The sequence below is a fragment of the Burkholderia sp. 9775_39 genome (assembly GCF_015712225.1).
Classification (GTDB): domain Bacteria; phylum Pseudomonadota; class Gammaproteobacteria; order Burkholderiales; family Burkholderiaceae; genus Burkholderia; species Burkholderia cenocepacia.
The window spans coordinates 113,630-207,773 of record NZ_JACCQC010000013.1; the positions used below are offsets into that span (position 1 = coordinate 113,630).

A 94,144-nucleotide genomic window follows, 5' to 3' on the forward strand; every position below is an offset into this window, starting at 1 on the left:
ATCTCGCCGTTGTCCACCACGATCCGACCGTTCACGATGTTGTACTTCACCGGCGCGGGCTCGCCGGCCGCCACCGGCGCGATCGCATGGTCGTGGAAACCGTTGAAGCGCGGTCCGCTCACGTCGTACAGCACGAGATCGGCGGCTTGTCCGACCCCGAGCGTGCCGACCGCATCCAGCCCGAGCACGCGGGCGCCGCCTTGCGTGCCCCAATGCAGCACGTCCTCGATCGTGGTGGCCGACGCGCCGTGCGCCGCGCGATGCACGAGCCACGCGAAATTCGCCTCGTGCGTCATGCTGCCCGATTCGTTCGACGCGACGCCGTCGACGCCCAGCGATACCGGCACGCCGGCCGCCGCCATGCGCGGCGCGGGCGCGATGCCGCTGCCGAGCCGTGCATTGCTGACGGGGCAGTGCGAGCAGCCGGTGCCGGTGTCCGCGAGCATCGCGATCTCGCTCGCCTCGAGATGAACGAGGTGCGCGAACCACACGTCCGGGCCGAGCCATTCGTGCTCGGCGACGAATTCGACGGGCAGCTTGCCGTAGCGCTCGCGGCAGAAATCGACGTAGCGGGTCGTCTCGGACAGGTGCGAATGCAGCCGCAGACCCATGCCGCGCGCCGCCCGCGCGACTTCCGGCAGCAGGTCCGGCGGCAGCGAGAAGGTCGGCGTCGTCGGCGCGACGACCACGCGGCGCATCGATGCCGCGCCCGCGTCGTGATAGCGCGCCTTCAGCCGTTCGATATCCGCGAGCATCTGGTCGAGCGTCTCGGGCTGCAGCGCGGTGCCGGCGAACCCCGGATGATCGCCGGCCGCCTGCAATGCGCCGCCGCGGCACAGCACGAAGCGCATGCCGAAGGCGGCGGCTTCGTCGAACAGCAGGTCGCCGGTCTCGGTCGTGCCGCCCGCGTGGTACAGGTAATGATGATCGGCGCAGGTCGTCACGCCGGACAGCAGCAGTTCCGCGAAGCCGAGCCGCGCGGCGATGCGCGCGAGTTCCGGCGTGAAGCGGGCGACGCGCGGATACGGGACGGCGGCAAGCCATGCCTGCAGGTCGGCGTTGATGCCGGCCGGCACGCCTTTCAGCAGGTTCTGGAACAGATGATGGTGCGTGTTGATCCAGCCCGGATAGACGACGCAATGGCTCGCATCGATCACGCGCTCGCCGGGTAGCGGCGCGAGATCGGGTGCGATCGTCTCGATCCGGCCGTCGCGGATGCGCAGGTCGGGCCGGCCGAGCCGCGCGGCGTCGCCGGGGTGGCCGCTCATGACCGCGAGCGGGTGGCGGATCAGCAGCGAAGAACAAGGAACGCTCATGGTCGGGTCTCCTCGGATTCGGATAGTCGGTCACGGGTTGTCGTGCGCCGCGCGCCGCCGTGAGGCCGCGCGCGGCATGAAGCCGGTCAGTCGCACTCGCGCGCCATCGGGCTGCGGGGCGCGGCATCGGCACGGGCATGCGTTTCAACGGGGGCGGCCGCCGGCACGCCGTTGAGCAACGCATTGAGCAGCACCGACACGAGGCAGGCGATCACGACGCCGCTGTGCAGGAACGGCTGCGTCCAGTCGGGCATGTGCGCGAACACCTTCGGCGCCATCACCGGAATCAGCGCGGTCGCGATCGTGAAGCCGACGATCAGCACGTTGTAGCGGTTGTTCTCGAAATCGACCTTCGCGAGCGTCTGCACGCCGGCCGCGACGACCACGCCGAACATCGCGATACCCGCGCCGCCGAGCGCGGCCGACGGCGTCGACGCGACGATCGCGCCGATCTTCGGCACCAGCGCGACGACGCACATCAGCACGCCGCTGACCGCGACGATCCAGCGGCTGCGCACGCCGGTCAGGATCACGAGCCCGACGTTCTCCATGAACGCGATGAACGGGAACGCGGCGAACGTGCCGGCGATCGCGCTCGCGATGCCGTTCGCACGCAGCCCGCGCACGACGTCCTCCTCGCTCACCTGTTTCTCGACGATGTCGCCGATCGCGACGAACAGGCCCATCGATTCGACCATCTGCACGATCATCACGACGACCATCGTCAGCACCGGCACGATCGCGAACACGGGCGTGCCGAAATGGAACGGGTAGGGCACGGTGAACCACGGCGCGGCCGCGACGTTCGTGAAGTTGCCCATCCCGAGCGCGATCGCGAGCAGGCTGCCGGCCACCAGCCCGATCAGCACCGACAGGTTGCGCAGGAACGCGTTCGCGAAGCGGTTGACCGCGAGGATCACGACCGCGACGACGAGCGCGACCGCGAGGAACGACAGCTCGCCGAACTGCAGCTTCGCCGCGTCGCCGCCGCCGGCCCACTGGTATGCGACCGGAAACAGCTGCAGCCCGATCACGGTGACGATGCAGCCCGTCACGACCGGCGGGAACAGGCGGCGCAGCCGGCCGACCAGCGGCGCCGCGAAGGTCGTGATGATGCCCGCGCCGATCACCGCGCCGCACACGCCGGCGAACCCGACGCCCGGCGTCAGGCCGATCGCGATCACCGGGCCGACGCTGCTGAACGCGACGCCCTGCAGGATCGGCAGGCGCACGCCGAGCTTCCACACGCCGACCGTTTGCAGGATCGTCGAGATGCCGGAACAGAACAGCGCGGTGCTGATCAGCACGGTCGTATCGGCGGGCGACATCTTCAAGGCCGATGCAACGATCAGCGGCACCGCGATCGCGCCGATATACGCGACGAGCATGTGCTGCAGGCCGAGCGTCAGCATCTGGCGGCGCGGCAGGACCCGATCGACGGGATGTGAAGCAGAGTTCATGGGCGTGTCTCCTGAGGTTCGTTATCGGGCGGGCGCATGGCGCACCCGCCTGGCGTGCCCGTCAGGCCGCGACCGGCGCGGCGAGACAGGCATGGAAACGGTCGGTCAGCGCGGCGCGATCGAGATCGCGGCCGATGAAAACGATGCGCGACGAGCGCGGCTCGCAGCCCCACGCCTGCGCGGCGCGCAGTTCGATCACGCCGTGCACGCCCTGCAGCACGTAGCGCTGCGCGCGACCCTGCACGGCGAGGATGCCCTTCATCCGGAACAGGTTCGCGGTGTCGGCGCGGCGCAGCTCGCCGAGCCAGGCTTCGAGCGCGTCGAGATCGACGTCCGCGTCGACTTCGATGCCGACCGACGATACGCTTGCGTCGTGTTCGTGGCGATCGTCGTGGCCGTCGTGGTCGTCGTGCGGATGATCGCCGTGTGCGTCGTGGCCGTGCGCATGCGTGTGTTCGTGTTCGTCCGCATGCGGCGCCTCGACCGCCAGCCCGTCGCTCTCGACGAGAATCTGCGCGAATTCGTTCGCGCCGATCCCGAGGATGCGATCGAGATCGACCTGCGCGTAGCTTGACGTCACGATCTCGGCGGTGCTGTTCAACTCGCGCAGCCGCGCGGTCAGCGCGCCGACGTCCGTCGCGTCGACGAGATCGACCTTGTTGATGACGATGCGGTCTGCGCAGACGATCTGGTCGACCGCCTGGTTGTCGCGGCCGTCGAGCACGAGATCGTCGAGGTGCGCGCGAATATGCTTCGCGTCGACCATCGTGACGACCGCATCGAGCGCGACTTCCTTCGCGATCGGATCGTCGAGAAAGAAGGTTTGCGCGACCGGATACGGATCGGCGAGCCCGCTCGTCTCGACGATGATGTGATCGAGCCGGTCGGGCCGGGCGACCAGCATCCGCACGATCCGCACGAGATCCTCGCGCACCGCGCCCACGCAGCACACGCAGCCGTTCGTCATCTCGTAGATTTCCTCGGTCGATTCGAGCACGAGGCCGCCGTCGATGCCGATTTCGCCGAACTCGTTCTCGATCACCGCGATCTTGCGGCCGTGTTTCTCGCGCAGGATATGGTTCAGCAGCGTGGTCTTGCCCGCGCCGAGGAAGCCGGTCAGCACGGTGACCGGAATCTTCTGGACGTCGCTGTGGGTGGTGTGGATGTGGGTCATGACGCGTCTCCGTTGAGTCGGTTGGGCTGCGGATGGGGCCGTGATTCGCTGTCTTTCCAGCGATGGACGGTGCGGGAATCGAGGTCGAACAGGTCGAGCACGCGGCCGAGCGTGTGGTCGATCATCTGCTCGAGCGACGCGGGGCGCGCATAGAACGCCGGCACGGGCGGCGCGACGATCGCCCCCATCTCGGTCGCGGCGGCCATGTTGCGCAGGTGCGTGAGCGTGTACGGCGTTTCGCGTGCGAGCAGCACGAGCCGGCGGCGCTCCTTGAGCGCGACGTCGGCGGCGCGCGCGATCAGGCCCGCCGACAGCCCGCTCGCGATCTCGGCGAGCGTCTTCATCGAGCACGGCGCGACGATCATCCCGAGCGTGCGGAACGAGCCGCTCGCGATCGGCGCGGCGATGTCGTCGCTGCGGTACAGCACGCTCGCGCGCGCGGCGACGTCGGACAGCTTGAAATCGGTCTCGTGCGCCATCGTCAGCGCGGCGGCGCGGGACACGACCACGTGCGTCTCGATGTCGAGTTCGCGCAGCAGCGCGAGCAGCCGTATCCCGTACACGAAGCCGGACGCGCCGCTGATGCCGACCACGAGCCGCCGCGCGCTCATCGCGGCGCTCCGGCGAGTTGCGTGACGAGATGCGCGGCACGCTGCATTGCAGCGTCGCCGACCCGGGCGCGCACGCCGTCGAAGCGCGCGCCGCGGGTCGCGTCGACGCCCATTCGCGACGTCGTGCCGTCGGCCGACGACGATGGGTCGAGCGGGCTGCCGGGCAGCCCGTCGACGACGAACAGGTCGCGATGCGGCTGGAAGTGCGTCGCGATCGCCCACAGCACCTGCGCGTCGTCGGTGATGTCGATGTCGCTGTCGACCGCGACGACGTTCTTCAGGTACGGGTCCCAGCCGAGCAGCGCGAGCATGATCTGGCGCGCCTCGCCGTCGCGCGACTGCTTCAGCGCGACGTAGCAGTGAAAATGCGTGCCGGAATTCGGATAGTGGATTGCGGTGACGGCCGGAAAGCGCGCCTTGAGCTTCTCGCTCATCTCGGCTTCGCGCGGCAGCCGCGCGAGTGTCAGGTGTTCCGCGTACGGGCCGCCGACGACGTCGACGAGCCATGCGTCGTCGCGCCGCATCATCGTGTCGACGCGCAGCACGTTGTTGGTCGAGCGATCCGACGAGTAGCCGGTGAATTCGCCGAACGGGCCTTCTTCGGCGTGCGCATCGGGATCGATCGTGCCCTCGAGCACGAACTCGGCGGCGGCGGGTACCCCGATGCCGTGGCGCGGTGTGCGCACGAGCTGCAACGGCGCGCCGAACAGCCCGCCCGCGATCGCGCGTTCGTCCGCGCCGAACGGCACGCGCGCGGCGGCCGCGAGCATGACGAGCGGATGTGCGCCGATCACCATCGCGACTTTCAGCGTGTCGCCGCGGGCTTTCGCGGTTTGCAGCATCCGCCACAGATGGCCGCGCGAATGCAGGCTCGTCGCCAGCGCGTTGCGCGCGTGCGGCATCGAGCGGTGATAGCTCAGGTTCGCGATGCCCGTCACCGGATCTTCGGCGACGATCACCGCGTTGGTCACGTATGGTCCGCGATCCGTTTCGAAGTGGCGGATCATCGGCAGGTGCGCGAGATCGACCGCGTCGCCTTTGACCACATGATCGAGCACGGGGCCGTGCGGCACGACGACCGGCGCGACGGGCGCGTTCGCGCGCTGCTGCCACGCGTCGAACAGCCCGTTCGCGTCGACGCCGAACAGCCGGCCGATACGCGTGCGGGACGCGAAGACGTTGGTGACGAGCGGCGTCGACAGGCCGTCGATGCGCTCGCAGACGAGCATCTCGTGCCGGCCGCGCGCGGCGAGCGACGCGACGACGGCGGTGACGTCCTGGTCGGCGGACAGCGGCTGCGCGATCGTCAGCACGTCGTCCGGAAAGCGTTCGCGATAGGCGGTCGCGAAGTGATGAAAATCCTGCTGCTCGGCGAAAAGGCTCGACGCCATGATGCACTCCGTCGGATGCGGAAGGGAAAAGGCCGGACCGCGTGCACGGCGGCACGCGGTCCGGGCGCCGGCGCGTTACACGTAGGTCGCCGTCAGGCGCTTCTGTGCTTCGTCGAGATCCTTCGGCGGCTTGGTCGGCTCGATGCCGACGAGGCGGGCGATGTTGTTGCCCATGTAGTCCTCGAGGCCGTCCTCGTCGAGATCCATCCCCTGCGGCGCGGGCCCGCACAGCATTTCCAGCTCGCGCAGCCACATGCCGGGCTCGTTCGGCGGCGAATCGGTGCCGAACACGATCTTGTTGCGCGGCAGCTCGCGCGCGAATTCGACGATCCGCGACTGGTAGCACCAGCCCGATTCGCAATACACGTTCGGCGTGTCCATCGCCATCCAGAACGCTTCGAACGAGTAGTTGCCGCCCGTCTGGATGCCGAAGTGACCGATGATGAAGTTCACCATCGGAAACTCGCGGATGATCGGGTAGAACTGCGTCGGAATCGTGTATGGCCCGTCGCCCGTATGGATCAGCACGACGGTGTTGTACTTCGCGCACACCTTCATCGCGGGGCGCAGCCAGTCGAGCGCGCGGTCCGGCCGGTAGCCGTGCATGTTCGCGTGCAGCTTCACCATCTTGAAGCCGTACTCCCTGATGTGGAATTCCAGCTCCGCCGCGCCGTTTTCCGGGCCCCAGCGCGGGTTGTACGTGAAGTTGCCGATGAAGCGGTCGGGGTACTTCTGCGTGAGTTCGGCGATGTACGCCATGTAGTCGCGAATGCCGTCGCGGCCGCGGCGATTGCCGTCGCGATAGCCGGTGTTGCCGGGCGGCGGCTGGATGAACCCCATGTCGATGCGGCGCGGCTTGCCGTTGATGATGTACGGGCCGTCCATCATCTTCAGCAGGCGTTCGCCGGTGAACGGTTCGCCGGTATGGCGCCACGCCTCGTCGACGAGGTTGGTCGGGTGCAGGTGCGTATCGATGATCATGCAATGCTCCGGAATCGGGAGAGAGGGGCGCGCGTCAGGCGGCGAGCAACGCTTTCGCTTCGTCGACGGTGCGCGGCGCGGGCGTCGGTTCGAGGCCGATCATGCGCGCCGTGTTGTTGCCGAGGTAATCCTCGAGCGTGTCCTCGTCGAGATTCATCCCTTGCGGCGGGTCGAAGCACAGCACTTCGAGCAGGCGCAGCCACATGCCCGGTTCGTTCGGCGGCGTGTCGGAGCCGAACAGGATCTTGTGCTTCGGCAGCACCTTCGCGAATTCGACGATGCGCGACTGCAGGCACCAGCCCGATTCGCAATACACGTTCGGCAGATCCATCGCGAGCTGGAACGGCTCGAAGCAGTAGACGCCGCCCGTCTGCACACCGAAGTGCGCCATGATGAAATTGACCGTCGGGAATTCCTTGATCATCGGCACCCACTCGGTCGGGATGCTGTACGGGCCGTCGCCGGTATGCAGCTTCACGAGCACGCCGAGTTCCGCGCATTTCTTCAGCGCGGGGCGCAGCCAGTCGAGCGCGCGGTCGGGCCGGTACGCATGCATGTTGGCCTGGAATTGCACCATCTTGAAGCCGAGCTTGCGCACGTAGTGATCGATCGCGTTCACGCCGTTCTCCACGCCGCAGCGCGGGTTGTAGACGAAGCAGCCGATGAAGCGGTCGGGATGCCGGTGCACCATCTCGACCGTGTACGCCATGTACGCGTCGATCGATTCGGTGCCCGATTTTTCGCCGTCGGTATACGTATAGATGGTGTTGCCTTGCGGCGGCTGGATGAACGCCTTGTCCACGCGGCGCGGCTTGCCGTTGATGAGGAACGGGCCGTTCATCGTCTCGATCAGGCGTTCGCCGGTGAACGGCGGGCCGTCGTGGCGCCACGCGAGGTCGACGAGATTCGTCGGGTAACAGCTGGTGTCGATGATCATCTACTCGATCTCCTTGAGAGGAACCGGAAAAGCCGGTTGCCGGGTCGCGGGCAGGCACGTCGATGAAGCGACCTGTCGGTCGGATTCATGCGGCCCTTTGCAAGGCGCTTTTTTTTCGCGCCTTCCCCTCGCCGGCATCGAGTGACACACTGCGGCGTGCACTGCTGCTTGAGACCGAGTGTCACAAGCCGAATGTGCTCTGTACAATATTTTTTACTGACGCTCTTGATACGTTTGCGATATGGACATGCGTGTGTTGCGTTACTTCGCGGTGCTGGCCGACGAACTGCATTTCGGGCGCGCCGCCGCGCGGCTCCATATCTCCCAGCCGCCGCTGAGCCAGCAGATTCGGCTGCTGGAAGAGCAGCTCGGCACTGCGCTGTTCGTGCGCTCGCAGCATCGCGTCGCACTCACGGAGGCAGGGAAAACACTGAAGGAACAGGTGCCGCTGATCGTCGCGCAGTTCGATCGCGCGATCGATCTGACGCGGTGCGCGGGGCGTGGCGAAGTCGGGCGCCTCGCGGTCGGCATCATCAGCTCGGCGATGGTCGCGCCGATCCCGCACGCGTTGCGCGTGTTCGCCGAACGCCATCCGCACGTGCACTGGTCGCTGCACGAGATGACGCCGGCCGCGCAGATCGATGCGCTGAAGGAGAAGCGGCTCGACGTGTGCTTCTTCCGGCTGTTCCAGGACGATCCGTCGATCCGCAGCGAGATCGTCGTGCGCGAGACGGCCGTGGCCGTGCTGCCGCCAGGCCATCCGCTCGCATCACGCGCTGCGATCGCGCTCGGCGAGCTGGCCGGCGAGCAGTTCGTGTCGTTCGGCCTGCGGCATTCGCAACTGGCGCGCTTCCTGCAGCAGAGTTGCGTCGATGCGCGCTTCACGCCGCGGATCGCGCACGAGGTCGTCGAGGTGCACACGCTGCTGTCGCTGGTGCGCGAAGGGCTGGGCGTCGCGCTGCTGCCGGCGTCGTCGCGGCAGATCTCGACGGGCGGCGTCGCGTTCGTGCCGCTGTTGCCGCCGGCGCTCGAGGTATCGCTGCAGGCGCGTTACCGCGCGGACGATACGTCGGCGGTGCTCGGCGCATTTCTCGATACCGTGCGCGAGGTCGCGGCGGAATTCACCGCCTGAAGCGCGCGGGTCAGCGCGCGAGCGATTGCGTGACCAGCGCGCCGATCGCGTCGATCAGCGGTTTCACGCGTGCGTGCCGCTCGCGCGGCCAGATCGCATGGAGGTTGTAGTGGGTCGGAATCGCGATCGTGCAGAGCTCGACGAGCCGGCCGTCGCGCAATGCATCGGCGCCGAGCAGCCCGCGCACCAGTCCCGCGCCGCACCCTGACGCCAGCGTCGCGACGAGCCCGGCCGCGTTGTCGAACACGGCGATCGTCTCCGGTTCGACGGGCGCCAGCCCGGCCGCTTCGAGCCACGGAATCCACGAACGCTTCGTATAGCCGAGCAGCGGCAGCTCCAGCACCTGCTCGGGCGCGAGCGGCGCGGCGAGCCCGTAGCGGGCGAGCAGTGCCGGTGCGGCCATCGCGGTCAGCCGGTCGGGGCAGACCAGTGCGCTGTCCACGCCTTCCCATTCCCCGTAGCCATAGCGCAGCGCAATATCGACACGATCGAACGCATCGCGGTCGTGGCGCGGCGCGGACAGCACCGTCAGCGTCGTGCCGCCGAGCGTGCGCATCAGTTCCGGCAGCCGTGCGGGCAGCCAACCCTGCATCAGTTCGGGATCGACGTCGAGCCGGAGCGACGGCGCGGTCGTGCGCCCCTTGACCGACGACAGCGCGCGATCGATCTGTTCGAGCCCGTCCGACAACTGGTTCGCGAACAGCGTCCCCGCGTCGGTCAGGATCACGCGGCCGCCGGCCCGCGCGAACAGCGGCTGGCCGATGAATTCCTCGAGCGAGCGGATCTGCTGGCTGATCGCGCTGTGCGTGAGCGCCAGCTGACGCGCCGCGCTCGAAAAACTGCCGACCCGCGCGGCCTGCAGGAACGCCTGCATCGACTGGATCGAAGGGTATCGCTTGAGCATCTGTTAGTCCGACTGACAGGGATTCGACGAAATGATCGCTGGCGTGGCCGCCCATCGCGTTTCGATAATGCTGCGAAACCGCGCACCGCCCCATGAATGCGAATCAGGAGACTGCACATGATCGACATCGTCGTGAACGATACACGCCATTCGCTTGAGAATGTACCGGACGACATGCCGTTGCTGTGGGTGCTGCGCGACCGGCTCAGGCTCACCGGCACGAAGTTCGGCTGCGGCAAGGGCCTGTGCGGCGCGTGCACCGTGCATCTCGAAGGGCAGGCCGTGCGGTCGTGCCTGATCCCCGCTGTCGCCGCGAACGGGCGGCACGTGACGACGATCGAAGGGCTGTCGCCGGACGGGCGCCATCCGCTGCAGCTTGCATGGGTGGCGGAGGACGTGCCGCAATGCGGCTATTGCCAGCCAGGGCAGCTGATGCAGGCCGCCGCGCTGCTGAACGGCGGGCAGCCGGTGGATGACGCGGCGATCGTGTCGGCGATGTCGGGCAACATCTGCCGCTGCGGCACCTATGCACGGATTCACCGTGCGATCAGGCGTGCGGCCGCCGGCGATCCGGCGTTGAAGGCTGCCGCCGAACCCGTGAAGGAGGCGTGACATGCGCGACGATCACGCAACGGATGCACCGAGCACCGACGACACGCCGCGTCGTCGCTTTCTCAAACAGACTTCCGCGCTGCTCGCCGCCGGCATCGCGATCGGTTTCCGGATGCCCGATGCGGCGGCCGCGGGCAAGCGTGCGAGCGGCGATCCGCATCCGTCCGCGGGCGAATTCGAACCGAACGCATGGGTGCGCGTGCTGCCCGACGACACGATCAAGCTGGTCGTGCACAAGCACGATTCGGGCACCGGCACGCGTACCGCGCTCGCGGCGGTGGTGGCGGAGGAACTCGACGTCGATCCGTTTCGCGTCGACGTGATCACGCCGGAAGATCCGTTCTTCGCCGACTACATCCATCCGCTGTGGAAGGTGTTCTCGACCGGCGGCAGCACGAGCGTCGCGATGGAATACGAGCGGTTGCGTCGCGCGGGTGCGACTGCGCGGGCGATGCTGGTGGCCGCGGCGGCGCGGCAATGGAGCGTGCCCGCCTCGACGTGCACGACGGCCGATGGCGCCGTGCTGCATGCGGCGAGCGGGCGCCGTGCGACATACGGGTCGCTTGCGCAGGCCGCCGCGCAACTGCCCGCACCGACGCAGGTCGCGCTGAAGGACCCCGCGCAGTTCCGCTACATCGGCAAGCTGCGCAGCAAGCGCGGCGCCGCGCAGAAGGCCGATGGTTCGTTTCCGTACAGCATCGACGTGTCGCTGCCCGGGATGCGGGTGGCCGTCGTCACGCGCGCGCCGGTGATCGACGGCCGCGTGCGCCGCGTCGACGCGAAGGCCGCGCTGGCGATTCCCGGCGTGCGCGAGGTATTGCAGATTCCGCCGCGCCCCGACGTGCTCGGCGGCAACCAGGCCGGCGTCGCGGTGCTCGCGGACGATTACTGGTCGGCCCACAAGGGACAGGCCGCGTTGACGATCGAATGGGAGGACAGCCTGTTCGAGACGTTCGACAGCGGCACGCTCGCCGCGCGTCAGGCGGCGTGGATCGACGATCCGACCGCGCGCGTCGTACCGACGATCGCCGACGGCGATCCCGCGCATGCGAAAGCGCCCGACGCACGCATGATCGAAGCGTCGTATTCGATGCCGCACAAGGCCGCGAATCCGCTGGAACCGATCAACCTCACCGTGTGGGCGCGCGACGGCGGCATCGAATACTGGGGCGGGCTGCAGGTGCCGTCCACCGCGATGGAAGCGGCCGACGTGATCGGCGGCATTCCCGCACATCGCGTGACGTTGCACGAGCTCGTGTCGGGCGGCAGTTTCGGCGCGCGCGAAGCGAAGTACTGGCTGTTCGAGGCGACGTGGCTCGCGGTGAAGACGGGCAAGCCCGTGAAGCTGATGAACAGCCGCGAGGACGAGATGCGCGCGTTGTTCTATCACGCGGCGAGCCACCACCGTGCGCGTGCGGTGCTCGATGCGCAGGGCAATCTCGCGTCGCTGTGGCTGCGTGGCGTGATGCCCGCGTCGCCGCAGCAGTGGGAGCCCGGTTATCTCGAGCGCACCGACCGGATGGATTTCAGCACGACCGAAGCGCTCACCAAATGGGAGTTCGCGTACCGTGCGCCGCATCGCGATATCGGCTGGATCCGCATGGAGACGGGCGTGCCGACCGGCTGGTTTCGCGCGGTGAGCTACATCCCCAACGTATTCGCCGTCGAATCGGTGATGGACGAAGCCGCGCATGCGGCGAAGCGCGACCCGGTCGAATTCCGGCTCGCGCACATGCATGACCGGCCACGTCATGCGGCCGTGCTGCGGGAGGCCGCGCGGCGTGCCGGCTGGGGGCAGCCGCTGCCGGACGGCGTCGCGCTCGGCGTGGCGACGAACCAGGCGTACGACAGCTATGTCGCGGTGGTCGCGCGGGTCGTGCGCCAGGACGGCGCGGTGAAGGTGGAGAAGCTCACATGCGTGGCCGATTGCGGGATCGCGGTGTCGCCGTCGGGCGTCGACGAGCAACTGTACGGCGGGCTGATGTGGGGGCTCGGCCATGCAACCGCCGATCGCATCGATTTCAAGCACGGCCGCGTGCAGCAGTCGAATTTCGATACGTATCGCGTGATGCGGATGCGCGACATGCCCGACACCGACATCCATGTCGTGCAGGGCGATCCGGCGAAACCGGGCGGGGTGGGGGAACTGTCGAGCCCCGCGGTGACGCCTGCGATCGCGAATGCGGTGTTCAGGCTGACGGGCACGCGGTTGCGGGAGACGCCGTTCGATTTGTCGGCGTTGACATAACACGCGAAAGACAGTCGCGGCGACGCGCGGCATGCGCGGCGGGGATCGTTTCGCACGACCAGGCGCTTCGCACGGGGCATGCCGTACCGGGGCCCGGCTAACGAATCACCGCGCGCCATGCGGCCGAGAATTGCCGCGCGGCGACGAAGCACGCGGCGTCGTCGCTGGGCGCGCCGATCAACTGCACGCCGACCGGCAGTTCACCCGACGCGAAGCACGGTGCGCTGACGACCGGCAGCCCCGCGAATGAAATCGGTTGCGTGAGCAGGCCGAGCGCCTTCGCGGGGGCGAGCGCGACGCCGTTGATATCGACGGTTGCGTCGGCGAAGTGCGGCGCCGCGCACGGCGTCGCAGCGGCCAGCAGGACGTCGTAGCACGCGAACAGCGCTTCGAGGCGCGTGCGCCACGCGGCACGGCAGGCGAGCGCCTCGCGATACACGGCGCCGGGGACGGCGAGGCCGATTCCGATGCGCGAGCGCAGGTGTTCGGATACGAGTGCCGCCGGCGCGTCGAGCAACCCGCTATGGGCGCGTGCCAGCTCCACATTCGAGATCACGAGCGCCGCTTCGCGCACGTTCGCAACTTCGTCGCTGCCGACAGACACCGATTCGCGCGCCCGCAGGCAGGCGGCCACGCGCCGGACGGCGCGTTGCGCATCCGCATCGGCATGTGTTTCGAAATCGCCAGTCAGCACGGCGACGCGTAGCGGCACGCCCGGATCGCGCACCGGCTTCGAGCGCGGCGCATGGGCTTCGCACAGCGTGTCGTACAGCACCGCGAGATCGTCGATATCGTTCGCGAACCCGCCGACGGTATCGAGCGATGCGGCATACGGCAGGCAGCCGGCCCGCGACAGCCGCCCGTCGCCGGGGCGGAATCCCCATACGCCGCACAGCGCCGCCGGCGCGCGAATCGATCCGTTCGTATCGCTGCCTAGCGCGAGCGGCACGTATCCGGCGGCAACCGCGGCGGCGGAGCCGCTCGACGAGCCGCCCGTCATGCGCGTCGGGTCGGCCGGCAGGTGCACCGCGCCATAGTGCGGATTCACGCCGGTGGCGCCGCATGCGAGTTCGTCCATGTGGGTTGCGCCGATCGGGACCGCGCCGGCCGCACGCAATCGTGCGACCGTTGCCGCGTCGGCGCTGGCGGGTGGCAACGCGGCGCGCGCGGGCGATCCCGCGACCGTCGGGTAGCCCGCCACGTCGACATTCCACTTCACGAGGAACGGCACGCCTGCCAAGGGGCCCGGATCGTCCCCGTCCCGCACGAGGCGGTCGACGCGCAGCGCGTCGCGCCGTGCCCGTTCGTCGAAAGTGCGTGCGCAGGCATTGATCGCGTCATCGCGCGCGGCGATGTCGGCGAGCACGGTTTGCACGAGCGACTCCGCGCTCACCCGCCCGCTGCGCACGCCCGCCGCCAATGCCAGCGCACTGCGCATCGAAGGCGCCGCGCTCATGAGCGCACCATGAGCCGACGCGGAATCGCCAGGATCAGCGCGGCGGCGGCGAACAGCGTGAAGGCGAGCAGCGCGACACCGAGTTCGGTGCTGCCGGTCAATCCCGTTGCATAGCCCATCAGCGTCGGCCCGACGAATCCCGCGACGGCCGCGCCGATATTGACGAGCCCGGCGCCGCCCGCGGCCGCTTCGCCCGCGAGAATCCGCGACGGCAGGCTCCAGAACATCGCGAGCGTGCTCATGATGCCGGCCACACCCGCGGTCAGGCACGCGACCGCAAGCACGGGATGCGCGCGCATTCCGAGGCTCGCGAGCAGCGCGACGCCGCCGAGCGCGACCGGCAGCGCCGTATGCCAGCGGCGCTCGCCGGTTCGCACCGAATGCTGCGCGTTCGCGACCATGGCGACCGACGCGACCAGATACGGGAAGGCGCTGACCAGCCCGATTTCGAGGTTGTTCAGCGATCCGAGCGCCTTGACCATCGTCGGCATCCAGAACACGAGCCCGTAGTTGCCGACGTTGTAGAGGAACGACGTCGCGAACAGCAGCCACAGGGTCGGCTCGCGCAGCGCAGCGCCGAGTCGGGTACGCTTGCCGGCCGCTTCCTGAGCCATTTCCGCGTGGATCATCCGTTTTTCCGTATCGGTCAGCCAGGCTGCATCGTCGATCCGTTCCGTCACGCGGGCGAGCAGATAGCCGCCAAGCACGATGGCGGGCAGGCCTTCGATCAGGAACATCCACTGCCAGCCGCGCAACCCGAAGCCGCCGTGCGTGGCGTCCATGATCCAGCCGGACAGCGGGCCGCCGACGATCACGCCGAGCGGCATCGCGAGAAACAGGAACGCCATGACCTTCGCGAGCCGGTGCGACGGAAACCACACGCTGAAGTACGCGATCACGGCTGGAAAGAAGCTTGCTTCGGTCACGCCGAGCAGGAAGCGCAACGCATAGAAGCTCGCGGTGTCGCGGGTCGCGAGCGTGGCGACCGACACGACGCCCCACGTCAGCATCGATCCGGCGAGACAGCGCTTCACGCCGATCCGCCGCACGAGCCAGCCGGCCGGCACCTGCAGCAGCAGGTAGCCGACGAAGAACAGGCCCGCGCCGACGCCGTAGGCCGCGTCGGTGAGATGCAGGTCGGTCACCATCTGCAGCTTCGCGAAGCCGACGTTGACACGGTCGAGATAGCCGAAGAAATAGCAGACCAGGATCAGCGGAATGATGCGTCGGCTCAGGCGCGCATAAAGTGCGTCGAGCCCGGGCGTGGCGGATTCGGCGTGCGGCCTCGAACCGCGGTGCATGCCGCGCGGCGTGGCGGCGCCGTTGGGATTCGTCATGGTGACTCCGTTCAGGTTGACTCGGGGCCCGCTGTCGCGATCGCGCGAGTGCGCGTCGCCGCCAGGCGATCCTGGACGTCGCGGCGCAGCGCCCGGCCGGGACGCGCGCCGGTATGGCGGCCATGTTCGAGCACGGCCCGTCCGTTGACGAAGACGTGTTCGATGCCTTCGGGGCGTAGCGTCGGGCTCGCGAACGTCGCGCGATCGATCACGCGTGCCGGATCGAACACGACGAGATCGGCGTAGTGACCGACCGCGAGCCGTCCACGCCGTGCGATGCCGAACTGCTGGGCTGTGAGGCCCGTCATCTTGCGCACGGCGGTTTCCAGCGGGAACAGGCCGCGCTCGCGGGAGAATTCGCCGAGCACTCGCGGGAACGTGCCCCACAACCGCGGATGGGGGCGCTTGTCGTTGGGCAGTCCATCCGAGCCGACCATCGTCAGCTCGTGCCGAATGATGCGCTCGACATCCGCCTCGTCCATGACGAAGTAAATCGCGCCGGCCGGGCGTAGCGCGTCGATTGTGGCGTCCACCGAATTGCCGAACAGCGGCAGCAGTTCGTGGAAATCGCGGCCCGCGAGTTCGGGATGCGGCTTCGACCAGCCGAGAATCACGCGGGACGACTGACGGACGCGATCCGCGCGCAGCATCGTCGACGTGGCCGGATACGGATGACAGTCGAGACACAGCGGTTGCAGCTTGCGCCGCGCGTCGATATGCGCGAGCGTTTCGACCGAGCGGCCGTGGTTGGCCTTGCCGGCCACCTTGTGATGCGACAGCACGACGCGCACGTCGAGCGCGCGGCCGATCGAGAACGCTTCGTCGAGCGATGCGATGATCGCATCGGTTTCGTCGCGCAGGTGCGTCGCGAATACGCCGCCCGTTTCGCGCAGCGGCGCGCACACGTCGATCAGTTCTTCCGTCGGCGCGGCTGCCGCGGGCGGATAGAAGGTGCCCGACGAGACGCCGAACGCACCGGCCGCCATCGCTTCGCGTACGTCGGCCGCCATCGCCGCGATTTCGGCTGCGCTGGCCGCGCGGTCGAGATCGGCCATGTGCCGCACGCGCAGCGTCGAGTGGCCGATCAGGGCCGCCGTATTGACGGCGGCGGGCGTCGCGTCGAGCGCGTCGAGATAGGCGCGAAAGGACGGGAAGCGGAACGTCTGCCACGCGCCCAGCAGGTCGAGCGGCTGCGGCACCTCGCGGTTGGCGAGCAGCGGGGCGAGACTGATTCCGCAATTGCCGGCGATCACCGTGGTGACACCCTGCGCAACCTTCGGCTCGACGTCGGGATCGGTCAGCACGAATGCGTCATCGTGCGTGTGACTGTCGATGAAACCCGGCGCGACGACGAGGCCGCCCGCATCGAGCGTGTGCGAGGCCGTCGCGCCGCCCAGATCGCCGATCGCGGCGATGCGCTCGCCCGTTACGCCGAGATCGGCCTCGAAGCGTGCGGCCCCGGTGCCGTCGATCAGCTCGCCGCGACGCAGGATCACGTCGAAATGCATGGTGGTTCCTCCAGAATCCGCGCGGAGCCGGGCCGCGCCGGTTTCCGTCGTTCATGTTCGCCACCATCGTCTCCAGCCATTTTTCGCGAGTCCAATGCCGTTCGGCTCGCGATTCATGCGAAACCGGCATCAATGCGGGCGCTGTCGCGCCGCCGTGTGGCCCGCGGCGTTATGCGAACGACGCCTGCACCAGCGCAAGCAGGTCGCTCGCGAAGCTGGACATCGAGATGGCGCGATGCCGCACGATGCCGACCCGGCGCTCGATCGTCGGGCTCGCGATCGGCACCGTGCGTACCGCGGGCGAACCGTAAGCACGCAGCGCACTCTCCGGCAGGATCGCGCAACCGACCCCGGCCGCTACCAGTGCGGCAACGCACGAGATGTGCTCGACCTCATAGAACCAGCGGGTTCGTACCGCTTCCTGGCCCATCAGCATTTCGAGCAGCAGGCGATTGCCGCTGTCGCGACCGCCGATGATCAGCTTGGCGTGCCGCAGTTCACCGAGCGTGACGGCGTCGGCGTGCGCCAGCGGATCGGCGTCGTGGGCCGCGAGCACGTAGCGGTCGGTGAAGAGCGGCTCGAACACGAGATCGTCGTCGTCGCCGGGATGCAGGCTCACGCCGAATTCGGCGATGCCCGCGCGCACTTGCGACAGCACGAAGTCGTGATTGCCGTCGAGGATCTGCACGGCGACGTGCGGATACTTGGCGGCGTAGCGACGCAGCACGTCGGGCAGCGCCTGAGCGACGACCGTCGGGATCGACGCGAGCCGTACCTTGCCGTATCGCTTTTGCGCGATGTCCTGGATCGACGACAGCATCATCCCGAGCTGCGCGATCTGCTCGCGCGCCATCGGCAGGAACTGGCGGCCGACACCCGTCAGCGTCACGCTGCGGGTGGTGCGCTGGAACAACTCGACACCGAGCGTCTGTTCGAGTTTCTGGATGCGGCGCGACAGTCCCGGCTGGGTCAGGTTCAGCTTTTCCGCCGCGCGATGGAACGTGCCGAGTTCCGCAACGGCGACGAAGGCTTCGAGTTCCGAGTTTTCGACTTTCATGGCGTTCCAGTAGTTGACCGACTCCGGCATGCCGACGTATCGCGGCAGGCCTCGCGGATATTCTCGTCGGTCTCGCTTGATGATCGTCGCAAGCGTACATGCATTGCCGGCCGGGTCGGCGACGGGTGGCCCGCGTACTGACGCACGAGCCGTCGCAGCGTTGACGAACGTCTGACGTTTGCCGCGCACCGGCATCCAATCCGCTGATCAATCCGTCGACGTCGATGATGAATCGACGTCGGCCCGCGCGTTCGGCCGCCTCCCCGGGCGGTGGCATCGAATCCGCATACTTTCCGACGTTTTCTCGGGTGTTTCCCACTGCTTGGTCATCCGAATTTTTACCTAAGATGAAGAAATCGTGCGCGTCATTCGGTGCTTGCATGCGCATGGAGGGAGGCAGGAGGCAGCGCCGGAGCGATGCCAGCGGATGTTGCCATCATGGAAGCGAAAGTGTGCGCGGCGGCTGCCTGTCTTGCGACGGCGGCGACGCCAACGGGCGCGGCGGAGATCGCCGCACGGACCACGAGCCGGCCCGGCCGGATCACTTCGCTGCGCCACGCGTTGCTCGCAATCGTTTGCGTTCTGGGGGCCGCGCCGGCCGTACTCGCCGGGGCGCCGACCGATGCCGATGGCCCGCCCGACAACGCGCACATCGTTCCCGCCGCGAACCCCGTCGATTCGGGCATGTCGTCACACGACACGGCCGTGCGTCAGGTCGTGCTCGGCATCATCAGCTTCACGCGCTGGCCGACGACGCCCGTTCGTCTGCATCTGTGCGTCACCGGGCGGCCCGACTACGCGCGTGGCCTGACCGACACGCTGCAGGCCGGCTCGACGTTGCTCGACGTGCAACGCGTCCGCTTCGACGATCCGTCGCTCGGCATCGCGTGCGACGTCGTCTATCTCGGCACGTTGAGCAACGACGAGCGCGCGCGGGTGAGAGCCGCATTGGCCGGCCATCCGGTGCTGACGATCGCGGAACACGATCCGTCCTGCACCGCGGGCGGCATGTTCTGTCTCAACGTCGACGGCGACCGCGTGTCGTTCGACATCAATCTCGATGCCGTCGCGCGCAGCGGCGTGCGCGTGCATCCGAATGTTCTCAATCTCGCACGACGGCCGGTGACGCCATGACACGCTCCGCGCTCCCCGTTCCCGCTTCGCGCCTGCCGCGCCCGACGCTGCAAAGCGTGTTGCGTCGTGCGCACCTGCGCCTCGCGTTCGTCGCCGTGACGATGGCCGCCGTGTCGTTGATCGTCGTCGCCGTGATCGCGCTGCGCGCGTATGCCGGCAACAACCTGAACCTGCTGGCGCGCTCGCTCGGTTACACGGTCGAGGCGGCCCTCGTGTTCGGCGACCGCGTCGCGGCGAACGAGGCGATCGGCATGATCGCCGGCGACGAGGACGTCGCGCAGGTGGTCGTCACCGACAGCAACGGGCAACTGTTCGCCACGTGGCAGTTACCGGCCCGAAACGGGGTCGCGCGGCTCGAGCGCGCCGTCGCCGATGTGGCGCTGCCGGGGCCGGTGACCGTCCCGGTGATGCATGACGGCATCATCGTCGGCCACGTCGTCGTGCGTGGCCGCGGGCATCAGTTCTTCGGATTCCTGCTCGGGGGCGTCGGCGGCATTCTCGGCTGCCTGGCCGTCAGCGTATTCGGTGCGTATGTCAGCTCGAAGCGTCTGCTGCGCAACATCGTGTCGCCGCTGCGCGCGCTGGCGGGCGTCGCGCATGCGGTGCGACGCGAGCGTGCGTTCGCGCGGCGTGTCGAGCCGGCGGCGATCGCCGAACTGAACCAGCTCGGCGACGACTTCAACGCGCTGCTCGACGAATTCGAAGACTGGCAGAACACGCTGCGCGACGAGAACGCATCGCTCGAACACAAGGCCACGCATGATGCGCTCACGGGGTTGCCCAACCGCGTGCAGTTCGAATCGCGCCTCGCGCTTGCGCTTTGCGACGCCACGTTGACCGGGCAGCGGGTCGCCGTGCTGTATCTCGACTGCGACCGCTTCAAGGAGATCAACGATTGTCTCGGCCACGACGCCGGGGATGCGGTGCTGATCGGCATCGCGTCGCGGTTGCGCACGCGGGTGCGCGAGACCGATGTCGTCGCGCGCCTGGGCGGCGACGAATTTGCGGTGATGCTGGCGGCGGTGCCTGAAGCGGGCAGCGTGTGCCGGATCGCCGACGAGATTTTGTCCGGCATGGCGCCGTCGATCGAGTTGTCCGACGGCCGCGTGGTGGCCACCATGATGAGTGCCGGCGTTGCGCTGTATCCCGATCACGCGTCGGACGCGAGCGGCTTGCTGCGCGCGGCGGATATCGCGATGTACCGCGCCAAGCGCGCGCGGCCGGGATCGTGGCAACTGGCGGAGAGCGTTGCAGGGCCGGTGTGAGGTCGATCGACTCGCGCTGCGGGCGAGGCCGCGGCGGCGGTTAAAAGAAGCGCTTGCCGGGCGGGCGCAATGGAAGGGGATGCGAAATGAACCACTCGTTTCCTGTGAGCATGGGGCGGATGTGCGTCGGGAGCGCACTGCTGCTGTGCATGCTGCTGGGGGGCTGCAAGACGCCGCCGCTTCATCGCGGGCTGACGCAGACGCAGGTCACGGCGCTGAAGTCGGCCGGATTCCAGGAGACCGGACAGGGATTCGAGTTCGGATCGACCGGGCCGATTCTGTTCGATTTCGACCGGTACAACCTCAAGCCGGACGTGCGGCGGATCGTCGAAAGGATCGGGCGGACGTTGCGGTCGGCGGGGATCAACGGGGTGCGGGTGTATGGGTACTCGGATGACGAGGGGACGGCGGCTTACGATCTCGAGTTGTCGAGACGGCGGGCTGAAGTCGTTGCCGTCGAACTGGTCGACGTCGGGCTGGATGCGAAGCGGATCGCGGTCGTGGGGCGAGGGAAGAGCGATCCGGTGGGGGACAACAAGACGCCGGTGGGGAGGGCGCAGAATCGGCGGGCCGCGATCGTGGTTTCGCCGCGGTGAGGAAAGTGCGCCGTGATGGCGATTGCGCGCCTGCCGACCAGCAGGTTGCCTAGTATGTTTGTTCAAACACCGACCCGGGAATGCCTTGGTGCGGTCGGTCTGGACGGTTTCTTACCATTGTCACGCAGACACCCGAGCATCCTTGATCGTCACGGTGTTCCGGACGGTCCAGGTTATCGACACGCGCGCTGATACGGTTTTCATTGCAGACCGTCGTACTGCGCAGCCGTCGGCGCTAGCCTTCAGTCAGCTTCACTGCTGGCTCAGTTCTTTCGGTTTTAGGGTCGGAAAGCAAACGTTTGCGCGAGACTTTCGCGCAGTCGGGTTTTACCCTACATTATCGGGGCTTCGGGCCGGCGAGCCGGCTCATGGAACCTGAGATCACACGCAAGGAACAAGAATGAGTTTCGCTCCGAACGGGGGTATTCCCAGTGGATTGGGCGGTGGTGCGCTCGGCTCGTTGAGCGCACTCGGGGGCCTCGCCGGCCCGGTGGCGTCGAGCGTGGCCGGCAGCCTCGGGCCGCTCGCCGGGCTGGCCGGGCACGTCGACACCGTCCAGCGCGCGATGCAGCTCGCGCAGACCGGTTTTTCGCTGATGCAGAAGACGCCCGGCGCGATCGCCGAAGCGATCAACGGCGCCGCCAACCCCGCGCGCCTGACCCAGCTCAACCGTTACGTGACGCTCGATACGCCGCTCGGCTCCGATGTGCTGCTGGTCAGCGCGGCCGTCGTCGACGAGCACGTGAACCGGTTGCCGGAAATCCACCTCGACCTGCTGTCGCATCGCCACGACCTGCGCCCGGAGGACCTGATCGGCCAGCAGGTCAAGATCCGCTTCGATCAGCAGGCGCGCCTGTCGACGCTCGAACGCGTCGTCGCGTCGGGGGCAGTCGAGGGCGACCGCTACTTCGACGGCTACGTCGCGTCGTTCGACCGGGCCGGCAATCCCGGGAACGTCACGCAATACCACCTGACGGCCGTGCCGTGGTTCTGGTTCCTCACGCGCTCGACCGACTGCCGGATCTTCCAGAACAAGACCGCGCAGGACATCCTCACCGAGATCTTCCAGGAACACGGTTTTTCCGATTTCACGTTCGACATCCGGACCAGCCAGAAGCCGCTCGAGTACGTCGTGATGTACCAGGAGAGCTACTACAACTTCTGCGCGCGGTTGATGGAGCAGGAAGGGCTCGTGTGGACGCACCGCTACGAGAAGGACAAGCACTTTCTCGTGATCGGCGACACGAACCTGCTGTTCCGCCCGATCGACGGGCTCGCCACCGTGCCGTTCGCCGCGACCGAGGCCAGCGAGGACAGCGGCATCGACCAGTTGCACGAAGGTCGGCGCTTCGGCGTCGGCAAGGTCACGTTCCGCGACTTCAATCACCAGAATCCGTCGTCGCCGCTGATGCTGGTGGAGGCCGGGCCGCAGAACCTCAAGCACGCGCGGCTCGATGCGACCGAGCGGTTCGAGCACCAGTCGCTGTACGACCACGGCGACGACGGCAACCGCTACGCCCGTTTCGCGATGGAGGCCGAGGAGGCGCAAGCCCATCGCTATACCGGCGGCGGCTACGCGTGGCGCATGACGACGGCCGGCGCCGTGACCGTCGCGAATCACCCCGTCCTCGAGAACAACCAGGAGTACGTGATCCTGCACGTGCGTCACGAGGCGGTGAACGACTATACGCAGCACAGTGCGAAGCTGCCGTATCGCAACAGCTTCGCGCTGCTGCCGAAGAAGATTCCGTACCGTGCGCCGCGCGCGACGCCGAAGCCGGTGATTCACGGCACGCAATCGGCGATCGTCGTCGGGCCGAAGGGCGAGGAAATCTATACGAACGGCAGTGCGGTGAAGGTGCATTTCCCGTGGGACCGGCGCGGCAAGAAGGACGGCTCCGATTCGATGTGGGTGCGCGTGTCGCAGCCGTGGGCGGGCGACGGCTGGGGCGCGGCCGCGATTCCGCGGATCAAGCAGGAAGTGCTGGTGGCGTTCAATCAGGGCGATCCGGATAACCCCGTGATCGTCGGCCGCGTGTTCAACGGCGAGCAGGGCAACCCGTATCACGGCGCGGCCGGCCAGACGATGGGAATCAAGAGCCAGACGCACAAGGGGCAGGGGTCGAACGAGTTGCTGATGAGCGACGTCAATGGCGCACAGATGCTCTACATGCATGCGCAGAAGGACATGCATACCGTTGTCGAGGACGCGCAGTGGACTCAAGTTCTCAAAGGCGACCGGACCGTCGAGGTTGGCAAGGGCAACCATACGACGGCCGTCGCAGTTGGCAACCTGTCGGACGTTGTCGTGCAGGGCAATACGCTGCACCAGACTCCGCAGGGTGTGCACACACTGGAAGCCAAGGAACTCTGGATCAAGATCGGCGGGGATGGCGGCACGCGGATCCATATGACAGCCGACTCGATCGACATCTATAAGGGCGATTCGGTGATCCACCTGGATGACAGCAACATCAATATTCAGGCGGCTCGGACCGACATCAACCCGAAGAACGGCTAACACCGATAAGGATAACAAAGCATGTACCAGATTCAGGAAGGCACGTTGGCGCTGCCCGTGGAGTGGCAGGACAAAACGATGAACGTATTTGTGTCGGCAGCGACTGGCACGGAGGGTGTGAGTTTCGTGATCACGCGCGAGCGGCTGCCGTGGGGCATGAAGTTCGCCGAATATGTGTCAAGCGAAATCAGGAAGGTGGCGAAGCAGGTTCCGGATTATGCCGAGGTGGCAAATGAAGACGCCACGGTTTCCGGGCGCGCCGCGCATGTGCACGAGTTTACCTGGACGAACAACCAGGCACCCATTCACCAGCGGCTGACGATGGTGGAATACGGGCAGGTTGTCCTGATGCTCACCTTCACCGCGCCCGGTACGCTGAGCGATACACAGCGCGAACAAATCCGGACCGTGATTCAGAGCCTTCAGTTGCGCGATCCGGTCTGAGGCCGCAATGTCGGACACGCCGAACTACAACGAGCCGAGCGGGAGCGCCCAGGAGCGTCTCGATCAGATCGCCGGGCTGGAGGACGGTGAAGCCGCGAAAGCGGCCGAACAGCCGTTTTACGAGCACCTCAACTACGGGATGCTCGGCGCCGATGCGGGCCTGACCGCCGTCGAGGGGACGGCCGCCGGGCTGAGTGCGGCCGGTACAGCGCTGGCGGGTGGCGCGACCGGCGGGGCGGCACTGGGTGCGGGCGCGGTTGCGGCGGGCACCGTCATGCTTCCGCTGGCGATTGCGGTCGGCGGTGCGTGGGCGCTCGACAAGGTTGGCGTGACCGGCTGGCTATCGAAGGAATTCACGCAGGTTGGCGACGCGCTCGGCCTCACGATCGGCCGCGGCGATCCGCATCCCGCCTGCATTGGCGATCGGATCGCGCACTCGTCAGGTTTTATGGGGATTCTCGCCGGCATTGCCGTGGGGGTCGCGATTGGCGTGGCAGTGGCGGCGACCGTGGCAACCGGTGGACTCGCCGGTGCGCTGATCGTCGGCGCGTGCATGGCGGGCGGCCTGACGCTGGGGAGTGCGCTCGCGTCGGCGAGCCAGAGCATGGGCAGCAACTGTGGCGAGATCGTCACCGGTTCGAGCAACGTGTACTTCGAAGGCAAGAAGGTGGCGCGTGTCACGGACCTGGTGAAATGCGATCACCATTCCGGCGTGCCGCAGGCACTCGTCGACGGCAGCAAGACCGTGTTCGTCAACGGCCTGCCGCTGGTGCGGATCGGCCACGAAACGCACTGTAGCGGCAAGGTCAATTCGGGGCGCAACAGCATCTGGATCGACAAGACGACTGGACACTACGGTCCGAAGAACCCGGAGTTGTCCGCGACTCAGGAATTCCTGGCGGGTTTGCTCGGCGGGATGGTAGGAGGCGGAGTCGGAAAATTTGCCGGCAAGGGGCTGCGGGGGTTGCGCGAAAAATTCAAGCCCGAGCCCACCCGATCCGCGGAACAGAAGGGCATCAAGGACGAGAACCGGCCGACGTGCAAGGACCCGGTTGATCCGGTCTCCGGAGAAATGCTCGAGATCCGTACGGATCTCGTCATTCCCGGCATCCTGCCTCTCGAGTTCAAGCGACGCTATCGGACTCGATCGGACGACCACGGATTGCTCGGTCACCGCTGGTCGGACAACTGGTCGCAGCAACTGACGTTCGATGGCGGCCGCTTCGTGAGATTCCACGACGGCGCCGGCCTGGTGATCGGCTTTGACGCGCCGGATATGGCGCTCAACGGCATCAACTTGCGCGAGCCGCGCTATCGGCTGGTCGGAAGCCGGCTCGAACCGCGCATCTTCGATCGCGATACGCGGCAACTGCGTATTTTCGCGCCGCTCGTCGATGGGCGTTCGTCTCGCCTCGAACGGATCGAGGACCTCGACGGTAACGCAATCGTTCTCTCGTACGATATTGCGGGACGTTTGAGCGGCATCGTCCATAGCGATGGCTATCGGCTCGAGATTGCCTATCCTGGCCGCGACCGTCAGCTGCAACGGATCGTTCTCCATGATGCGGACGGTGGTTCCAGAACGCTTGTGGGATACGACTACCAGAACGGCATGCTTACCCATGTGGCGAGCTTCCAGTTTGGGCAGTTCTATTACGCGTACGACGAACACGGCTGGATGACCCAATGGCGGGATACAGACCAGACCGATGTTCGATATCGGTACGACGACGCTGGTCGTGTAGTCGAAACAGGTACACGGCAGGGCTATCACACGGGCCGATTCATCTACGAAGCCGGCTGCACACGCGTGATTGACGTCGATGGCGAATGGACCTACGCCTATAACGACGAAGGCCTTGTAACGGCCGAAACTGATCCGCTCGGTCATTGCACTTACTCCGAATGGGAGCTTGGTCGTTTGATGGCCCGGATTGATCCGCTTGGCCGACGGACGGACTATCGATACGACGAGCGAGGCCAACTGACTTCGGTCGTCGAAAGCTCGGGGAGGACGGTTGACTTCGACTATGACGACGAGCAGCGCCTAACCGGGGCACGCTTGCCGAACGGCGGCACGATCAAGCTCGAGTACGACCATCTGTCTCGGTTGATCGCACGGACCGAGCCGGACGGCAACAAAACGACCTATCGCTATGGGCCCCGTGGCGAACTGCTGCGAGTAGTTCAAGGTGATCGCGAGACACGCCTGGACTACGATGACCGGCTGCGGCTGACCGACATCGAGTTGCCAACGGGTGCGCGCTTCAGGCGCAAGATAGACGCGCTGGGCCGGCTGCTGGAGGAAGCGTCGCCCGACGGGCATGTGACGCGTTACGACTATGCTGACGGCCCGGCAAATCCGCGCGGTCTGCTGAGTGCGGTTACGCGCCCCGATGGCTCGGTATCGAGGGCACGCTATAACAGCGAGAGCCTGCCCGTCGAGTGGATCGATCCGCTAGGACGTACGATCCAGCGAACCTACGGTCCATTCGACCTGCTTACTGCGTCGATCGACGCGGCCGGACATGCAACGCGTTTTGAGTACGACCATGCGACCCGGCTGACGAAGGTTATCAATGCGCTGGGAGAGACTTACACATACCGCTACGACGCGGCCGGGCGTCTCGCGGCCGAAATTGATTGGGGAGGCCGCGCGACCGAATACGAGCGCGATGCCGTCGGTCGCCTGCTGACGAAGACACTGCCCGACGGTGGCCAGTGGCGCTATACATACGATGCATCCGACCGACTCATCGAGATCGATGCCGGCGACGTGAAGCTTGCCTACCGCTACGATGCGAGCGGCCGATTGGCGTCGGCGGAGGTCCAGGGTGAGCACGGTCATGTGACGCGCTTTGCCTACGACAGGAATGGCCGCTTGATAGGCGAAGATCAGCATGGCGAACTGTTGCGGCACGTCTACGACGCCGATGGACAACGCCGTCTGCGGATGACACCTAGGCGCGAGACCACCTATGCGTACGATGTATCCGGGGCTTTGACGCAAGTCGGGCAACTGACGATCCGGCGTGATGGGTTAGGGCGCGAGATTGGCCGCGAGGCGGGAGATTTTGTCGCGCAGCAACAGTACGACGCGCTCGGCCGTATACGCCGGCAGATTGCGGGGCCTGCCGTAGCCTTCGATGCCTTGCAAGCCGATCCGGCCCGTGCGCTGGAGCAATTGACGCGGCAGGTCTATCACTACGACGCAGCCGGGCAACTGGAGCGAGTCGACACCGACATAGATACGCTTACGTATCGGCGCGATGCACGTGGCCAGATCGTGACCGCAGAAAGTCTGTTGCAGCCGACTGAGCACTTCCGCTACGACGCGGCAATGAACATTGCCGCGCACGGGCGTCAGGCTCCCGTGGACGCTCACCATTACCATCGAGGCGGCCTGCCGGAACGGATCGGCCATGCGCGCTATCGGTATGACGCACGTGGCCGCACGATCGAGAAGATGGTCGAACAGCCCGGGTTCAGGCCAAAGACGTGGCAATACGCGTGGGATGGGCTCAATCGGCTCGTGAAGGTTACGACGCCCGAACGCGGCGTGTGGCTGTACCGCTACGATGCTTTCAACCGCCGAGTCGAGAAGCAGCAACTCGGCAGCCGCGAAGCCGTGAAGTTCCTGTGGGACGGTCCGACGCTGGCCGAGCGCTGGATCGAGCAGCGAGACGGTACGACTGGTCAGGTCGTGACCTGGCATATTGAGCCGAGCAGTTTTTCGCCGCTCGCGCAAGAGACCGATGACGGGCTGTATCCGGTTCTAACAGACCAGGTAGGTTTGCCGAAGGCGGTGTTCGACAAAACGGGAAAACCCGTGTGGAAGGCCGCGCACTCGTTGTGGGGAAAATTGCTGCCGACTAAGCGAGCGGCCAACGATGCACACAGCAGTTCGATCGATACGACGCTGCGATTTCCGGGCCAGTGGTCAGACGAAGAGACAGGACTTAGCTATAACCTGAATCGTTACTACGATCCAGATTCGGGGCAGTACTTGAGTCCAGATCCGCTTGGGCTGAAGGGCGGCTCCCGTACACAATCGTATGTGCACGATCCATTAGCGTGGTGTGACCCAGATGGACTGCAGGAATGCGAAAAGAAGAGGATGGGCGTTAACGAATCAGGGCACCATGTACCAGCTGTCCGGAAGTCAGTCGGGCGCCCGTTTGAAGTTGCACGCTCGGACAAAACACGGCCGACGCTCTTCCCGAGAGGGGCCGATCCGGAGCATGATCATTGGCGCCTACATGATGCCGAACGGGAAACTATCGGGCCCCGGCAAGGGAGTTTCCCGGGAACAGACGACCAGCTCTTTGACGCGTATCGAAAGGCCTATTCCGGCTTGGATGATATCAAGGTTGACGTAAAATCACCCAACGGGACGTACACTCTTGCCGAAGGTGTGACACCTCGCCAAGCAGTCGACGTGATCCAGAATTGGTTTAAGGAACAGGGGTTGTGGAATGGTAAATAAGATTTTGACTGATATCGATTCGGAGATATCTAAGCCAGGATTTTTCGATTTTTTTACTGGTCTAGACTCCGATGATGTGCTTGATAAAAGGGACGCCGCATCGTTCGATGATCTTTGGATGCAGTCGTTTAACGATGTCGACGGGCTCGCTCTTTCAGCCGACGATAAGAATTTTCTGGATTCTATTAGAGAGAAGGTGTTCAAGCTCTCATTTCGGGCATCAGGAAATTCCGATATCGCGGGAAGAGTTTCTGACGATATCGAATTAATCTCAAAAAGTATGTTGGCTGGCAAATCGGATAGTTGGCCGATTAAGGTTCTATGGGACGTCTATAAAAAGGGGGGCTTTCCCTGCTGAACGAGGGTGATGGATAGCTCTCGCTTCACGTGTTTTTAAAACTCGGAGCACTGGGCGAGTCGAGGTGTTTAAGTGCGGCAGCCCTCTTCGCAGTCGTGGCAATACTTCGCTGACTGTGCAATAGTGCAGTTCGGTAGTCTATCGACGCGATTTGTACAAGTGCTTGAAAATGGCGTGGTCGGGTAGCGCCGCTTTGGGTCAGAATTGCCGAAGCAGTTCGCGTCGCGCATGGAGTACCAGCAATATTCACAACGCTGTGATGCTGCTATTGCGAGCGGGATTCTCGTATAAATCGTTCCGTCGCTTCTTGATTTCGAGGGAACATGCCCGGCAGGCATCTGCAATGCACTATCGTTGCTCTCAGTGGCCTCGATTTTGGCATTCATGGAACCTGAGAGGGCGTAAAATGGCTTATGGAATAGAATCATTTAAATTGAATTCGATATAGTCCCGTATGAAAGAAGGGCGTGGTGACCAAAGACAGTTATGCCTCCGTGGTGTTGGATGTGCAAGACTGTAGTGAGCGTCATTGCCGCTGCGACTGCTTGCTGCAACGAATTCTGTTGCGTTGTCTGACATGAAGTACATGGTTGTCCAACCGAGAAGATATGAGCACGGGAATCGCAATTTATGGGATAGACCCGACTCGGGTCGCGGCCATTCTGGAAATAGCTGAAAGCCTCTTCCGTCGACTTGGGGAGGAGGTGTCTGAGGTGATCTTTATTGAATTCGGTGCTCGAGATGGCGCAAAGATCATTGAGGATCATAAAATTTCCATCAGTGATTTAAGGAAAGGTGTTTCCGATGGTGGGATCGTTGCATTTCAGATATGCAGTAATGGGAAAGATGGTGGGGTTCCCGTAATTTCATTGGGGTGCAATAATCAGAAGTTCGGCGGGATATCATTTGTGGATGTCCAGATCGAAGAGTCGATTTATAAAATAAGGGCCGAGATAGAGCGTTTTTTTGAAAATTTTGTGGCGAGTTTGGGTTGTAAATATGCAATTGCTTACGATGCGAAAGATTCTTCAACGGCCTACAAATATTCGACTGGCGTCAATCTGATCAGAATTTTTCCATTCGAGAACACATCGCTCTTTACAAGGGAACTCCCGGGCCGAGCGCCAGGAGCGGCGAGCTATGAAAGAGTGATGCTCAGGATGATTTATCCCCTGAATGTACTCAACGAGGAACACCTGGAAATTCGTGTCGGCGATCTTTCGTTGAGGGAGTGGATTACGGCGGATTCATGTCGGGGATATCTAAAGAGCATTTCAAACGGGATGTGGCTCTGGTCCGTCAAGGAGACGGACTTGGCCGAAATAAACAATGCTTGTGGAGAGGCGGGAATATTGATTGCCTGGAAAAAGGCGTCTACGGATAGGGCGGTGCGTAAATTACCGTGAGCTTATTTCCCGAACGGTGCGGATTTTAAGTAGGTCGACTGCTTTCACCTTCGCTCGCGAAAGAGGGTATATTTTCTTTTTCCGAGAATGCTGAAGGGATTAAAATATATATGATGCCGATCAAAGGGGTCGTCGAAATCATAAGGGCTGATAGCGGATGTCAAGTACTTGCCGGTGAGCGGGAGATGACGCTTACGCATGACGTCAGATCGAAGCTCCGATACTCGGTGAAGTGCTCGTCGGAGTTGAGGGAAGCATATCTCGAACGTAACGCAGCGCGGTGAGAGCTTCGCGCTGTCCCCCTTGACCCTAAGCGTCGAGAGAATGTGGCCATTTGAGAGGCCTGCAGGAAAACCACAGGTCCAATATCGACAGATGATCGACCGAACGGTATGACGTTGCTGGATTCGCACGCTCATCACAAGTGGCATCCACTGCGTGCGCGCTCAAAAGACCTTGCATTGGCTACACGAGTATCGAGACCGGCGCACATCGTTGAGTCAAAACTCGTAGAACTGTTTCAAATCGTCACGTTCGGACGCTATCGTGTTCCGAATAGATGGCGCAGGCGTCGATGTGCTCGCCATTACCGTCAACGCGCACAATAACCAGAAAACTGACCAAGCCGTGTACCTATACCCAATGGCTAACGTACGCTCAAATGCGCACCAACGATGGTTTAATAGGCAATGTTCAATTGACGGCGATCCTGTTGCCGGCAATGCACGTGAACTGACGTGCCAAACGCGCTGATCCTCTACCGACGCATCGCTCCCATCGATTCATCAACAAAGGAGGAATCCAAACCATAAATCCCAGGCCTGAGACGTTTTATCCGGACATGAAGATTGATGGAATGTGGCTGATCAACGATGCGTGTTTTGTCCCGGGCGCGCAAGGCGCGGATTGATATTGAGCCGGGCAGGCGTAATCATCACGCACATGAAAAGGCAACGCCGCGAAATGCGACCGCGCAGCGCAACGTCGCGCAGCGTGCCGGGCAGGGTAGACCAGCCGTAAGCGGCCGCTACCCCGAAACCCCACTTCACCAAGCAATATCGCAAGACGACCGCGACGTCCTCGCACCACCGGTAGCCGTGCACTTCGTCCCCGATCCATTGTCATAAAACGTCCGCGTCTCTGGCTGCGGCACCGACGGATCGAACGGATTCGGTGCCCCGTGAGGGCCACGTGGCGCATCGTACGGCCGCTGCGGCGCATACGAGCCGCCACGACCAGCAGGCCGAGAACCGTTCGCGCGCAGGTATTCATTCCAGTTTTGCTCGCGCTGCTCATACCCGGGCACTGCGCGACCTAGACTATCGTTCCCGCCCGCGCCGAGCGCGACGCGGTTCGGCGGCAAGACGAAATCGGGTTCACGCCCGGAAGACGCGGGCAGCGGCGCCACCAGCGCATCACTCGTTACCCGCAATGGCCGCGTATCCGGCGTATCGAACGGGCTACGTTCGGCAGGCGCGGCGAACTGTACGCGTGGGCGGCTCATCCTCACCGCGCGCCCGTCATCCCGAGCAGCCGCACGCCGCTCCGAGCGAAACACATTGGCACCGGCCGACCGATCGGTCAGCGTATCGCGTCCCGAAGCATGGGCAGCAGAAACAGAAAGCGCGCACGCGATCGCGGCGGCGGAAGAGAGGCGGACTGGGCAATTCATGGGCGATCCGAAGCAGGTGATGTGCATTGAACAAAAACGGCAGATCACTGGCTGGCGGCTGAGCGACGAGGGGGCGTCGAAGCGGCCCTGAAGCGACTGCGAGGCGCGGCGAACGCGACTTGCAGGGAGGCTGGCTGGATTGCAGAAGCGAGCTCGCATTATTTCATGAAAATATCAAAAAGCTTTCAGATTGTTTAGTTCCGCAGATAAACAGTAATATTTGCCGCCTCACTGAGCGCTCCGTCCTGGTGCGTGCCAACACAATCATCAGTCGATTGATCTCCAGCGACCAGGGCTCTTGGCAACCCAAAAAATGCATCACCGGGAAATCCCCGTCGCCGAACGCCAAGCCCAGCAAGGAACCCGCCCCCACCTCCTTGCCAAAATAGCAACCCGATTGCACTCGAAGCAAACGTTGTCGCCGCGCCGAGGTTGCGCCCGCATCGCCACCCACCCATCTCAAAAACGTACGTGTTTTCCCTCAATCGACAGGCATTTTTGACAGACGATTGAAAAACGCCCATATAATTTCGACTGCCTTGCCAATGGCTGTCGGACCATCCCTCCGAACGAGCGATTTGGCAAGCGGGGCAGGCGAAACGCTTGCGCAATGCAAGACGCATCACGATGTCTTTCCGAACCAGACGTCCCCTTCGGGGACTGCAAGAGCCGGGCCCCGCTACGCAACATTCCGCCGGAGTTCCGTCTTCTATGTGTCTCGGGCGTGTCCCATGTCCTCGCCCCGGGTGCTGTTCGATTGCGCAAGTCATGCCGCCTTTGCCCGTATGACTAAACAACATCGAGGAGCTCCCAGATGACGCTGTCCCGTCTTACGTCCATTTCCGTCGCCGCCGTCCTGTTCGCCGCCGGCGTCGCCGCCGCGCAAGCGGAAACCGTGAAGATCGCCATCGCTGGTCCGATGAGCGGCTCGGTCGCCCAATACGGCGACATGGTGAAGGCCGGCGCGCTGACCGCGATCGAACAGATCAACGCGGCAGGCGGCGCGGGCGGCAACAAGTTCGAAGTGGTGATGATGGACGACGCGTGCGAACCGAAGCAGGCCGTCGCCGTCGCCAACAAGATCGTCAGCCAGAAGATCAAGTACGTGATCGGTCACGTGTGCTCGGGTTCGACGATTCCCGCGTCGGACATCTACGAGAACGAAGGCATCGTGATGGTCACGCCGTCGGCCACCGCGCCGCAACTGACGGAAGGCAAGAAGCGCCACTTCATTTTCCGCACGATCGGCCGTGACGACCAGCAAGGCCCGGCCGCCGCGCACTACATCATCAACAACGTGAAGCCGAAGAAGGTCGCGGTCCTGCACGACAAGCAGTCGTACGGCCAGGGCATCGCGTCGTCGGTGAAGAAGGACCTCGAAGCCGCGAAGATCCCGGTCGTGCTGTTCGAAGGCATCAACGCCGGCGATTCGGACTACTCGGCGATCATCACGAAGCTGAAGTCGCAAGGCGTCGATTTCGTCTACTTCGGCGGCTACCACCCGGAAATGGGCCTGCTGATGCGCCAGGCGCGCGAGCAGGGCGTGAAGGCGACGTTCATGGGGCCTGAAGGCGTGGGCAACAAGGACGTGACGGCGATCGCCGGCCCGGCTTCGGAAGGCATGCTCGTGACGCTGCCGGCCGACTTCTCGGCCGATCCGGCCAACGCGGCGCTCGTGAAGGCGTTCGCGGACAAGAAGCGCGACCCGAACGGTCCGTTCCAGATGCCGTCGTACGCCGCGGTGAAGATCATCGCCGACTCGATCGCGGGCGCGAAGACGACCGACCCGACGAAGGTGGCCGCGTACATGCACAAGACGACGTTCGACACGCCGATCGGCAAGGTCGCGTATGACGCACAGGGCGACCTGAAGGCGTTCAAGTTCGTCGTGTACACGTGGCACAAGGACGCGACGAAGACCGCCGCCAAGTAACAACGGAGTACCCGCCCGCGCACCCGCCCTGTCCGAAACCCGGACGGGGCGGGTGCGTATTGGCCGCGCATCTGCCCCATGCGCGCCAGCGGGCGGCCCGAGACGACACCGTGCGTTGCGCGCGGCCGAGCGCCGTGATCCGGCGACGGCATGTGACCCAGCGCCAACGGGAGCTTCCCGCACATGACTGACTTCTTTCCTCAATTCGCCCAGCAGCTGGTCAACGGCCTGACGCTGGGTGCGATCTATGCGTTGATCGCCATCGGCTATTCGATGGTCTACGGCATCATCGGCATGATCAACTTCGCCCACGGCGAGATCTACATGATCGGCGCGTACGTGGGCCTCGTGACCCTGACGGCCATCGGCATCTCCGCCGGCTATCCGCTGCCGCTCGTGCTCGGCGCCGCGCTGATCGTGTCGGTGATCGTCACCGGCCTGTACGGCTTCGCGGTCGAACGCGTCGCGTATCGCCCGCTGCGCGGCGGCCCGCGCCTCGTGCCGCTGATCTCCGCGATCGGCATGTCGATCTTCCTGCAGAACTACGTGCAGATCGGCCAGGGCGCGCGCGACGTGTCGGTGCCCGTGCTGATCTCCGGCGCATTCGACATCCATCTCGGCGGCGACTACGACGTGACGATTCCGTATGCGCGTCTGCTGATCGTCTGCGTGACGATCGTGCTGATGATCGCGCTCACGCTGTTCATCTCGCATTCGCGGATGGGGCGTGCGTGCCGTGCGTGCGCGGAAGACATGAAGATGGCGAACCTGCTCGGCATCGACACGAACCGCGTGATCTCGTTCACGTTCGTGCTCGGCGCGATGCTGGCGGCCGTCGGCGGCGTGCTGATCGGGCTGACGATCGGCAAGCTGAATCCGTATATCGGCTTCGTCGCGGGCATCAAGGCGTTCACTGCCGCGGTGCTCGGCGGGATCGGCAGCATTCCGGGCGCGATGCTCGGCGGCGTGCTGCTGGGCCTCGCCGAAACCTTCGCCGCGGGCTACATGCCGGCCGAGTACAAGGACGTGGTCGCGTTCGGCCTGCTCGTGCTGATCCTGCTCTTCCGCCCGACCGGCCTGCTCGGCAAGTCGGACATCGAAAAGGTTTGAGGGAGACGCAGATGAGTCAAGTCATTTCCGTTCGCCGCCCGGCCGCCGACGCGTCGTTCGGCCAGGCGCTGAAGAACGCCGTGGCCGCCGCGATCCTGACGGCGATCCTCACGATTCCAGTGCTCGGGCTGCAACTGAAGCTCGACGGCTATCAGGTGGTGCTGACGCCGCACTGGCGCCCGGTGTGGATCGCTGTCGCGGCCGTGTTCCTGTTCCAGTTGTTCAAGCCGTGGCTGATGCGCGCGAAAGCGGCCGTGAAGCTGCCGGCGGCGCCGACGATGGGCGCGCGGCAGCAGCGCGTGATCATCTGGGTGCTGCTCGCGGTCGGCCTCGTGTGGCCGTTCTTCGGCTCGCGAGGCGCGGTGGACGTCGCCACGCTCGCGCTGATCTACGTGATCCTCGGCCTCGGGCTGAACATCGTGGTCGGTTTCGCGGGGCTGCTGGATCTCGGCTACGTCGGGTTCTACGCGGTCGGCGGCTATACGTACGCGATGCTGAACCAGTATTTCGGGCTGTCGTTCTGGGAATGCCTGCCGATCGCGGCGATCTCCGCGGCGACGTTCGGCTTCCTGCTCGGCTTCCCGGTGCTGCGGTTGCGCGGCGACTATCTGGCGATCGTCACGCTCGGCTTCGGCGAAATCATCCGCCTGCTCGCGAACAACCTGACGAGCCTCACCGGCGGCCCGGACGGCATCTCGAGCATTCCGAAGCCGACGGTGTTCGGCTTCGAGATGGCGCGCTCGGCGAGCGTCGAAGGCGCGAAGACCTTCCATGAACTGATCGGGCTGGAATACAGCGGCGAGCACATGGTGATCTTCCTGTACCTGATCGCGCTGCTGCTGGTGGGCTTCACGCTGTTCGTGACGAGCCGCCTGATCCGCATGCCGATGGGCCGTGCGTGGGAAGCGCTGCGCGACGACGAGATCGCATGCCGTTCGCTGGGTCTCAACCCGACGCGCATCAAGCTGTCGGCGTTCACGCTCGGCGCGGCGTTCGCGGGGATCGGCGGCGCGTTCTTCGCGGCGCGTCAGGGCCTCGTGAATCCCGAATCGTTCACCTTCATCGAATCGGCGCTGATCCTCGCGATCGTCGTGCTCGGCGGGATGGGCTCGCAGCTCGGCGTGATTCTCGCGGCGATCCTGCTGACCGTGCTGCCGGAAGTCGCGCGCGGCTTCGCCGAATACCGGATGCTGATCTTCGGTCTCGTGATGGTGTTGATGATGATGTGGCGTCCGCAGGGCCTGTTGCCCGCGAGCCGTCCCCACGTGGAGCTGCCGCAATGAGCGCGAATGCAGAACTGTTGAAGGTCGCCGGGCTGCAGATGCGCTTCGGCGGGTTGCTCGCGGTGGACGGCATCGATTTCGACGTGCGCCGCGACGAGGTGTTCGCGATCATCGGGCCGAACGGCGCGGGCAAGACCACGGTGTTCAACTGCGTCGGCGGCTTCTACAAGCCGACCGGCGGCGACGTGGTGCTCGACGGCCACGCGATTGGCGGGCTGCCGAGCCACAAGATCGCGTTGAAGGGTCTGGTGCGGACGTTCCAGAACATCCGGCTGTTCAAGTCGCTGACCGTCGTCGAGAACCTGCTCGTCGCGCAGCATCGCAAGGTGAAGGCCGGGCTGCTGCACGGCCTGTTCGCGACGCCCGCGTATCGTCATGCCGAGCAGGCAGCGCTCGAACGCGCGGCCGTGTGGCTCGACCGGATGGGGCTGACGTCGGTCGCCAACCGGCCGGCCGGCACGCTGTCGTACGGGCACCAGCGGCGTCTGGAGATCGCGCGCTGCATGATCACCGAGCCGCGCCTGCTGATGCTCGACGAGCCGGCGGCGGGCCTCAACCCGCAGGAAAAGATCGAGCTGCAGCACCTGATCGACAAGCTGCGCCGTGAATTCGGCGTGTCGGTGCTGCTGATCGAACACGACATGAGCCTCGTGATGGGCGTGTCCGACCGCATCCTCGTGATGGAGCACGGCCGGCCGATCGTGATCGGCACGCCGGAAGCGGTCCGCAACGACCCGCGCGTGATCAAGGCGTATCTGGGGGAAGAGTGATGCTGAAGCTGGAACAGGTCCATACGCACTACGGCGCGGTCGAAGCGCTCGCGGGCGTGTCGATCGAAGTGAACAAGGGCGAGATCGTCACGCTGATCGGCAGCAACGGCGCCGGCAAGACGACGCTGATGATGACCGTGTGCGGCACGCCGCGCGCGTCGTCGGGCCGCGTGCTGTTCGAGGGCAACGACATCACCGCGATGTCGACGCACCAGATCATGCGGCAGGGAATGGCGATTTCGCCGGAAGGGCGGCGCGTGTTCCCGAGCCTGACGGTGCTCGAGAACCTGAAGATGGGCGGCTTCTTCGCGAGCCGTCACGAGATCGACGACGGCATCGAGCACGTGTTCAAGCTGTTTCCGCGCCTGAAGGAACGCGCGGCGCAGCGGGCCGGCACGATGTCGGGCGGCGAGCAGCAGATGCTCGCGATCGGCCGCGCGCTGATGAGCAAGCCGCGTTTGCTGCTGCTCGACGAGCCGACGCTCGGCCTCGCGCCGCTCGTGATCGCGCAGATCTTCGACATCATCCGCACGATCCGCGACGAAGGCGTCACGGTGTTCCTCGTCGAGCAGAATGCGAACAAGGCGCTCGGTGTGGCCGACCGCGGCTACGTGCTCGAAACGGGGCGCGTGGTGCTGGCCGACACGGGCGCGAACCTGCTCGCGAACGACCGCATCAAGCAGGCGTATCTAGGCGGTTGACGAGAGAAAGCCGCCGGCCTGCAACGGGCCGGCGGCAGTTTTTCCGGCGGTTCACTTCTGCTTGCAAGGCCGGGTTCCCGGCCTTGTCTTCGTTATCCGATCCTGAACGTGCTTTTCAGTACGTCGCGCAGATGCAGCGCGGCGCGATTGCTGTCGTCCGTCAGCACCGTGATCAGGTGCGGCGGCAGATCGGGCAGCACGATCCCGGCGACGTGGCTCGTCAGGTTGCCCGACACGCGGTCGTGCTCGATCAGGCCGACCGCCAGCCCGTTCGCGATACACGCTTCGACCGCCGGCGAACTGGCGCTTTCGAGCAGCATCCGGTGCGCGATCTTCGCCTTCTTCAGCGCATTCAGCGCGGTGTCGCGGTACGGGCAGCCCTGCAGTTGCACCGCGATCGGTAGCGGCGCATCGGGATTGAACTTGAAGGTGCGCGCGGCGACCCACACCGGATGCGTCTTGCTGAGCAGTTCGGCGTGCGGCAGCGCTTTCGGCACCACGGCGATCGTGATGTCGAGCTGGCCACGCGAGAACAGCAGTTGCAACTCTTCGCTGGAGCGCGCTTCGACCGTCAGTTCCAGCAGCGGCCGGTCGGCGGCGAAGCGCGGCAGGAATTCGGCCATGAAGTGCGCGGCGTAGGAATCGGGGATGCCGAGCCGCAGCTTGCCGGTCAGCATCTGCGGCGACAGCGATTCGACGAGCCGGTCGTGGCTCAGCAGGAACTCGGTGGTGTCGCTCAGCAGCTTGTGGCCGAACTGCGTGAGTTCGACCGCCTGGTTGTTTCGCGTGAACAGCCGCTGCGCGACCATCTCTTCCAGCTTCTGAATCTGCGCGGTGACCGACGACGGGCTGCGGTTTACATGAACGGCCGCATCCTTGAAGCGGCCGAGCTTCGCGACGGCGTGGAAGGTACGCAGCAGGTCGACGTCCAGGGTACGCGGCATGATTTGGTTTTTCCGAATCAGTGATTCAGGTAATGTCGATTGACGGAATTATTGGGCATCCCATATTCTCGGGTCAACAGGCAGACAACGGCAGGCAGCCGGTCGGGCGTTGCACGCATCCGGGGAACGATTCATGTCGATCAATGATTTTGTCGTAGATGCATTGGTGCGGGACAGGAAGCTGAAGGCGGAGTCGGTATGGACGGTCGAGAATCACGAAAAATATTCGACGTTGCATCGCACGGACGATGACGCGCGGCGGCGGGAAGCGGGGCGCGAAGTCTTTGCGCTGATGCGCAACCTGAACGAGCTGGGCGTGCGAAGCCCGGCGTTGTGCGCGGATCGCGACGGTAACGGGTCGTTACGCGAAGCGATCGGCGCATTGAGCGAGCGGCTCGCGACGTTGTCGCGCGGCCGCCATGTGCATTACATCGAGCTCGGGCCCGAGCCGGTCAAGACGACCGAGCTGATGAAGGCGGTCAGCGGCGGCGGCCCGAACCATCTGCGTTACACGGCCGTCGACATCAACGAGTCGTCGGAAGACGCGATGCGGCACGCGATCATGCCGTTCCTGAAAACGCCGGGCTGTTTCAACTACATCGCCGACGATTACCGGAACGTGCAGTGGAACCATATCGACCTGGGCCAGGACGTGACGTTCATCACGATGCTCGGATTCCAGGAAGGCAACGAGCTGCCGGTGACGATCGGCCGGCTGATTCGCAATCTCGGCGGCAAGTCGACTTACGTCGTGTCGGAGATGCAGTTGATCGTGGAAGGGCGCGAAGAGCCCATCTACAACTTCTACCAGAACGAGAACATGGTGCGGTTCTCCGAAATCGTCAGCCGGCAGCAGGGTTTCGAGCCGCTCGGCAAGCATCACGTGTCGATCGTGCGGCTCAATCTGCTGGGCGACCAGTTCCATGTGGCGGTCACGCTGCAGCCGGTGTCGAAAGCGGGGGCCGACGGGCATCTGATCACCAACGTCTGCCTGAAATACACGCCGGAGCAATTCCGCCACGTTCGCCTGAGCCACGGCAATTGCCGCGTAATCGACGAGCTGCGCAGCGGGGATGGCAGCGTCGTGTACCAGATTGCGCAGTTCAAGGGCTGAATGGCGAAACGTCGACAGCGAGGCACGCGATGAACAAGGGAAATGCATTGCCGGTGTTTGCGCGCGGGTTCGGCCGGGTGAGGCTGGCGCTGCGGACGTCGCTGTCCGTCGGCGCGAACGTCGGCGGCAGGCTCGACGCATCGACGGAACCGATGCGCTGGTCCAGCGCGTGCCTGCGCGACGGCTACGAGGTGCGCTACCGCCGCAACCTCGACGATCTCGGCTATCGCGACGTGCCGATGCGCGGTACGCGCTCGGATGCGCTGAACGCGGTGTGTCACCTGCGCGGCTTGTTTTCCGACGAAGCGGTCGACGCGTTGCGCGAGATCGGCCGCGCGCTGGAGCGCAGTGCGTCGAGCAGCAACTGGATCATCTCGAAGCGCGTGCGTGCGGTGACGAACCGCTCGCGGTTCATCGACGACATGATGCACGATCGCGCGTTCCTGCTGCGGGTGTCGCGCCTCGCCGGCGTGCCGTTGATTCCGTACCCGATGGCCAATGCGCGCTCGCAGTTCAATTACTACTATCCGACGGACCAGCGCGACGGCAAGGAACAACTGGGCATGTGGCATACCGACGGCACCAGTTTCGTGCTGAACATCGTGTTGTCGGATCGCGCCGAGTACGAAGGCGGCAACTTTCTGTTCTACGAATCGATGGCGGAGACGTTCGATCGCTACGATCGCGAACGCCGGCACGTCAAGACCGCGAATCTGGACAACGCGGGTGATGCGCTGCTGATCTACGGCAGCAAGCTGTTTCATGGCGTCGAACCGGTTCAGGGCGGGCGTCGCATGTCGCTGGTGCTGTCGTTTCATTGCCCGACCACGCGCGAGGACGACAACGGGTTCTGGCATCTCGCGTCGGACGACGGTATTCCGCGCACCGTCGTCAACTGGCTGGCGCTGCAGCGTGCCCTTCGGGACGACGCCGAATTGCAGTACCTGCGCCTGGGGCTCGAACCGATCCGGCCGGAAGACCTGGGCGACCAGCGTCTGGCTCCGGCCACTTTCTGAGAACCGTCGCGCCATGCAGCTTTTCCTGCTCCAACTCGTTTTCGTCCTGTCGTGGAGTTCCGGGTTCATTGGCGCCAAGCTCGGCGCGGAGACGGCCGGCGCGTTCAATCTGCTGTTCTGGCGGTTCCTGCTCGTCACGCTGTGCCTTGCGATCGTCCTCAATCGCCAGCTCGCGCGTCTGACGCTCGAAAAAATCCGCTATCACGCGGTGATTGGCTTCCTGTCGCAGTTCCTCTATCTGGCCTGTGTGTACGTCGCGATCCAGCATGGCCTGCCGCCGGGCATCGCCGCGATCGTCGCGGCGTTGCAGCCGCTCATCACGGCGGCGATGACGTCGTTCGGCGGCAGCGAGCGCAGCGGGGCGCGCCAGTGGGCCGGGCTCGTCGTCGGGTTCGTCGGCGTAGGCATCGTGATCGGCGGGCAATATGCGCTGCCGGCCGGGTCGGTCGGGATCGTGATGTACCTGCTGCCGCTGGTGTCCGCGTTCGGACTGTCGATCGCGACGATCTATCAGCGCCGCCGCGCGCTGACGGCCGCGCGCAGCAACGAGGACGGGCTGTTCCTGCCGCTGTTCGTGCAGGGTTGCGTGAGCCTCGTGCTGTTCGCGGCGTGCGGGCTCGTCACCGGCGACCTGCATGTGCCGACGCAGCCGAACGTGTGGGTGTCGGTCGTGTGGCTGACGGTGTTCTCGACTTTCATCGCTTACCTGTCGCTGTGGGCGCTCCTCAAACGCATGCCCGCGACGCGCGTGGCGACGCTCGTCTATCTCGAACCGCCGGTGACGCTGCTGTGGGCCGCATGGATGTTCGGCGACCGGATCGAGGTGACGACCTACGTCGGCATCGTCGTCGTCGCGATCGGCGTCTGGCTGGCCGGCAAGCACGGCGCGCGGCCCGCGCGGCCGCGCTGCGCGGACATGGAGACGGCCGGCCGCTGACGCACTGGTTGCGCGCGCGATTCCGGTGTAGCTTCGCGAGACTGCCCGACTCGTGAAGGAACCCGATGAAAGTCAAACGGATCGTCGCCAACGTCGATACACGCTCGATCGACGACGCCAGGCGCTTCTACCAACGGATCTTCGGTCTCGACCTGCTGATGGACCACGGCTGGATCGCGACCTACGGCAACGCCGAGCAGATGGACGTGCAGATCAGCTTCGCGTCGCACGGCGGATCGGGCACGCCGACGCCCGATCTGTCGATCGAGGTCGACGATGTCGATGAAGCGCTCGCGCGGGTTCGGGCGGCCGGCATGTCCGTCGAATACGGGCCGGCCGACGAACCGTGGGGCGTACGGCGGTTTTACGTGCGCGACCCGTTCGGCAAGCTCGTCAACGTGCTCGCGCATCGCTGAGCCGGCGACGGGAGTCGGGTACGCCGGCGTTCACGCATGCAGCGCCAGCCCCTTCACCGCCTTGTCGACGGCCTTCTTCGGCCCGTGCAGCGCCAGGCCGACCAGATCGGGATTGTCCGCATCCTCGGCGCGGAACGCCGCGCGGTTGGCCGCGTCGTGCCCGGTCGAAAACATCGCGCGCACGTAGGGCACGATCGTCAGTTCGCGCGACAGCGCCTGCCGGTGCGCGGCCTGCAAGCCGTTCAGGTCGGCCGCGAACACCAGCATCGGCTGGCCGAACATCCGGCTGTAACGGCGCCCGGCCGCATCCTCGTAAGGCTCGCCGAGGGCGTCCGGCGCACCGGCCGCGACACCCGTCGCGAGAAACGCGACCACGTTGAGTTTCTGCCACGCCGCTAGATCGTCGCGCACGATCAGCGCTACTTTGGTATCGAACATGCTTGCTCCTGGTTGGAGCGCTCATGATCGGACGGCGCGCGCGATCAGTCTGGAACGTTTGTGCAAAGTTGCCGGTACGCGGCCGGCGTGATCCGGTACGCGCGGCGGAACCAGCGGCCGAGGTGGCTCTGGTCGGCGAAGCCGACGTCGGCGGCCGCCTGCGCGGGCGTGCGGCCGGCGGCGAGCAGCTTGCGCGCGGCACGCAGCCGCAGGCGCACGAGATACGCGTGCGGCGACGTGCCGAACGCACGCTGGAACATCCGCGTCAGCCGGAACCGGTCGATGCCGGCGACGCTCGCGAGTTCGTCGAGGCCGAGGTTGCCGTCCATGTGTGCGTGCAGCAGGTCGCGCACGCGCGCGATCGCGGGCGGCACGACGGCGCTTTCCAGCGCGAGCGGGCCGCCCAGCTGGCTGCCGAGCCGCATCAGCAAGCGGTCGAGCGTCTGGTCGCGTGCGAGCCGGCCTTCGTTGTCGTGGATCGCGAAGAACGCGTTCCGGATCGCGTCGACGAGGCCGCGATCGTCGACGAGCGTATGGCCGAACGTCGCTTCGACGCTGCCGAGGCCCGGCAGGTCGAGCCGGCGCGCGGCGCGCTCGACCCATGCCTGCGGCAGGTACAGCATCCCGTACGTGAAGCCGCCGGCTTCGGGCGCGTGGCCATCGTGCATCGCGCCCGGCTCGATCAGGATCGCGCGGCCCGGCACGCTGGTATGCAGCGAGCGGTGGCACTGGAAGCGCTGCACGCCCTGTTCGGTGAAGCCCACCAGCATGTCGTCGTGGTCGTGCGCATCGTACGCATGGCCGGTGAAATGCGCGTGCAGGCTTTCGATGCCGGTGTCCGCATCGCGGCGCGCGACGAGCCAGTGGTCGGTCGTGCCGGTTCGGTTCGTCGCGGTCGTCATCGGGTTCCTCGCACGTCGTCATCGCGTGACGGGATGGATCCGCAGCCGGCGAGGCGACGGGGGCGGGCGGTGCGGTTCATGGTTCGATCGCTATCTGTTCGTCGCGCGCGTATTGCGCGGGCGGGCGGCCGACATGCCGCGTGAACGCGACGCTGAAGGTGCTCGCGGAGCGGTAGCCGACGCGCGCCGCGATTTCCGCGATGCGGCCTTCGTTGCGGCGGAGCAGATCCTTCGCGAGCGCCATGCGCCACGTCAGCAGGTACTCCATCGGCGCGACGCCGACCGCGCGGCTGAAGCGCTCGAAGAACGTCGAGCGCGACAACGCGGCCTCCTTCGCGAGCTCGACGATCGTCCACGGGTGCGCGGGGCGTTCGTGCATCCGGCGGAGCGCGGCCGCGAGGCGGCTGTCGGCGAGCCCGCGCACGAGGCCGGGAGATGCGTGGGTGCCGGTCGTGAACCGCAGCGCCTCGATCAGCAGCACTTCCAGCAGGCGCGCGAGCACGATCTCGCGGGCCGGCCGCTGTGCGTGCGACTCGTCGCGCACCAGTTGCACGAGCGTGGTCAGCCGCGGCTCGCCGCGTACGTGCACGAAGCGGGGCAGCAACGACACCAGCAGCGATGCATCGGGCGAACCGAAACTGCAGTTGCCGACCATCATCCGCGTATCGATCGGGTTGGTCGGGTCGCCGATCCGGTACTCGCCAGGGGCGAGCGGGACGGGCGGCGCGGTTTCGACGCCCGGCGCCGGCGCGTCGAGGCTCGACAGCGCCACGCCGTAGGCCGCCGGAATCAGCACGAAATCGCCGGGCAGCAGCTCGATCGGCGCGTGCCCGTCGATCGCGATCCGGCACCCGCCGTCGAGGACCGCACAGTAGAACGGCTCGCCGGCGACCACGCGATTGATCGCCCACGGGCTCGCGCCGCGCACGTACTTGGCGTGCCGCGCGCCGGGTTGCAGCAGCGTCACGACTTCGGTCAGCGGGTCGCTCATTGCCGGACTCTCGCAAAAGAAAAGCGGATTTTCGATTGTAGCGAATACGGTTCCGGCCATCTATCGTACGGACACATGCTCAACACACCCCAGGAGTTCGCATGAAGACCGTACTGATTACCGGCTGTTCTTCCGGCTTCGGCCTCGAAATCGCGCGCCATTTCCTCGCCCGCGACTGGCGGGTCGTCGCGACGATGCGCAAGCCGGGCGACGACGTGCTGCCGCCGTCGGAGCGCTTGCGCGTGCTGCCGCTCGACGTGACGAACGCGGACAGCATTCGCACCGCGATCGAGGCCGCTGGCCCGATCGACGTGCTCGTCAACAACGCGGGCTTCGGCGCGGCCGCCCCGGCCGAGCTCACGCCGCTCGACACGGTGCGCGCGCTGTTCGACACCAACACGATCGGCACGATCGCGGTGACGCAGGCGGTGCTGCCGCAGTTTCGCGCGCTCGGCGCCGGCGTGGTCGTGAACGTCACGTCGAGCGTCACGCTGAAGGCATTGCCGCTCGTCAGCGCGTACCGCGCGAGCAAGGCGGCGGTGAATGCGTTCACCGAATCGATGGCGGTCGAACTCGAGCCGTTCGGCGTGCGCGCGCATCTGGTGCTGCCGGGCCGCGCGCCCGACACGCGTTTCGCGGACAACGCGCGGGCCAACATGCACGGCTTCGACCACGAAGCGTATGCGGAATTCGTCGGCCAGGCCGTCGCGCGGATGCTCGATGCATCGGGGCCGATCACCCATGCGCAGGATGTTGCCGAAGCCGTGTGGCGCGCGGCGACCGATCCGTCGAGCCCGCTGCGGCTGCCGGCCGGCGCCGACGCTGAAGCATGGGCGGCGCAAGCGGCGTGATCGATCGGGAGTCCGTCGCACCGGTCGGTTGAGCCGGTGCGACGGCGCGTGTGAGGCTGGGGGGCGGCGGGCGTTACAGCGCGCGCGTGATCGCCTGCTCCAGCAGCGACAGCCCGAGGTCGATCTCTTCGTCGCTGACGGTCAGCGGCGGCGCGATCCGGAACACGCCGCCCATGCCGGGCAACTGCACGATGTTCATGCTGAGCCCGAGGTTCATGCACTCGCGCGTGATCTTCGCGCCGAGCCCGTCCGCCGGCTCCCTGGTGCGGCGATCCTTGACGATCTCGACGCCGAGCAGCAGCCCGCGCCCGCGTACGTCGCCGATGCAGTCGAAGCGCTCCATCAGGTCGAGCAGGCCGCGCCGCAGCCGCTCGCCCATCGTGTTGGCGCGCGCGACGAGACCGTCGCGCTGCACGACGTCGAGCACGCGCAGGCCGACCGCCGCCGGCAGCGGGTCGGACACGTGCGTCGTGTAGAACAGGTAACCGAGCGCGTGCGCGCGCTCCTCGATGGCCGCGGACGTGACCATCGCCGCGAGCGGCAGCCCCGCGCCGAGCGTCTTCGACAGCGTCAGGATGTCGGGCGTCACGCCGTCGCGCTGGCACGCGAACATCGTGCCGGTGCGGCCGACGCCCGTCTGCGCCTCGTCGAGGATCAGCAGCATCCCGCGTTCCTCGCACTTGCGCTTGAGCGCGGCCATATAGCCTTCCGGCAATTCGATGATTCCGCCCGAACTGAGGATCGGCTCCGCGATGAACGCGGCGAGGTTGCCGCTCGACTGGCGGTCGATCAGGTCGAACGCGTAGTCGAGTTCGGCGAGCGGATCGTACGCACCGTTGCGCTCGAAGCGCGGCCGGTACGCGAACGGCGCCGGAATCGCGAACGAGCCGACCGACGCGGGGCCGACGCCCTTGCGGCCGGCGCTGTACGTGGCCGACGCGGCGGCGCCCGTCATCCCGTGCCACGACTGCGCGAAGCCGACGATCTCGTACTTGCCGGTGACGAGCTTCGCCATCCGGATCGCCGCCTCGTTCGATTCCGCGCCGGTGCTGAGCAGCAGCGCGCGGTCGAGGCCGGCGGGCGTGAGGTCGGCGAGGCGCGTCGCGAGATCGACGACCGGCCGCGACAGCATCCCGCTGAACAGGTGGTCGAGCTTGCCCGCGTATTCGCCGATCACGGAGACGATCTCCGGATGGCTGTGGCCGAGCACCGCGCTCATCTGGCCCGACGTGAAATCGAGGATCGCGCGGCCATCGGCGTCGTAGACGAAGCTGCCTTTCGCGCGCTCGATGATCACCGGTTCGAACGTGCCGCCGTAGCGGACCAGGTGCTGCCTGGCGTTGCGCCAGAAGGTTGCATCGTCGTTCAGGGACATCGGGCGGCTCCGGCAAAAGGGCAGGGATCGCTTGCAGTCTAGGCGCGGGTCTGGTTTGATGGAAACGAATAGTCCTAATGCAAGGTAGAAAAGGAGCTAATACCTTGGCGCTTTCGCTCGACATCGACCTGCTGCGCTCGTTCGTCGTGATCGCCGAGGTGCGCGCGCTGAGCCGCGCGGCCGCGCGCGTCGGCCGCACGCAATCCGCGCTCAGCCAGCAGATGAAGCGGCTCGAGGAAGCGGTCGACCAGCCGTTGTTCCAGCGCACCGGCCGTGGCGTCGTGCTGACGCATCCGGGCGAGCGGCTGCTCGTGCACGCGCAGCGCATCCTGCGGCTGCACGACGAGGCGATGGCCGACCTGTGCGGCACGGGGCTGTCGGGGACGATCCGGTTCGGGTGCCCCGACGATTACGCCGAAGTGTGGCTGCCGTCGCTGCTGCGGCAGTTTTCGAGCCAGCATCCGCAGGCGATCGTCGAAGTCGTCTGCGGGCCGACGCCGCGGCTCGTCGAACACCTGGAGAAGCGCGCGGTCGATCTGGCGATGATTTCCGTGCCGGACGACGGCGCGACCGACGACGTCATTCGCCGCGAGCCGCTGGTCTGGATCGGTTATCCGGGGCTCGAACCCGCGCATTTCGATCCGTTGCCGCTCGCGCTGTCCGATCGCGACACGCTCGATCACCTCGCGGCCTGCGACGCGTTGAATCGCGCCGGCCGCGACTACCGCGTCGCGTATGCGAGCAGCAGTCTCGCCGGGCTGATCGCGCTGGTGCGCTCGGGGCAGGCGTTCGCGGTGATGACGCAGACGGCCGTGCCGGCCGACCTCGCGATCGTCCACGGCGATCCGCGCTTGCCGCCGTTGCCGGCGGTGGGCATTACGCTGAGGTGCGACCGGAAGCGGCCGTCGCATCTGACGGCAGCATTCGCCGAGCATATCCGGCAAACGCTGCCGTTGCTTTGATCGTCGACGCGATCAGTCGACCATCGACGAAGCCGACGCCTGCGTGCGGCCCGGACGCTCCGCCGCCGCCTCGCGCACGCGGATCGCCGCCCGCATGCCGGACAGCTTCAGTTCGGTTTCCTGATATTCGTTGACCGGCTCGGAATCGGCGACGATGCCGCAGCCCGCGAACAGCCGGCACGCGCCGCCCGCGATCAACGCCGAACGCAGCGCGACGATGAAATCGCCGTTGCCGTGCGCGTCGATCCAGCCGATCGGCGCCGCATACCAGCCGCGATCGAAGCCTTCGTGCGCACGGATATGGTCGAGCGCCGGCGCGCGCGGATGGCCGGCGACCGCCGGCGTCGGGTGCAGCGCCGCGACGACCTGCAACAGCGTCGCCTCCGCATTCAGCGTCGCGCGAATCGGCGTGCTCAGGTGCTGAAGCTTCGGCAAGCGGTGCAGCGACGGTTGATCGGGCACGTCGAGCTCACGCGACAGCGGCGCGAGCGCGGCACGGATGGCGTCGACGACGAGCGCATGCTCGAGCCGTTCCTTCGCGGACGCCATCAGCGCGGCGCCGAGTGCGCGATCGTCGTCGGGCGTGGCGCCGCGCCGGATCGTACCGGCCAGCGCATGCGTGCGCACGTCGCCGGCCGCGACACGCGCGAGCCGTTCCGGCGTCGCGCCGACGAAGCACGCCCCGTCGCGACGGACCGCGAACAGGTGCGCATGCGCGTCGCGCCGTCGCAACCGGCGCAGCAGCGGCGCGATCGCGACGGGCCGTGCGTACTGTTCGAGCACGTCGCGGGCGAGCACGACCTTGCCGAACGCGCCGTCGTGGATCGCGTCCACCGCACGGCGGACTTCGTGCTGCCATTCGCTGGCCTGCAGCGCCTGCGTGTGCAGCAGTTGCGGCGCGTCGTCTTCCGCGGCCGGCGCAAGCGTGCCGAGCGACTCGATCCGCGCGAGGCACGCATGCGCGAGCGCGGCCGGATCGTCGTGAGCGGCGACGACCTGCTGGCAGACGGCCCAGTGCGCATCGCCTTCGCGCACGATCAGCAGCTTCGCCAGCATCATGCTTGCATCGGGAAACGATGCCCAGTGCGCGCTGCGCGGGCCTTGCGCATCGAACCGGAAGCCGCCGACCAGCCGCGGCGGCTGCGGGCCCGCCGTGACCGCGTCGCGCACGAGGGCGCGCCAGCGCGCATCGATCTGCGCGAAGCGCGTGTCCCCGGTGGCGCTCAGTTCGGCCGCGCAGTCCCAGCCGTAGAGCGTGACGGACGCATCGCCGGCTTCGTGGAAGCACCACGGCGTCGCGCCGTCGTCCCACGCGGCGATCAGGTCGCAGAAGTCGAGCGGGCGCAGCGGCACCGAGACCGACGCGAGCGTCGGCGTGCCGGTGGCGGCGGCGCGGCGGGCCGCACGCGCGAACGTGTCGTGCAGCAGCGGAAGGCCGGCGTTCATGCGAGCCCCCGCTGTTGTCGCCAGTATTGCGTTTGCTGCGCGATGTACCACGCGATGAGCTGGGCGAACAGCGTCTCGACGTAGTCGGCGTCGAGGCCGGCCTGCTCGGCCCAGCGGCGCCGGTCGGGCAGCATCGCGGCCACCCGTTCCGGCGCGGCGATGCTCGCTTCGTCCGGCTTGAAGCGCGACGCGGCTTTCACGTACTGCATGCGCCGGCCGAGCGCGTCGATGATGTCGGCGTCCAGACGATCGATGGCTTCGCGAATGTCGGGCAGCCCCGTGCAGGCGTCCGGTGTTTTCATGTGTACTCCTTTCCGTAACGAAGGGATTGGTCGATCCGTTCGACCAGATGTGCGATCACCGCCGGGTATTGGTGTCGCAGGTAGAAGTGGTCGCCGTTGAACGTCTCGACGCGGATCGGGCGCGCCGCGACGTCCTGCCACGCATGCGCCTCGTCGCTGTCGAGCTCGGTATCGGCGAGCGGCAGCATCACGCCGAGCGGCGCATCGATGCGCGGCGGCCGCTCGCGCCGATACGTTTCGATCGCGCGGTAGTCGTGGCGGATCATCGGCAGGTAGATTGAGCGCATTTCCGGATCGGCGAGCAGCGCGGCGTGCTCGCCGGACAGCCGGGCGACGTCGCCGACGAGCGCGGCGTCGGATTGCAGGTGCAGATCCGATGCGCGCTGGCGATGCGGCGGCGGCAGTGCGGACACCGCCACGTAAAGCGGCGCGGCGCCGCGCGCCTCGAGCCGTACCGCGACCTCGTACGCGAGCGCCGCGCCGAGGCTGTGCCCGAACAGCACCAGCGGCGCGTGCGCATAGCGTTGCAGCGCGTCGGCGGCGGGGCCGGCGAGCGCTTCGATCGAGGGCAGGCACGGCTCGCCGAAGCGTTCCTCGCGGCCCGGATACTGCAGCGCGAGCAGATCGACGTCCCACGGCAGCGCACGGCTCCAGCCGCGAAAGAAATTCGCGGTGCCGCCCGCGTGCGGGAAGCAGACGAGCTGCGCACGCGGGCACGGCGACAGCCGCAACTCGCGAATCCAGTTCGAATCGGTCGGGTGCGCGCTCATGCGGCCGCCTGCAACTGGCGGCGCAACAGGTCGCGCAGCGATTTCTTGCTGGTCTTGCCGATGCCGGTTTCGGGAAAGCGCGGCATGAATTCGATGCGGTCGGGGATCTTGAACGCCGCGAGCCCGCAGTCGCGCAGGTAGCGTTTCAGCACGAGTCGGGACGGGGCAGGCGCGCGCGCGACGACGAACGCGCAGGTCCGTTCGCCGAGCATCGGATCGGGCATCGCGACGACCGCCGCGTCGTGCACCTGCGGATGCGCGAGCAGCAGGTTTTCCACTTCCTCGGCCGAGACTTTCTCGCCGCCGCGGTTGATCTGGTCCTTGTCGCGACCTTCGACGACCAGGTCGCCGTCCGCGGTGCGCCGCACGCGGTCGCCGCTGCGATAGAAGCCATCGGCCGTGAATGCCGTCGCATCGTGCGCCGCGAGCCGGTAGTAGCCGCGGATCGTGTACGGGCCGCGTACCTGCAGTTCGCCGATCTCGCCGGGCGCGACCGGTGCGCCGGTTGCGTCGACGATGCGCACTTCGTCGCCGTCCGAGACCGGGCGGCCCTGCGTGTGCGCGATCCGTTCCGGTGCGTCGTCGAGCCGCGTGCAGCAGATCAGCCCTTCGGCCATGCCGAACACCTGCTGCAACCGGCAGCCGAGCACGGGCGTCACGCGTTCGGCCGCGTGGTCCATCAGCCGCGCGCCGCCGACCTGCAGCACGCGCAGGCTCGACAGGTCGGCCTGCCGTTGCGGCTGCTCGTCGAGCCACAGCAGCGCGAGCGGCGGCACGAGCGCGGTATGCGTGACACGTTCCTGCGCAATCAGCGCGAAGCTCTGGTCGGGCTCGGGCCGCGCGGTCGTCACCACCCGGCCGCCCGCGAGCAATGCGCCGATCGTGCCGGGGCAGCACAGCGTGAAGTTGTGCGCCATCGGCAGCGCGGCCAGATAGACGGTGTCGGCATCGAACCCGCTCGCGGCGCTGCATGCGCGCACGTTGTACAGGTATTCGCGATGGCGGCGCGGAATCAGCTTCGGCGTGCCGGTCGTGCCGCCTGACAACTGGAAGCACGCGATATCGTCGGCGCGCGCCGCGCAGTCGAGCACGGGCGCCGCGTCGTACAGCGCGGCGAACGACGTGAATGCGTGGTCGTCGCCGGCCATCACGATGTGCTCGAGCGTCGGGCACTCGGCCTGCAAGGCGGCCGCGAGCGGCCGGCAGTCGAAATCGCCGAGCTGCGACGCGCCGAGATAAGCGCGCGCGCCGGCGAAGCGGCAGAACGCGCCGATCTCGTAGTGACGGTGCGCGGGCAGCGCGAGCACCGGCCGCACGCCGAGCTGGAACAGCGCGAAGCACGTCTCGATGAAGCGCGCGCCGTTCGGCAACTGGACGACGACCGCGTCGCCGCGTACCAGGCCGAGGCGCGCGAGGCCGCCCGCGAGGCGGCGAATGCGCGCGAGCAGATCGCGATAGCACAGCCGCAGCGCGCCGTCGACGACGGCGAGCGCGTCGGGATGGCGCTGCGCGCAGGCATCGAGCGCGTCGAAGAACGTCGTGTCCTGCCAGTAGCCGGCGTCGCGGTAGCGGCGCGCGAAGTCGTCGGGCCAGTCGGGCGCGTCGGCCGGCACGGCCGCCGCCAGGGAGGAAGGGGAGGATTGCATGCGCTGACCTTGGGTTCCGGCAAGTTGTCAGAAAATGTAAATGAGAGGTATTATCATTTGTAACAGGTGCTGCGATAGCGCCGTTTCTTTCGATATCGCGGCAATTTCGTTCGATCGGGCGCCGGTCGCGCGGCACCCGCCCGGTCCGGCCGGACAATCGGCCGGTTGCCGCCGGCGCGCGCCGGTCCGCGCGTGCCGCCTAACCAACGGACCTCCGATGAGATCGACCTCCTTCGCTTCGTCACGACGTCACCCGCCGGTGCTCGTGCCCGGCAATCATCCGGGTGTGGTGCACATCGACACGGGCATGAAACTCATGAGCGGCACGCTGTGCTCGGATAGCCGCGACTGGTACGAGGAGCCGCTCGAAAAAGGGCTGAAGCTCGTCCTCGTGCAGAGCGGGCAGTTGCGCTGCCGCGTGCCGGGCCAGCCCGAGCAATGCATCAAGGGGCCGGGCCTGTGCGTGATCGCCAACGACGGCGAATTCACGACCCACCAGATCTACGACCGCGACGTGCCGCTGCGCTACACGATCGTGCAGCTCGGCCTCGACGCGCTCGACCGCAACCTGAGCCTGCTGCCGGAGAAGATGCTCGCGCCGACGGGCGGCGATCCGCGCATCGTCAGTTGCCCGGCGTCGAAGGCGCTGCAGGCGCTCGCCGTGCAGATCGCCACCTGCCCGTTCGAGGGTGCGGTGCGCGAGTACTACCTGAAGGCGAAGGCGTTCGAGCTGACCGCGCTGAGCGCGCAGTTGCTGGCCACGCAGCGGCAGTCCGCGCCGGCCGACGTGCGGGTCACGTCGTCGGATGTCGAGCGCGTGTATGCGGCGAGCGACATCCTGACGCGCGAGCTCCAGCACCCGCCGACGCTCGACGCGCTCGCGGGCCGCGTCGGGATGAATTCGCGCAAGCTGACGGCCGGCTTCCGCAAGGTGTTCGGCACGAGCGTGTACGCGTATCTGCAGGAATACCGGCTGCGGACCGCGCACGCGATGCTGTGCGCGGAGGATGCGAACGTGTCGACCGTCGCGTACCGCGTCGGCTACAGCCCCGCGCATTTTTCGATTGCGTTCCGCAAGCGCTACGGCATTTCGCCGAGCGATATTCGCGTGTCGCCCAACGCAATGGATCACGAGGAATTGACGGGCGCGGCGATCTAAAACAACTGACCGGCCGCCTAAAGGAATCGACCGGGCTCATGGGTGTTAATGAGATAGATTCTCATTCACAGGTGGCCGCCGCCGCGCGGACCCGCCGTCGAACGACCCATACAAGGCGTGCCCATGAGCCAGACCGTTGTCGATTCCACTACCGACCATTCCGATCCTTCCTGTTGTTCTCCCACTGACTGTCGCGCGCGGCTCGTTGCGCTGATCGCCGAGCTGCTCGACGAAGCCGTCGACGAGATCGCGTCGCTCGACGATGACGAGGACCTGCTGAGCTGCGGCCTCGATTCGATCCGGTTGATGTATCTGCAGACGCGCTTGAACCGGCTCGGTCATGCGCTGACGTTCGACGCGCTCGCGCGTACGCCGACGCTCGGCGCGTGGACCGCGTTGCTCGCGACTGCGCCGCGTATCGCGCGCGCGGAAGCCGTCGTCGCGGCCGAAGCCGTCGACGTGCACGCGCCATTCGAGTTGTCCGCGGTGCAGCAGGCGTACTGGCTCGGCCGCGGCGACGGCGAGGTGCTCGGCAACGTGAGTTGCCACGCGTTTCTCGAATTCCGCAGCCGCGCGATCGATCCGGTTCGGCTGGACACCGCGTGCCGGCGCGTGCGCGAGCGTCATCCGATGCTGCGCGCGCGCTTCGACGGCGGCCGCCAGCAGATCGTCGCGGCGCCGGACGCGCCGGTGTTCGCGCACGCGGACTGGCGCGACCGGACGGCGGCCGAAGCGGAAGCCGAATGGGCGTCGCTGCGCGCATTCCGCTCGCACGAATGTCTCGACGTCGAGCACGCGCAAGTGTTCATGATGGGGCTGGTGCAGATGCCCGGCGGCGAGGATCGCGTGTGGCTGAGCGTCGATCTGCTCGCGGCCGACGTGGACAGCGTGCGGCTGCTGATGCAGGAGATCGGCGTCGCCTATGCCGAGCCGTCGGCGCTGCCGGCTGCGCCGTCGACGTGGTTCCCGGCCTGGCTCGCGCGTCGCGCGGCCGATACGCGCGATGCGCGGGCCGCGGCGCGCGACGCATGGCAGGCGCGGCTCGCGACGCTGCCGGAAGGGCCGGCGCTGCCGCTCGCCCGTGCGCCGGAAACGATCCGTGCGCCGCGTTTCAGCCGCGTCGCGCATACGCTGAGCACGGACGAGTTGACGCGCCTGCAGGCGCGGGCCGCGCAGCATGGCGTCACGTTGTCGTCGGTGTTCGGTGCGGCATTCGCGGCGGTGCTCGCGCGCTGGAGCGGCCGGCAGGCGTTCCTGCTCAACGTGCCGCTGTTCGACCGGCACGGCGATGCGCCCGATCTGGGCCGCGTGATCGCCGATTTCACGACGCTGTTGCTCGTCGAATGCGACGTGCACGCCGATGCGAGCGCGGCCGACACGGTGCGCGCGTTCCAGCAGCGGCTGCACGGTGCGATCGCGCAGGCCGCGTATCCGGCGCTCGACGTGCTGCGCGATGCGCGTCGGCAGGGCACGCCGCGCGCGGCGCCGGTCGTGTTCTCGTGCAATCTCGGCGACGAGCCGTTCGTGCCCGCTGCGTTCGCGCAGGTGTTCGGCGATCTGCACGACATGATTTCGCAGACGCCGCAGGTATGGCTCGATCATCAGCTCTATCGCGTGCCGGGCGGCGCGCTGCTTGCGTGGGACAGCGTCGACGGCCTGTTCCCGGACGGGATGATCGACGTGATGTTCGGCGCGTATGTCGCGTTCGTGCAGTCGCTGTGTGATCGCGACTGGCGGCTGCCGATCGCGGTCGAGTTGCCGTCCGCGCAGCGGCGCGTGCGCGATGCGCTCAACGCGTTGCCGGCCCCCGGCCGTGCGCGCACGCTGCATCACGATTTCTTCGCGCTGGCCGCACGCGAGCCGGCCGCCGTCGCCGTGCGATGCGGCGATCGCGCGGTGACGCGCGGCGAACTGGCCGCGCAGGCGCTCGCGATCGCGGGCGGGTTGCGCGCGGCCGGGATCGGGCACGGCGATGCCGTCGAGATCAGCCTGCCGCGCGGGCCCGAGCAGGTCGCGGCCGTATTCGGCGTGCTGGCGGCCGGCGCGTGCTACGTGCCGCTCGACATCGCGCAGCCGGTCGCGCGCAAGGCGCTGATCGAGCGCGCGGCGGGCGTGAAGGCCGCGATCGTCGACACCGCCTGCGCGGACGGGCCGCTGCCGCATGTCGGCATCGCCGCGCTGCTGCGGCATGTGCCGCTGGCCGCGCCGCTCGAGGTCGCGCCGCGGGCGACGGCTTACGTGATCTACACGTCCGGTTCGACGGGCGTGCCGAAGGGCGTCGAGATGACGCACGCGGCGGCCGTCAACACGATCGATGCGATCGATGCGCTGCTCGGCGTGCGCGCGCACGACCGGCTGCTGGCGGTGTCGGCGCTCGATTTCGATCTGTCGGTGTACGACCTGTTCGGCGCGCTGGGCGCCGGTGCGCAGCTCGTGCTGCCGACGCAGGACGAAGCGCGCGATGCGGCACGCTGGATCGAACTGATCGCGCAGCACCGCGTGACGCTGTGGAACTCGGCGCCCGCGCTGCTGGAAATGGCGCTGGCCGTGCCGGCGGCGCGCGACGCGTGCCGCAGCGTGCGCGCGGCGCTGCTGTCCGGCGACTGGATCGCGCTCGACCTGCCGGCGCGCCTGCGCGAGCGCTGCGGCGACGCCTGTGCGTTCCACGCGCTCGGCGGCGCCACCGAGGCCGGCATCTGGTCGAACGTGCAGACGGTGCGCGACGTGCCGCCGCACTGGCGTTCGATTCCGTACGGCCGGCCGTTGCCGGGGCAGGCGTATCGCGTCGTCGATGGCGACGGACGCGATGTGCCCGATTACGTGCCGGGCGAATTGCTGATCGGTGGCGACAGTCTCGCGCGCGGCTACCGGAACGATCCCGAGCTGACCGCGCAGCGTTTCGTGCAGCACGCGTCGGGCCGCTGGTATCGCACCGGCGACCGCGGTCGCTACTGGCCGGACGGGACGCTCGAATTCCTCGGCCGCGAGGATCGACAGGTGAAGGTGCGCGGGCACCGGATCGAACTCGGCGAGATCGAGGCGGCGCTCGCCGCGCATCCGTTGATCGACGGCGCATGTGCGAGCGTCGTCCACGGCGAGGCCGCGCGCATCGTCGCGGCATTCGTGCCGGCCGACTGCGCGGCGGCGGACACCGCGCCATCGTTGCTCGCGGCAGTCGACATGGTCGACACGATGCCGGCGGAAACGGCCGTCGCGCACGCCGTCGCCGCCCGGCTGCTCGACGGCGACGCGGGCCTGCCGCCGCCGCTGCTCGCGCACTGGCGCGCAAAGGGCGCCCCATCGATCCCGATCGACGACGCGCTCGACCGGCTCGCCTGGCAGGCAACCGATCTCGACGCTCTGACGGCCGCGCTGCGCGCGCTCGCCGCCGATCCGGAGACCGCCGCGCAACGCGTGCCGCTGGACCCGTGCGTGGCGCCGCTCGCGTTCGCGACGCGCGTGCCGGACGGCGTTCGTGCGCTGCGCGAGTTCGCCGTCGCGCTGGACGCGCAGGCCGCGGCACACACAGGTGTGCTGCGCGTCGCGGTGCTCGATGCCCGCGCGGGCCAGGCGCTCGATGCGGGGCTCGGCGTGCTAGACGATCCGCGCTTCGACGTGACGCTGTTCGACGTGTCGCCGGGCCTGCTGCACAACGCGCAGGCACGCTTCACGCGAACGCTGCCCGCGTTGCAGACGATGCAGGACGGCTTGCTGCCCGCACGTCATCTCGGCGCATTCGATTGCGTGATCAGTTTCGCGGCGGCCCACCTGCGCGACGATCCGCGCGACACCTTCCGGATCGCGGCCGCGCTGCTTGCGCGGGACGGCCGCCTGCTGCTCGCCGACGTGCTGCGCGACTCGCCGCTGCGCGAACTCGTCGCGAGCGTCGCGGGCGATGCATCGCTGCCGCGGCCGTTCGCGCACGATGCGCTGGCGGCGGCCGCCCATGCGTGCGGCTTTGCGCTCGATGCGCGCAGCTGGCGCTCGGCGGCATTCGCCTGCATCGATGCGCGCCGGGTCGGCGAGCCGATCGAACAGACGGCGCTCGCGGACTGGTTGCGCGACCGGTTGCCCGACGCGATGCGTCCCGATGCGCTGTGGTGCGTGCCGCGCTGGCCGCTCAACGCGAACGGCAAGATCGATCGTCGGGCGCTCGGGGATGCACTCGCGCGCGCACTCGGCGACGCACCGGCCGCGCACGACGCGTTCGTGCCGGCCGGCGAACGGCACGCGATATTGCTGGCCTGTTGGGAGCAGGCGCTCGGCCGCGCGGCGAACGCGCGTGACGCGACGTTCTTCGCGCTCGGCGGCGACAGCCTGCTCGCGACGCGCCTGCTCGCGCAACTGCGCGAGCGGCTCGGCGTGCGGATCGGGATGGCCGCGTTCTACCGGCAGCCGACGCTCGCCGGTCTCGCGGCGCAGCTCGACGAACTGACGCCGGCGGCGCCGGCCGACGGCGACGCAGCGGTCGCGACGATCGAGGAGGGCGTGCTGTGAGTTTCGACGACGTGCTCGACCTCTGCCGCGAACGGCGGATCGAACTGTGGTGCGACGACGGCGGCCAGTTGCGCTATCGCGCGCCGGCCGGCGCGCTCGATGCGGATCTCGCCGCGCGCATCAAGGCCGAACGCGATGCGTTCGTCCGCTTCCTTCAGAACGGCGCATGGCGCGACGATCCGGCGCACCGGCACGAACGGTTCGCGCTGACGCCGGTGCAGGCCGCGTATGTGCTCGGTCGCCACGAATCGTTCGAGTTCGGCGGCAGCGCATGCCACCTGTACGTCGAATACGACGAACCGCAGGATCTCGACTGCGTGCGCTTCGAAGCCGCGTGGAATGCGTGCGTCGCGCGCCATCCGATGCTGCGCGCGATCGTCGAGGACAACGCATGGCAACGCGTGCTGCCCGACGTGCCGTGGCAGCCGCTCACCGTGCACGACCTGCGCGAGGCCGACGCGAACGCCTTCGACGTGCACCTGACCCGCGTGCGCGAGCGCCTCGACCATGCGGTGCATGCGCTCGACCGCTGGCCGGTGCTGCAGCCGGAAGTGAGCCTCGGCCAGGAGGCGGCGGTGCTGCACCTGTCCGTGGATTTCACGCTGATCGACTACGCGAGCCTGCAATTGCTGCTCGCCGAATGGCGGCGCCGTTACGACGATCCGCAATGGCAGCCCGCGCCGCTCGACGCGACGTTTCGCGACTATGTGCTGCATGAAGCGCAGTCCACGACGCGTGCCGATCATGCGCGCGACAAGGCATGGTGGCTCGCTCGACTCGACGAGTTGCCCGCGCGTCCCGATCTGCCGGTCGTGCCCGCGAGGCGCACCGACGGGCGGCCGCGCTTCACGCATCGGCATGCGCGGCTCGATCGCGCGCAATGGGCCGCGCTGAGCGGCCAGGCGAGCCGTTTCGGGCTGAGCGCGGCGAGCGTCGCGCTGGCCGCGTTCGCCGAGGTCGTCGGCCGCTGGAGCCAGACGCCGGCGTTCTGCCTGAACCTGACGGTGCTGAACCGTCCGCCCGTGCATCCGCGCATCGATGCGGTGCTCGGCGATTTCACCGCGCTGAGCCTGCTCGCCGTCGACGCGACGCACGGGCGCGATTTCGTCGAGCGTGCCCGCACGATCGGCGCGCGGATGTTCGACGATCTCGACCATCGCGCGTTCACCGGCGTCGACGTGATGCGCGAACTCGCACGGCGGCGCGGCAAGGATGCGGCGCTGATGCCGGTGGTGTTCACGAGCGGGATCGGCAGTGTCGAGCGCCTGCTCGGCGAGCACGCGGGGCACGCGGCGCGCGCCGCGCCGCCGCGCACCATGATCAGCCAGACGCCGCAGGTGTGGCTCGACTGCCAGGTGACCGACCAGTTCGGCGGGCTGGAAATCGGCTGGGACGTGCGCGACGACCTGTTTCCGGACGGCATGCCGGCCGCGATGTTCGACGCGTATGTCGCGCTGCTGGGTCGTCTGGCCGACGATGCCGCATGGTGGTCGCGTGAGGGTGACATCGTGCTGCCGTCCGCGGCGCCCGTCGCCGACGTGCATCCGGATGCCGATACGCATATCGCGGCCGGTTTCGCCGCGCAGGCGCTGCGCACGCCCGATGCGCCGGTCGTGATCGATGCACGGGGGCCGCGCACGTACCGCGAGGTCGCGCAACAGGCGGCGGCGCTGCGTACCGCGCTCGAACAGGCGGGCGTCGGCGTGGGCGATACCGTCGCCGTACTGATGCCGAAGTGCGCGCACCAGCTCGCGGCCGTGCTCGCGATCGTCCAGGCGGGCGCCGCGTACGTGCCGGTCGACAGCCGCCAGCCGGCGCTGCGGCAGCAGGCCATTCTGCGCAATGCACGGGTACGCGCGGTCGTCAGCGTGCAGGCGCTCGCATTCGACCATGACGGTTGCGCGCGCATCGATATCGATGCGTTGCCGATCGATCCGCAATGGCCGCCGCGCGCCGCATGCGACATCGCTCCAGATGCATTGGCTTACGTGATCTATACGTCGGGCTCCACCGGCGAGCCGAAGGGCGTGATGCTGAGCCACGCGGCGGTGTGCAACACGCTCGCCGACATCAGCGCGCGGCATGCGGTCGGCGCGGGCGACGTGGTGCTGGGCCTGGCCGAACTGAGCTTCGACCTGTCCGTCTACGATTTTTTCGGGGCGACCGCGCGCGGCGCGTGCATCGTGCTGCCCGATCCGGCGCGCGGCAACGATCCGTCGCACTGGGCCGAACTGATGGCGCGCCATCGCGTGACGCTGTGGAATTCGGTGCCCGCACAGGGGCAGATGCTGATCGACTACCTCGAAGGCGAACCGGCGCTCGACGTGCCGGGCCCGCGCCGCGTGCTGTGGTCGGGCGACTGGATTCCGGTGACGCTGCCGGCCCGCTGGTGGCGTCGCTGGCCCGACAGCGCGCTGTTCAGCCTCGGCGGCGCGACCGAAGCGTCGATCTGGTCGATCGAACATCCGATCCGTCCGGAAGATACGCAGCTCGCGAGCATTCCGTACGGCCGCGCGCTGACCGGGCAGACGATGGAAGTGCTCGACGCACTCGGCCGGCCGTGCCCGCCGGGCGTGCGCGGCGAGATCCATATCGGCGGCGTCGGGCTTGCGACGGGCTACGCGAACGATCCCGTGCGGACGGACGAGCGTTTCATTCGTCATCCGGACGGGCGCAGGCTTTATCGCACCGGCGATCTCGGGCGCGTGCGCGCCGACGGCTCGCTCGAATTCCTCGGGCGGCAGGACGATCAGGTGAAGATTCGCGGCTACCGGATCGAGCTGGCCGAGATCGATGCGGCGCTGACCGCGCATCCGCTCGTCGGCGCGGCGGCCACGATCGTGCTCGGCGAGGGCGCGGAGCGCCGGCTTGCGAGCTTCGTGTCGCTGCAGGGCGCGGAAGCGCCCCCGCCGGCGCAGGACGACGCGCTGCACGAGATTGCAACGCACGTGCGCACGGCGTTCGACGCCGCGCGCTGGCCCGCGCAGGCGGACGTGTCGCGTTCGGTTGCGCAGCTCGACGCAGCGTGCGTGGCGTCGCTCGCCGCGTGGATCGTGCCGGCCGGCGGCTTGACGACCGACGCTTCGACCGGTTTCGCGACATTGTGCGAGCGGTTGCGTGTGCCGGCGGCACGACGCCATTTGCTGCGCCACTGGCTCGCGATGCTGGTCACACATGGCGTGCTGGACGCGGACGCGGACGACGGCTGGCGCAGGCGGCCCGATGCCAGCGTCGTCGACGCGCGTGCATGCTGGGACGCATTCGCGCAGCACGCATCGCCCGCGCTGTGGCCGGCCGTCCTCGTCGATTACTTCCGCGCCAGTGCCGGATGCCTCGACGCGCAGATCGACGGCCGCGTATCGCCGGCCGGCCTGATGTTCCCGGAAGGGGCTTCGCATATCGCCGAAGCGATGTACAGCGACGGCGAACACGCCCGCGCGCTGCATCGCGGGATGGCGCAGGCCGTGCACGCCGTCGTCGCACGCGAACCGCGGCGCGCGTGGCGCATCCTCGAAATTGGCGCGGGCACGGCCGCCGCGACGCGGGCGATCGTCGAGGCGCTCGCGCCGCTGGTGGAAGCCGGGACGCGCATCGATTACCTGTTCAGCGACGTGTCGAGCTATTTCCTCGCGGCCGCGCGCGAGCGTTTCGCTGCGTATCCGTGGATGCGCTTCGTGCGTTTCGACATGAATGCGGCGTGCGACGCGCAGGGCATTGCACCGCATTCGGTCGACATGACGATCAGCTCCGGCGCGCTGAACAATGCGCGCGACACGGTCGCGCTGATTGCCGGTTTGCGCGCACTGTCGGCGCCCGACGCGTGGTGGGTGATCCAGGAACTGACGGCCGAGCATCCGGAAATCAGCATCAGCCAGGGGCTGATGATGGAGACGCCGGACGATGCGCGGGCCGCATCGGCGCGGTTGTTCGTGCCGCATGCGCAGTGGCTCGACTGGCTGCAGGCGGACGCGGGCGATCGCGCGCTCGGGTGCGTCGCGCCCGACACGCCGCTCGCCGCGCTGGGCTACGACATCCTGCTCGCCCACGTGAAGCGCGGCGCGGCGCGCATCGCGCCGGATACGCTGCTGGCGTTCGTGGCCGAGCGTGTGCCGGGCTACATGGTGCCGTCGCAACTGCGCGTGCTCGAACGTTTGCCGGTGACCGCGAACGGCAAGATCGACCGCCGTACGCTGGCCGGCATCGCCGATATCCGCGAGCCGGCGCCGGTCGTGGTGCGAGCGGTGTCCGCACCGGCAGCCGACCCGTTGCTGGCGCGGCTGATCGGCTTGTGGGAGACCGTGCTCGATACGCGCAACGTCTCGCCGGATCAGGACTTCTTCGCCGCGGGCGGCGATTCGCTGCTGATCGCGCAACTCGTGTCGCGGCTGCGCGGCGAGGAACCGCTCGCGCACGCGCATCCGTTCGACCGGTTGTTGCGCTGGGTGCTCGCGCAGCCGACGCCCGCCGCGTTCGCGCAATGCCTGCGCGACGCGGGCGAACAGCCGGCGAGCGCGACGCCGGCGGCCGCGCCCGCCGCGTCGCGCACGGCGCATGCGTCGGCGGTCGTCCATGCGCCGGCGCCGCGCGTGCGCACCGGCGTGCGGCCGATTCCGCTCGCGCCCGGCGGCGGCGTGCCGCGCGTGATCGTGCACGAAGGGCTCGGCACCGTGCATGCGTATCGTCCGGTGCTTCCGGCGCTCGCGCGGCTCGGCCCGGTGCTCGGCTTCGCGGTGCGCGACGCGCAGGATTATCTCGACCTGCCGGCGCGTCACCTGAACGCGACGCTGGGCCGGCGTTACGCGGATGCGCTGTGGCGCAGCGGCGTGCGCGAGGTCGACGTGCTCGGCTATTGCTCGGGCGGGCTGGTCGCGCTCGAAATGGCGAAGTCGCTGGTGCAGCTCGGCGTCGCGGTGCGCACGCTCGACATCGTGTCGAGCTACCGGATTCCGTACCTGATCGAGGATGAACGGCTCGTGCTGTTCAACTTCGCGGCGACGCTCGGGCTGCCGCTCGACGCACTCGGGTTTCCGGAAACGTATGTGCTGGCCGACGCGCTCGCCGACGCATTGAAGGCCGACCCCACGCGGCTCGCGCCGGGCAGCCTGCAGGCGCAGCTCGAGATCTTCGGCGATCGCTGCGAGCCGCTCGACGTGCTGCGCGGCCGCGTGTTGCGCGCGGCGGCCGGCCTGTCGATGCAGGACGCGGTCGCGCATCCGCTGCTCGACGAGCGCGAGCGGCTCTACCGGCTCTTCATGCATTCGGTGCAGGCGTGCCACTGGGCCGGCGATGCGCCGTATGCGGGCACGCTGCGGCTGTTCGTGCCGGAGCGCTGCAATCCGCTGATTCCGCAGCAGCGCGCGGCGCTCACGGACTACTGGACGGCGCAGGCGCTCGGCGGCATCACGGCCGTCGATATCCCCGGCGGTCATTTCGACTGCCTGAACGCCGCGTTCGTCGATACCCGCCTGAAGGAGGCACGATGAAGGTCCATCCGCTGCCGGTCGTCGTGGCCGGCTCCCGTTTCGGTCAGTTCTATGCGGCGGGCCTCGCGGCGTCCGGTTCGTATCACGTCGCCGGCATCCTCGGCCAGGGCAGCGCGCGCACGGCAGCATTGGCCGCGCGCGTCGGGGCGCCGGTGTTCGACCGCGTCGACGCGTTGCCGGACGACGTGCGCATCGCGTGCGTCGCCGTCGGCGGCGCGGCCCGCGGCGCGGAGGGCGCCGCGCTGGCCTGCCGGCTGCTCGAACGCGGGATCGACGTCGTGATCGAGCATCCGCTGCTGCCCGACGAATGGGCCGGCGTGCTGCGTACCGCGTCGCGCCAGGGCCGCCGTTGCCTGCTCAACAGCTTCTATCCGAACCTGCCGGTCGTCGCGCGTTTCATCGCGGTCGCGCGGCGACTGCGCGAGACGAGCGCGCCGGTGCATGCGGACGTGGTGTGCTCGGTGCAGGCGAGCTACGCGGCGCTCGACGTGCTCGCGGCCGCGTTGCAGGGCGTCGGGCCGTGGTCGGTCGAACCGATCGGGCCGGCGTTGTCGTCGATGCGCGAATGCGCGATGGTGCTCGCTGAAACGCCGGTGTCGCTGCGCGTGCACAACGAGATGGCGGCGGCCGACGACGGCCGGATGAGCATGCTGTTCGGCATCACGCTGACGACCGACGCTGGCACGTGGACGCTCGCGTCGCCGCACGGCCCGCTGTGGTGGGCGCCCGCGCTGCGCGAGCCGGCGCAGGACGAGGACGGCCTGTTCCCGATCTTCGGCGAGCCGGCCGGCGACGACCTGCCGAGCATCCAGATCTGCGACGACGCGCAGGACACGTGGGGCGAGATTCATGCGCGCAGCTGGCCGCAGGCGGCCGTGCGCGCCGTCGATCGCCTCGTGTCCGGCGAAGGGCTGCACGCGTGCAACCAGCGCAGCATCGACGTGGCGCGCGTGTGGCAGCAGTTGACCGCGCAACTCGGTTTTCCGGCGCAGCCGCCGGGCGATGCGCGCGCCGCGACGCTCGGCATGCTGCTGGAGCGTGCTGCATGAAGGGGCCGTTGCTTTCGATGTTGCGACCGTTCGCGGTGCCGCTCGTCGCGGCGGTGGCGTTGCAGGCGCTGGCCGGCATCGCGTCGCTCGTGCCGTGGCTCGCGCTCGCGCATCTCGCCGACGCATGGCGCGCGAGCGCGCAGCTCGACACGGCGGCGCGCGGCTGGCTCGTCGCGGCCGTGGCGGCCGGTGCGTTCTGGCTGGCCGGCCAGACGGTCGCGCTGCACCTGACGCACCGCGTCGACGCCGATCTCGGCGATCGCCTGCGCAAGCGCCTCGCCGATCATCTGCAGCGTTTGCCGCTCGGCTGGTTCGCGCGCGCGGGCAGCGACCGCGTCGCGCGCCACGTCGACCAGGACGTGCGCGCGCTGCACCAGCTCGTCGCGCATGCGCCGGCCGATCTCACGCAGCTCGTGGTCGTGCCGTGCGCGGCGCTCGCGTGCCTGCTTTACCTGAATCCCGCGCTGCTCGCGTTCGCGCTCGTGCCGCTCGTCGCCGGCGCGGCGCTGTTCCGCTGGATGCGCTCGGCACGCTTCGCGCCGGCCTTCGCCGCACGCAACGCGGCGCTCGAACGGTTGATGGGCGACTACGCGCAGCTCGCGCAGAACCCGGCGCTGGTGCGGCAGTATCCGGGCGCCGGCATCGAGGCGGCCGCGCTCGCGTCGAGCGGGCAGTTCTCGCGGGCGTTCTCGGCGTGGGTCGGCCGCATCGGCGGCCTCGGCGCGTGCACGCAGGTGCTGCTCGGCACGCCGTTGCTGCTCGCGTGGGTCGTGTTCGGCGCGACGTGGCTGACGGCCGGACAGTTGCCGGTCGGCACGCTGTGCGCGTTCGCGCTGCTGATCTGGGCGGTCGCGGCGCCGGTGCGTGCGCTCGGTCATGGCGCCGATGCGCTGCGCGACGCGCGCGCGGCCGCCGCGCGGCTCGATGCGTTGCTTGCGCAGCCCGGCCTGCAGGAACCCGCCGACGGCGCGGCACAGGCGCCGCGCGATGCGTCGATCGAACTGCGCGGCGTGCAGGTCGACATCGACGGCGAGCCGATCCTGCGCGACATCGACGCGACGCTCGCGGCCGCCACGACCACCGCGATCGTCGGGCCGTCCGGCGCGGGCAAGAGCACGCTGCTGATGCTGCTCGCGCGCTTCATGGACCCGGATCGCGGCACGGTGCGGCTCGGCGGCGCCGATCTGCGATTGGTCAGTTCGCAGACGCGCCGCGAACAGATTGCGATGGTGTTCCAGCAGGCGAGCGCGCTCGACGTGTCGATTGCCGCGAACATCGCGCTTTATCGACCCGACGCCGATCGCGACGCGATTCGCGCCGCCGCGCGCGCGGCGTGTCTCGACGCACGCATCGACGCATTGCCGGGCGGTTACGACTGCGTATGCGGGCGCGACGTGCGCCTGTCCGGCGGCGAACTGCAGCGGCTGTCGATCGCGCGTGCGCTGCTGTCGCGTGCGCCGTTGCTGCTGCTCGACGAACCGGCGTCGGCGCTCGATCCGCAAACCGGGCGCGCGTTGCGCAACGCGCTGCGCGCCGACACGCGTACCCGTGTGATCGTCAGCCACGATCTCGACGCGATCCGGCACGCGGACCAGATTCTCGTGATGGAACGCGGCCGCATCGTCGAACGCGGCACGCATGCGGCGCTGCTGGCCGCGGGTGGGCTGTATGCGCGGCTCTGGCGCGAACGCGGCGCCGCAGGCGGGGAGTCCGCATGATGACGAAATCGCTCAAACGTTTGCAGTGCCTGCCGCGCGACACGCGCCGCGCGCTGTGGCGCGGGCTGGGCTGGGCGGTGGCCGCCGCGTTGCTCGACGGCGCGTGCGGGCTGCTGCTCGTGCCGTTGATCCGCGCGTGGTTCGCCGGCGCGCATACGGCCGCGCTGCACTGGACGATCGTGCTCGGCGCGCTGACGCTGGGCCATGCGCTCGTGCTGTACGTCGCGCAACGCGGCGGCTATCGCGCGGGCGGCGCGCTGGCCGTAGGCCTCGTCGAACGCCTCGTGCAACACCTGCCGCGCATCGCGTCGTGGCAGACCGTGCGCGACAGTCATCCGGCCGGGTTGCTGCGCGGGCCGGTGATGCAGGCGATGGGGATTCCCGCGCACCTGCTCGGGCCGTTGATCGGCGCGGCCGTCACGCCGCTCGCGGTGGTCGCGGGCCTTGCATGGATCGACTGGCGCATCGCGCTGTGCCTCGCGGCGGCGGCCGTGCTGCTGTTCGCGCTGCTGCAGCGCGGCGGCGCCCGCACGCTCGGGTTGGAACAGGCGCGCGCCGCGGGCGATCGCGAGATGGCCGTGCAGCTTCAGACCTTCGCCGCGCATCAGGGGCTGCTGCGCTTCGCGGGCCAGGACGGCGAAGCACGCGCGGCGTTGCAGCGCGCGTTCGATGAACAGCATCGCCGCACGCGGGCGCTGATGCGGCGCTCGCTGCCGCTCGAGCTCGGATTCGCGGCCGCGGTGCAGGGCGTGTTCGTCGCGATGCTGATCGGCGGCGCGTGGGCCGTCGCGGCTGGCCGACTCGACGCGGCGACGGCCGTCGCGGTGCTCGTGCTGCTCGTGCGCTTCATCGAGCCGCTCGCGCAACTCACGCAGCTCGATCAGGCGCTGCGCGGCGGCTGGCGCGCGCTCGACACGGTGCTCGCGGTGCTGCTCGCACCGCGCTTCGACAGCCCCGAGCGCGGCACGCCGGTACACGACGCGAGCGTCGACGCGCTGCGCGTCGGCTATCGGTCGGCCGGCGGCGCGACGCTGCTCGACGGAATCGATCTGCATTGCCCGGCGGGCGGCTTCGTCGCGATCGTCGGCCCCACGGGCGCGGGCAAGAGCACGCTGCTCGGCCTGCTCGCGCGGCTCGACGATCCGTGCGCCGGGCGCGTGCTGCTCGGCCGCGCCGACGTGCGGCACCTGAGCGAGGCGACGCTCGCCGCGACGCGCAACCTCGTGTTCCAGGACAACGGGCTGTTTCGCGGCAGCCTCGCGTGGAACGTGCGGATGGGGCGACCGGACGCGACCGATGCCGAGCTGCGCGCCGCGCTGGACGCGGTCGGCCTGCTGCGCGACGCCGAGCGCCTGCCGGACGGTCTCGACACCGACGTGGGGCCGGGCGGGCAGGTGCTGTCGGGCGGGCAGCGCCAGCGGGCGTGCCTGGCCCGTGCGCTGCTCGCGCGGGCGCCGGTGCTGATGTTCGACGAGCCGACCGCGAGCCTCGACGAACTGAGCGCGCGGCGCGTGCGCGACAGTCTCGTCGCGCTGCGCGGGCAGCGCACGCGCATCGTCGTCACGCACCAGCCGGCGCTGGCGGCGGCCGCCGACACGATCGTCGTGCTCGACGCGGGCCGCGTGCGGGCGACCGGCACGCACGCGCAACTGATCGAGACCGATGCGTGGTACGCGACGTTCGCCCGCGCCGGACGGCCACCCGACGGGGCGCCGCCCGCCGGCGCGGACGCGGAAATCCGCCCGGCCGAATCCGAACAGTGACGTGAACAATACGGGCCGCCGTGCCCGGAATCGATAGGAAAAGCCCCTCGATCGAAAAATCGCCTGCCGGTTCTAATTGATAATGAGAATGATTATCAAATACGGGGGCGTGAATGCGGTACGAGGTACGGGAACCTGAGAGATCGATGATGCAGGGCGCGCGCGTCGCCCGTTTCGGGCGCTGGCGTCCGTCGCTGTACCTCGGCCTGCTGATCGCCGCGCATCCGGCGGCGGCGTTCGCCGATGCGGCGCCGGCGGGCGGCGCGGAAGTCCGCAAGGAAGAGGCGGCCGCCGCGCAGCCTGCCGGGGGCGAGTTGAAGGCGATTGCGGTGAATGCGTCGCGCAGCGTGGCCGACGATCCGTCGGTGGCGACGGTCGGCAAGATGCCCCTCGCGTTGCGCGAGATTCCGCAGTCGGTCAGCGTGACGACGCGCGAGCGGATCGACCAGCAGAACCTGTTCTCGCTCGACGAGGTGATGCAGCAGTCGGCCGGCGTGACGGTCCAGCCTTACGTGCTGCTCACCACCGCGTACTTCGTGCGCGGCTTCAAGGTCGATTCGTTCGAATTCGACGGCGTGCCGGTCGTGATCGGCGACATGGCGAGCGCGCCGCAGGACATCTCGGTGTACGAGCGCGTGGAAATCCTGCGCGGCGCGAACGGGCTGCTGCACGGCTCCGGCAATCCGGCCGCGACCGTCAACCTCGTGCGCAAGCGCCCGCAATACCAGTTTTCCGCGCATGCGACCGCAAGCGTCGGCAGCTGGGACCGCTATCGCGCGGAAGCCGACATCGGCGGCCCGCTCAATGCGGCCGGCACCGTGCGCAGCCGGCTCGTCGCCGCGTACGAGGATCGCCACTTCTTCTACGACCATGCGAAGCAGGACACGCGTTCGATCTACAGCGTCACGGAAGTCGACGTGACGCGCGACACGCTGCTCACGTTCGGCGCGCAGTACCAGACCACGTCGTCGGTGCCCGACATGTCCGGCGTGCCGATGGCGCGCGACGGGTCGAGCCTCGGCCTGTCGCGCTCGACGTTCCTCGACACCGCGTGGGGCCGCTTCAACTGGGACACGACGCGTGCGTTCGCGTCGGTCGAGCAGAAGCTCGGCGCCGGCTGGAAAGCAAAGGTCAGCGGCGAATACCAGAGCGTGCGCTCGGACCTGAAGTACGCGGGTTCGTTCGGCGCGATCGATCCGGCGACGGGCGCCGGCGGCCGGCTGACCGGCGCCGCGTACCAGTTCAGCAGCTACAGCCGCAGCCTCGATGCGAACGTGCAGGGCCCCGTGCATGCGTTCGGGCTCACGCACGACCTGCTGTTCGGCGTCACCTACGCGAACAGCAGCAGCGGGCAGATGACGGCGCCGCTGCTCGGCGACGTGGCCGGCACGCCGGTGAACGTGTATCGCTGGAACCCGAGCAGCGTGCCCGAGCCCGGCATCGGGCCGTACCAGCAATCGCAGCAGAACGACATTTCGCAGAAGGGCGTCTACGGGCTCGGCCGCATCAAGCTCGCGGAACCGCTGACGCTCGTGCTCGGCGGCCGGATGAGCTGGTGGAACCAGGACAGCCTCGCCGCGCACTACAACACCGGCCACCAGTTCACGCCATACGGCGGGCTGATCTGGGATTTCGCGCGCGACTGGTCGTGGTACGCGAGCTATGCGGAGGTGTTCCAGCCGCAGACCAAGTCGATGTGGGGCGGCGGCATCCTGACGCCGGTGAAGGGGCGCACCTACGAAACGGGCGTGAAGGGCGAACTGGCGGGCGGCAAGCTCAACGTGTCGCTCGCGGCGTTCCGCATCGATCTCGACAACAACCCGCAGGTCGACCTCGCGCATCCGTGCGCGGGGCCGAGCTGCTACTACGTGAACGGCGGCAGCGTGCGCAGCCAGGGTTTCGAGTTCGAGGCGAACGGCCGCATCACGCCGTGGTGGAGCGTGTGGGCGAGCTACACGTACGACACGATGCGCTATGCGGACAACCTCGCGAACGCGGGTTCGTTCGCGCCGCTGCTGAATCCGCGCCACCTGTTCCGGCTGTGGACCAACTACGACCTGCCGTGGCAGGAGCGGCGCTGGAGCATCGGCGGCGGCGTGCAGGTGCAGAGCAGCTACTCGGCGCAGGCGAACGGCGTCACGATGAGCCAGGGCGGCTACGCGCTCGCGAGCGTGCGGCTCGGCTACCGCTACGACAAGCACTGGAGCGCCGCGCTCAACGTCAACAACCTGTTCGACCGCCACTACTACCTGAGCCTGAGCCAGCCGGGCTGGAACAACCGTTACGGGGAACCGCGCAACGTGATGCTGACCGTGCGCGGGCAATTCTGATGGCGTCCGGCTGGGGGGCGCGGGCGGCGATCGCGATCGGCGGCGTGCTGCCGGGTGCGGTCGCGCTCGCGCTCACGCTGGCCCGTCATTACCCCGACGACGGCCTGAACCGGCTCTATGCGGCCGTGTTGCTGACGCTCGCCGCGAGCGTCGCCGCGCTGCTGTGGGTGCTCGTCGCGCCCGGCTGGCGGCAGGCCGCGTGGCGCGCGGGTGTGTGGCTCGCGGTGCTCGTGCCGTGCGCGATGTTCTGGGGAGGGCGCTGACATGGATGCTTCGTCGCGTTCGCGCTGGCGCGCGCTGCATCGCGGCGCCGGTGCGCTGTTCGGCGTGGTGCTGTTCGTCGTGCTGTTCAGCGGCGCCTGGAGTCTCGCATTCGATTCGATGCAGGGCTGGTGGCGGCCGCCGGCGGTGGCCGTCGCGCGGCCGACCTTGTCGCTCGATGCGCTCGTCACGCGCGCGGCGTCGCTCGGGGTGGCGTTGCGCGACGCGCGCATCGTGCTGCCGCGGCCGGACGATCCGGCCATCCGTTTCTGCGACGCGCGCCAGACATGCACGCTCGCGCTCGATCCGGCAACCGGCGCGCCGCTGCCCGACGCAGGGCGGGCGACCTTGATCGTCACGCTGCACAAGACGCTGTTCGCCGGCTTCCCCGGGCGCATCTTCGTCAGCCTGTGGGGCATCGTGCTGCTCGTGCTCATCGTCGCGGGCATCGTCGTGCATCGCAAGCGCTGGCCCGATGCGGCGCGCATCCGGCGCGGCCACGGCTTGCGCGTCGCGCTGTTCGACCTGCACGCATGGATCGGCCTGTGGGGCACGCCGTGGCTCGTGCTGTTTGCGTTCACCGGCGCGTTGTCGGGGCTCGGCGCGCTCGGCACGGTGTCGCTCGCGGGCGTCGCGTATCCGGGGCAGCCGCAGCGTGCGTTCGCCGAACTGCTGGGCGGGCCGCCGCCCGTGGAAGCCGGCGGCCCGTGGCGACATGCGCCCGATCTCGATGCGCTGCTGCGGCGCGACGCGGTGCGCAGGCCGGATTTCCGGCCCGAAGCCGTCGTGCTGCATCGCTGGGGCGATGTGAATGCGCGCGTCGAGATTGCCGGCACGACCGCGGGCCTGCCGAGCACCGCCGTGTTCGAACGCCACCTGTACCGTGCGACGGACGGGCAATGGCTCGCCGATGCGACGTCGCGCGGCCGCGGCTTCTGGCTGCGCGCGTTCATCGCGGTGCAGCCGCTGCATTTCGCGCAATACGGCTGGGTGGGGGCGGCCGGTGATGGGCTGCGCGTGCTGCATTTCCTGATGGGACTCGCCGCGTGCGCGTTGTGCGCGACGGGGTTGCACCTGTGGATCGAGCGGCGGCGTGCGCAGCGCGAGCGTTCGGCGGACGTGCTGGCCGCCGCCGCGGTCGGCGTGTGCGGCGGGCTCGTGCTCGCGGGCGGCGCCCTGCTGTTCGCCGGCCGTGCGCTGCCGGACGGCGTGCACGTCGACCATGCGCTCGCGATGCTGTTCTGGGCCGTGTGGGGCGGCGCGATTGCGCTCGCGGCCTGTGTCGCCGATCGCGCGGCATGGCTGCGCGTGCTGATGCGTGCGGCCGGCGTCGCGTACGGGCTGGCCGGCGCGACCCATTGCGCGCTCGCGCTGCGGGGCGCGGGCCAGCCCGTGTACTGGCCGATCGACGCAGCGCTCGTCGCCTTCGGCGCATTGTTGCTGCGTGCGGCACGCCGTCCGCGGCGCGACGCGATGCAGCCTGCGCGCGTGCCGGCCGGCGCCGAACCTTTTTAACCTCATGCAACTGGAGACTTCGATGCGCGACCTGCTCGAACATCGCCGCCTGGTCATCACGATCACGCTGCTTTACCTGTCACAGGGAATCCCGATCGGCATCGCGATGGACGCGATGCCGACGCTGCTGCGCCACGACGGCGCGCCGCTTCACGCGCTCGCGTTCCTGCCGCTCGTCGGACTGCCGTGGGTCGTGAAATTCCTGTGGGCGCCCGTCGTCGACAACCGCTGGTTGCCCCGCATCGGCCGGCGGCGCAGCTGGATGCTGCCGATGCAGACGATCGTCGTGCTGTGCCTGGTCAGCCTCGCGCAGATCGGGATGACCGTCGCGACGGCCGGCTGGGCGGTCGGGCTGCTGGCCGTCGCGTCGCTCGCGAGCGCGACGCAGGACATCGCGAACGACGGGATGGCCGCCGAGCATTTCAGCGGCGACACGCTCGCGAAGATCAACGCGATCCAGATCGCGGGTGTGATGATCGGCTTCTTCGGCGGCGGCGCCGGCACGTTGACGCTGATCGGCCTGTTCGGCCAGCCTACCGCGTTTCTCGCGCTGGCCGCCGTCCCGCTCGCGAGCCTCGTTTGCGTGCTGTGGGTGCTGCCGCGCGACGCGGATCGCGCGCGCGTCCGGCCCGAACACGATGCGAGCCTCGTGCGCTTCGCGAAGCGGCCGCGTTCGTGGTCGCTGCTGTCGCTCGCATTGCTGTCGGCGATGACCGCCGTATCGGGCTTCGGCCTGTCGAAGCTGTTCCTCAACGACGCGGGCTGGTCGCTCGACGCGATCGGCAAACTCGGGATGGCGGGCGGCGTCGTGACGGTCGTGCTCGGTTGCGGCGGCGGCGCGTGGCTCGTGAGGGCGCTCGGGCTGTGGCGCGCGTTTACGGCCGGCGTGAGTTGCGCGGGCGCGGCCGCGCTGCTGTGGTTCGCGCAGGCGAACGGGTGGCTGCCGGTGTCGCCGTCGTGGGCGTGGCTGTGCACGGTGCTCGGCTCGCTGGCGACCGGCATCACGTCCGTGTCGATCATGACGGCCGGCATGCGTTTCGCCGGCGGCAGCGATCAGGCCGGCACCGACGTGACGGCCGTGCAGAGCACGCGCGATCTCGGCGAGCTGATCGCGTCGTCGACGATCCTGTCGCTGACCGCGAAGGTCGGTTACACGGGCGGGTTTCTCACCGGCGTCGCGCTCGCGGTGCTGGCGGCGCTGATCGCGATGAAGCTGCGGCGGCGCGAGGCGGCGTATGCGGTGAAGGGGGACGATGCGCTGGTGTCGTGACGGCTGCGCGGCCGGCGTGCGATGCAGGGTGCGCATCGCGCCGCGCTGCGTCTGGCCACGCGTGGCTGAGCGCGGCTCAAGCGCGGCTCAACCGCCGCGCCGCCAGCAATGCGATGACGAGCAGCACCGCGACGTACGCGGCGACGCTCGTCCACGCGCCGCGTTGCCAGAACGCGCCGCCGACCGAGCCGAGCACGCTCGACCCGACGTAGTAGGCGAGCAGATACAGCGAAGCCGCATGCCCCTTCGCGGCGCCCGCGAGCGCGCCGACCCAGCCGCTCGCGACCGAGTGGGCGACGAAGAAGCCGATCGTCACGAGCACGATGCCGACGACGATCGCGGCGAGCGAGTGCGACAGCGTCAGCGCGAGGCCCGCCGCGAACACGACGATGCCGCTGACGAGGACCGGCGCCCGCCCGAGACGATCGGCGAGCGCGCCGGCGCTCGACGACGACACCATCCCGAACAGGTACGCGCCGAAGATCAGCCCGCACGCGGTCGGGCTCAGGTTGAACGGCGCCGCCATGAGCCGGAACCCGGCGTAGTTGTAGATCGTCACGAACGCGCCCATCACGAGGAAGCCGATCGCGAACACGAACGGTAGGCGCGCATGACGCAGTTGCGCGTGCCACAGCCGCAGGTGGTGACGCAGCGTCAGGTCGGTGCGCTTCACGAAGCGTCGCGACGGCGGCAGCAGCATCACGAACGCGATCGCCGCGAGCAGGTCGACGACGCCGATCGACAGCATCGCGGTTCGCCACGAGAAGTGCTCTTCGAGCGCGCTCATCCCGATCCGTCCGATCATGCCGCCGAACGCGGTCCCGCCGACATAGAGCCCCATCGAGAAGCCGAGGCCGTCCGCCGCGATTTCTTCCGCGAGATACGCCATCGCCACCGCCGGCACGCCGCCCAGCGCGAAGCCTTCGAGCGCACGCCAGACCAGCAGCAGGTGCCAGTTCGGCGACCACGCGGCGAGCAGGTTGAACAGCGCGGCCAGCGTCATCGACGCGAACATCAGCCCGCGCCGCCCGACGCGTTCGGACAGCGCGCCGGCGCACAGGATCGACACCGCGAGCATCCCGGTCGACAGCGACAGCGAGAGCGAACTCGACGCCGCGCCGACGTTGAACTCGCGGGCGAACGCGGGCAGCAGCGGCTGCACGCAGTACAGCAGCGAGAAAGTGGAAAAGCCGGCGAGGAACAGCGCGAACGCGATGCGCTTGTACGCGGCCGAGCGCGGGGACACACCGGCCGGCAGCGCATCGGGTGCGGTGTTCTGCGTGCCGGGCAGGGAACGGGAAATCGAAGCGGAGGACATGAAGGCACTCGTTGTGCGACGGAATACACGAATTCTTGCGCACGGTCATGTATATGTCCAATATATGAAATGAACCGCAGCCATATCTTTTAACACTGGCTGACGGATTAATCCGACTCACCGCGAGGTCACGTCACGCATGGAACTCCGGCATCTCCGCTACTTTCTGGCCGTCGCGGCCGCGTCGAATTTCACGAAGGCCGCCGAAACGCTCGGCATCGGCCAGCCGCCGTTGAGCCAGCAGATCAAGGCGCTCGAGAACGAGCTCGGCGTGGAGCTGTTCAAGCGGACCGCGCGCGGCGCCGAGCTGACGCTGGCGGGCGAGGTGTTCGCGGAGGAGGCGCGACGCGTGCTCGACGACGCCGAGCGCGCGGCCCGGGCGGCCAGGCGCGCCGCGCGCGGGGAAACCGGCCATTTGCGGGTCGGCTTCACCGGCACGGCCGCGTTCAATCCGAAGGTGTCGGATCTGATTCGCCGCTTTCGGGAGGCGTTTCCGGAGGCCGAGCTGACGTTGCAGGAAGCGACGTCGGGGGTTTTGCTCGAGGCGCTCGAGGCCGGGCGCGTCGATGTCGCGATCGTGCGGCCCGAGCGTCGCGTCGCCGCGACGCTGCGGGTGTCCGACTGGGATGAGGAGCCGATGTTCGTCGCGCTGCCCGTCGCGCACCGGCTCGCGCAGCGGCGGCGCATCGAGCTGGCGGAACTGGCCGACGAGTCGTTCGTGCAGGTGCCGCGCGCGGCCGGCGGCGCGCTGTTCGACGACATCGTCGCCGCGTGCCGGACCGCCGGGTTCGAGCCGCGCATGGCGCAACCGGCGCCGCAGATCGCGTCCGCGGTGACGCTGGTGGCGGCCGGGCTCGGCGTGTCGGTCGTGCCGAAGGCGATTACGCAGGTGCAGGTTCCCGGGGTCGTGTACCGGCCGTTCGCGGGTAACCGGTTCCGCGCCAGGCTGGCGATTGCGTCGCGCTGCGACGAGCCGTCCGCGGTCGTGCGGAATTTTTTGTTGTTGGCGTAGCGGAAAACAAAAAACCCGCGAAGCCAGGTGCTGTCGCGGGTTTCAGAGAATGCTGGAATGCGGGGAAAACGCATCTGGTGCCGACGGCGAGACTCGAACTCGCACAGCTTTCGCCACTACCCCCTCAAGATAGCGTGTCTACCAATTTCACCACGTCGGCACTGCAAGGGGCGCAATTCTAACGTCACATCGCGCGTTTGTGAAGAGGGTGTGACAAGGTCGTGCACGGGCACCCGATCGATCCCGGTAGAATTCGTCCGATCGACCCGACGATCAACGCAACCGCCACCCGTTTTCTTCCCGTGACCCACACCCTCGAACACCTGCAGGCCGGCCAACTGGCGGGCGCGCGGCAACTCAAGCTCGCGTGCGGGCTGACCGAATTTCCGCGCGAGATCTTCGATCTGGCCGACACGCTCGAAGTGCTCGACCTGACCGGTAATGCGCTGTCCGCGCTGCCGGATGATCTGCCGCGGCTGCATCGCCTGCGCATCCTGTTCGCGTCGGGCAACCGCTTCACCGCTTTCCCTGGTGTGCTCGGCGCGTGCGAGCAGCTCGACATGATCGGCTTCAAGGCGAACCGGATCCGCACCGTGCCGCATGGCGCGCTGCCGCGTGCGCTGCGCTGGCTGATCCTGACCGACAACGCGATCGACGAACTGCCGGCCGACATCGGCGACTGTGCGCGGTTGCAGAAGCTGATGCTCGCCGGCAACCAGCTGCGCGCGCTGCCCGCGGAACTGGCCGCGTGCCGCGCGCTGGAACTGGTGCGCCTGTCCGCGAACCGGCTGGAGGCGTTGCCCGACTGGCTGCTGCGCCTGCCGCGTCTCGCATGGCTTGCCGTTGCCGGCAATCCGCTCGGCGCGGTGCCGGAGGCCGCGGCGTCCGCGGAACCGGACGTCGCGGAGATCGACTGGGCGGCGCTGTCATGCGAACAGAAGCTGGGCGAGGGCGCGTCGGGCGTCATTTACCGTGCGCAGTGGCGCGCGGACGGCCACCCGCCGCGCACGGTCGCGGTCAAGCTGTTCAAGGGCGCGGTGACGAGCGACGGCCTGCCCGATTGCGAAATGGCCGCGTGCCTGCATGCCGGCGGTCATCCGAACCTGATCCCGGTGATCGGCAAGCTGCGCGGGCATCCGGACGGCACGCACGGCCTGGTGATGGCGTTGGTCGATCCGGTGCTGACGAACCTCGCCGGGCCGCCGAGCTTCGCGTCCTGCACGCGCGACGTCTACGCCGCCGATGCGAGGTTCGATCCGGCGCAAGCGGTGCGAATCGCGCACGGCATCGCGTCGGTCGCCGGTCATCTGCACGCGCGCGGCATCATGCATGGCGACCTGTATGCGCACAACATCCTGCACGACGGCGCAGGCGGCGCGTTGCTCGGGGATTTCGGCGCGGCGTCGCTGTACGACCCGAACGCGCGTATATGGGGCGCCCGGTTCGAGCGGCTCGAAGTGCGCGCGTTCGGCTATCTGCTCGGCGAATTGCTCGAGCGCTGTGGATCGCACGCCGACGCGCTCGATGCGCTGGCGGCGGCCTGTGTGAACGAGGACGTCGATGCGCGGCCGTCGTTCGACGAGATCACGGCCGCGCTGGCCGAGCGCATGCGCTGAACGGATGGGGCCGACTCATGCCTGCCGTGCACTCAGCAGCTTGATGCCGAGCCCGACGAACAGCAGCCCGCTCGCACGCTTGAGCGCGCGCACCGCGCGGCTCATGCCGAAGCCGCGATGCAGGCGGTGCACGCCGGCCGAATAGACGCTGTGAACGACCACGACCGTGCACGCGGTCGTCGCGTACATCACGACGAACTGCAGCGCGAGCGGCCGGTCGTGCACGACGAACTGCGGCATGAACGCGGACAGGAAGATCATCGTCTTCGGATTGCTGCCCGATACGAACAGCGCTTCGCGGAACAGCTTGCGGCGATCGGGCACGGCGATCTCCGTTGGGCCGCTCGATGCGGCGGCCTTGCGGTCGCCGCGCAACTGCCGGACACCCAGGACCATCAGGTACGCGGCGCCGATCACCTTCATCGCGACGAACAGCGGCGGCATCGCGGCCAGCACCGCGCCGACGCCGAGCGCGACCAGCAGCACGACCACACCCTGCGCGACGAGGTTGCCGGCGATCGTCGCCGCGGTGCCGTGCGCGCCGTAGCGCACCGTGTTGCGGATCACGAGCAGCACGTTGGGCCCCGGCGACAGCGTCGTCGCGAGATAGGCGGCGGCAAACAGCATCCAGGTCTGAATGGACATGCGGCGCTCCGAGAGGCGGTTCCGGCGGTCGGGATGACGCGATGATGTCACGCCAATAATGGCGCGGGCCGCCGCCGGAACCGTGCCGTCCGGCGTGTCAGCGCGCGTCGCGCATGCAGTACGCGGGAATCGACGGCGGTGTATCGATGGCGGCAGGTCGTGTCATCCACGCGATCCATGCGGCCCACAACCCGCAGACGATTAGTACCGCGACATTCAGCGGCGTCCGGTAGCGAACGATCAGGTCGGCCAGCGGCAGGCGGTCTTTCATGTGCGTCTCCTTCGGTCGTGAGGCGGGCGGCGTTACTGGCCGGCGTAGGTCGGCGCCTTCGCGTCGCAGGTCACGGACACGGTCGAGCCGTCCGCGAAGTGCAGCCGGAACGGCACCTTCGCGCCGGGCGCGACGGCCTGGCGCGGCTCCTCCAGCATCACGTGATAGCTTTTCGGCTTGAATGTCACCGCGCCGTGCGCCGGCACGACGACCGAATCGACGTGCACCATCTTCGCGGTGCTGCCGCTCGTCTGCGTTTCATGCACCATCGCCATCCCGTAGGAGGGCGTGTCGATACCGGTCAGCGTCGCGGGCGCGTCGCCGTGGTTCTTCAGCGTGAAGTAGCCGGACGACGGCACCGTCGCCGGCATCGTGCGGATCCAGCACGCATCGGCCTGGATGGCCGGCGCGGCGAACGTGGCGGTGGCGTGCAGCGTCAGTGCCATGAGCAGGCCGGTCGGAATCGGGCGTTTCATCATGTGTTCTCCTTATTGGGTGCGATGCCGTGGGCATCGATGTGAATGCGCTCGGCACGAAGCGCCGATGCGCACCGCGTGCGTGCCATGCGTTACTTCAGCGTGAACGTGTAGCGGCCGTGCGTGCGATGGCCGTCGCTGGCCACCGCGATCCACGCGACCGTGTAGGTGCCGGGCTTCAGGTTCGCGAGTGGGACGTGCATTCGCTTCCGGTTGCCGGCGTCGACGGCCGATTTCCCGTCGACGACCGATTGCCCTTGGCTGTCGGTCACGGCGATCGAGCTGAACGCCGGCTCGAGCGCCTCGCCGAAATCGATCGTCACCGCGTGCGGCGCGGTGGACAGCGTGGCGTCGGGAGCCGGGTCCTGCGTTTTCGGGAGCGCATGCGCGTGGGCGGCCTGGATGACGACGAAGCCGAGTGCGGCGAGTGCGCCGCGAACGAAAAGGGTGGTTTTCATGGCTGGATGAGCGAATGACGAATCGGATGAAAAAACGGATTCGACGGACGGCTGCGCGGAGCGGCATCGATGCCGACGCCGGTCGGCGCGGACCTGCGCGGCCAGGCATTCGCATGCGGGCGAATGCGGGCGCGGCAATCCGAACCGGCGGCGGCCAACCACATGCCCGGCACGACGCCGTGCGCAGCAGGGTGAGACATGATCGTCCTTCGAAACGTGACACGTCGCGCACGCCGGCGGCGTGCGCGGACGGCGCGATGCACGACGGCATCACCCGCAATGACGACGGATCAGGACGTGAACGGAGGGGCGCGCGGTTGCGCGGACGTGAGCGGTAGCGCGCGGCGCAGGCTTTCGAAGCGGGTGGCCGCGCGATGCTCGATTGCGTGCACGTGAGCCGCGAACGTCAGTTCGGGCGCGGGCAGCGCGGGGGTATGGGCAAGCAGGCTGCAGTAGCCGCACGCCTGGAAATGGGCCTGCAGGCTTTTCGTCGCCGCATCGGCGGACGGCGTGCCGGCGGCCGGCGCGGACGAACAGTAGCCGGCCAGCAGCGCGTCGACGCGCCCTTGCGTGGTCAGCGCCTGCGAGATCGTCGGCGCGAGCGCCGTCATCAGGATGGCGAGCATCCCGATCAGACTGCCGATCTTCCGGAGACGACGACTCAGCATGCGATGCGCGGCGGCGGGTGGACGACGATGCCGCCGATTATGCCACGCACGTCGATGCGCCGGTCGGCGCGGACGTGCGGCGTAGCGGCGCGCTACGCGTGCAGCGCCAGATACTTTGCGATCAGCGTCATCTGCGCGGCCCAGCCCTGGTCGTTCATGTCGCGCGCGGTCGCGCGACGCGCTTCGATCAACTGGTCGAAGCCCGTTTCGGTGACGGTGAGCAGCGTGCCGCCCGCCTGCGCCGCGAGCGTGAACGTGACGAGCGTCATCGGCTCGGACGCGTAATCGACATTCGGATCGATCGCGAACGGATGCCAGCGAAACGAGAACAGTTGCTTGGGTTCGATACGGTCGACGACGATTTCGAACACAGTGCCCGCATAGGGCTCCTGTGCCTTGGCGACGTCGTCGTCGACGCGGGTGGGGGTGATGCGGCCGAACAGCGACTGGCCGGCCTCGAACGGGCCGTCGAACGACACGCCGAACCACTGGCCGAATTCGCCGGAATTGCTCACGGCTGCCCAGACGCGGTCGGGCGATGCGGCGAGCAGCGTCTGTTTTTCGATGCGATCGGTTGGCTGGACCATCACGTTCTCCATGCAGGATCGAGCGTTGCAGGACGACGCGCGCGGTCGCGCGCCGCGTCTAGTCGAGCATGACCGCGTCGGGCACGTCGAGCACGAGGTCCGACGTCGCGACGGCCACGCACGGCAGCGTATAGCCGTCGGCCTTTTCCTCGCGGGAGAGCCCCGGCCATTCGATCGTGTAGCGTACGCTGCCGCTGACGATCCGGCAAAGGCAGCTTCGGCACGTGCCGTTGCGGCACGAGCGCGGCAGCGATACGCGCGCGAATGCGGCGGCTTCGAGCACGGTCAGCGCATCGGGCGCGTCGAAGGTGGCGCCGAGCGGCTCGATGCGCACGACGGGCGGGTGTTCTGGATCGGTCATGACTGAAGCGGGCGGCGGTTCGGCGGCAACGCGCCAAGCATACCCGAACGCGCCGGCCGCCGGCCGTGTGCATCAGTGCCGCCGCAGATACCGGTACACGGTATTGCGGGCGAGGCCGAGTTCGCGCGCGGCCGCCGATACGTTCCCGCCGTGCCGCGCGAGCACCGCGTCGATCATCGCAGCCTGGTGGCTTTGCAGCGTCGTGCCTTCGTGCTTGCCGGCCGATGGGGCCGATGCGGCCGGGGTGGCCGCCGCTGGCCCAGCCGGCGCATCGTCGCAGTCGAGCCAGAAATCGTCGGGCAAATGCGCGAGCGTGATTTCGGCTTCGTCTTCGGCGAGCATGCCGGCCGTGCGCAGCACGTTGGTCATCTGCCGCAGGTTGCCGGGCCAGCGATGGCGCGCGAACGCATCGAGCACGTCGGCCGCGAGACGGCGCGGCATCGGCTCGCTGCGCGCGAGCCGCGCGAGGATGCGCTCGACGAGCGCCGGCAGGTCGGTGCGGGCGGCAAGCGCCGGCAGCGTGACCGCGAGCCCGTTGATCCGGTAGAACAGATCCTCGCGGAACGTGCCTTCCGCGATCATCGCGCGCAGGTCGCGGTGAGTCGCGCAGACCACCCGCACGTCGACCGGCACCGCGCGTGCGCCGCCGAGCGGCATCACCGCGCGCTCCTGCAGCACGCGCATCAGCCGCACCTGCTGCGCGAGCGGCATGTCGCCGATTTCATCGAGAAACAGCGTGCCGCCGTCGGCCTGCGCGATCTTGCCGGGGCTGCCGCGCTTGCGTGCGCCCGTGAACGCGCCGTCTTCGTAGCCGAACAGCTCGGCCTCGATCAGCGAATCGGGCAGCGCCGCGCAGTTGACCGCGACGAACGGGCCGTCCGCGCGCGGCGACGCCTGGTGCAGCGCGCGGGCGAGCCATTCCTTGCCGGTGCCCGTCTGGCCGAGGATCAGCAGCGGCAGGTCGCGCCCGCGGATCTTCGCGACGCGTTCGAGTACGGCGGCCATGCGCGCGTCGCCGGTGTCGAGCGTCGCGAACGTGATCGCGTCCGGGTCCGGTGCTCGCACGCGCGCAGCCGGCGCCGGCGGCGTGACGGCGACGGTCGTTTTCTGCGCTTCCGGGAATTCGCAGCGGGCGAGCACGCGCACGCCGGTCGACAGCGTGAGGCGGAACGTGGCGCCCGGCGCGCGCGCGGCCTGCTGCGCGAGCTGGGCGAAGCGCATGCCGAACAACGCGTCGCTCGCCTGATGCTGCAGTGCGTCGAACGACGCGCCGAGCTGGAACTGGGCGCTGCGGTTCGCGGCGATCAGCCCGCCGTCGGGGCCGAAGGCGACGAGCCCGGCGAACAGCGAATCGACGCAATCCTCGTGCGCGTGAAAGCGCAGCCGCAGCGCTTCGCCGCACTGGTTCGCGAACAGGTGGTTCTCGATCAGTTGCGCGGACATTCGCACGAGCGCGAGCGTATGCGGGCTGGAGCCGCGCGGGTCGCCGCTCACGTCGAGCGTGCCGAGCGTGCGACCGAACGGATCGACGATCGGCGCGCATGCGCAGGTGAGGATGTGGTTCGCGCGCAGGAAATGTTCGGAGCCGTGCACGACCACGGCCTGGCCCGACGCGAGCGCGGTGCCGATCGCGTTGGTGCCGCGCGCGCCTTCGGCCCACGACACGCCGTTGCACAACGCGACGCGGTTCGCTTTCTCGATGAAGTCCGCGTCGCCGATGCTGTGCAGGATCACGCCGTCGGCATCGGTCAGCAGCACGAGGCTTTGCGTCTCGGCGATCTGCGCGTGGAGGTCCTCCATCACCGGGCGGGCGTGCGAGAACAGCGTGTGGTTCGTGTCGAGCAGTTCGCGCAGCGCGACGCGCGACAGCGGCGAGAAATCGGGGCGTTCGTGCGCGCGCAGGCCGACCGCGGTCGAACGCGCATGCGCCTGCGCGAGCAGGTCGGTACGCCCCGCGGTGGCGGGCAGCACGAAGGGTTGCGGCATGATGTGTCTCCTGTTCCCGGGGCCGCCGGGGCCGACCGGATCGGAATCGGCGGCGGAGTGCGGCTCCGCTCGCGGTGCACCATTCGGCGCGACGGCCGACCGTCCGGGTACGCATCATCATACAAGCGCCACGTGCGATGCGCGACCGCGAACAAAATCCCCTTGCTTTTAAGCGCCCGCCTGCAATGATGGAAATGGAACACGCACGCGCCGTGTTCCGCAGTGCAACATGCATGCGACGCGACATGCATCCGTTCGGGAGACGCATCATGGTTCGGGCGGAACTGAGAGTCGTGCTGGCGGCCATCGCCACTTTCATCATGCTGGGCGGCATTGCCGTGGCGATCCACGGATTGCTGTTCGATCTGACCGATGCGGTGAGATACGGGGCGGCCGCGATTGCGGTGGGCGTCACGACCGCCGCGATCGCGCTCAACATCTGGCCGACCGATCCGCACTGACGTCCGTTGCTGAAACGGTGCCGGATGCCGCGCAGATCAGACGAAATGCGCGTCGGAACGACGCACACCGAAATTTTTGTGTCCCGCGCGAAACCGTCTAAAGTGGAATTCAACCGGCATGCATCGACCGCGCCACACCCCGCGGTCGGGGCCTCCGCCGGCGAGCCCGCGTACATTTCGTCCGGCCGGTAGCGGACGACGGACGCGGTCATTCGTTTTCTACCGGTCGAGGCGGCGCCCATGCAGATCCATTTCACGAACGAGAAGCCTGAGTATTCGGGGCGTGACCTGATGCTGGGGTTCACGGCACTGGTCAATGGCGAGCGCGTCCAATGTCAGATCACCGCCGAGGCGCTGGAAGACCACTTCGGTGCGGCGTCGCCGCGCTTCGAGGACATGGTCGGCGCATTCGACCAGCACCGCGAGCGCATCGAGGCGGCCGCACGGCGCCTGCTGTCGGAAACGCGCGCGCAGTGCGTGACGCTGCGCAGCGGTTACGTGCGTTTCTACGAGGCCAACTGGCGCTGACGACACGACGCTCGTCCGGCGGCGCGCGCGATCGAGCGCGGCGCACGAAGACGTTGCCTTTCACGCAATGCCGTTCGGTGGGGCCGGGCGGCATTTTCGTATGCGCGCCGGGCGGGATGGTCGACCATCGATAGGGGCGTGCGCGTCGATTCGTCAGGATCGCGGATGAATCGTGCGAAAACGAAAACGCCACCCGAAGGTGGCGTTTTTTCGTTGCATCGTGTGGCGCGGCGATGTGCTTCGCTTACTCGCTGCCGAGATAGAAGAAGCGGAACAGGAACACGGCCGCGATGATCCAGACGATCGGCTTGACCGTGCGGCCCTGGCCCGTCAGCAGCTTGAGGCCGCCGTACGCGATGAAGCCGAACGCGACGCCGTTCGCGATCGAATACGTGAACGGCATCAGCAGCGCGGTCAGCGCGGCCGGCACGGCTTCCGTCGCGTCGTCCCACGGCACCTCGACCATCTCGCGCAGCATCAGGCACGACACGTACAGCAGCGCGGGCGCCGTTGCGTAGGCCGGCACGACGCCGGCGAGCGGCGCGATGAACAGGCACGCGAGGAACAGCACCGCGACGGTGATCGCCGTCACGCCGGTGCGGCCGCCGGCCTGCACGCCCGACGCGCTTTCGATGTACGCGGTGGTCGACGACGTGCCGAGCACCGAGCCCGCGACGATCGCCGTGCTGTCGGCGAGCAGCGCCTTGTTCAGGCGGTTCATCTTGCCTTCGACGAGCAGGCCCGCGCGATTCGCGACGCCCATCAGCGTGCCCGTCGCGTCGAACAGCTCGACGAGGAAGAACACGAGGATCACGTTGATGATGCCGGTCGACAGCGCGGCGCCGATGTCGAGCTTGAACAGCGTCGCGTCGATCGACGGCGGCGCGGAGAACACGCCGTGGAACTGGTTGCCGGCGAAGAAGAACGACAGGATCGTCACGCCGATGATGCCGATCAGGATCGCGCCGCGCACGCGCAGGTGGTCGAGCGTGACGATCGTGAAGAAGCCGACGATCGCGAGGATCGTCTCGTGCTTGTGCAGGTCGCCGAGCGTGACGAGCGTGGCCGGGTTGCCGACGATCACACCCGACGTCTTCAGCGAGATGATGCCGAGGAACAGGCCGATGCCGGCGGTGATGGAAATTCGCAGCGATTTCGGAATGCCGTTGACGATCGCCTCGCGCACGCGGAACAGCGTGACGAGCAGGAACAGGCAGCCGGAGATGAACACCGCGCCGAGCGCCGCCTGCCACGTGAAACCCATCCCCTTGACGACCGTGTACGCGAAATACGCGTTCAGGCCCATGCCGGGCGCGCAGGCGATCGGGTAGTTCGCGTACAGCCCCATGATGATCGACGCCAGCGCCGCGACGAGGCAGGTCGCGACGAACACGGATTCCTTCGGCATGCCGGCGTCGCCGAGGATCGCGGGGTTGACGAAGATGATGTAGGCCATCGTCAGGAACGTGGTGACGCCCGCGAGTATTTCGGTGCGGAAGTCGGTGCCGGCTTCAGCGAAGCCGAAATACCGCTTGATGGATTCCATGAAGGCGTTTCTCCGGTCGGGTTGTCGTGTTGATTGTTGTGCCGAATTGTTGTAAAGGCAGCGCGCGGCCGGCTAACTGTAACCAGCCACTATTGTCCGGCTATCGGCGGATTGTAATAGCGTGGATAGCTCGGACGATATAGTTGGGGGCACGATCGGTTGCCTGCGCGCGAACGGTCTGGCAGCCCGCCCGCGCGACGAAGGCGCGCATTTTACCGGTTCGCGCGGCGCGGGCCGGCAGAAATGGCTGAAACGGCGGGAGCGGCGGAAACGACGGGAAGCGGCGGAAAGCGGCGCGGGGCAGGCGGGCGAGACGGGCCGATGCGTGCGCAACGGCACGCCGGCGGCATCGCACGCGGCCGGTGCGCGATGACATGCGACTGAAACGGAGCGCCCGCATGCTGCACGAACGCGGTGCAGGCGGCGGTGCGCGCGAACGCGCGTGCGCGGCCGATGCGGATGCGCGGCCGCGGCGTGCGGCGGCCATTCGTCAGTCCAGGCGGTTGCAGGTATCGAGCTATCGTGCGCCGAAGCCGTCCCGTGCGCAACCGTCATTTCGCGATGCGGGGGCGACTGTGGTTTCTGTGTAAAAGATTGCAAGACCCCATCGCGTAAACCGGCAAGTCTTTCTAGGATAGATACACCGCGCATGCACACGCCGGCCGGTCATTGCCGACGCGGGGGAGTCGCAGTCCGTGCAGGCCAGGCGGTGAATGGCGGTCAAGGCCGTTGCGCGTTTGGGCAGGCACGGCCGGTTGCGATTGCCCGATGCGGGTTCGTCCGTAATCACGGAGGTCAGCATGTTGAACTGGATCAGCCGCTGGGCGATGCGACACGCCCCCACGCCGGAAAAAACCGCTGCGTCGATGCTCGTGACGGCGCGCATGGAACTGTTCGCAGCCGAACAGCGCGTCATCGATGCGAAATTACAGGCGGATTACTGGCGCACACGTGTGTCATTCCTCGAAGAGGTGCAGAAGCAGGGCATCGATCCGTGGGTGACCTCGCAGGCCGCGCAACGTCCCGACCTCGATTCCACTCCACGAAGCACGGGCCCGCGTCTCGCCGCCAGCACCTGATGCCTCTGCTGCATCCCGTCGCTGCGCACGGCGCGCGATCGCTCGCGGCATGCACCGGCGTGCCGCGTCCTTCGATGCGCACCTGCGGCGCGTTGCGCCGCGGGTGCGTCCGTTTCCGGTCGCGGCCGCTCCGCGTGTCGCGCGCGTGACGCGTGCGACACGGCACGTCGCTCATCCGCTCCTTCTCCCTATCCCGACGAGCAAACGTTGCACTTGCGCGAGCATGCGCTTGACGCGCTCGCCGCGCCGCACGTACGCGGTCGTGATCGTCGCTTCGGCCGACCGGTCGGCATCGGTGCCGAGCCAGATGCGCTCGCCGCGCGCGATACGCAGCACCTCGCCGGGCCGCACCCAGTGATCGTCGACGCTCGGCGGCCGCGTGATCCACAGCGCCGCGCCGTGCGCGCGGATCTCCGCATCCTGCGGCGCGCGCCAGGTCATCGTCGTGCGTGGCGCGACCGCGAAACGGATCACGACGGTCGGTAATGCGATCGTGCCGGCGTGGCGCCGATCGCGGCGTTCAAACAGCGGGCTTGCCTGGTCCATCGTCTTCTCCATTCAGTGAGCCGGACGGATGACGTGCACCAGAACAAAAAGGCCTCATCCGTTTCCGGCGAGGCCTTGTGTGACATGCGGTACTGCCCGATTGCTAACGCACAAGCGCCTCCCGTGATCCATTCTTTCGAATGTTCACCGGGCAATGCATCGTGATGGCGATGAGCTTGAACGTAGGCATGCGAACGATTTTGTTGTCGGCGTGCGGCGTTGTCAACGACTATTTTCGGGATATGCGCGGGCGATACAGGATGCGTCACTCGCGCGTTCTTCGACCTCGTCTGCCCAGCATGTCGCGCATCCGTGCGATCGCCCGCCCCAGCGACGTATCGCGCCGCATCACGTACACGGTCGCGATCGACGCTTCGGCGGGCTGGGTGTCGCCGGTGCCGATCCAGATGCGGTCACCGCGCCGTACGCGCAGCACGTCGCCGGTGCGCAGCCAGTAATCGCCGATGCTGCCGAGCCGCGTGATCCATAGCGTTGCGTCGTGTACGCGAATCTCGGCGTCGTGCTGCGCGCGCCACGTCAGCGTCTTGCCGGGCGCGACCATGAAATGCAGCTCGACGCTCGGCAATGCGATCGTATCGGCGTGGCCCCGATCGGGGCAGACAACCAGCCGGCTTGCGTGGTCCATCGTCATCTCCATCCGTTGAGCCGGGCGGGATGACGCGCACCCAAACAAAAAGGCCTCATCCGTTTCCGGCGAGGCCTCGTGACATGCGTGACTGAATCTCGATGCTAACGCACAAGCGCCTCCGGTGATCGCCGCGTATGGGCGTTCACTCGGTTTTCATGCGCGATGGCGACGGGCTTGAGCATAGGCATGCGAACGAGTGTGTCGTGGCCGCGCTGCCGTGTCAACGGCAATTTCGAGATACGTGGCGGTTACGCGTCGTGTTGCGCGAGGCCGTTCACGAGCAGTTCCGACAGCAGGCCCGTCATCCCTTCCGGGTGCGTGGCCGCGCGTGCCTTCAGCTGTTCGACGAGCGCGGCGTTGAGCTTGCACGCGAACGGCACGAGGCCCTGTTCCTGGTCGAGCTTGCGCTGCGCGCGGCGGTCCAGCTTGGCCGCTTCGTCGGCGCCCTTGCCGAAACGCGCGGAGCTCGACTGCTTCATCGCGTGCGTCAGTTTGAGCGCCTTGTTCTTTTCGAGATCGGTTTTCTTCATGGCCATCGCGGCACCTCCGGGAAATGAAGCCGCGATTGTACGCATTTCGGCGGGCGCCGCCTGCCGGGCCCGCCGAAAACCCGGTCACGCGCCTTTCGTCGTGCCCCAGTTGCCGCCGTGCGCGGCCGCCTGTGCGGCCGGCGAGCGGGCGAGGTACGCGAGCGCCTGCTCGGTCGAGCCTTCGTGATGCGGCGTATAGCCCGGCTTGAAATAGCGCAGCGCCGCGCCGATCACCTTCCAGAACGACGGCAGGTGCCCGCGCCGCGAACCCTGCCACCACGCGAGCACGAAGCCCGGGTAGCGGCCGGCGTCCGGATCGCGCCGGTACATGAATTTCGCGCCGGTCGTGATGTAGTAGAGCAGCAGCAGGATCACGAACGCCATGTGCACGCACCGCTCCGGATAGGTGCCGCCCATATGCCGGTAGATGTCGAACGCGACGGTGCGGTGCTCGACTTCCTCGGCGCCGTGCCAGCGCAGCAGGTCGACCATCGTCGGGTCGGCGCGGCCTTCGTCGAGTCCGTGCGCGTTGAGCACCCAGTTGCCGAGATAGCCGAAGAAATGCTCGAGCGACGCGATCACGGCCAGTTGCTGCCGCAGCCAGAAGCGCGTATGGCCGATCTTCAGCCCGAACGGGGCTTCGCCCAGCACGCGCGTGAACAAACGGTTGAGCTTCTGCGTGAACGGCTTCGTGTCGATGCCGTGGCGGTCGTAGTAGTGCTTCAGCACGCCGCCGTGCGAGCGCGAATGCACGGCTTCCTGCCGCAGGAAGCCTTCGGCTTCGTCGCGCAGGCGTGCATCGGTGATCAGCGGCAGCGCCTTGTTGTACACGCGGCAGAACCACAGCTCGCCTTCCGGGAACAGCAGGTTCAGCGTGTTGATGATGTGCGTGCTGCCCGGATCGTTCGGCACCCAGGTGACCGGCGTGTCGCTGAAGTCGAACTTCACGTGCCGGGCCTTGATCTTGTGATAGTCGGCGGTATCGGTCATGTTGTCTCCCTGTGCGGCGTCGTGCGCCGTCAATGCGATGCCATGCTGACGCGGGCGATCCTCCGGCCGAGCCACGGCATGAAGCGGCCGACGAAGCGCAGCGCGTGCGCTTCGCCGCCGACCGCGACGACGGGGCGGTTGCGCAGCACGCCGTCGACCATCGCCTGCGCGACGGTTTCCGGTTTCAGGCCGCGCATCTGGTACAGCTTCGTCGCGCGCTTGCGCAGCCGCGCTTCGTCCTGCGCGTTGGCGCCCGCATAGTGCGTCGACGCCATGATTCCCGTCTCCGCGAAACCGGGGCACACGGCCGTCACGCCGATGCCTTTCTCCGCGAGTTCCGCGCGCATGCATTCGCTGAGCATCAGCACCGCGGCCTTGGTCGTCGCATAGGCGGGCAGGTCCCGCGACGGGCCGAATGCGGCTGCCGATGCGGTATTGACGATATGCCCGCCGGTGCCGCGCGCGGCCATCTGCTGCGCGAACAGCCGCGAGCCGTGGATCACGCCCCACAGGTTCACGTGCAGGATCCGCTCCCAGTGCCGCGCGCTCGTGTCGAGGATGCCGCCGGCCATGCCGATGCCCGCGTTGTTGATCACGACGTCCGCGCCGCCGAGTTCGCTGCCGACCCATGCCGCGAGCGCTTCCATCTCGTCGGCGGACCCGACGTCGACGCGTTTCGCGTGGGCCTGCGCGCCGGTCAGCCCGATCAGCAGCGCGGTGCGCTCGGCGCTCGCGAGATCGATGTCGCATGCGACGACGGTCGCGCCCTCGCGTGCGAAGGCCAGCGCCGCGCAGCGGCCGATGCCGCTACCCGCGCCGGTGACGACCGCGACCTTGCCGCTGAAGCGCCCGCTGGTGGCGCGGCGGCGCGCGTTCGCGAGCGCGGGCGGTTCGTTGCCGGATTCGACCGCGTCGATCAATTGCCCGGCGAGATCCGCGAAGCGCGCGGGATCGGCGAGCGGCAGCCAGTGACCGGCCGCGACTTCGCGGCGGTAGTACTGCGGCACCCAGCGCGACAGGTTTTCGGACAGCGCGGGGCTCACGTACTTGTCGCCGAGCGGCACGATCGTCTGCACCGGTGCGTGTGCGTAGCGTTCGCGCGGCGCGAACAGGCAGCGGATGAAGTTCGCGCGATACAGGCGCACGCCGCGCGCGCCGTCGTCGGCCTGCGTCGGGCGCGGCGCGGCGGGCGTTTTCTCGAGCCGGCGCAGCAGGCCCGGCCACGCGCGGCCGAGCCACAGCCGCCAGCCGAGTTCGGGGAGGAACGGCAGGTGGAACAGGTACACGTACCACGAGCGCATGAGCTGGCCGCCGAGCTTGGCGAGCGACGCGGGCGTCGGCCGCAGCACGCGTTCGCGCAGCCAGAAGCCGACGTGGTCGAGGCACGGCCCCGAGCACGACGTGTACGACGCGATGCGACCGGCCAGGCGCGGATCGGTGACGAATTCCCAGCCCTGGATCGAGCCCCAGTCGTGTGCGACGAGGTGCACGGCGCGGCCGGGGCAGAGCGCATCGATCACCGCGACGAAATCGTCGGTCAGCTTCGCGAGATGGTAGTCGGCCGTGCGCGTCGGCACGCCGGACAGGCCCGCGCCGCGCACGTCGTACGCGATCACGTAGTGCCGGCGCGCGAGCAGCGGCGCGACGTGCTGCCAGACGCTGCTGTCGTCGGGATAACCGTGCACCAGCACGACCGGCGAGCGGGCCGGGTCGCCCCAGGTCCGGACCGCGAGCGTCAGGTCGCCGGAGGCGACCGCCGTTTCGTTGTGAACCGATTCGAACAGGGCCAGCGGCGCTTCGTCGGAAAGAGGCTGCATCGTGAGTCCGTCGTTCAGGGATTCGTGAGGAAGGGGCGCGTCAGGCGGCGGCCGGCACGGTCGACGCCGCCTGCGCGCGTTCGGCCTGGCGGCGCTGCCAGCGGCGCACGTGCGGCAGGTCCTCGTCGAGCCAGTACGCGTCGTCGTCGGTGATCACCAGCAGTTCCTCGAATTTCGCGCCGACGCCGGCGAAGCCGAGATGCGGCTCGACGGCCCACAGGCCCGGCACGGGCGCATGCTCGGAGCGGCGATCGATCGACCACAGCGGCGACCAGCCTTGCTGCTTCGCCGCGCGGCCCTGGTCGAGCAGCAGGTTGCGCGTCGCATTCAGCCCGAAGCGCGCGACGAAGCGCGGCTTCGACAGCTTGTGGATCTTCGCGACGCGATGCGCGAGCACCTTGAACGGATAGGCCTTGTGGCGCGGCTCGACGCCCTGGCGGCGGCACAGCGCGTCGACTTCCTGCGCGACTTCCGCCATCGACCGGCGCTCCTTCACGAGCCGCACGATCATGTCGCGATGGTCCATCAGGTCGTCCTGCAGCTGCTCGAGGATCGGGTTGTGGCCGAGGCAGTGCGCGTAGCCGACGTCGGCGACGATGCCGTCGAGCACCGGTGCGACGTCGAGGATCACCGGCATGTCGGTTTCGAGTTGCCGGTTGCTCGGAAAGAACGCGAGATTGAAGCCGCCCATGTGCTTGAGGCCCGAGAAGCCTTCGAACGCGGTGCGGTCGCCGAACCACGCGAACGGCTTGTGCAGCCAGTCGTGCACGCCGTTGTCCTGCAGCCATTCGGTCAGGAGGCGCGCGGCTTCCTTCTCGGTGATGCCGGGGTAGAGCATCGCGCCGACGGTTTCGACGCAGCGGTACGCCAGTTGCTGGACCGCGCGGAATTGCGGCAGCTCGTCGAGGTGGACTTCCGGCAGCGGATGGTGGTCGGCCATGATGCGTCTCCATGTGTCGGCCCGCGTTTGCGTCTCGGCGCAACGCGGGTCCTGGGCAAGGCTGGGGTGCTGATCCGGAATGCATCCGCCGGCGTCCATCGCCGCACGGTTATTCAGTCAGCACTTAATGTGTCATTGAGCAATGTAATGATCATAGCCGGTTCGACGTCGCGCGCCAGCCCCCGGAGATGAGGGCTTCTCCTAATGAAGGGCCGAAATGGAGGGGAAGCTCTAGATTTCCGGCGAGCGGGGCCGGATGGCCGTTGCTTGTTCATGCTTGCCGAACGGGGAAACCGGTCGGGGCACCCCATGCAAGGCTTCCGCACGGCCCGGCATGTCGCGCCGGATCAACTCGCCGTCGTGTCGCGGCGGGACGCTGTCAAATTGCCGAAATAATTTCGTCACATCATCCGCCCCGATTCGAAGCCTTTGCGGCTTCGCGAGGCCGGTGTGTCGCGCGTCGCGCGGGGCCGCGACCGAGGCCGATTCGGCATATCAACGGAGAGACCATGCAACGCCGCCAGTTCATGAACACCCTTGCCGCGGCGACCGCTGCGACGCCGCTGATGCTCAAGGCCGGCCTCGCCGGCGCGAAGAGCGCCACCGCGCCGGACGCGCTGGACCCCGGCCGCTGGTCGCCGTTCAACGCCGCGCGCCTGCAGGCGGTGCTCGACCAGCATGGCGTCGCGAGCGCCCGCTACGACGGAAAGCGCCGCCCGTACGCGGTGTTCGACTGGGACAACACGTGCATCATGAACGACTGCGAAGAGGCGTTGCTGATGTACCAGATCAACCATCTGCAGTACAAGCTGACGCCGGACGAATTCGTCGCCGTGATGTGGAAGGACGTGCCGAAGGGCGCGTTCATGAAGGACTACACGACCGTCGACGGCAAGCCGGTGACGATGGAGGACCTCGCGGCCGACGTCGAATCCGACTACCGCTGGCTCCATGCGAACTACCAGGGCCTCGGCGGCGACAAGAGCCTCGACGAGATTCGCGAGACCGATCAGTTCAAGGATTTCCGCGCGAAGCTGTACTTCATGTACGACGCGATCTGCGACACGCATCCGCTCGAAATCGGCTACAAGTGGATCATTTACTTCTACCAGAACATGACGACCGCCGAGCTGCAGGCGATGGCGCAAGCGTCGAACAACTACGGGATCGGCGACGCGCTGCGCAAGGTCCGCTACGAAAGCCCCAAGGCGCTGCCGGGCAAGGCCGGCGTGGTGGCCGATACGCATTTCCACGGCATCCGCATTCACGAGGAAATCCGCGCGGTGATGCACACGCTGCGGGCGAACGGCATCGACGTGTACGTGAGCACCGCGTCGCTCGACGACGTCGTGCGCGTGTTCGCCGGCAACCCGAACTATGGCTACGGCGTGCCGCCGGAGAACGTGATCGGCCTGCGGCTGGACATGCAGGACGGCAAGTACACGAGCACCTATCCGGCCGGCTGGCATTTCAACTGGGGGCCCGGCAAGACGGTGGGCATCCGCAACGTGCTCGCGTCGAAGAAGGGCTACGGTCCGCTGCTGGTGTTCGGCGACAGCGATGGCGACGCGTGGATGCTGCGCGATTTCAAGGACACCGCGGCCGGCGTGATCGTCAACCGGATGAAAAAGGGCGAGATCGGCGCGGACAGCAAGCTCGCGGCAGAGCAGATCGGCAACCCGGACGCGCGCTTCCTGCTGCAGGGCCGCGACGAGCACACGGGCCTGATGATCCCGGACGAGAAGTCGATCAAGTACGGCAAGGCCGAGCGCAAGCTGCTGGCCTGACGCGGGCGGGCCGCTGGGCCGCCGGGCGCTGGCCGCCGCGGCTCCCGCGCCCATCGGCATCGGCCCGCGGCGTCGTGCGGCCGGCGCATGCGCGTCTCAACGCTCGCGCGGCGGGCCCAGCCGATCCAGCAACGCCCCCAGCAGATCGACCGGCAACGGAAACACGATCGTCGAATTCTTGTCCGCCGCGATCGTCGTGAGCGTCTGCAGGTAGCGCAACTGCATCGCCTGCGGCTGCAGCGCGAGCCGCTGCGCGGCCTGCAGCAGCTTCTCCGACGCCTGAAGCTCGCCTTCCGCATGAATCACCTTCGCGCGCCGTTCGCGTTCGGCTTCGGCCTGCCGCGCGATCGCGCGGATCATCGTCTCGTTCAGGTCGACGTGCTTGATCTCGACCGTCGACACCTTGATCCCCCACGCATCGGTCTGCGCGTCGAGCGTCTTCTGGATGTCCGCGTTCAATTGCTCGCGCTCGGCGAGCAGCGCGTCGAGTTCGTGCTTGCCGAGCACCGCGCGCAGCGTCGTCTGCGCGAGCTGGCTGGTCGCCTCGAAGAAGCGCGCGACCTGGATCACGGCCTTCTCCGGATCGACGACGCGGAAATACACGACCGCATTGACCTTCACCGACACGTTGTCGCGCGTGATCACGTCCTGCGCCGGCACGTCGAACACGACGGTGCGCAGGTCGATCCGCACGACCTGCTGGACGATCGGGATGATCAGCACGAGCCCCGGCCCCTTCACTTTCCAGAACCGGCCGAGCATGAACACGACACCGCGCTCGTACTCGCGAAAGATGCGGATCGACGATGCGACGAGGACCACGACGAAGACGACCAGGACGCTGCTGAAGCCGAACGTGTAACCGATCATGAAGGTTCTCCCTGGGGATGGGCGGGGGCGGGCACGTCGTAGAGC

The 94,144-nt window shown here is 67.7% G+C and carries 78 protein-coding genes and 1 tRNA gene (1 of these 79 only partly in view); 39 read left to right on the forward strand and 40 right to left on the reverse strand.

Annotated elements, in window-relative coordinates; genetic code table 11:
• The 7 genes from H0X90_RS19100 to H0X90_RS19130 all read right to left on the reverse strand — a co-directional run.
• A protein-coding gene (locus tag H0X90_RS19100; protein ID WP_077189095.1) for an amidohydrolase family protein crosses the window boundary here: on the reverse strand, nucleotides 1-1,316 show its 5' portion. 67 nt of this gene lie to the left of the window's left edge; 1,316 of the gene's 1,383 nt are visible here — the first part of the coding sequence; its start codon is at nucleotides 1,314-1,316; the stop codon falls past the left edge of the window.
• Nucleotides 1,317-1,402: 86 nt separating this feature from the next.
• Nucleotides 1,403-2,776 (reverse strand): nucleobase:cation symporter-2 family protein, encoded by a 1,374-nt coding sequence (locus H0X90_RS19105; protein ID WP_006498778.1) that lies wholly within the window; start codon nucleotides 2,774-2,776, stop codon nucleotides 1,403-1,405.
• Nucleotides 2,777-2,837: 61 nt separating this feature from the next.
• Nucleotides 2,838-3,950, reverse strand: a complete 1,113-nt coding sequence (locus H0X90_RS19110) for a GTP-binding protein (protein WP_077189094.1) — start codon at nucleotides 3,948-3,950, stop codon at nucleotides 2,838-2,840.
• Entirely contained in the window at nucleotides 3,947-4,561 is a 615-nt protein-coding gene (locus H0X90_RS19115) for a UbiX family flavin prenyltransferase (protein ID WP_006484736.1), read from the reverse strand. Before H0X90_RS19115 ends, H0X90_RS19110 begins: the two co-directional genes overlap by 4 nt.
• Nucleotides 4,558-5,952: a UbiD family decarboxylase gene (locus tag H0X90_RS19120; protein WP_077189093.1), complete on the reverse strand. Its 1,395-nt coding sequence runs from the start codon at nucleotides 5,950-5,952 to the stop codon at nucleotides 4,558-4,560. The genes H0X90_RS19115 and H0X90_RS19120 overlap by 4 nt, the downstream gene beginning before the upstream one ends.
• 75 nt (nucleotides 5,953-6,027) lie before the next feature.
• Nucleotides 6,028-6,933, reverse strand: a complete 906-nt coding sequence (locus H0X90_RS19125) for an amidohydrolase family protein (protein WP_077189092.1) — start codon at nucleotides 6,931-6,933, stop codon at nucleotides 6,028-6,030.
• A 34-nt stretch (nucleotides 6,934-6,967) separates the two neighbouring features.
• On the reverse strand, nucleotides 6,968-7,870 hold the full coding sequence (locus H0X90_RS19130; protein WP_058903431.1) for an amidohydrolase family protein: 903 nt from the start codon (nucleotides 7,868-7,870) through the stop codon (nucleotides 6,968-6,970).
• Nucleotides 7,871-8,111: 241 nt separating this feature from the next.
• On the opposite strand from H0X90_RS19130, the gene H0X90_RS19135 reads away from it, so the two are divergent.
• On the forward strand, nucleotides 8,112-9,002 hold the full coding sequence (locus tag H0X90_RS19135) for a LysR substrate-binding domain-containing protein (protein ID WP_006484720.1): 891 nt from the start codon (nucleotides 8,112-8,114) through the stop codon (nucleotides 9,000-9,002).
• Between the two features lie 10 nt (nucleotides 9,003-9,012).
• On the opposite strand, the gene H0X90_RS19140 is transcribed toward H0X90_RS19135, so the two are convergent.
• Entirely contained in the window at nucleotides 9,013-9,906 is an 894-nt protein-coding gene (locus H0X90_RS19140) for a LysR substrate-binding domain-containing protein (RefSeq protein ID WP_077189091.1), read from the reverse strand.
• 117 nt (nucleotides 9,907-10,023) lie between these two features.
• On the opposite strand from H0X90_RS19140, the gene H0X90_RS19145 reads away from it, so the two are divergent.
• Both H0X90_RS19145 and H0X90_RS19150 read left to right on the forward strand, forming a co-directional pair.
• A complete protein-coding gene (locus tag H0X90_RS19145; RefSeq protein WP_006484745.1) occupies nucleotides 10,024-10,518 on the forward strand; it encodes a (2Fe-2S)-binding protein in 495 nt (164 codons plus the stop codon).
• 1 nt (nucleotide 10,519) lies between these two features.
• Nucleotides 10,520-12,766 carry a xanthine dehydrogenase family protein molybdopterin-binding subunit gene (locus H0X90_RS19150; protein ID WP_058903429.1) on the forward strand — a complete coding sequence of 749 codons (2,247 nt, stop codon included), beginning with the start codon at nucleotides 10,520-10,522 and terminating at the stop codon, nucleotides 12,764-12,766.
• 97 nt (nucleotides 12,767-12,863) lie between these two features.
• On the opposite strand, the gene H0X90_RS19155 is transcribed toward H0X90_RS19150, so the two are convergent.
• From H0X90_RS19155 to H0X90_RS19170, 4 genes are all read right to left on the reverse strand, one after another.
• Nucleotides 12,864-14,204 carry an amidase family protein gene (locus H0X90_RS19155; RefSeq protein ID WP_077189122.1) on the reverse strand — a complete coding sequence of 447 codons (1,341 nt, stop codon included), beginning with the start codon at nucleotides 14,202-14,204 and terminating at the stop codon, nucleotides 12,864-12,866.
• Between the two features lie 14 nt (nucleotides 14,205-14,218).
• Entirely contained in the window at nucleotides 14,219-15,559 is a 1,341-nt protein-coding gene (locus H0X90_RS19160) for an MFS transporter (RefSeq protein ID WP_077189090.1), read from the reverse strand.
• Between the two features lie 11 nt (nucleotides 15,560-15,570).
• The gene (locus H0X90_RS19165; protein ID WP_077189089.1) at nucleotides 15,571-17,067 is read right to left on the reverse strand and encodes an amidohydrolase family protein; all 1,497 of its coding nucleotides are present in this window, start codon (nucleotides 17,065-17,067) and stop codon (nucleotides 15,571-15,573) included.
• Between the two features lie 169 nt (nucleotides 17,068-17,236).
• Nucleotides 17,237-18,124, reverse strand: a complete 888-nt coding sequence (locus tag H0X90_RS19170; protein WP_012493516.1) for a LysR family transcriptional regulator — start codon at nucleotides 18,122-18,124, stop codon at nucleotides 17,237-17,239.
• A gap of 438 nt (nucleotides 18,125-18,562) precedes the next feature.
• Here H0X90_RS19170 and H0X90_RS19175 point away from each other — a divergent pair, with 438 nt between their 5' ends.
• The 8 genes from H0X90_RS19175 to H0X90_RS19210 all read left to right on the forward strand — a co-directional run bounded on the left by H0X90_RS19175 (nucleotide 18,563) and on the right by H0X90_RS19210 (nucleotide 30,334).
• Complete coding sequence (locus H0X90_RS19175) at nucleotides 18,563-19,258, forward strand: YfiR family protein (RefSeq protein WP_058903426.1); 696 nt, start codon at nucleotides 18,563-18,565, stop codon at nucleotides 19,256-19,258.
• Nucleotides 19,255-20,523, forward strand: a complete 1,269-nt coding sequence (locus H0X90_RS19180; RefSeq protein WP_006484728.1) for a diguanylate cyclase — start codon at nucleotides 19,255-19,257, stop codon at nucleotides 20,521-20,523. The genes H0X90_RS19175 and H0X90_RS19180 overlap by 4 nt, the downstream gene beginning before the upstream one ends.
• 86 nt (nucleotides 20,524-20,609) lie before the next feature.
• Entirely contained in the window at nucleotides 20,610-21,119 is a 510-nt protein-coding gene (locus H0X90_RS19185; RefSeq protein WP_006498791.1) for an OmpA family protein, read from the forward strand.
• Nucleotides 21,120-21,519: 400 nt separating this feature from the next.
• Complete coding sequence (locus tag H0X90_RS19190; protein ID WP_077189088.1) at nucleotides 21,520-23,640, forward strand: type VI secretion system Vgr family protein; 2,121 nt, start codon at nucleotides 21,520-21,522, stop codon at nucleotides 23,638-23,640.
• Nucleotides 23,641-23,661: 21 nt separating this feature from the next.
• Nucleotides 23,662-24,084: a DcrB-related protein gene (locus H0X90_RS19195; protein WP_077189087.1), complete on the forward strand. Its 423-nt coding sequence runs from the start codon at nucleotides 23,662-23,664 to the stop codon at nucleotides 24,082-24,084.
• 7 nt (nucleotides 24,085-24,091) lie between these two features.
• Nucleotides 24,092-28,570 carry a DUF6531 domain-containing protein gene (locus tag H0X90_RS19200; protein WP_227739689.1) on the forward strand — a complete coding sequence of 1,493 codons (4,479 nt, stop codon included), beginning with the start codon at nucleotides 24,092-24,094 and terminating at the stop codon, nucleotides 28,568-28,570.
• A complete protein-coding gene (locus H0X90_RS19205) occupies nucleotides 28,560-28,928 on the forward strand; it encodes a hypothetical protein (protein ID WP_077189086.1) in 369 nt (122 codons plus the stop codon). Before H0X90_RS19200 ends, H0X90_RS19205 begins: the two co-directional genes overlap by 11 nt.
• A gap of 608 nt (nucleotides 28,929-29,536) precedes the next feature.
• A complete protein-coding gene (locus H0X90_RS19210; protein WP_125346476.1) occupies nucleotides 29,537-30,334 on the forward strand; it encodes a hypothetical protein in 798 nt (265 codons plus the stop codon).
• A gap of 1,045 nt (nucleotides 30,335-31,379) precedes the next feature.
• Here the strand turns inward: H0X90_RS19210 and H0X90_RS35775 are convergent.
• Nucleotides 31,380-32,033: a hypothetical protein gene (locus tag H0X90_RS35775; RefSeq protein WP_077189085.1), complete on the reverse strand. Its 654-nt coding sequence runs from the start codon at nucleotides 32,031-32,033 to the stop codon at nucleotides 31,380-31,382.
• 787 nt (nucleotides 32,034-32,820) lie between these two features.
• On the opposite strand from H0X90_RS35775, the gene H0X90_RS19215 reads away from it, so the two are divergent.
• The 5 genes from H0X90_RS19215 (at nucleotide 32,821) to H0X90_RS19235 (ending at nucleotide 37,803) form a co-directional block, all read left to right on the forward strand.
• Entirely contained in the window at nucleotides 32,821-33,939 is a 1,119-nt protein-coding gene (locus H0X90_RS19215) for a branched-chain amino acid ABC transporter substrate-binding protein (RefSeq protein WP_196438160.1), read from the forward strand.
• 183 nt (nucleotides 33,940-34,122) lie between these two features.
• A complete protein-coding gene (gene livH, locus H0X90_RS19220; RefSeq protein ID WP_006484734.1) occupies nucleotides 34,123-35,049 on the forward strand; it encodes a high-affinity branched-chain amino acid ABC transporter permease LivH in 927 nt (308 codons plus the stop codon).
• Nucleotides 35,050-35,060: 11 nt separating this feature from the next.
• Complete coding sequence (locus H0X90_RS19225; RefSeq protein WP_034202011.1) at nucleotides 35,061-36,332, forward strand: high-affinity branched-chain amino acid ABC transporter permease LivM; 1,272 nt, start codon at nucleotides 35,061-35,063, stop codon at nucleotides 36,330-36,332.
• Nucleotides 36,329-37,102: a high-affinity branched-chain amino acid ABC transporter ATP-binding protein LivG gene (gene livG, locus H0X90_RS19230; RefSeq protein WP_006484760.1), complete on the forward strand. Its 774-nt coding sequence runs from the start codon at nucleotides 36,329-36,331 to the stop codon at nucleotides 37,100-37,102. Before H0X90_RS19225 ends, livG begins: the two co-directional genes overlap by 4 nt.
• Nucleotides 37,102-37,803: an ABC transporter ATP-binding protein gene (locus H0X90_RS19235; RefSeq protein WP_006484776.1), complete on the forward strand. Its 702-nt coding sequence runs from the start codon at nucleotides 37,102-37,104 to the stop codon at nucleotides 37,801-37,803. The genes livG and H0X90_RS19235 overlap by 1 nt, the downstream gene beginning before the upstream one ends.
• A gap of 92 nt (nucleotides 37,804-37,895) precedes the next feature.
• Here H0X90_RS19235 and H0X90_RS19240 read toward each other — a convergent pair whose 3' ends face one another.
• On the reverse strand, nucleotides 37,896-38,747 hold the full coding sequence (locus H0X90_RS19240; RefSeq protein WP_006498800.1) for a LysR substrate-binding domain-containing protein: 852 nt from the start codon (nucleotides 38,745-38,747) through the stop codon (nucleotides 37,896-37,898).
• A 133-nt stretch (nucleotides 38,748-38,880) separates the two neighbouring features.
• Here H0X90_RS19240 and H0X90_RS19245 point away from each other — a divergent pair, with 133 nt between their 5' ends.
• From H0X90_RS19245 to H0X90_RS19260, 4 genes are all read left to right on the forward strand, one after another.
• The gene (locus H0X90_RS19245) at nucleotides 38,881-39,861 is read left to right on the forward strand and encodes a hypothetical protein (protein WP_077189084.1); all 981 of its coding nucleotides are present in this window, start codon (nucleotides 38,881-38,883) and stop codon (nucleotides 39,859-39,861) included.
• Between the two features lie 29 nt (nucleotides 39,862-39,890).
• Complete coding sequence (locus tag H0X90_RS19250; protein ID WP_048985062.1) at nucleotides 39,891-40,877, forward strand: 2OG-Fe(II) oxygenase; 987 nt, start codon at nucleotides 39,891-39,893, stop codon at nucleotides 40,875-40,877.
• 13 nt (nucleotides 40,878-40,890) lie between these two features.
• Complete coding sequence (locus H0X90_RS19255) at nucleotides 40,891-41,814, forward strand: DMT family transporter (protein ID WP_006484773.1); 924 nt, start codon at nucleotides 40,891-40,893, stop codon at nucleotides 41,812-41,814.
• A gap of 65 nt (nucleotides 41,815-41,879) precedes the next feature.
• Nucleotides 41,880-42,230, forward strand: a complete 351-nt coding sequence (locus H0X90_RS19260) for a VOC family protein (RefSeq protein WP_006484732.1) — start codon at nucleotides 41,880-41,882, stop codon at nucleotides 42,228-42,230.
• A gap of 30 nt (nucleotides 42,231-42,260) precedes the next feature.
• Here the strand turns inward: H0X90_RS19260 and H0X90_RS19265 are convergent, their stop codons facing one another.
• From H0X90_RS19265 to H0X90_RS19275, 3 genes are all read right to left on the reverse strand, one after another.
• Nucleotides 42,261-42,668 carry a DUF2000 domain-containing protein gene (locus H0X90_RS19265; protein WP_048985058.1) on the reverse strand — a complete coding sequence of 136 codons (408 nt, stop codon included), beginning with the start codon at nucleotides 42,666-42,668 and terminating at the stop codon, nucleotides 42,261-42,263.
• Nucleotides 42,669-42,712: 44 nt separating this feature from the next.
• Nucleotides 42,713-43,570 (reverse strand): AraC family transcriptional regulator, encoded by an 858-nt coding sequence (locus H0X90_RS19270; protein ID WP_006484752.1) that lies wholly within the window; start codon nucleotides 43,568-43,570, stop codon nucleotides 42,713-42,715.
• A 76-nt stretch (nucleotides 43,571-43,646) separates the two neighbouring features.
• Nucleotides 43,647-44,621, reverse strand: a complete 975-nt coding sequence (locus tag H0X90_RS19275; protein ID WP_006493043.1) for an AraC family transcriptional regulator — start codon at nucleotides 44,619-44,621, stop codon at nucleotides 43,647-43,649.
• Nucleotides 44,622-44,662: 41 nt separating this feature from the next.
• On the opposite strand from H0X90_RS19275, the gene H0X90_RS19280 reads away from it, so the two are divergent.
• On the forward strand, nucleotides 44,663-45,412 hold the full coding sequence (locus H0X90_RS19280) for an SDR family oxidoreductase (RefSeq protein WP_077189083.1): 750 nt from the start codon (nucleotides 44,663-44,665) through the stop codon (nucleotides 45,410-45,412).
• 73 nt (nucleotides 45,413-45,485) lie between these two features.
• Here H0X90_RS19280 and H0X90_RS19285 read toward each other — a convergent pair whose 3' ends face one another.
• Nucleotides 45,486-46,787, reverse strand: a complete 1,302-nt coding sequence (locus tag H0X90_RS19285) for an aspartate aminotransferase family protein (RefSeq protein WP_048985056.1) — start codon at nucleotides 46,785-46,787, stop codon at nucleotides 45,486-45,488.
• Between the two features lie 77 nt (nucleotides 46,788-46,864).
• On the opposite strand from H0X90_RS19285, the gene H0X90_RS19290 reads away from it, so the two are divergent.
• Nucleotides 46,865-47,749: a LysR family transcriptional regulator gene (locus tag H0X90_RS19290; RefSeq protein ID WP_077189082.1), complete on the forward strand. Its 885-nt coding sequence runs from the start codon at nucleotides 46,865-46,867 to the stop codon at nucleotides 47,747-47,749.
• 12 nt (nucleotides 47,750-47,761) lie between these two features.
• On the opposite strand, the gene H0X90_RS19295 is transcribed toward H0X90_RS19290, so the two are convergent.
• Genes H0X90_RS19295 through H0X90_RS19310 form a run of 4 tightly spaced genes read right to left on the reverse strand, consistent with a single transcriptional unit; the run spans nucleotide 47,762 to nucleotide 51,913 of the window.
• Nucleotides 47,762-49,195, reverse strand: a complete 1,434-nt coding sequence (locus tag H0X90_RS19295; protein WP_077189081.1) for an isochorismate synthase — start codon at nucleotides 49,193-49,195, stop codon at nucleotides 47,762-47,764.
• Nucleotides 49,192-49,497: an isochorismate lyase gene (locus H0X90_RS19300; protein WP_006484772.1), complete on the reverse strand. Its 306-nt coding sequence runs from the start codon at nucleotides 49,495-49,497 to the stop codon at nucleotides 49,192-49,194. The genes H0X90_RS19295 and H0X90_RS19300 overlap by 4 nt, the downstream gene beginning before the upstream one ends.
• Entirely contained in the window at nucleotides 49,494-50,267 is a 774-nt protein-coding gene (locus H0X90_RS19305; RefSeq protein ID WP_077189080.1) for a thioesterase II family protein, read from the reverse strand. The genes H0X90_RS19300 and H0X90_RS19305 overlap by 4 nt, the downstream gene beginning before the upstream one ends.
• Nucleotides 50,264-51,913 (reverse strand): (2,3-dihydroxybenzoyl)adenylate synthase, encoded by a 1,650-nt coding sequence (locus tag H0X90_RS19310; RefSeq protein ID WP_048985049.1) that lies wholly within the window; start codon nucleotides 51,911-51,913, stop codon nucleotides 50,264-50,266. Before H0X90_RS19310 ends, H0X90_RS19305 begins: the two co-directional genes overlap by 4 nt.
• A gap of 217 nt (nucleotides 51,914-52,130) precedes the next feature.
• Between H0X90_RS19310 and H0X90_RS19315 the strand changes: the two genes are divergently transcribed.
• The 10 genes from H0X90_RS19315 (at nucleotide 52,131) to H0X90_RS19360 (ending at nucleotide 72,958) form a co-directional block, all read left to right on the forward strand.
• Nucleotides 52,131-53,072, forward strand: a complete 942-nt coding sequence (locus H0X90_RS19315; protein WP_046338026.1) for a helix-turn-helix transcriptional regulator — start codon at nucleotides 52,131-52,133, stop codon at nucleotides 53,070-53,072.
• Between the two features lie 123 nt (nucleotides 53,073-53,195).
• On the forward strand, nucleotides 53,196-57,569 hold the full coding sequence (locus H0X90_RS19320) for a non-ribosomal peptide synthetase (protein ID WP_077189079.1): 4,374 nt from the start codon (nucleotides 53,196-53,198) through the stop codon (nucleotides 57,567-57,569).
• Complete coding sequence (locus H0X90_RS19325) at nucleotides 57,566-63,052, forward strand: non-ribosomal peptide synthetase (protein WP_077189078.1); 5,487 nt, start codon at nucleotides 57,566-57,568, stop codon at nucleotides 63,050-63,052. Before H0X90_RS19320 ends, H0X90_RS19325 begins: the two co-directional genes overlap by 4 nt.
• Nucleotides 63,049-64,101, forward strand: coding sequence for a Gfo/Idh/MocA family oxidoreductase (locus H0X90_RS19330; protein WP_006493253.1), 1,053 nt, complete (start codon nucleotides 63,049-63,051; stop codon nucleotides 64,099-64,101). Before H0X90_RS19325 ends, H0X90_RS19330 begins: the two co-directional genes overlap by 4 nt.
• A complete protein-coding gene (locus H0X90_RS19335) occupies nucleotides 64,098-65,819 on the forward strand; it encodes an ABC transporter ATP-binding protein (protein WP_077189077.1) in 1,722 nt (573 codons plus the stop codon). The genes H0X90_RS19330 and H0X90_RS19335 overlap by 4 nt, the downstream gene beginning before the upstream one ends.
• Nucleotides 65,819-67,582 carry an ABC transporter ATP-binding protein gene (locus H0X90_RS19340; RefSeq protein ID WP_102898681.1) on the forward strand — a complete coding sequence of 588 codons (1,764 nt, stop codon included), beginning with the start codon at nucleotides 65,819-65,821 and terminating at the stop codon, nucleotides 67,580-67,582. Before H0X90_RS19335 ends, H0X90_RS19340 begins: the two co-directional genes overlap by 1 nt.
• A gap of 113 nt (nucleotides 67,583-67,695) precedes the next feature.
• Entirely contained in the window at nucleotides 67,696-69,912 is a 2,217-nt protein-coding gene (locus H0X90_RS19345) for a TonB-dependent siderophore receptor (RefSeq protein ID WP_102898550.1), read from the forward strand.
• A complete protein-coding gene (locus tag H0X90_RS19350) occupies nucleotides 69,912-70,175 on the forward strand; it encodes a hypothetical protein (protein WP_006486734.1) in 264 nt (87 codons plus the stop codon). The genes H0X90_RS19345 and H0X90_RS19350 overlap by 1 nt, the downstream gene beginning before the upstream one ends.
• Before the next feature lies 1 nt (nucleotide 70,176).
• Entirely contained in the window at nucleotides 70,177-71,688 is a 1,512-nt protein-coding gene (locus H0X90_RS19355) for a PepSY domain-containing protein (RefSeq protein ID WP_077189075.1), read from the forward strand.
• Between the two features lie 22 nt (nucleotides 71,689-71,710).
• Nucleotides 71,711-72,958: a RhtX/FptX family siderophore transporter gene (locus H0X90_RS19360; RefSeq protein WP_077189074.1), complete on the forward strand. Its 1,248-nt coding sequence runs from the start codon at nucleotides 71,711-71,713 to the stop codon at nucleotides 72,956-72,958.
• Nucleotides 72,959-73,034: 76 nt separating this feature from the next.
• On the opposite strand, the gene H0X90_RS19365 is transcribed toward H0X90_RS19360, so the two are convergent.
• Nucleotides 73,035-74,276: an MFS transporter gene (locus H0X90_RS19365; RefSeq protein WP_034202025.1), complete on the reverse strand. Its 1,242-nt coding sequence runs from the start codon at nucleotides 74,274-74,276 to the stop codon at nucleotides 73,035-73,037.
• Between the two features lie 139 nt (nucleotides 74,277-74,415).
• Between H0X90_RS19365 and H0X90_RS19370 the strand changes: the two genes are divergently transcribed.
• Nucleotides 74,416-75,288 (forward strand): LysR family transcriptional regulator, encoded by an 873-nt coding sequence (locus tag H0X90_RS19370; protein ID WP_006498818.1) that lies wholly within the window; start codon nucleotides 74,416-74,418, stop codon nucleotides 75,286-75,288.
• 75 nt (nucleotides 75,289-75,363) lie between these two features.
• Here the strand turns inward: H0X90_RS19370 and H0X90_RS19375 are convergent.
• Nucleotides 75,364-75,448, reverse strand: a tRNA-Leu gene (locus tag H0X90_RS19375).
• 142 nt (nucleotides 75,449-75,590) lie between these two features.
• Here H0X90_RS19375 and H0X90_RS19380 point away from each other — a divergent pair.
• Nucleotides 75,591-76,904, forward strand: a complete 1,314-nt coding sequence (locus H0X90_RS19380; protein ID WP_034202026.1) for a leucine-rich repeat-containing protein kinase family protein — start codon at nucleotides 75,591-75,593, stop codon at nucleotides 76,902-76,904.
• 15 nt (nucleotides 76,905-76,919) lie between these two features.
• Here H0X90_RS19380 and H0X90_RS19385 read toward each other — a convergent pair whose 3' ends face one another.
• The 8 genes from H0X90_RS19385 to H0X90_RS19420 all read right to left on the reverse strand — a co-directional run bounded on the left by H0X90_RS19385 (nucleotide 76,920) and on the right by H0X90_RS19420 (nucleotide 82,356).
• On the reverse strand, nucleotides 76,920-77,549 hold the full coding sequence (locus H0X90_RS19385; RefSeq protein ID WP_077189073.1) for a LysE family translocator: 630 nt from the start codon (nucleotides 77,547-77,549) through the stop codon (nucleotides 76,920-76,922).
• Between the two features lie 97 nt (nucleotides 77,550-77,646).
• Complete coding sequence (locus H0X90_RS19390; protein ID WP_006486739.1) at nucleotides 77,647-77,820, reverse strand: hypothetical protein; 174 nt, start codon at nucleotides 77,818-77,820, stop codon at nucleotides 77,647-77,649.
• Nucleotides 77,821-77,852: 32 nt separating this feature from the next.
• The gene (locus H0X90_RS19395; RefSeq protein WP_077189121.1) at nucleotides 77,853-78,296 is read right to left on the reverse strand and encodes a copper chaperone PCu(A)C; all 444 of its coding nucleotides are present in this window, start codon (nucleotides 78,294-78,296) and stop codon (nucleotides 77,853-77,855) included.
• Nucleotides 78,297-78,388: 92 nt separating this feature from the next.
• Entirely contained in the window at nucleotides 78,389-78,754 is a 366-nt protein-coding gene (locus tag H0X90_RS19400) for a copper resistance protein CopC (protein WP_006486759.1), read from the reverse strand.
• A gap of 290 nt (nucleotides 78,755-79,044) precedes the next feature.
• Nucleotides 79,045-79,422 carry a DUF2946 domain-containing protein gene (locus H0X90_RS19405; RefSeq protein ID WP_034202028.1) on the reverse strand — a complete coding sequence of 126 codons (378 nt, stop codon included), beginning with the start codon at nucleotides 79,420-79,422 and terminating at the stop codon, nucleotides 79,045-79,047.
• Nucleotides 79,423-79,514: 92 nt separating this feature from the next.
• The gene (locus tag H0X90_RS19410) at nucleotides 79,515-80,009 is read right to left on the reverse strand and encodes an SRPBCC family protein (protein ID WP_012493504.1); all 495 of its coding nucleotides are present in this window, start codon (nucleotides 80,007-80,009) and stop codon (nucleotides 79,515-79,517) included.
• Between the two features lie 58 nt (nucleotides 80,010-80,067).
• Nucleotides 80,068-80,370, reverse strand: a complete 303-nt coding sequence (locus tag H0X90_RS19415) for a 2Fe-2S iron-sulfur cluster-binding protein (protein ID WP_006486753.1) — start codon at nucleotides 80,368-80,370, stop codon at nucleotides 80,068-80,070.
• Nucleotides 80,371-80,442: 72 nt separating this feature from the next.
• Nucleotides 80,443-82,356 carry a sigma-54-dependent Fis family transcriptional regulator gene (locus H0X90_RS19420; RefSeq protein ID WP_006498824.1) on the reverse strand — a complete coding sequence of 638 codons (1,914 nt, stop codon included), beginning with the start codon at nucleotides 82,354-82,356 and terminating at the stop codon, nucleotides 80,443-80,445.
• Between the two features lie 269 nt (nucleotides 82,357-82,625).
• On the opposite strand from H0X90_RS19420, the gene H0X90_RS36215 reads away from it, so the two are divergent.
• Both H0X90_RS36215 and H0X90_RS19430 read left to right on the forward strand, forming a co-directional pair.
• Entirely contained in the window at nucleotides 82,626-82,817 is a 192-nt protein-coding gene (locus H0X90_RS36215) for a DUF2964 family protein (protein WP_034178269.1), read from the forward strand.
• 240 nt (nucleotides 82,818-83,057) lie between these two features.
• Nucleotides 83,058-83,345 carry a DUF1488 domain-containing protein gene (locus H0X90_RS19430; protein WP_006486743.1) on the forward strand — a complete coding sequence of 96 codons (288 nt, stop codon included), beginning with the start codon at nucleotides 83,058-83,060 and terminating at the stop codon, nucleotides 83,343-83,345.
• 244 nt (nucleotides 83,346-83,589) lie between these two features.
• On the opposite strand, the gene H0X90_RS19435 is transcribed toward H0X90_RS19430, so the two are convergent.
• Nucleotides 83,590-84,891 carry an NCS2 family permease gene (locus H0X90_RS19435; protein WP_006480751.1) on the reverse strand — a complete coding sequence of 434 codons (1,302 nt, stop codon included), beginning with the start codon at nucleotides 84,889-84,891 and terminating at the stop codon, nucleotides 83,590-83,592.
• 121 nt (nucleotides 84,892-85,012) lie between these two features.
• Between H0X90_RS19435 and H0X90_RS19440 the strand changes: the two genes are divergently transcribed.
• Nucleotides 85,013-85,264, forward strand: coding sequence for a hypothetical protein (locus H0X90_RS19440; RefSeq protein WP_077189072.1), 252 nt, complete (start codon nucleotides 85,013-85,015; stop codon nucleotides 85,262-85,264).
• 427 nt (nucleotides 85,265-85,691) lie between these two features.
• Nucleotides 85,692-85,970 carry a hypothetical protein gene (locus H0X90_RS19445; RefSeq protein ID WP_006480752.1) on the forward strand — a complete coding sequence of 93 codons (279 nt, stop codon included), beginning with the start codon at nucleotides 85,692-85,694 and terminating at the stop codon, nucleotides 85,968-85,970.
• Between the two features lie 171 nt (nucleotides 85,971-86,141).
• Here H0X90_RS19445 and H0X90_RS19450 read toward each other — a convergent pair whose 3' ends face one another.
• The 6 genes from H0X90_RS19450 to H0X90_RS19475 all read right to left on the reverse strand — a co-directional run bounded on the left by H0X90_RS19450 (nucleotide 86,142) and on the right by H0X90_RS19475 (nucleotide 91,442).
• On the reverse strand, nucleotides 86,142-86,516 hold the full coding sequence (locus H0X90_RS19450) for a DUF2917 domain-containing protein (protein ID WP_006493550.1): 375 nt from the start codon (nucleotides 86,514-86,516) through the stop codon (nucleotides 86,142-86,144).
• 265 nt (nucleotides 86,517-86,781) lie between these two features.
• Nucleotides 86,782-87,162, reverse strand: a complete 381-nt coding sequence (locus tag H0X90_RS19455; RefSeq protein ID WP_077189120.1) for a DUF2917 domain-containing protein — start codon at nucleotides 87,160-87,162, stop codon at nucleotides 86,782-86,784.
• A gap of 251 nt (nucleotides 87,163-87,413) precedes the next feature.
• Nucleotides 87,414-87,701, reverse strand: coding sequence for a hypothetical protein (locus H0X90_RS19460; RefSeq protein WP_060263796.1), 288 nt, complete (start codon nucleotides 87,699-87,701; stop codon nucleotides 87,414-87,416).
• Nucleotides 87,702-87,779: 78 nt separating this feature from the next.
• Nucleotides 87,780-88,685 carry a metal-dependent hydrolase gene (locus H0X90_RS19465; RefSeq protein ID WP_012493501.1) on the reverse strand — a complete coding sequence of 302 codons (906 nt, stop codon included), beginning with the start codon at nucleotides 88,683-88,685 and terminating at the stop codon, nucleotides 87,780-87,782.
• A gap of 29 nt (nucleotides 88,686-88,714) precedes the next feature.
• A complete protein-coding gene (locus tag H0X90_RS19470; RefSeq protein WP_077189070.1) occupies nucleotides 88,715-90,502 on the reverse strand; it encodes an SDR family oxidoreductase in 1,788 nt (595 codons plus the stop codon).
• Nucleotides 90,503-90,542: 40 nt separating this feature from the next.
• Nucleotides 90,543-91,442 (reverse strand): M24 family metallopeptidase, encoded by a 900-nt coding sequence (locus tag H0X90_RS19475; protein WP_006498833.1) that lies wholly within the window; start codon nucleotides 91,440-91,442, stop codon nucleotides 90,543-90,545.
• Between the two features lie 509 nt (nucleotides 91,443-91,951).
• On the opposite strand from H0X90_RS19475, the gene H0X90_RS19480 reads away from it, so the two are divergent.
• Nucleotides 91,952-93,229, forward strand: coding sequence for a haloacid dehalogenase-like hydrolase (locus tag H0X90_RS19480; protein ID WP_077189069.1), 1,278 nt, complete (start codon nucleotides 91,952-91,954; stop codon nucleotides 93,227-93,229).
• Between the two features lie 96 nt (nucleotides 93,230-93,325).
• Here the strand turns inward: H0X90_RS19480 and H0X90_RS19485 are convergent, their stop codons facing one another.
• Nucleotides 93,326-94,099 carry a slipin family protein gene (locus H0X90_RS19485; protein ID WP_006483242.1) on the reverse strand — a complete coding sequence of 258 codons (774 nt, stop codon included), beginning with the start codon at nucleotides 94,097-94,099 and terminating at the stop codon, nucleotides 93,326-93,328.
• Nucleotides 94,100-94,144 lie beyond the last annotated feature (45 nt).

Coding starts and splice junctions, on each gene's coding strand:
- H0X90_RS19105 (WP_006498778.1), bottom strand. CDS start 2,776: ATGAACTCTGCTTCACATCCCGTCGATCGGGTCCTGCCGCGCCGCCAG.
- H0X90_RS19110 (WP_077189094.1), bottom strand. CDS start 3,950: ATGACCCACATCCACACCACCCACAGCGACGTCCAGAAGATTCCGGTC.
- H0X90_RS19115 (WP_006484736.1), bottom strand. CDS start 4,561: ATGAGCGCGCGGCGGCTCGTGGTCGGCATCAGCGGCGCGTCCGGCTTC.
- H0X90_RS19120 (WP_077189093.1), bottom strand. CDS start 5,952: ATGGCGTCGAGCCTTTTCGCCGAGCAGCAGGATTTTCATCACTTCGCG.
- H0X90_RS19125 (WP_077189092.1), bottom strand. CDS start 6,933: ATGATCATCGATACGCACCTGCACCCGACCAACCTCGTCGACGAGGCG.
- H0X90_RS19130 (WP_058903431.1), bottom strand. CDS start 7,870: ATGATCATCGACACCAGCTGTTACCCGACGAATCTCGTCGACCTCGCG.
- H0X90_RS19135 (WP_006484720.1), top strand. CDS start 8,112: ATGGACATGCGTGTGTTGCGTTACTTCGCGGTGCTGGCCGACGAACTG.
- H0X90_RS19140 (WP_077189091.1), bottom strand. CDS start 9,906: ATGCTCAAGCGATACCCTTCGATCCAGTCGATGCAGGCGTTCCTGCAG.
- H0X90_RS19145 (WP_006484745.1), top strand. CDS start 10,024: ATGATCGACATCGTCGTGAACGATACACGCCATTCGCTTGAGAATGTA.
- H0X90_RS19150 (WP_058903429.1), top strand. CDS start 10,520: ATGCGCGACGATCACGCAACGGATGCACCGAGCACCGACGACACGCCG.
- H0X90_RS19155 (WP_077189122.1), bottom strand. CDS start 14,204: ATGCGCAGTGCGCTGGCATTGGCGGCGGGCGTGCGCAGCGGGCGGGTG.
- H0X90_RS19160 (WP_077189090.1), bottom strand. CDS start 15,559: ATGACGAATCCCAACGGCGCCGCCACGCCGCGCGGCATGCACCGCGGT.
- H0X90_RS19165 (WP_077189089.1), bottom strand. CDS start 17,067: ATGCATTTCGACGTGATCCTGCGTCGCGGCGAGCTGATCGACGGCACC.
- H0X90_RS19170 (WP_012493516.1), bottom strand. CDS start 18,124: ATGAAAGTCGAAAACTCGGAACTCGAAGCCTTCGTCGCCGTTGCGGAA.
- H0X90_RS19175 (WP_058903426.1), top strand. CDS start 18,563: ATGGAAGCGAAAGTGTGCGCGGCGGCTGCCTGTCTTGCGACGGCGGCG.
- H0X90_RS19180 (WP_006484728.1), top strand. CDS start 19,255: ATGACACGCTCCGCGCTCCCCGTTCCCGCTTCGCGCCTGCCGCGCCCG.
- H0X90_RS19185 (WP_006498791.1), top strand. CDS start 20,610: ATGAACCACTCGTTTCCTGTGAGCATGGGGCGGATGTGCGTCGGGAGC.
- H0X90_RS19190 (WP_077189088.1), top strand. CDS start 21,520: ATGAGTTTCGCTCCGAACGGGGGTATTCCCAGTGGATTGGGCGGTGGT.
- H0X90_RS19195 (WP_077189087.1), top strand. CDS start 23,662: ATGTACCAGATTCAGGAAGGCACGTTGGCGCTGCCCGTGGAGTGGCAG.
- H0X90_RS19200 (WP_227739689.1), top strand. CDS start 24,092: ATGTCGGACACGCCGAACTACAACGAGCCGAGCGGGAGCGCCCAGGAG.
- H0X90_RS19205 (WP_077189086.1), top strand. CDS start 28,560: ATGGTAAATAAGATTTTGACTGATATCGATTCGGAGATATCTAAGCCA.
- H0X90_RS19210 (WP_125346476.1), top strand. CDS start 29,537: ATGAGCACGGGAATCGCAATTTATGGGATAGACCCGACTCGGGTCGCG.
- H0X90_RS35775 (WP_077189085.1), bottom strand. CDS start 32,033: ATGCACATCACCTGCTTCGGATCGCCCATGAATTGCCCAGTCCGCCTC.
- H0X90_RS19215 (WP_196438160.1), top strand. CDS start 32,821: ATGACGCTGTCCCGTCTTACGTCCATTTCCGTCGCCGCCGTCCTGTTC.
- livH (WP_006484734.1), top strand. CDS start 34,123: ATGACTGACTTCTTTCCTCAATTCGCCCAGCAGCTGGTCAACGGCCTG.
- H0X90_RS19225 (WP_034202011.1), top strand. CDS start 35,061: ATGAGTCAAGTCATTTCCGTTCGCCGCCCGGCCGCCGACGCGTCGTTC.
- livG (WP_006484760.1), top strand. CDS start 36,329: ATGAGCGCGAATGCAGAACTGTTGAAGGTCGCCGGGCTGCAGATGCGC.
- H0X90_RS19235 (WP_006484776.1), top strand. CDS start 37,102: ATGCTGAAGCTGGAACAGGTCCATACGCACTACGGCGCGGTCGAAGCG.
- H0X90_RS19240 (WP_006498800.1), bottom strand. CDS start 38,747: ATGCCGCGTACCCTGGACGTCGACCTGCTGCGTACCTTCCACGCCGTC.
- H0X90_RS19245 (WP_077189084.1), top strand. CDS start 38,881: ATGTCGATCAATGATTTTGTCGTAGATGCATTGGTGCGGGACAGGAAG.
- H0X90_RS19250 (WP_048985062.1), top strand. CDS start 39,891: ATGAACAAGGGAAATGCATTGCCGGTGTTTGCGCGCGGGTTCGGCCGG.
- H0X90_RS19255 (WP_006484773.1), top strand. CDS start 40,891: ATGCAGCTTTTCCTGCTCCAACTCGTTTTCGTCCTGTCGTGGAGTTCC.
- H0X90_RS19260 (WP_006484732.1), top strand. CDS start 41,880: ATGAAAGTCAAACGGATCGTCGCCAACGTCGATACACGCTCGATCGAC.
- H0X90_RS19265 (WP_048985058.1), bottom strand. CDS start 42,668: ATGTTCGATACCAAAGTAGCGCTGATCGTGCGCGACGATCTAGCGGCG.
- H0X90_RS19270 (WP_006484752.1), bottom strand. CDS start 43,570: ATGACGACCGCGACGAACCGAACCGGCACGACCGACCACTGGCTCGTC.
- H0X90_RS19275 (WP_006493043.1), bottom strand. CDS start 44,621: ATGGCCGGAACCGTATTCGCTACAATCGAAAATCCGCTTTTCTTTTGC.
- H0X90_RS19280 (WP_077189083.1), top strand. CDS start 44,663: ATGAAGACCGTACTGATTACCGGCTGTTCTTCCGGCTTCGGCCTCGAA.
- H0X90_RS19285 (WP_048985056.1), bottom strand. CDS start 46,787: ATGTCCCTGAACGACGATGCAACCTTCTGGCGCAACGCCAGGCAGCAC.
- H0X90_RS19290 (WP_077189082.1), top strand. CDS start 46,865: ATGCAAGGTAGAAAAGGAGCTAATACCTTGGCGCTTTCGCTCGACATC.
- H0X90_RS19295 (WP_077189081.1), bottom strand. CDS start 49,195: ATGAACGCCGGCCTTCCGCTGCTGCACGACACGTTCGCGCGTGCGGCC.
- H0X90_RS19300 (WP_006484772.1), bottom strand. CDS start 49,497: ATGAAAACACCGGACGCCTGCACGGGGCTGCCCGACATTCGCGAAGCC.
- H0X90_RS19305 (WP_077189080.1), bottom strand. CDS start 50,267: ATGAGCGCGCACCCGACCGATTCGAACTGGATTCGCGAGTTGCGGCTG.
- H0X90_RS19310 (WP_048985049.1), bottom strand. CDS start 51,913: ATGCAATCCTCCCCTTCCTCCCTGGCGGCGGCCGTGCCGGCCGACGCG.
- H0X90_RS19315 (WP_046338026.1), top strand. CDS start 52,131: ATGAGATCGACCTCCTTCGCTTCGTCACGACGTCACCCGCCGGTGCTC.
- H0X90_RS19320 (WP_077189079.1), top strand. CDS start 53,196: ATGAGCCAGACCGTTGTCGATTCCACTACCGACCATTCCGATCCTTCC.
- H0X90_RS19330 (WP_006493253.1), top strand. CDS start 63,049: ATGAAGGTCCATCCGCTGCCGGTCGTCGTGGCCGGCTCCCGTTTCGGT.
- H0X90_RS19335 (WP_077189077.1), top strand. CDS start 64,098: ATGAAGGGGCCGTTGCTTTCGATGTTGCGACCGTTCGCGGTGCCGCTC.
- H0X90_RS19340 (WP_102898681.1), top strand. CDS start 65,819: ATGACGAAATCGCTCAAACGTTTGCAGTGCCTGCCGCGCGACACGCGC.
- H0X90_RS19345 (WP_102898550.1), top strand. CDS start 67,696: ATGCGGTACGAGGTACGGGAACCTGAGAGATCGATGATGCAGGGCGCG.
- H0X90_RS19350 (WP_006486734.1), top strand. CDS start 69,912: ATGGCGTCCGGCTGGGGGGCGCGGGCGGCGATCGCGATCGGCGGCGTG.
- H0X90_RS19355 (WP_077189075.1), top strand. CDS start 70,177: ATGGATGCTTCGTCGCGTTCGCGCTGGCGCGCGCTGCATCGCGGCGCC.
- H0X90_RS19360 (WP_077189074.1), top strand. CDS start 71,711: ATGCGCGACCTGCTCGAACATCGCCGCCTGGTCATCACGATCACGCTG.
- H0X90_RS19365 (WP_034202025.1), bottom strand. CDS start 74,276: ATGTCCTCCGCTTCGATTTCCCGTTCCCTGCCCGGCACGCAGAACACC.
- H0X90_RS19370 (WP_006498818.1), top strand. CDS start 74,416: ATGGAACTCCGGCATCTCCGCTACTTTCTGGCCGTCGCGGCCGCGTCG.
- H0X90_RS19385 (WP_077189073.1), bottom strand. CDS start 77,549: ATGTCCATTCAGACCTGGATGCTGTTTGCCGCCGCCTATCTCGCGACG.
- H0X90_RS19390 (WP_006486739.1), bottom strand. CDS start 77,820: ATGAAAGACCGCCTGCCGCTGGCCGACCTGATCGTTCGCTACCGGACG.
- H0X90_RS19395 (WP_077189121.1), bottom strand. CDS start 78,296: ATGAAACGCCCGATTCCGACCGGCCTGCTCATGGCACTGACGCTGCAC.
- H0X90_RS19400 (WP_006486759.1), bottom strand. CDS start 78,754: ATGAAAACCACCCTTTTCGTTCGCGGCGCACTCGCCGCACTCGGCTTC.
- H0X90_RS19405 (WP_034202028.1), bottom strand. CDS start 79,422: ATGCTGAGTCGTCGTCTCCGGAAGATCGGCAGTCTGATCGGGATGCTC.
- H0X90_RS19410 (WP_012493504.1), bottom strand. CDS start 80,009: ATGGTCCAGCCAACCGATCGCATCGAAAAACAGACGCTGCTCGCCGCA.
- H0X90_RS19415 (WP_006486753.1), bottom strand. CDS start 80,370: ATGACCGATCCAGAACACCCGCCCGTCGTGCGCATCGAGCCGCTCGGC.
- H0X90_RS19420 (WP_006498824.1), bottom strand. CDS start 82,356: ATGCCGCAACCCTTCGTGCTGCCCGCCACCGCGGGGCGTACCGACCTG.
- H0X90_RS36215 (WP_034178269.1), top strand. CDS start 82,626: ATGGTTCGGGCGGAACTGAGAGTCGTGCTGGCGGCCATCGCCACTTTC.
- H0X90_RS19430 (WP_006486743.1), top strand. CDS start 83,058: ATGCAGATCCATTTCACGAACGAGAAGCCTGAGTATTCGGGGCGTGAC.
- H0X90_RS19435 (WP_006480751.1), bottom strand. CDS start 84,891: ATGGAATCCATCAAGCGGTATTTCGGCTTCGCTGAAGCCGGCACCGAC.
- H0X90_RS19445 (WP_006480752.1), top strand. CDS start 85,692: ATGTTGAACTGGATCAGCCGCTGGGCGATGCGACACGCCCCCACGCCG.
- H0X90_RS19450 (WP_006493550.1), bottom strand. CDS start 86,516: ATGGACCAGGCAAGCCCGCTGTTTGAACGCCGCGATCGGCGCCACGCC.
- H0X90_RS19455 (WP_077189120.1), bottom strand. CDS start 87,162: ATGGACCACGCAAGCCGGCTGGTTGTCTGCCCCGATCGGGGCCACGCC.
- H0X90_RS19460 (WP_060263796.1), bottom strand. CDS start 87,701: ATGGCCATGAAGAAAACCGATCTCGAAAAGAACAAGGCGCTCAAACTG.
- H0X90_RS19465 (WP_012493501.1), bottom strand. CDS start 88,685: ATGACCGATACCGCCGACTATCACAAGATCAAGGCCCGGCACGTGAAG.
- H0X90_RS19470 (WP_077189070.1), bottom strand. CDS start 90,502: ATGCAGCCTCTTTCCGACGAAGCGCCGCTGGCCCTGTTCGAATCGGTT.
- H0X90_RS19475 (WP_006498833.1), bottom strand. CDS start 91,442: ATGGCCGACCACCATCCGCTGCCGGAAGTCCACCTCGACGAGCTGCCG.
- H0X90_RS19480 (WP_077189069.1), top strand. CDS start 91,952: ATGCAACGCCGCCAGTTCATGAACACCCTTGCCGCGGCGACCGCTGCG.
- H0X90_RS19485 (WP_006483242.1), bottom strand. CDS start 94,099: ATGATCGGTTACACGTTCGGCTTCAGCAGCGTCCTGGTCGTCTTCGTC.